The sequence below is a fragment of the Roseimicrobium gellanilyticum genome (assembly GCF_003315205.1).
In the GTDB taxonomy this organism is placed as follows: Bacteria; Verrucomicrobiota; Verrucomicrobiia; order Verrucomicrobiales; family Verrucomicrobiaceae; genus Roseimicrobium; species Roseimicrobium gellanilyticum.
On record NZ_QNRR01000014.1, the window covers coordinates 1 to 114,159 of the forward strand.

Genomic DNA, 114,159 nt, shown 5'->3' on the forward strand with positions numbered 1-114,159 from the left:
GCCCAACGCACCTTTGAAGGTTTGGAAGCAGCCGTCGCGCAAGCACTGGACACGTTCTCACCAGAGCACTGCGCCAACTTTCTTCGTCATGCCAATTATGCGACAAATTAAATAGAAAATGCTCTAGCCAGTGTGCAGTGAGGCACCCACTGCCCAGGGGTATAGTGCGCCCACATGCCATCTGTGGCAGTGGAGATAACCTCATGAAAGCGTGCATGCTTTTCCAGCATCAGTGAGGTGACCTTGGGCGCGAGAAACAGCACACATTCCGCACCTGGGAACAACCCATATGACGAAAAGCTGAGCTCAAAGGGTGGGACGCCCCCAGAAAAGTCATCCACGATGGCTGGGGCGGTGCTGAGTTCGAGCTGCTCACACACAGCCAGCGACACATGCGGTCGAGCCCCGCAATCGTTCATGCTGGAAAAGCCGATGCTGGAAAGTCGGTCCCACATCTCGCGGATGCGGGCAGTGCCCGGCTCATCGAAGTACATCTCTACGGCATAAGGCATGATCGGTCGCCTGGAGTGACTTGCCAAGGGGTCGTGTACGCGAGGGCGAAGCACAACCGGAAATGGCGAAATTGCCACCTGCCCTTGCCAAGCCCCCTTCCCCGCCCTACGCATCTGCCGCCTTGCGCGTCCCAGTCTCCGGAGACAAGCAGCGCACGTATCCCTTTTCTCAATGCTCACCAAACGCATCATCCCCTGCCTTGACGTTCATGACGGCCGTGTCGTGAAAGGCACCAAGTTCCTGGACCTGCGCGACGCCGGAGATCCGGTGGAATGTGCCGTGGCCTACAACAACCAGGGCGCGGATGAACTGGTCTTCCTGGACATCACGGCCACCAGCGATGAGCGCCGCACCATGGTGGATGTGGTGGAGCGCACGGCAGAGCGCTGCTTCATGCCGGTGACGGTCGGCGGTGGCATTCGTACCGTCGCGGACATGCGGAAGATGCTCCTGGCCGGTGCAGACAAGGTCAGCGTCAATACCGCAGCCATCTTCAATCCCGAAGTGGTGGATGAAGCCGCGAGCGCCTTCGGTTGCCAATGCATCGTGGTCGCCATCGATGCCAAGCGCAACGAGCGTGGCTCCTGGACGGTGTACACCCACGGTGGTCGCAAGCCTGCGATTCGTGATGGCAAGGAACTCGACGCCATCGAATGGGCTGCGGAAGTCTGTAAGCGCGGCGCGGGTGAGATTCTACTCACCAGCATGGATGCGGATGGCACCAAGGCGGGCTACGACCTCGGCCTCAATCGCACGGTAAGCGAAGCCGTGACCATTCCGGTCATCGCCAGCGGTGGTGCGGGAAACCTGGACCACATGGTAGACGTGTTGCGCGATGGCAAGGCGGACGCAGTGCTGGCCGCCAGCATCTTCCACTTCGGTGAATACACCGTGGGCGATGTGAAGCGCCACTTGCAGAAGCATGACATTCCTGTGCGGTTGTAGCTCAACACGCAGGTCAAATCTCCGGATACCCCCCTTGGGAAAGAGACGAACATGAAGCGTGCGGGACTCTTGGTGCTCGGACTCGTGTCCTTCCTCATCGGAAGCGCGATTCTCGCATGGTGCGCCTATGGGCTCTTCATGCCCAACGACCATTTTCGTTTTCGCCTCGTTGAGGTGCCAAAATTACTATTACCGGTGGCCATGATCTGGGTCGGCTGGTGGTGGATGCGTGGAGAGCGCATGCAGTCGGCAGTGACCTACGGCTCGCAAATTGAACTCACTCTGGACCTGAACGGCCCAGACTTCGGTACAGCCCTTGAACGTGAGAAGGCACTCGATTTGAAGCATCGTCTTGAGCAAGTACTGGCCGAAGGTCGGTTGGGTGAAATTGACGGTGAAGAATTTGGTGATGGTGCGTGCACCATCTTCATTTTCACGAACTCTCCTACCGAGGCTTCAAGCGCGATTCAGACCTTCTTCCACTCGGAAGGTATCGAGCGCTATTCTCTGAAGACCTCCCCTCTGTAAGGAGGTACCCTCTGCCTCTCAGAAGTCACCTCCGGGATTTCACCAGATGAAGGATACTTGCGTCTCACTGGTGATGATGGCGAATCCGCATGCCATGGCCGGTTTCGTCTGGGACCGAAATGCAAAAACAACGTGAACACCCAGCGCCCGCGCTGTGTCGTATGCGGCAGCGAGATCACCACGAAGCATCCCTTCGAGGCATCACGCGAAACACCTCACTCTCCCACGATGATTGTCGATCTCTATCAACAGGGCCGCATCAATGACGCGCAGTCCACCGCCAACCACGCTGCAGCCAAGGCGGAAGCAGTGCACGAACGACTGGCCAGCCAGGAACGCCGCATTGAGCGCCTCGCCTTGCACTGCCAGGCGATGTGGGAAATGCTTCGCGAACGAGCGCAGTTCACTGACGAAGAATTCGTGAACAAGGTGCTGGAAATCGACCTCCGCGATGGTCGTACGGATGGCAGGATGGGTGTGCAGATTTCCGACTGCCCGAACTGCAAGCAAAAGACCAATTCCCGCCGCGCCACATGCGTCATCTGTGGAGTGGAACTTCCACGGGACCATGTGTTTCAAGTTTGATGTGCCGCGCCACGCACCGGAACCGCGCCCCGACCCATGCCAGAAGATGCCCGTTCAGACCAGGCTGACGGCCACAGTCATGCAGCTGCATGGTTGTTGGGCATTTCGGGCGCCATTCTCTTCTACATCCTGAGTCCGCCGCCGCTGGCCTGGATGTTTGAGCATTTCGGATGGAACACGCCTACCTGGCCCCAGTACGTGTACGCCCCGCTCATCATCCTGTATGACCAGTTCGAGCCGGTGAAGAACTTCTACGATAGCTATTCCAAACTGCTGGGGGTCACCCTTTGAGGAACCGCATTCCCTTGTGCGACGGGGCGAGCCGTGCCAATCTCAGGTCTTCAACCTTCCTTTTCACATCGACCATGAGCATCACCGCGCAACTCACTGAGGACATCAAGACCGCCATGAAGGCCAAGGACACCGTGGCCCTCAACACCGTGCGCTCGCTCAAGTCCGCCCTGAAATATGCCGCCATTGAAAAGCACGGCGCAGACGGGGAACTCGACGATGCAGACTCCATTGTGGTCATCCGCCGGGAAATCAAAAAGCGCCAGGACTCTGTGGCCCAGTATGAGACCGCACAGCGTCCCGAGCTGGCCGAAGTGGAGAAGGCTGAAATCGCCGTGCTGGAGAAGTATCTGCCCGCCGCAATGAGCCAGGCCGAACTGGAAAAGCTGGTCACGGATGCCATTGCGGAATCCGGCGCCACCACCAAGAAGGACATGGGCAAGGTGATGAAGCTCCTGCAAGAACGGGCCGCCGGCCGCGTGGACGGCAAGACCCTGAGCACGGAGGTGAACAAGCGCTTGAGCTGAGGCTCAAGCCGCGCTTCAGGAACAGGCGTGTCACTGCGAGATTCCTGGAAAATCGCCGCCCAGTCGCGTGAACTGCGCGACAAGCCAGTGGCGCGTACCATCTTTGAAACGCCACTGGTACTCTTTCGTGATGCCTCAGGCGCGGCACAAGCGCTGGTAGATCGCTGTGCGCATCGCAATATGGCCCTTTCCGAGGGCAAGGTAAACGCCGGCTGCGTGGAGTGCCCCTACCACGGCTGGCGTTATGATGGCGACGGCCGCTGCCAGCATGTGCCCTCGCTGGGCGACAATGCCAAACCTCCGCGCGTCAATGTCCGCTCCTTCCCCGTGGTGGAGCAGCAGGGCTTCATCTGGGTATGGATGGGCGATGATCCCTCTATGGCTCCCACGCACCCTCCGTATGAGTTTGCGCATCTGGGCGATGCAGGCTGGACCACATTCGTGATGAACACCCGCTTCGAAGCCAGTGTAGAAGCCTGTTTGGAAAACTTCCTGGACTGCCCGCACACGGTGTATGTGCACAAGGGCTGGTTCCGCAGTCCCGACACCCGGGTGCTGCGTGCCCATGTCACCAGGGATGCCACCAGCGCCTCCGCGCAATTCGAAGGCGAACCCATCTCGACGAGTGTGGTGTCCAAGCTTCTGTTTCCGAAAGGAAAGGAAGTGGTGCACACCGACCGCTTCATCCTGCCAAATATCAGCCGGGTGGACTATGCCTTCACTCCGGAGCGGCATTTCATCATCACCTCCCAATGCACACCCATCAGTGAGCACGAGTCGCAGGTGTACACCGTGATGACCTATGCCTTCGGCAAGATTGGCTGGCTGGTGCGCCTGTTCTTTGAGCCGCTCTCACGCATCATCATAGGGCAGGACGTGGACGTATTGAAGCGCATGACACGGCAGCTCCGGCGCTTTGGTGGAGCGCAATTCTCCCATGTGGAGACGGATCTCCTCGGCCTGCACATCCAGGGCATGAGGAGAAAAATGGAACGCGGTGAACCCCAAGACGCAGATGCCTCCGGACGAACCATCGAGATCCGCTTTTGAAATCCTGCTGGCACACCGCGGTGTCATCGCACTGTTGGTGCTCTCTGCCACCGTGGGGCTGTTTTCCATCATACAGAACAGTGGTGCCATCGTGGGTGGACGCATCAGCCCGCCCAAGATCGCGTGGCTGAACTTCGCGCTCTTCGTATTCGTGGTGCTGCCCGTCATCATGGGCTGGTATGCCCAGGTGGATGCGGCCACGAGTCGGCTCTATCGCATGGTCTTCTGGAGTTTCCTCATCCGTGGTGTGATCGAGTTCTATATGCTCTACGTGTCGCGATCCTGGCGCTGTGGATATGGCATCTCCCATGATCTGCTCACCGCAGTGCTGGTGGTCATTTTCTGGCAGAGTGCAGGAGGGCTCACCATGCTGCTGCTGGCCACACTCCTCGTCGAGGCGCGCATGGCCAAGATCTTCCGTGCCCGCGTGGATCCTGCCACGGGTATCTACTTTGCCGACAACAGCGCTCATTTCGCCGCCGTGAATCGTTTCACCTGGTGGGTGAATGCCACGCTGTACCCCATCCTGGGGTGGCTTCTGTGGCGGAATCATGCATTGTTCATCCCAGCATGAAGCAGCTCTCCAGCGAAGTCCGTCGCGTGACCAGCCTCTCCGAGGCGGATGTCCGCGGACTCTTCGTCCTCTTCTCTGCAAGCTACGAGGCGGTGAGCCTGGAGCAATTCACCGCGGATCTTTCCGCAAAGGATGACGTGCTCCTCCTGTGCGATGCCACCGGCGCGGTGCAGGGCTTTTCCACGCAAGTCACCCATCGTTTCGAAATTGATGGCCGTGTCATCCGTGTGCTCTTCTCGGGAGACACCATCATCGCCCCGGAGTGGTGGGGCACTCAGGAGCTCGTGCGCGCCTGGTGCCGCTATGCCGGCCGGGTAAAGGCGCGCCACGCGGAGGAAGCGCTCTACTGGCTGCTGCTTTCCAAGGGACACCGTACCTATCTCTATCTTCCGCTTTTCTTCCACCACTACCATCCGCGTTCCGGCGCTGAGGACATGACCCTGCAGCGCTTCAAAGACACGGTCGCCTCGCAAATGTTTGGCGGGGACTATCACACGGACTCCGGACGCCTGGAGTTTACCTCATCAAAAGGACATCTGCGTAGTGCGCTGGCAGACGTGCCCACCGCGCGCGATCGCCGTGAGCATGTGGCATTCTTCCTTGAGCGCAATCCACGCTATGCGGAGGGTCATGAGCTGGTATGCTTCGCGGAAATCTCACCGGAGAACATGCGTGGAGCAGCACGTCGGCATCTCCAGGAGGGCATGCGCGGCGAATCCAGCGAAGCATCCACCGCCGCCCCATGGGGAAAGCCCGCGGTGTGCTGACATCCCGCTCCACGCTGATTGATTCGCATGCTCGCACATCTCGCCTGGAAGAGCCTCTGCCGGCCTGCGCATCGGCGGTTGGTTGAAGCGATGGCTCATCCTCGGAAGGCCCAGCAAAAGGTGCTCACGGGTTTACTTCACAAGAATGCCGCATCCCATTTTGGCAAAGGTCATGCCCTGCATCCGCAGATGAGCGCACGGGAGTTCCAGCAGGCCGTGCCCACCTTCACCTATGAGGATCTCCGCCCTCTCATCGAGCGCGCGGCAGACGGTGAGCCCAATGTTCTCACGACCGAATCGGTGCTGATGTTTGAAACCAGCAGTGGATCCACGAGCGCTGCGAAGCTCATCCCGTACACACGCTCGCTGCGCGCAGAGTTCCAGGCGGCCATTCGTGCATGGATGTATGACCTGTATGCCACCCACCCCGCCATGGGTCGCGGGCGGCACTACTGGAGCATCACACCGCTGCACCGCGAGAAGCGGAAGACGAACGGTGGCATCCCCATTGGATTCGATGATGATGCGGAATACCTTGGCCGCCTCGAGCAGTGGCTCTCGGCCAGGCTCTTTGCCGTACCGGCTTCCGTTGGGAAGATGCCTGACATGGACTCCTGCCTCGCGGCGACGCGTGATTATCTCCGGAAGGCACGCGATCTCCGATTCATCTCGGTGTGGAGTCCGAGCTTTCTCGATTTGTTGCTGGATGGCTTTGATGAATCTCCCACACAACTCTGGCCGGATCTCGCCGTGGTGAGTTGCTGGGGTGACGCGGCGTCACGTGCGGGATTTGCAGCTCTGCAGAAGAGACTGCCCGGAGTGAAACTTCAGGCGAAGGGCCTGCTGGCCACCGAGGGTGTGATGACGATCCCCATCGAGTCTGCCGGCGGTTGTGTGCCGTGCCTGAACTCGCACTTCTATGAATTCCTCCCGGCAAACTCCGCGGACGACGCGACTGAAGCCCTGTTGTGCGACGAACTTGAGGAAGGCAGCGAATACTCCATGGTGATGACCACTGGGGGCGGCTTCTGGCGGTATCGCATCGGCGACCGCGTTCGCTGTGTCCGCCTGGTGGGGGAAACCCCCGTACTGGAATTCATGGGCAAAGAAGATGGAGTGAGCGATCTCAAGGGCGAAAAGCTCAACCCTTACTTCGTCGGACGCTCTTTGGATGCACTGCGCCTGCACCATGACCTACGCTCCGCCTTCCTCATGGTGGCACCATCCGATGATGGATCATCCTATATCCTGATAGCCGGAGCCTCGCCCCCCTCCTGTGAGCATCTCGCATCTGAACTCGACGCTCTCCTCCAGGAGAATCCCCACTATCGCTATTGTCGCACGCTGGGACAGTTGGAACCCATACGTGTCGTACCCGTGCCCTCTGATGCAGCGGCACGCTACCTGCAACGCTGCGTGGCACTCGGCCAGCGTGCAGGAGATGTGAAGCCCGCCTCACTCCGACGTGAAGGCGGATGGGAGGCATGGATGACCAGCTGAGATCTCATGCGCTCGTAACGCACCCCTTCGATGTCGCTGCGTTTCCGCCTCGCCACTGCTGAAGACGACGCTGCTCTACGTCGCGCCTTCGCCGCTACACCCATGGCGGGTGGCGTGCGTCTGGCTTTTGAGCGTGAGCCATCGTTCTTCGACGCCTTGCGTGTGCAGGGGGATGCAGTGCAGGTCATCGTCTGCGAGGATACCGCCACCCGCGAGATTGCCGGCATCGGCACGAGGTGTCTTGCCAGAACCTTCGTGAATGGCACGGCGCAGCACGCAGGCTATCTCAGTGACCTGCGTATCCTGCCCCGATGGCGCAAAGGCACCGTGCTGGCTCGCGGATGGAAATTCCTTCGCGAGCTCGATGCTGATGACGCCACAGCCCTCTATCACACCGCCATTTTTGCCGGGAACGCAGACGCGAAGGCGGCCCTCTCCCAGGCGCGCGCCGGAGTGCCGCAGTATCATCCCCTGGGTGCGTTCGTCACTGCTGGGGTTCATCCATCACGCGCAAAAATATGTGTTCCTTCACCGCTTCGTATCACGCGCGGCACACCGGCCGCTCTTCCACGCATCGTTGAATTCTTGAATGCACACAATGCCTCACGCCAGTTCGCCCCCGTGCATCGGCCCGAGGATTTCGCGGTTGGAGGGCGATGGCGTGATTTTCAGACCGAAGACTTTTTTCTCGTGCAGGAGGGATCACACATTCTTGGAACAGCCGGTGTGTGGAACCAGAGCGGATTCAAGCAGACACGTGTTCTTGGCTATGCGGGCAGATGGCGATTGCTCTACCACCTCTCGCGTTTGTCTCACCGGGTCCTGCCCATTCCTCGTCTTCCCACGCCGGGAACATTGTTTCAATTCGGCTATGCCAGCTTTCTGGCGGTGCCCTCAGCCCATCCCGAGGTCTTCCGTCTCCTGATGCAAGCCCTTCGGGAGGAAGCATCCAAGCGAGGCTGGATGCACCTGCTGCTGTCGCTGCACGAGCTGGATCCCTTGTATCCCCTGCTGAAGGAAACGCCTCACACGCCTTTCCACGGTGAGCTCTTCTGGTTGAATCCTCGCGGCATGGGGACCGCGCCATCCTCCGCCCAGGTTCCACACATTGAGGCAAGCCTGTTGTAGCTGCGACACAGCAGCAGCAGCGCCTGCCTACATTCTGCACGATCACTACGTTCATCGAGGCATACTGCACGGCGATCTGCTGGGTGGCGGCCGGTCAGCCTATGAAGGATGGGCCTCACATCGAGCATGCTACGGGCAAAGAATCGCCATGGCACATCCAATGCACCTCCAGCGATCCTACGGGAATCTCAGAACCTTCCCCATCCACCATGCTCTCCTACACCATCACATTCCTCATCGTCGCATTGATTGCCGCGGCTCTTGGCTTCACCGGCATCGCAGGGACTGCCGCGGGCATTGCGAAGATTTGCTTCTTCCTCTTCCTGATCCTGTTCCTCGTTTCGCTGTTCACAGGCCGGAGGGCAGCCTGACTCCCTTGCGCCAACGCCCGGTCCCGTGGGACTCGCAAGTCTCACGGGACCGCTTTGAAGAGGCCCTTCAAGCTGCGCCTCACCCAACCTACTGGGCAATGCGATAGCGCTTGCGCTTGCGGTACAAGGTCGCGGCGTCGATGCCGAGCACCTCCGCGGCCTCCGCCAGGGATTGAGTGCTCTCCACGATGCGGCGGATGTGCTCCTGCTCCAGGGACTTGATGCTGATGCGGGCACCCGGCACCACCTGTTCGCCATTCATCCCGGGGGAATCATGGCCGTTGTGTTCGGGTTGCCCCAGATCTTCACTCATGGAGATGAGGTTGCCCATGAATTCATCGACCGGCGTATCGTCTTCGCAGGTTGCAAATGGCACAACCCTCAGGTCGGGGCGCGTGTGCGCCACCTCCTTCAGGACATTGCGGGTGGATTCAGGGACGTCATTGTTGGCGGGTACATGCCAGAGGGCCAGGTCATACGGCTCGTGCAACGCGGTGGACAGGGCTTCATGACTGCCTGCCACAATGGTGGCGCGGTGTCCGGCCGCCTGCGCCGCTTGCGAAGCCGCATGGTGACTTCTGGCATCATCATCGATGATGAGAATGTTCATGAGGTTTTCCTCCGCCGCATATCAGGGATGCGGCAATTGATGTTGTGTTCCCCTTTTGGTTCAGTGTTTTCACAACGCCACCGGCACGAGCCTCAGGGGGTTGATGAGGAGCGTGCCGTGGGCAGCATGCCAGGCATTGCGGGATACCTGCACGGCAGGTTTCAATAGTGCGTGTTTTGATCCGCCTTCTGCTCGATCTTCGAGCCCAGCTTTTCCACGTCACTGCCGAAGCCCTTGACCGTCTTGCAACTGCTCAGCGCGCCGCTCATGGCCACAGCAACAGATGCAAGGAGTGCAAATTGAAGAAGAGTTTTCGCTTTCATGTCAGGTGATATTGGTTTGGACACCCCTGTAAAGCGCATGACTCCTGCCAATTGGGTTGCATTTCGCACAATTCACTGGTTGTGAGCCAGTTGTGCACCCAGCGAATCAAGGCAAAGGCGCACAATCCAATGCAAAATGCATCGGGATCACCCCTGTCATTCAGGCGTTCTGCACGAGATGATGCACGGCACCGTGCTACACGCGGATCATGTCCTTCACCACTTGGAACCAAAGGTAGAAACACCCGCGCCAGGAGTAGCGGAAGTGATCGGCCCCTTCACGAATGATGACACCCGCAGTGAGGTTGTGATTGATCTGCTCGCTCAGGTCGGTTTCCAGCGTGGTGTGCAGTGTGTCAGGATCCTGCGTGGCGATTGCCTCGGGCTTCACGCCATGCTTCTCCAGGAAGCTGTCATGAGCCACCAGCATTTCGTCAAAGGTCTCAGCGCTGTCGCAACGCTGCAGCCTCTGCTGCGGTGCGAGTTTCATGGTAAAGCTAAAAGGATAGTTCGTAGTCACGAAGGTCATGCCCTCCTTCGTGCGCGAGGTGAGGCTCGCATGGGAAAAGACAAAGCCCTCCTGTTGAGCCACGCTCACCGTCGCCTGCAGCTTCTTGGCGCTGTGGTAGAAGATACGAACAAAATGATCCGTGGCCTCCCACTTCCATCCGGCATCATCCGCCTTATCGAAGCCGGACTCCTCCACCTCCGTGGTGATGAGATCCAAATCCGGGAAGATTTCCCGTGAGGGAGGGAAGCGATGACGAACCTCGCTGTGAAGGGGAAAACGCAGTTTCCGCACACGACCCACAATCTCCACCCAAGGAAAGAGCACCCAGAGAGAGAGCGCAAATCCACCCCAAAGGTGGCTGTTCCCTGCCAGGAAATACCCACCCAAATAGGTGGAAACAAGCACAGCCAGCCAGCCCAGTTTGGCGAGCCAGCGATTGTTGAACGTGCGGCACGCGTACGCGAACACCAGCAGTCCGATGATAATCAGCACTTTTGACATGGACGTATGGGGACTTTTTGAATCGGACAGACAACCAATGCACGAAATATGCAAATTGCAAACCCTCATCGGGCGGGCACTGGCGTATGACCTCAATGATCATGCGTTTGTCCCCGCCCCCTTGGACGCGTTCACTACGCATGGAAAGTTGAATCTGTTCCTCATCTATGAACTTCTCCGCACCCGATCTTTCACAGCATCCACCTCGCAGCGTTCGCATCCGCTTGGGTGGGTATGTCATCCTCCCACGCATGCTCGACAAATGTCGTGCTGAGATCAAAGGCACCCAAGGTCCCTATCACTATGCCTGTCCCATCGACCAGCGCTTCCTCCAGTTCACCGGCGTTGATGCCGAGGCGTTGAAAGCTGAAGTCTCCAAGGGCCTGGGCGATGGTGAACTCCTGGCGTGGATTCAGAAGAATGGAAAAACTCCACGCTCCGATTGGGAGATCCATCACTGGAGCGCGCATCAAGAAGCCACCGCTCCTGGAGCCTTCGAATCGCGCGAGTTTGTGAACGAGCAAATCAAGTCCGCGGGGCTCGACAAGCGCAGCGATCTGGCAACCTGGTTTGACTGGCTGGATGCAGATGACTTCGTGAGCTACGGCGGCAAGGCATAACGAAGCCCTTCTCATCTGCTTCGAACAACAAATCCGTGCAGCACTTCAGCGCTGCACGGATTTTGCATATTCACCAGCGGTGATTCGGATGGCAAAGGGATCAATGATGGCCCGGGCAGTACCAGTGGGCGTGGCCATCGCACCAGACGTGACCGTGATGATGGCAGTGCTGGCCGCAGAATCGCGTGCCGCAGATGTGGTCACCGCCGCCACCATGGCCACGACCACGACCACGGCGACCCATGGGGTCCGGCGTTGTGTTGGATGGCGTGCTGGAGGCAATGCCTGTGGTCTTGTCCTGCTGCTGTGCTGTGATGGGCTCTGACGGCAGCGACACTGCCGCCCACATGGTGCCGCCTGCGGTGAGCAGCAGTGCGGCGGAGATGACGAATAGTTTTTTCATGGGATGGTGCTTCGTTAAAGGCGTGGAACCGACAACTGTGTCGCCGCCAAATGGCGCTTACCTGCGGATGAACACATATCCGATGCCGGGGATGTAGACCTGCACGCCACCATGACTGTGATGATGATGGCCATGACCGTGACCGTTGTGTCCGCCATAATGATGACCGTGTCCGCTACCTCCATGTCCGCCATGGCCACCATGACCATGACCTCCGTGATTGTGGCCTCCATGGTTGTGACCATGTCCTCCGTGGTTGTGACCTCCATGATTGTGGCCATGACCATGACCGTGATCGAGAGCGGACGCTGTGGTCGGTACAAATGTCAGAGCTGCGGCTGCGACAAGGGATGTGAACAGAAATTTCATTGGGGTTTGGGATGTTTTCCTTGGCTGCACTCTTGTGATAACTGCAGCCACATCCTTCGACGGAGCCCCCTTTTCCTTATTCATGCAGGCGCCATTATTTTTTTGGAAGCACGCATAGCGCCCCATCCCACGCGCGCGCGAATGGAGAGGGTGGAGCAACGCACGCAGCAGGGTTCCGAATCAGCAACAAAGCCCCCGTTCACCGCACACTTGTGCAGTCATCAGGCCAGCATCCCGCGCACCACATTGCCCGGTTGACCGGCCAGGATGGTCTCATTCCGTGAGCCGCGCTTGTAGGCCAGTTTCTCCGCATTGAGTCCCATCAAATGCAACACGGTGGTGAGATAGTCATGATGATACACCACATCCGTCTGCGCAAAGAGGCCAAAGTCATCCGTGCTACCATGCACGTGGCCACGCTTCACACCGCCACCAGCCATCCAGATGCTGAAGCCATCCGTGTTATGATCGCGACCAGGCTTGCCCTTGCCGCGCCCTTGAATCACTGGCAGGCGTCCCATTTCCCCACCCCAATACACCAGGGTGCTGTCCAGCATGCCGCGTGACTTCAGATCGGTAACGAGGGCCGCGCTGGGCTGGTCCGCCGCGGCACACTTCCTCTGCAATGCTTCGAAGATGTTCTCATGCATGTCCCAGGAGTAGTCCCAGATCTGCACAAATCTCACACCTCGCTCCACCAGCCGTCGCGCAATGACGCATGCTTCGCCGAGGCGGCGCGTGCGATCATTGTCCAGACCGTACAGCGCACGCGTGGCCGCGGTTTCCTTCTTCAAGTCAAACACCTCGCGCGCGGCGATCTGCATGCGGGCGGCCAGTTCGTAGCTCGCCATGCGAGCCTGCAGGTCATGCTCACCGGGGAATTGTTCAAGATGCCGGCGGTTCAGCGATTCCAAAAGGTTGAGCTGCAGATCCTGCGGTGCGCCCTTCAGGTACGCGGGCGGATCCAGGTTCATGATGCGCGGCTCCTGCTCGCGTACGTGTGTTCCCTGGAACATTGATGGCAGCAGCCCGCTCGCCCAGAAAGGTGAGCCCGGAGGATTCTTCCCCACCACCAGAGCCACGAAGGCCGGCAGGTTCTGATTCTCACTGCCGAGACCATAGGTGAGCCAGCTGCCCAGTGCAGGGCGACCGTTGAGGCCGCTGCCGGTATCCATGGCACGCATGCCAGCCACATGGTTGCGGATGCCCTTGAGATTCATCGAGCGCACCATGCAAATGTCATCCGCAATGGCCGCCGTGTGCGGCACAAGCTCGCTCAGCTCCATTCCGCACTCACCGTGCTTCTTGAATTCAAAGGGACTCGCCATCACCTCACGTGAAGCGCCGCCGGCGTTGTCAAATTTGATCTCCCCTCCGGGGAAGAGTTTGCCGTCATACTTCTTCAGCAGCGGCTTCGGGTCGAACATGTCGATGTGGCTCGGACCGCCTCCCATGAAAAGCGAGATCATCGCCTTCGCCCTGGGGGCGTGATGAGGAGCCTTGGGCAGATTGTCATACACCGCGCGCTCCAGCAGGGGCTTCTCAGGATTCACCGCCGCGAGCACACCGTCATCCTTCAGCAAGCTCATGAACCCCAGCGCGCCGAGGTTCATGGCGCTGCTGCTCAAAAAGTGACGTCGGGAAAAACAATCTGACATGACCCGCACATTACGCCGGTTGTCAGGGTGTTCTGTCTCCTGCTGAACAAGAGTGGTCCTGTAAAGTACGCGGCATGAAATGGAACATGACCGAATCGCGTATTTTTGTGCCGTCTGAAGCGTGACAATCCATCTGTGGCACCGGCGGCTCCCCCCTCTTCCTCACGGCTGATTGTTCATGCACAAACCTTCCTCACTCCTTCCCATTGCCCTGCTTGCCATTGTCTTGGCAGCAGGCAGCCTCGCCGCTTCGGATACTGGACCCGCGAAGACTCCGATTCCCGCCAACCCACGGGTTAATGTGAAGGACTTCGGCGCGAAGGGAGATTGCCGCCGCGTGACGGACGGCACCGTGACTCGAGGGTCGAAGGTCTTCCTCTCCGCGACTGCCAACTTCACCAAGGAGGACATCGGCCAGCCCATCTACGTACTGGAAGCATCCTCGCAGACCGTCAAAGATCTGGGTGAAGTCTTCGGATCGCCGCTGACCAGCAAGATTGTCTCTATAGTTGATTCCAGTACAGTCATCCTCGCGGACGAAGCGAAGCAGAATGTTTCCAACGCCAAGACATGCTTCGGCACGGACGATTCCCAGGCGATTCAGAAGGCCATCGATTCACTCACGGAAACCGGAGGCACAGTGTATTTCCCGCCCGGCCTCTATCGGGTCACTTATCAAGGCGGGCCGGGCCTCAATGTGGCGGCGTCAAACATCCGCCTATGCGGCTCTGGAACCGCCAGCGCCATCTTCAACTCCTCCGTGCTGTTCAAGGCGAAGATGAAAGACGGTAAAATCATCACGGAACAGGGTGGTGTGCCCGCACTTTACGTGGGAAACCCCAAAAAGGAGGTGAAGAACGTGGAGGTGGATCACCTGTGGCTGGGCGACAACGGTCAAAACTATGACTACCGCGAGTGGGGCGCTCATGGCTGGGGAGTGCTGGGATGCACCGGGAAGATTGATGATGTCCACTTCCATGACCTCACCATCGAGACTGCCTTCCTCTGTGGTGTGAACATGGACTCCGTGACCGATGGATTCTCCATCCACCACGTGACTGTGCTCAGTTCGGGCGAGCATGGCATGTACATTGCCGGCACTGGCTCCAACGGCGACGTGCGTGACAATCGCATCCTCGGCACGACACGTGCCATGCGGCAGGGCATCGCGGTGAAAAAGAAGCGCCACCTGCGCATAACCCACAACGAGATCGCCAATGTCGATTTCCAAGGCATCTGCATCGTCGGTGACATCGAGGATCACAAGTCACACGATGTGGTGATCTCGGAGAACTGGCTCCATGATCTCTCCACGTGGCACACCGAGGGCATTGTTGTTTCGAACGCTGAGGACGTAGTGATTCAATCCAACGTGATCGAAGACACAAGTTGGATAGGCATCAGCCTGCGCACCACGAACACCTCAGTCTCCAAAGTCACCATCAAAGACAACCGCATCACACGTGCCGGACAGATGAATCCCTGCTTTGCCATCGCCGTGCAATACCTGCCCCCGGCTGCTGCCAAACCCGAAGATCCGTGGCCGGGTGGAATCCGCGACCTCGTGGTGGAGGACAACCACATCTCCGATTGCCCCAGTGGCATTTCCTTCTCCAATGTCGGTGGAAGGAACATTATACGAGGCAACCGCGTCGAACGCGAGCACGACATCGCCTCCGGCGTCTCTTACAAAGTTGGGGCCCTTCCTGGCGCTACCGTCGAGATGAACGGGAACACAAGCACGAACTACAAGCAATCCGCCATCTCTCCGGCGGTGACGAGTCGTGACAATTCGCTGAAATAAGAAAGGACTTCAGCTCTCCCTCGCGTCGCGTCTCTCGCAAGGCTCTCACTCCTCGCCCACCGCAAACGTCACGTTCGCGAGCTTCGCTTTGGACATCGCATTCATCACATCGATGATGCGCTCATAGGAAGCCTGTTCCTCAGCGCGAATGGTCACGAGCACCTTGTCCCCGCGCGCTACCGCGTCCGCAGAGATGCGCTGGAGGGCGGCAGTGAACAGAGGCATCGCCTTCTGTCCGACGGCGTCGTATTGCTCCTCGTTCATCATCACCATACCGTCCTCCGCAATCACGACGTCCAGCTCGGTGGGCGGCAGCGCGGGACGCTCACCCACGATAGGGCCAGGGGCCGGAAGACCGAAGGAGAGATGCCGCTCCATCTTCACGGAGTTCGCCATCACCATGAAGAACAGCATGATGACAAACACCACATCGATCATCGGAGCGATTTGAAAACCCACATTGACCGGCTCGGAGGAGATGGCAGAGGACTTCATGCTGTGATTACGCCATGGAACTGCAGTCCGTGTCGAGCACAATCTGCGTGCGCCACCCGTGTGCTATTTTAGAGGAGAAAGCGGAGTCGTCGTTACCCAGGTTTTCAACGGGTCTGAATAGATCAGCCAACCTATTCCACGTAGAGAAACCGGTTCGAGCCCAGCAGCACCTGGCACAGGCTTGCGAGGGCACGCCGCTCCAGTTCCTCGGGTTTTGCGGTAGCATTGGTTCCCTTCAGGACCTTCGCCTGTTCCGTGAGATAGGAGGCCAGCGAATCGACTTCGGTGGCCGCATCCGGCACCCCGAATACCAGTCGCCACGCCAATTCCGCCTGCTTGCGCACATCACCACCAGCTTCCGCACGCACCCGTTTCGCGAGGAAATCCGCCTGCTCCACCACGAAGGCGCTGTTCATGAGCAGGAGGGACTGCGGTGCCACCGTGGAGCTGTTGCGCAGTTCACAGTTGGGTTCCATTTGCGGCGCGTCGAAGACGGCCAGCACCTGCGCAGGCAGAGAGCGCTTCTGCGTGACATAGATGCTGCGGCGGAACAATTGATCCGGCAGCAGCGGCTTGTCTGAGCCCACGACAGTCTGGTTGTTTTCATCCACGCGCACCGGCACCGGCGGACCGGCGGGCTGGATATTGAGCGTGCCGCACACGGCCAGCGTCGCGTCGCGGATGACTTCGGCCTCCAAGCGACGTACCGGATAACGCCAGAGAAGAGCATTCGCCGGATCACGCGCCTCGCCTGTGGGTGTCTTCTTCGAACTCTGCCGGTACGCGGCGGAAGTCATGACCAGACGATGCAGCCTCTTCAGGCTCCATCCCTGGGACATGAACTCATTGGCAAGCCAGTCCAGCAGCTCGGGATGGCTTGGCTTCTCCCCCTGATGACCGAAGTCACCCGGCGTATTGACCAGACCGCGGCCGAAGTGGTGCATCCAGAACCGATTCACCAGCACACGCGCCAGCAGCGGGTGTTTCCCACTGGTGAGGTGCTTCGCAAAAGCCAGTCGGCGTCCTGTGCCCGGCACCGCCGGATCATCAGCCAGGAAGTCGATGGGCTTATCCGGACTCAGCACGGTGAGATCTCCCGGTCCTACAGCATCTCCCGGAAGCTCACGATTCCCCCGCATGAAGACCTGGGTCACAGGGACGGTCGTCTTGCTGCCGTACGCCACAGGCTCAGCGAGCACACGGACAAAGTTCTCCTGCGGCTTCTTCGCCCGGATGGCAGCCGCGCGCGCGGCGTTGTCATCCTGCATCTTTTTCAGGTCATTCTCACGACCATACTTGTTGAGGAAGAGATTCAAGATGCCCACAGAAGGCGTGACCTTGATGCCGGGGTATTCCTCCACCAGCTTCTTCTGCTCCGCGGTCAGGCTTTTGACATCCTTCTGAAACGCCAGTCCAGCCTCGCGGCACTTCAGCTGCAGCTGCGGCGCAAGCGCCTTCACCTCCTGCTCGAAGACCCAATCGCGCAGCTCTACCAGTTTTGCCTGGAGTTCCTTCTCCACCTCGACCGCCTGTTTCTCCAGTTCCGCGCTCGTTGCACGCTCTTCCGTGGTGAGCAGGGAAATGCGCCGCTGTCTCGGCTCGCGCCATTGCTTCCAGTCCAGCGCAGGTTCGAAGATGGCGCGCAACCGGTAGAAGTCCTTCTGCAGGATGGGATCGAACCGGTGATCATGGCACTCCGCGCAGCCGACAGTCATCCCCATCAAGGAACTGCTCACAATCTTCACCGTCTCGGTGACGACCGCGTTCTTCGCCAGATCCTTGTCCATGCGTTCCGTCCCCGTGCCATCCGGCGCCATGCGGAGGAAGCCGGTCGCTGTCAGCTTGCGCGTCTGATCCGACGTGAGATTCACCGGGGGCGAAGGAATCATCTCATCACCGGCAAGCTGCTCCCGAATGAATTCATCAAAGGGCAGATCCTCATTGAGCGCCTGGATCACATAGTCACGGTAGCGCCACGCGTCATCGCGATCCGTATCTTCGTCATTGTATCCCTCAGAGTCCGCATAACCCGCCACGTCCAGCCAGTGGCGGCCCCAGCGCTCGCCATACTGCGGAGACTCCAGCAGCCGATCGATCAACCTTTCATAGGCATCGACTCGAGTGTCCTTTTCAAAAGCTTCCACTTCCTCCGCAGACGGCGGCAGACCAGTGAGATCAAACGAGGCACGTCGAATCAAGGTGACTCGATCCGTTTCTGGTGAAAACGCCAGTCCTGCTTTCGTGAGCCTCGCCTGCAGAAAGCCATCCACCGGATTCGCATATTCGCTCGTCGGTGCCTTCTGCCGCCTGATTGGCTGGAAGGCCCAGTACGCCCGCTCCTCCTCAGAGATCACCGTTCCCGGGACCAGCACCGCCGGCTCAGTCCGCAGCGTCTTCGTGCCCTCGGCAATCCACTGCTCGATCTTCGCAATCTCCGCTTCCGGCAGCTTCTTGCCACCCTTGGGCATGTCACCGCTCTTAAGCTGCTCAATCAGCAGACTATTGTGCGGATCCCCCGAAACGATGGCCGGTCCACTATCGCCACCCTTCTCCATGAAGTGCTTCAGGCGGACATCGAGACCGCCTTTGATCTCCTTCTCCTCACCGTGGCAGTGAAAGCAATGTGCCTTGAGAATAGGGCGGATATCCCTCTCAAACATAAGCGGTGCTGCCTGGACGAGGCCGCTGCCAGCCATGTACATCAATGTGGCAGGAAGGGCCTGTAGAAACGAAAATGACCGCAGTTGTCGCATGGTATCTGAAGCGACAAACTACGGTCCAATGGCGCCCACCCTTTCGAGGCGACAACGCGCAGCGGGTGGCTACACCGTGATCTCCGGCACCACGAAGGGCGCGCGATACTCACGTGTAAGCAGCTTCGCCGCGGCATCATTGCCCACAGCCTTCTCCGATTTCGGATCAAAATTCAGCACGGGACCCAAGGTCAGCGGCGTGGCGTTCAAGTCGACCCCATTCGCTTGCAGGTGTGCCAGCATCCGGTCAAAGGTTTCTCCGGCACCGGCATCCGCGCTGATGGCCTGCTTGATCTCATCCACACTCTTCTTGGCGCCAAGCTGCTGGGAGATGTTGGCCGTATGGCACAGGGCCGCGCTGATATGCCCCTCCAGCACTTCTGCGTTGAGGTCTTCACGCTTCCGGCCGCGCACCGCCTTGATGAAGTTTTCAAAGTGGTTGTCCGCACCATCCCACTTCTTCACCTCCTTGCCGTCCTTGTCGTAGGCAATGGCGCTATCGTAATTCGGCACGAGCACGTGACCGCCTTCGCAATGGATCACGACTCCGATCTGGCCGCCCATGAAGTTGTCCATGTCCGCGCCATCCTTGATCTTTTCAGTGCTCTTCTCCGCGCCTTTTTCCACTTCAGCCTCCCTGGTCTTGGGAAGTCCGCGCACTTCAAAGATGAGCGGTGCAGCGGCATAGGCCTGGTAGATGATTTGGGTGTTCGGCGTCTCACCATCATCCTCATAGCCCAGACGTCCGCCCAAGCTCCAGGCGCGGGGAGCGATGTCATTTTCCCCAAGGAACCACCGGGCAATGTCCACCTGGTGCACGCCCTGGTTGCCCAGATCACCATTGCCGTAGGCCCACTGCCAGTGCCAGTCGTAGTCCAGCTTCTTGCGATGGACGGGCACCACCTGCGCGGGGCCAAACCACAAATCAAGATCCACGCCCTCCGGTGCCGGCAGCGGCCCCTTGGCCTTGCCGATGCTCTTGCGCCGTTTGTAGCACAGACCACGGGCGATCTTAATCTTGCCGAGGTTCCCCGCCTTCACCCACTGCACGGCATCCCGGATGCTGTAGCTGCTGCGGATCTGTGACCCGGTTTGGACGATGCGATTGTACTTGCGCGCAGCATTCACGAGTTGCCGCCCTTCCCACACGTTGTGCGAGACGGGCTTCTCCACATACACATCCTTGCCCGCCTGCATGGCCCAGATACCCGCCAAGGCATGCCAGTGATTCGGTGTGGCGATGCTGATGGCATCGATGTCCTTGTTCTCAAGGAGCTTGCGGATGTCTTGATACGTCTGCACCTCCTGGCCCTTCGCCTTGAAGGCATCTGCCTGCTTCGCCAGCACGGCCGGGTTCAGATCGCACAATGCCGCGACACGCACGCCTTTGATTTCGGAGAACGATTTGATGTGTTCCGCCCCGCGTCCGCGGAAACCAACCACCGCGACATTGATCACATCATTCGCGCTTGAGCCACCGCCCTCACCCCCGCAGGAAGTCAGGCTCTTGGAGATGAAAAACGAACCGCCCGCGAGTGCGGACTGCCTGAGGAAGGTACGACGGGATGCTCGGGACATGGGCGACCCTTACAATCCCACAGCAGCTTTGTAATCAAAAAATTCCAGGCCATGCGCCTCGGCAATGGCGTGGTGAGTAACCTTGCCTTCGAAAAGATTCAGCCCGCCCAGCAGGTTCGGGTCACGCTTGAAGGCCTTTGGCACTCCATGATCCGCCAGCGTCTCAATGTAGCGGTACGTCACGTTGGTGAGCGCCTGGGTGGCGGTGCGCGCGTAAGCCGCCGGCATGTTTGCCACGCAGTAGTGGATCACATCCTCCTCCACATAGATGGGGTCCTGGTGGGTGGTAGCCCGCGAAGTTTCCGCGCAGCCGCCCTGGTCGATTGCGATGTCCACAAACACGCTTCCCGGCTTCATCACGCGCATCATTTCCCGATTGATGAGCTTCGGTGCCTTCGATCCGGGCACCAGCACGGCTCCAATGAGAAGGTCCACATCCGGCAGCATGTCGAGGATGTGGGCCTGATTGGAGTACAGCGTGTGTGCGGTGCTCAGCGTGATATCGAGGAAGCGCATGCGTTCCACGTCTACTTCCAGAATCGTCACATCCGCGCCCAGACCCGTGGCCATACGCGCGGCATTCACACCTGCGGTTCCACCCCCAATCACCACCACCTTTCCCGGCAGCACGCCAGGCACACCGCCCAGCAACACCCCGCACCCGCCTTCGTGCTTCGCAAGGAAGTAACCGCCCACCAGCACACTCATACGCCCCGCGATCTCACTCATGGGCTCCAGCAATGGCAGCCGGCGATTCACTTCCACGGTTTCATAGGCAATGCAGGTGGCTCCAGACTTGAGCAGGCCTTCCGTAAGGCTCTTGCTGGCAGCGAGGTGCAGGTAGGTGAAAAGGATCTGCCCCGGTCGCAACAAGGGGTACTCCTCAGGCAGCGGCTCCTTGACTTTCACGATCAATTCCGCCCGTGCAAACACCTCGGCGTGCGTACTCACCACCTCAGCACCGGCCCGCTCGTACTCCGAATCTGGAAAGCCTGAGCCAAATCCCGCATTCGACTCCACCACCACCTGATGTCCCCGCTTGATGAGCTGATAGGCAGCGCTGGGCAGCAACGCGACACGGTTTTCCTGTGGTTTGATCTCCTTGGGTACACCGATGATCATGACTCAAACTTCCGTGAGAACGTTGCCAGAGGCGAGGAAAAAACAAGACGTCCAAGGCATTGACCACGCCCCCCTCACCTCCGCTCAATCACCCCCTATCACGCCAGTTCTGGCACCAGCGTGGGAAGCGGTTTGCCATTGAAGTAGGCAGTGAGATTGGCCACTACCAGATCCGCCATGGCTTTGCGGGTCTCCATGGTCCCGCTGCCCACGTGAGGGAGCAGCACCACGTTCTCCATCTTCAGCAGCTTCTTCGGCACATACGGCTCCTCAGCGTACACATCGAGTCCCGCGCCCTTGATGAATCCGCCCTGCAGCGCACTGATCAGCGCATTCTCATCCACCACAGATCCCCGCGCGATGTTGATCAAGGTGCCATCCGAACCCAGGGCGAAGAGCACCTGCGCATTCACCAGATTCTTGGTTTGCTCGCCTCCCGGGCACGCCACAATGAGGTAGTGGCACCAGGCCGCCATCTCAGCGGGGGAGAAGAAATACTGGTAGGACACGTTGGGTTGCTTCTCACGGCAGCAATAACCCACCTGCATGCCGATCGCCTCAAGTCGACGCGCTATAGCCTTCCCGATGCGTCCCAACCCGAGGATGCCCGCTCGTTTCCCCCCCGGCTTGGTAGTCAGCTCGAAATTCCCCCGCGTCCAAAGCCCGGCCTGGAGGAATTTTGTCGCCGGAACAAGCTTGCGCGAGGTCATAAGCACCAGCGCGAGCGCAATGTCCGCCACATCCTCTGTGAGCACATCGGGGGTATTCGTCACCCGGATGCCGCGCTGCTTGCAGTAGTCGAGCGGCACGCCGTCATAACCAACACCGAATACACAGATGATCTGCAAAGAGGGAAGATCCCTGAGCAGCGACAGGTGATAGGTCGTTCCGCCTGCTCCGATGATGGCACGAATATTCGCCCCGTGCCTGTTGAGCAAGCCGTCCTTGTCCTTTGACTGGTGCCAGTCATGGCAGACGAACTCTTCCTTCAATGGCGCGAGCAGAAGGTCCGGCAATGGTGCCAGCAACAGCACTTCAGGCTTCACAAGGGAACATGCCTCCTATCTTTGGCAATGCGAGGGAACTTTGGCTTTGAGGCAATTATGAACCATTCTTTGAATATCGTCATTATGGAATGCAGTGGATCTGGGCCTGCCGGAGGCCCTCCGTTATTTCATTTGCCAGCGGGGACCCCGGCGTGGACGCTTTATTCTGGAAATTCAGGTCAATAATCACTCCGGGGCGCCGAATAGCCCACGCATCCGCGCCGTCGAACCCGAACGATCTCTTTTTACCCCTGATTACACCCCCAACCCAACGCCTGCCATGAATCACCAAAGCCGCACCCTGCGGGGCCTTCTCACCATCATGGTTGCGACCGCAGCCCTGCCTGCGGTCACCGCCTCGGCCGAAGACCGCTTTCGCATCCCCCTACCGCCCCCTCCCAGTGAAGTGATTCGTGATGTCCGTGGGTTTATCCACGGCATTGGTCGTGGCATCAAGCGCGGTGCCCAGCGTGTGTTCAATGACGAACAGCCGATGGAGGAACAGGATCTCCGCCGCCCCCGACGTGACTACGGTCCCAATGGCGAGTGGGACGGACAGTTCTATCCGGACGAATATGATCGGCGCGGCCCACGCCCACCGCAAAACCAGCGACCACTACCCCCGTCACAGGAGCGCGACATGCGTGAAATCGCTCCGCGTGACATTCCGGAAGGCCCAGGTGGCTGGACCAGCGAAGAGCAGCTTCGCCGCGAAGAAGCTTCCCGTGAAGCCGCCCGGAACTACCAGCCTTCGGACATGCCCCCGACCCCTCCGACTTCCAAGAAAAGCACACAGCCACGGCAGGAAGCCGCTCGCACGCCAGCATCTCCTCCGCAGCCTTTGCCGAACAACAAGGAAGGTGCTTTGAAGGAAAACACCCTGCCTCCCACCACAACCACGCCGAAAACCACCACCACCCCGGCGCCTTCCACCGAGGTACAATACGCCTCGCCCGTGCCCGGCAAGAAGGGCCTCGTCTACCCTCCCGGTGTCGCGAAGACTCCGGAGAACATGGTGGATGTCGGCGACTTCAAGGCGGGCCAGCTCGTGCGCAATCCGCGCAATGGAGAGCTCTTCCGGGTGCCTTGAGTGATATCGATTTGACTGCCTTCAAAGATAAAGGCCGCGCTCGAAAGGCGCGGCCTTATTTTTTGCTCACATGTTCAGCAATCGCTCATCACGCACTGATTCGTGAAGGCGTCTCTTCATGGAAGAAGAGTTCCATGCGCCGGCGCATGTCACGGTAAAAGGCCTGGGCCATCTCTTCCACCATCGCGGCTTTGCTACCCTCCTGCGTGGCAACCAGCTCGCGTTCGCGGCGGATGCGTTCGTCGAAGGCGCGCTCCAGTTCGAGCAGGTGTTCCAGAAATTCCTTCGCCGCGCGTGAGCGATCCACGCCCTCGATGAGCGCGTGTTCGAGCGGTTTGTTCCGCGTGAGGTGCAGCAGGCGCCCCTCCGAGAGGCCTTCCATGTAGCGGTTGTAGCTCTTGAGGAAGGCCAGACGTTCCTTGTCGAAACGAGTCTCATCCTGATCCAGCAGCGTGTCATAGGGACCCGGCTTGGAGAAGAATTTCACCACCAGCGGGATGGTATCCACCAGCATGAAGAGCGCCGTCAGCACCGCATAAGCGATCAAGGCGAACTGGCCACCCTCGGCATCGTTCTCAAAGAGGGCGTGCAGAGCCTTGGTCTGCGTGAGGATACCGCGGCGTGGTTCCGCACGGATGGCATCGACGCGCGCCTGCTCGTCCTGCTGCAATTTGGTGAGCTCCCCGGCGAAACTCTTGGATTGCTCCAGCTTGGCATCAATCTGGGCACGCAGGGTGGCACGGATGCCATTCTGCTGCTCCACGAACGAATCCGCCTGCTGCTGCTGCACCTGTTGCTTCAGACCTTCCAGGCGCTGCTGCTCGAGCTGGGACTTGCGGAGCGCCTCCGCAGCCGCGACTTCCGCTTGCGAGGTGAGCGACTGCTCGGTGCTGGCCACGTCCGCGCGAAGCTGGCTGAGCTGGCTGGTGAAGGACTCCAGCAAACCAGAAAGGCGCTTGGATTCATCACGACGCCACGCGAGCTGATCCGCCTGGATGCTCTTGGCACGCGGTCCGAGACCGATGATGCCACTGCGCTGCCCATTGAGTTCACGCTCGAATTCCTTCTGCCAGAAATCCAACTCCCCTTGCAGCTTCGTGGCCTGTTCATTCAGCGAGGTGATCTCCTTTTCAATGGTGGTGATCTTTTCACGACTCGGCGCAGTGGCATCCGCAATCTTCTTGTCGAGTTCCTGCTTGGCCTTCGCTTCCTCCGCAGTCATCGGTTTCGCCGCGCCTTGCAGGGCTTCCTGAACGAGGAACTTCGCGTTGAAGGTCTCATCCCATTGCTTGCGCTGGGTTGCCACTTCGGCATCGAGCGCCGCAATCTTCGCTTCGACCGCCTTCTTGTTCGTCTCAAATTCCTTCCTCGCCGCCGAGATGTCGGCATCCCGTTGTTTTTCGATGCTCGTATTGATGGTGTCGCGGAAGAGAAGGAGCGCCAGCGGGTGCGAAATGGAGAGGCCCATCAACGCGGCTACCACGATGCGCAGGCTGAATTGCGACAGCTTGCGGAAGAAGCTCTGGTAGGCGCGGTAAGTGGCCAGCAGGGCCCGGTCCACCGTGAGAATGATGAAGGACCACACCAGCGACACGGCGGCAATCACGCGCCAGTCATCCGTGAGCGTCGAGAGGGCATACGCCGCAGCCACGGCGGCAAAGGCACTTGGCACCAACACCGTGGCGCCAAAGGCCACGTACTTCCGCCGCTCCCACGCAGGGCACTCGGCGAGGCTTTCATCACTGGCTCCCGATAGCCAGAAGAACAGGCGGGTCAAAGGCCCTGGCGGCTTCATGCGCGAAGATCTACCTCAAGTCCCCGCAAATGCGAGATCAATCACAGGCTGTGCCCCCTCCACCCCTAATCCACAGGCCCCTCCACCTCGGCAGGCCCCGCCTTCTCCTCAGGCAGTAGCATCGCCACCACGGCAGCCGGGGCAAAGAGCCAGCCGGCATAGAGCAGCGCCTCACGCACGTCCCCAATTTTACCAGCGGCCGTGAGCCCGAAATAGACCGTCCCGCCCGCCGCCACGATGCGGCCGAAGTTGTAGCAGAACCCTGCCCCCGTGGTGCGCAGCAGTGTGGGGAAGAGAGGTGGCAGGCACATGGTGAAGAGGCCGAACACGCCCTGGCACGCGCCGATGATGCCGAACCACACCAGCGTATCCTGATAACCACGCGGCGTGTGGAAGCACATCCACATCGCTCCAAAGTAGAGGGCCAGCATGAGCACAATGGCATTGCGGAAGCCCATCAATTTCGCAAACGCGCCCGCGATGAAGTTACCGATGATGCTGCCGATCATGATCCAGAAGAGCGCCACGGCGGCGACGTGGTTGCGCTCGGCATCCGTCATGGCCAGCACTTCCGGCAGCTTCCGGATGTGCGCCTGCTGCCAGAACATGAAGGCCCAGTGTGCGGTGAGCGAAATGGCGCAGATGGTCAATACACGCCACGTCGTGCTGCGTACTGCGGGCCCGAAAAGAGCACCCAATCCCGGAGGCTTCTCCGTGGCATTGGTACGGGCATGCTCCCACTCCTCCGTCTCCGGCACCGCCTTGCGAATCCACAGGGTGATCAAGGCAGGGAAGATGCCCACGAGGAAGATCCAGCGGGGCTCGCTGTTACTCAAGAGGAGGCCCGCTCCACAGGCGAGCAGCACGCCGCAATTCACCGCACTCTGTAGCGTCGCGGCAATCCAGGGACGCCAGGACTTTGGCCATGTCTCGGACAGCAGCGAAGCGCCCACGGCCCACTCCCCGCCAATGCCCAGCGCGGCGAGGAAGCGGAAGATGAGCAGGTGCCACCACTCCTGCGCGAAGAAGGATAACCCGGTGAACAATGCATACGCCAGGATGGTGAGCACCAGCGTCCGACTGCGCCCCAGCAAATCACCCACGCGCCCGAAAAAAGCCCCGCCCAGCGCCCAGCCCACGAGGAAACCCGCATTGATGATGGCGCCATGCTGTCCCACGCTGGGATCCGTCTGCGGCAGATGCATGAGCAGCGCCACGAAGGGAGTCGCCACCAGCGTGTACAGATGCATGTCCAGGCCGTCGAAAAGCCAGCCGAGCCACGCCGCCAGTCCGGAGCGCTTTTGATGAGGAGTAAGATCGCGAAGTCGGGTGACGGGAGCGGGTTGAGACATTCCGGCGAGTCTAGCGTCGGGATCTCACGGGGGGAAAGCGCAAACTGCACTTCCTACATCCTCCTGAAGCCTTCCTCACCAGGACCATTCACTCCGCCTTCGTCCAGGCACCGGCATGCTCGGCTTTTGCCTGGCCCATCGCCTTGCCCAGTTGGAGCACGTACTGGTCAGATTTTGGAAGCGGCGCGGGCAATCCGGAGATCTGGTGGCCTCGTGGCGACGCATAGCCCTTACGCACCAGCAACTCCCCGAGATCGAAGTGCTTTCCCTGCTCCAGCTCTACTGTGACGAAGCCGTAGTAGCGCTCGGCACCCGGCACGCGTTCCCACTTGGTGTAGACCTTGAACTTGTTTTGCGTGAGTAGACTGGAGACGAACTTCATCGCACTCACCCCAGCGGAAAGCACGGCGTCCGTTGACGGATTCTCGAACAACGCAGCCTGGTCTCGCAGGCGCTTGGGCCGTGAGGCAAAGACCTCCGCCGCGTCCACGAAATACAACACAAACACATCCTCCTTGGGCCCACTACGGATGCGCAAGGTGTCCGCTTCATTCGCTGTTCCCGGCACCAGATTGGGATCCGGCAGCACCCACCACTCTCCCTGCCGGTAGGCGCGCGCCTCCTGCACTTGCTCCTCAAGAGGAACGGCCACAGGAATCGCCTTGGGTGCTTTCACCGCCTCCGCTACGGGAATGGCCTTCACCGGCTCTTTGTGCAGGCGGTATCGCGCCTTCAGCAGCATGGCCAGGAGCAGCATGAAAAACAGAATCACCACCGTGATGATTCCGTTGTGAATGGCGGCGCGCGGCGGCATGAGTCCTTGTAGCCCGAAACCAGTTACTTCGAAATCCCTAATTTCTCATGAATTGGAACGAAATGTATGAACGCGGCGAGACACCGTGGGAGAAAGGTCTGCCCACACCGGTGCTCACTGAGATGCATGCCAAGCACCCCGAAGTATTCAGCGGTCACACCCTTGTCCCCGGTTGCGGATTGGGACACGACGCCCGCTGGCTGGCGGAGCAGGGTTGCGGACCGGTGCTGGGCGCGGATATCGCCCCACTGGCCATCGAGAAGGCCTCTGCGGTGGATGCCAGGGGCCTCGCCAGCTACCGCCTGCTGGACGTCTTCAATCTGCCCCCGGAGCTTCTCGGCGCCTTTGACTTGGTCTGGGAGCACACCTGCCTGTGCGCCATCGATCCGACCATGCGCGAGGCCTATGTGCAGGCCGTCCGCTCTGCCCTGAAGAAGAATGGCATGGTCGCCGGCGTGTTCTTCATCAATCCGGAGATGGATCCCGGAGAGACCGGTCCACCCTTCGGCATTTCCGTGGCAGAGCTGGAGGCCTTGTGGCGTGAGGCAGGCTTTGAGCTCCTTGACACCTGGGTACCGAACGCCGCCTATCCCGGCCGCGAAGGACGCGAGCGTGCGATGGTGTTGCGGCTATCTGAGCAAATTTGAAGTCAGTCTTGCTGCGTGAACGCGCATCCCACAGGAGCGCGGACACTCTTGTCCGCTGCCCCTGATGTGCCACGCTCTTTCATCCGGCAGGCAAGGCCACAGACCACCAGCTGCTTCTGGAAGATGACTCTCCAGCTTCTGCGCAAGAAAGCTCGCCACGCTACAGAACGGCGGACAAGAGTGTCCACGCTCCTTTGGATGACCTTGCCTCCTGCGCTGCGAAACACCCTGTCGTTCTCGCTCGCCGAGTTGGACTAGAGAAACTCACCCATCCCGGCGCCTACGTCGAAGAGGCGCTGGTGCACGCGGTAGGCGTTGCGGTCGGTCAGGCTCGCGATCCAATCACACACGAGACGAGCACGGACCTTTTCATCGTCCTCGCGGTCCAGCGCGACTTCCACCGTCTGCGGCAGGAAGTGCCAGGCGCGTGAACCGTCACGCTTGATGTACCGCTCCTCCAACACTTCAAACAAGCGCTTGAGCACGCTCTCCGCCTTGTAGTCGAGTTGGTGAAGCTGGGGTGTTTCAAACACCAGATCCATCGCAATCCGCTTGTTGAGCCGCGCACGTTTTTCCATCGCAGGATCCACCACCAGTTCATAGCGATAGCGACGCGAAAGCTCGCTCATGAAATTGCCGCGGATCTCCAGCGAGCAGGCACGGATGTGCTCTCCAATGCCGCGCCCCAGCCTGCCTTCCACCTTGCCCTCGCGGATGGCTTTCAGAAGGAATTCCACCTGGCCGGCCTCCACGTCATCAAGCTTGCTTGCTCCGGCCCAGGCTTCCAACTTGGAAGCCGTGATAAACCCCCGCTGGATGGCATCCGACAAGTCATTGATCGAATACGCGGTGTCATCCGCCCAGTCCATGATCTGGCACTCCAGACTCCGGAAGCTGTTGCGTTCCTTTCCGGGCGAGAGCTCGACGGGAAAAGGCTGGTCCCCATGCACGAAGTCCAGTGCCTCCGACTGCTCGTCATAGAGGTAGTGATTTTTTGCATCAGGCACTTCCTGATACAGTGTCTTATATTTCATCACACCATCGAGCAGCGCCCGGGTCGGATCCATGCCTTCGCGGCCCTCGCCGAAGATGGTGCGTGTAAGAAGGCGAAGAGTCTGTGCATTCCCCTCGAATCCGCCATACGGCATCATGAGGTGATGCAGGGCCCGCTCGCCAGTGTGGCCAAACGGCGGGTGGCCCAAGTCATGCGCCAGGCACGTGGCCTCGACCAGATCCGTGTCGATGCCGTCACTGCCCTGGAGCAGGTCGCTGCTTTTTTGAAGCCAGGCACAGATGGAACGACCCACCTGCGCCACTTCCAGCGAGTGCGTCAGGCGGGTCCGGTAAAAATCATACTCCCCGACGAGAAAGGAGTAGAAGACCTGGGTCTTGCCCTGCAGACGCCGCAGAGCGGCGCTGTGCAGGATGCGGTCGCGGTCAATCTGGAACGGCGTGCGGTGATCGTCCGGGTGCGCTGACCGGGACGATACCGTCGCTGTGTCAAAACTGGAGTAGAAGCTCATTGCCCCGACCGGCGTCGCTGTCGGGCATCCAATCAATCAAAGGAGACCACGTCACTCAACTCCCACTTGAGGGAGACGCGCGGCTGATCCTTCTCCTGGAAGATGTGTCCCTGCAATGCGTGGAAGGGCTGTACCCACTTGAGGTTCTGGCGCACTTCCTTGATCTGCTCGGGAGTCTGCGTGGGAGACAGGGCCGAGGCATCGGCGATCCAGTCTGCCAGGGCGCTGATGTCCAGGCGCCACACACAGCCTTCCACCACCTTCGCGGCAGGTTTGGCGAGATCCGCTGTCAGGGACTCCGCGGCAGGCTTCGAGGTGCTCACGACCAGAAGCTTGTCGTTGATGGAAGACACCGGGTACAGGTCACCGTTGAAGATCTCGTTCTTGTAGAACCAGGTCGTCATGCCGTTGGCTTCGGTACTTTCCGGCGTGGGAATCGGGGGAGGAGCCCCACCTTCGGCACCCTTGCCCATCATCGAGGTAGCGATGGTCGCGAAGTTGGTGATGGTCTTGCTGATGGTGGCCCATCCGGAAGCAATTTCACCGCGGTTCGCCACTTCCGACACCATGGTCAGGCGGGGGAACTTCATCTTCTTTGAATCTTCGAGCGTCACGCCGGGCAGGGACGGCATCTGGCCATTCACGTCGAGGAGCGCGGCAAACTGGCTGCCCAGACCCTTCTCATCGATCTGGCGATCGGCCTGATACACTTCCTTGATGGTGGGAAGCAGCATCATCTCAAACAGGGCAAACTGCTGGCCGCCTTCCGGACCTGCGATGCCGGCCTGCACGAGCTGCTGCGCACCAGTATAGGCGATGCTCACGAGTTTTTCGATCCAGAGACGGACCGCCTTCTCATACTCAGGATTGCGGTGGTAGGCGATGCCAAAGACCACACCGGGGCGTTCCACGAGCCCGGCGAAGCTGAGCGGCTTGCCCAGCGTCATGAAGCGGTTGCGCGCACCCCCGAAGAATTCGGCATTGAGGGCGCCACCTTCCCACCAGGACACACCAGCGACACTGGTGAATTCACGGGCGTACACATTCTTCTCGAGGCCGGCCATTTCATCGATCTGCTTCTCCAGCGCCTCGCCCATGGGCTTGAACATTTCGCTGTCCTTCAGGGCAGCCACCCCACCGCGCAGCATGGGCACCAGCGGCTGGTCATCATGCAGTGCGCTCATCGTGGCGGCCGTGGAGTACACCAGACCGGTCAGATCCTTCTGTGCGTACGGCAGCAGCCAGGCCATCTCAGGCTTGGACAGAAGCGACTTGGAGGGATCCGCGGCGAACTTCACGTGGTCCAGGCTTTTGCCGGTCGCCAGGAGCAGGTACCCCTCCACGGCACCCACAACGAAGACGAATTTCTTGGAGCGCACATCCGCAAGGGCCTTGGTCAAGGCCTTCTGGGCAGGCTCGGGAAGCATCTTGGCGAAGCCTTCCAGCATCTCCTTCTGCTTCTCCTCGGTGATCACCTTGCTCATGTCGATGGTGATAACCTTGAAGGCATGTCCATCTGGAGTCTTGAGATCAGAGATCTCGATCTCCGCAGGTTTGTTCTTCAGGGATTTTTCACTGAACAATTCGGCAATGACTTCCGGTCCCTTGTCGGTCTTCACACCGGCAATCATCGAGGGCAGCTGGAACTTCGAGATGAACTGGCCAAGTTTCTCCAGGCTGGCCTGATCAGTCAGCAGGGGCTGCACCATCGCCAGAGGATTCGAGGGCGCGGCTCCGTCCGTCTGGAGGCTGGCTGTGCTGCCAGACAGGATGAGCTTGAAGTACACCTCATTGTAGAGGCGGTTGAGATCGCGGAGGAGCTCCGCGTCCTGGGCAAAGCCCTGCCCACCGGCAATGAACATATCATCGCCCCACACTTCGAGGGCGAGCTGCTGTGCCTTCTCACCCGCGGCTGGAGCCGGGGTCTTGTCCTCCACCAGTGCGCTCAGATCCTTCCACCAGGAGGATTTTTTGATGTTCTCCAGATGCTTCTTGAGCTGCGCGGAACCGATGTACAGCTCCGTGTCCGCCGGCAATTTCGCGGCAAAACCGAGCTTGGCGGCATGGTCCACGAGCGAGGCTGCCTTTGCAGGCTCCGTCCTGGCTGGCGCGGAAGGCGATCCCGGCGTTCCACCGTCGGCTGCCTTTGGGGTGGCGGGGTCTTCTTTCTTCCCGCACTGGCTCAGGGAGATTGCCAGAGGTAGAAGCAGAACGGGAACAAACCGGCGGAATCGACTCAGTGGTTTCATTGCGGACGAAAAACTAGCAGGGCTGTCCCGCTTGGCAAACGAGTTGCTTGAACACTTGCTCCATAAAGCAGTAAACCAGCAACCCCGGACAGCCTCTTATTCACAACTTTCCGTGAAGTTGAACATTCCCTGTCCACACCTGTCATCATCACGCGTCATCCACCTGAATACAATTTTGCAAAGAGGCCGAACTGCGTGCTTCCCTTATGGCCCCTTCTTTGCCACAATCACATACGACATGAAAGAATACGCCTTCATCCATGAACACGGACAGGTGCCGGACAGCCTGCGCACGGTCCCGTTTCTGGAGTCCTTCAGCGACGAGCAGCTCGACGACGTCCTCAATTCCAGCAGTTATATCCACTGCGAACCTGAGGATGTGATCATCCAGGAAGGGGCGGTCGATTCGCGCATTTACATCCTCCTCAACGGCGTCGTGGACGTGCGCAAGGACGGCAAGACGCTCGCGACCATCAAGCGTCCGGGCGAGGTGTTTGGTGAGCTGGCCGTGGTCAACGACGACCGCCGTTCCGCCTCGGTGGTGGCCGCCAAGTCGACCGTTTGCCTTGCGGTCGACCAGAAGTTTCTTCAGGACGTGAAGCCACGGGATGAGTACCCCGCCTTCTACGCCGCCCTGTACGAATTCATCGCCCGTGTGACCGCCGGACGCCTCCAGGCCACCTCCCGCCGCCTCGCCGAGGTGGAGAAGGAACTGCGCGAACTCAAAGCCAGCTTGGGCATCGAAGCCAGCCCTGCTCCTGACGCCACGCCCGCACCTGCCAAGACCACGCACAATGGCCACGGCGGACTGAAGAAAGCGAAGTCCGCCTCCGCAAGCAAGCGGCCCCCGTCACGCAAGCCGGTCGCCAAGCGCCCGGCAGCCAAATCACGCCGCGTGCTGGCCAAACGCAAGGCAGGCCGGCGGTAGGAGTGTTTCACGAAACAGCCAGGACACCGGGGAGGATTTCGCCTCCCTGTCTCGTGTCGTAGCGCCCGGTCGGGACATGAAAGCGCCCCTTCCGGTCAAAACTTTACGCTCACGGAGATCATTCCAAAGTCGACGTCCTCCCCTCCGTTTTCTCGAATGAAGCTACCCGCAAAAAAGTGGGTGTAGGCGGCCGCCACCTGGACATGGCGGGTGGCCTGCCAGGTCACCGCGAGCGAGAGGTCTGTACCTACAAATCGTGAAAACGAGGGATTCCCCTCATAGATGACTCCCCCACCTGGGGTGTAGATCCCATCCTCCCTGCTCTCCCTCCAATAGAAATCACTTCCGAGATCCACCGTCCAGTTCCGCGCGGGTTGAAGCCGGAGACAGGGGTGCAGGTCAATGAAGTTCTGCGGTCCGAGCAGGGACGCCTCCGTGAAGTAGTTGCCACGGGGAAACAGAGGATTGAGCGTCTGTAAATCACGACTGGCCCGATCGCGGTCACCTGACGCAATCGCGGCCTTCAATCCAAGGCGCGGTCGGCCCCAGAGATGAGACAACGTGTATCCATGGTCCGTGGCCACGGACCATGCAGTAATGTCACCCTCTGCGAACCTGCCAAACTGGTAGAGGGCCTCATGGTTGAAATCCCATCGTCCCCGGGTCCCGAAAAAACGCGCGCCCAGCGTGTGTCTTTCCTCCCGGCCGGAGCCTTGGCTGAATCTGGCTCGCGGGTTGTCCACCCCCAGATAATACAGGTCGAGCTTGATGCCGGACAATGAAGGGAAGGGCATCGTAGCGTATGCGCCCCAGAACCAGAGATCGCGAATGTGCTGGTCATCGAAGGCCCCGGGATCCACTTCAACGGGACTGGAGAAGAAGAGATCCACACTGCTTTCACCCTGCCGGTAGAGAAGCCGTATGGCGTCAAAAGCCCGCCGGCTGTTGGTTCCCTCGCGGACACTGATCAGACGCTCAGAGCCGTAGGACATCTCCTGCCTGCCCACACGCATGGTCAGACTTCGCTCGTCCCTGGTGAAGATCACAACATCAGCAAAGAGTTGATGCAGATCCGCTGTGTCCCGGTCCGTGGCACGCGGGCCACCGGGACGTCCATCCTCCAACGAACTCTGCAGCTGTCCAAAGATGCGGAACCTGTCGGAGACGTGATAGTCCGCGTGCAACAGGTAACGCTGCATCAGGTACGCATTGTCCGCATCTGGAGCGGTGCGAAAAAACTCGTTTTCGTAACTCTCGAAGCGCTCGCGTAACTCTCCTCCAAATGAAAGGAAGCCTGCGTGCTCATCCGCCACCGGCAGGTACTTGACCCCATCCCAAAAGCCAGAGCGCTCGGCCGGATCCTTCAAAAAAGAATAGTCTTCATCGTAGCGCAACGACTTGAACACGGGGCGCTCCGCCTCCGCCCACACACCGGCAGCCATCGCTGCCCACGCAAAGGCCTCCGCAATGAAAAGTTCCAGGCGGCGCATGACGCTATCCTTCCTTTCTTCAGATGAAAGCGGAGCCGCCGTGGGAGCGGCTCCGCCATTCCGGGGTCAACGCGCAGGGAAGCTCCTCCCGGCTCAGCGCTGTGAGTCGAGAACCTCACCCTTCTTCGTCACATCTTGTGCCTTCAGGTAGCTCTCGATCAGCAGCTGGTACGGCGGGAAGACTGCACTGTACGCCTCGGCCCACTGTTGAGCGTCAGGACGGTTCCAGCTCTTCTGGATTTCCGAGCACACCGCTGCGGTATCCATCGGCACCACCCCCGCCTGCACCACCCTGGCGAGGGTGATTTCCTGGGCCATCTTTGAGTAGGTGCCGGAGGCATCCACAACAGTAAAAACCTGATACCCTTCATGCACTGCCGCGATGGCAGGGAAGGCCATGCACACACTGGTGATCGTACCCGCGATGATGAGTTGCTTGCGACCCGTAGCCTTGACCGCAGCGACAAAGTCCGGGTTGTCCCATGCGTTGATTTCTCCACGTCTGGCCACGTATTTCGCATGAGGCGCATACTTGTGGATCTCGGGAATCAAGGGTCCATTGGGCCCCTGTGGCACTGAGGCCGTCGTGATGACGGGCATGTTCGCCAGGGTGGCGATTTTTGCCAGCGTGGTGGCATTGGCACGCAATTCTGTCATGGGCATGTCCTTGACAGTCTGGAAGAGACCGCTCTGGTGATCGATGAGCAACATGGCTGCGTTGGCTGCATCGATGACCGGCTTGGTACCATTGAAGTTTGCCGGAGCACTCATGGTAGTAGCTGATGGGGTAAGTGCGGGATCTGGAAAGCCTGCATGGACTCAGCGTTTGCCCGCTTTCCTGCCTGCGTCATAGCTCTGCATGAGGCAGCGATAGCTCGGCAGATGGTTCGAGAAGAGCGTCGCAAGCCCCTCGATGTCGTTGCGCCAGTCTCGGTGCAATTCACACGCAACGCCAAACCATGTCATCATTTGTGCCCCTGCTCTCTGCATGCGCAGCCACGCTGCCTCTCGGGTGGTCTGGTTGAAAGTGCCTGACGCATCCGCGACCACGAAGACCTCATACCCCTCCTCCAACGCGGACAACGCGGGGAAAGCCACACAAACTTCAGTCACAATACCGGCGATCAGCAATTGCTTTTTCCCCGTGGCCTTCACCGCTTTGACGAAGTCCTCGTTGTCCCAGGCATTGATGTTGCCCGGCCGGGCGATGTAGGGCGCCTTGGGGAACTTCTCCTTGAGCTCAGGCACCAGCGGACCATTGGGGCCATCCTCAAAGCTGGTCGTGAGGATGGTCGGAAGCTTGAAGTACTCGGCGATATCGGCCATCGCGAGCACCCCGTTTTTGAAATCATCCGGAGAAAAATCCTGGACGAGATTGGTGAGGCCCGTCTGGTGATCCACCAGCAGGACGGCAACGTTGGCTTTATCAAGGCGGTTGTATTTGAATTGGCTCATGGTGTCTCCTTTGAAGGTTCGAGGTAAGGCCGCAAATACCGGGCAAAATTGCATCCGGCAAAATACTTCTTTGTTTCCCTCACCATGCCCGGCAGGTATGCTGACCCCGATGGAACTGCGGCATCTTAAATACTTTGTGGCCGTCGCTCAGGAGGAAAACATCACTCGCGCGGCAGCAAAGTTGCACGTGGCACAGCCCGCCCTCAGCAGGCAGATTCGCGATCTCGAACTTGAGCTGGGGGTGCCGCTTTTCGAACACAACGCGCGCTCAGTCCGGCTGACCGAAGCGGGCCGCGTCTTTCTGAAAAACGCCAGATCGACCCTCAAACAAGCAGAGCTGGCCACGCAATCTGTCCGGGAGTTTGCGATGGGACACCAGGGAGAAATCCACATTGGCTACGCAGCTTCTCTGACCGTGGAACTCCTTCCGCGCGCCATCAAACTCTTCCAGGAGAAGCATCCCCGGGTCCATGTGCAGATCCATGACCTGTCCACAGAAGGCATGCTTGCAGGCTTGCGGGATGGCACCCTTCATGCCGCGCTTCTGGTGCGCCCCTCCACGCCCGCATTGGGTGGGCTGATTTATGAGGAGGCCATCTATTTCCGTCCTGGCGTGGCCCTGCCTACTTCCCATCCCCTCGGTGGTCTGGACTCCATTCTCCCCGTCCATTTGGCCGGGGAAAGCATCCTCGCCTACAGCCAATCCGACTATCCCGAATATCACGTATGGCTGAAGGGGATCCTCAAGAAGGTCCGCCCCTCGCCGAAAATCGTGGCCGAATACGACAGCTCCACAAGCCTGATCGCTGCAGTCGAATCCGGCTGCGGCATTGCCCTCGTGCAGGTAGGTTTTGAAAAACTCGCTGGAGCACGACTCAACACCCGGCCTCTCGATGCCCCGAACTCCGGTTTCTCTTTCGGAGTCGCCTGGCGCAAAGATGATGCTTCGGAAGCCACCCGGTTTTTTGTAGAGTCCATCCAAGCCCGTTGCTGACGCACCCCGCATGCCTCTCAGCGGATGGCGAATGTGCGGCCTGCGGTTGCCCATTCCCACATCCTGCGCCACGCTGCACGCCCGCATGGCTTCCCCGCGCAGTTTCCGTCTTGAAATGCTCCAGGTAGCGCGGCTCGCGCCCAAGTTGCTGGGGGAGTCCGCGTCGCTGGTGGAGAAGTTCCTTCTTTCGCAAGTGACAGCAGAAGGCGGGTTCGCAGATCGGCAGGGGAAACCGGACCTGTATTACACGGTGTTTGGTCTCGAGTCTTTGCTCGCCCTCCGGATTGAGGCACCCAAGGCAACGGTGTCTGCCTATCTGCGCAGTTTTGGCGCAGGTGAGGGACTGGATTTTGTCCACGCATGCTCCCTGGCGCGGTGTCATGCAAACCTCGGTGGAGATTTCATTTCCGACGAGCAGAAGCACCGGCTGGCAGATCTCATCGAGACGTACCGCACATCGGAAGGCGGTTACCATGGCACACCGGGCAAAGCCGCTGGCTCAGCCTATGGTGGCCTGCTCGCATGGGGCGCCTACAATGATCTGGGACTTCCCATGCCGCAGGAAGATCGCTTGGGGGAAGCGCTCGCAGCGCTGGCGCTTCCCGATGGCTCCTTTGCCAACGAGCCCGGCATGCGTGAAGGTACCACCACCACTACCGCCGCCGCAGTCACGCTCGCACGGCACCTTTCCTTCCCCCTGCCTTCAGGAACCGGCGACTGGATTTTGAAGCAACTGCATCCCAGCGGCGGCTTTCTCGCGACTCCACGAGCCCCTCTCCCGGACCTGCTCAGCACCGCTACCGCCCTCCATGCGCTGGACGGCCTGCAGATCCCATTCGGACACGTTCGCGAACTCTGCCTCGACTTTGTCGACAGCCTCTGGACTGCCGAAGGAGGATTCTACGGCCATTGGGCAGACGATCACCTCGATGCCGAATACACCAGCTATGGACTGCTGGCGTTGGGTCACTTGGGTTCGTAGCTTTCCCCCGCGGTTCGGATAGTCCTGCGAGCCAATTCACAAGCCCCTCATCTGCGAGACATTTCTCTTGCCAGAGACGCGCCAGATATTTAAGGTAAATAAAGGATCTGGATAAATTTTGACGCTATAACTATGAACAATATAGTTTTAGTAATCGTTTAGGCTTCCGTCCAAATCTTTCTTTGTCCGCTCATGGCATTCTCCATTCGCAGTTTCTTCGGCAAAGAAAAAGGGGCGGACCCCTTGGCCCCGGGGTCGTCAGCAAATCAAGGCAGCGTTCTTCCTCCCCTGGGTGCCAACCCGTTCCAGTCCGCATCCAATAATCCCTTCGCTGCCAACGCCGCACATCAGGCAGGGGATTCCACATCCGCTCCCATGAACTCTCCCTTCACTCCCTTCACCCCTGCTGATTCGGGACGGACTGAACTGACCGTGGGAGACATCCTCCCCGGGCTGCCGCTTGAGGCTCTCAACAACCGGCAGGTCGCTCTGAACCAGCCGCTGCACCTCGCGGATGAAATCGTGGAGAGAGCCCTCTCCAGTGGACAACCCGCGATCCCTCTTTTCGAGATCTACCGCGTTTGTCCTGCCCTGTTTCCGGCGCCGATTTCACCGGAGGACAATCGCACCGTTCCCATCCCTCCGCATAAGATTGCCGGACTGATCCCGAAGAGTGGTCCCGCAGGTGCACCGGGGGCGGGAACTTCTCCGTTTGCCATCGCGCCTCCTGGATCAGCCCCCGGGTTCGCGGGCGGACCTGCAAGCAACAGCATTTTCTCCCCTTTCGTCCAAGCGGAGCACCCAACGGAGGACACTGAGTCTTCGACCACTCTTTTTCATCCCTCTCCGTTCAATTTTGGCGCCCCAACCCAGGGACCAAAACCGGAACAAGGTCCCGCAGCCTCACCCTTCGGTGTTGCCGGTGGAGGCCCCGAGGCCGGTCCGGGAGCGCTTGCTCCCGGCATGCCCAATCCTTTCGCTCCGACCTCAGCTGCCTCATTCGCCTCCATGGCCTTCGGCAGCCCTGCGCCAGCACCCGCTCCTGTAGGAATCCCTCCACAGGCTCCCTTGGGACCAGGAGCATCCAGCCCGTTTTCTTTCGGCTCGCCCAACCCTCCTCCTACGACGCCCACGCCGCAACTTCCGGCACCAGCTCCAGAGCCAGGTCCGGGCGCTCAGTCCTCGCCATTCGCCTCCGCCCTTCCAGACCCGGCGAAACAAGCGCCAGCGCCGTTTGATTTCGCCAGCCCGACCCGGCCCACTGTCAGCGCTCCCGAGAACGTTTCTCCCTTCACACCTGCAAGCCCGCCCCCATCCCCTGCTCCTGCATCCCATCAGCAATCGAACCCCCTTTGGTCGGGTGGCGCTCCCTTCGCGCCCACACCGGCAGCAGCCCCTTCCCCAATTCCGCTTCCGCCAGCGGTGAATTCGCCGTTTGGCCCAGCGGCTCCAGCGGAGCCCGCTCCATTTGTCCCCCCAACACCATCCCAAATGGGGCCTGCGACTGGAAACGCCGGCGCACCCTCATGGATGTCAACACCCACCAAACCTGGCATAGGTGCCAGCCCGTTTGCAGGTTTCGCCGTGCCACCACCGGCCCAACCGACTCCTCTGGCCTCTCTCCCGCCAGAGCACGGTACAACGCTCGACATTCCAGCGTCTGCCGAATCCCAACTTCCCACGGCCTCTGCTCCCCCTGCGATGGTGCCGATGGCACCAGCCCCTTCCAGCCCAGCTGCCGGGATGCCTGCCTTCCCTGGATTCGCCCTGTCGCCATCTGAGGGCAATCCAGCCAACACTCCATTCCAGCCAGGTCCGGGATCCGCGAATTTCGCTCCTCCCGGCGAGCCGTCCCTTCCGCCATTGCAGCCCGGTCCTTTCTCCCCCGCACCGGAGTTGTTCCGCCCGGCCCAGCCGCCGCCTGCGGCAATGAACCCTTTCGAGCGCATCCAGGCTCTCAGCCGCACCGAGGGGTCCCCTTCGGCCCCGGTAGAAGAACGCGCCATGGAGCCAGCCCCCACCCCCGCTGCAGAAACTCCTGCGCCCATCGCGTCGCCTGCTGTGGCACCTCCCACACCCGCGCCCCAAGCACCCCAAGCACCCCCGAGCGTGTCTGCACCTGCTCTTGGTCCGATTTCCAGTTCCGTCTTTGCACCAGCGCCGGAACTGCGACCGATGCCGCATCTTCACGCCGCGGTCCACGGACCTGCGGAGAAGGTGAGCCTGAGCCTCGCCTCTGTACTGAAAGGCTGCAAGACCCACGAAATCGGCATGAGCCCGGACCACATTCCCTCCTGGGTGCGTGTGAACCTGCCGCTCGATCTCATCCGTCCCCAGCTTCTCAGCGGGAAAGTCACCCTGCGCGTGACGCAGGTCATGGCCGCCCTCGATCCGGAGCTGCGCAACCTGATCACGCCTTGCCGGCAAGATCTTTCGGTGGATCTGCCGATGGGTGAGCTGCGCAAAGCACTCCCCAACGAGCCCTTCCCCGAGCCGAGCGCCAGCGCTCCCGCTCCGGCAGCCGCAGCGCCAATTTTCCAGCCTTTCTCACCTTCTCCCTCAAACGCAGGGAATGCGAATACCCCGGACTTTGTCTTCGGTACGCCCACCAATCCGCCGCCGGTTCCTCCCTTTTTCCAAGTCCCGCCCCCCGCAGAAGCTCCCCAGCCTGCCGCCACACACAGCTCCTGGCCTTTGCCTCCCGGCTCGCCGGATCCGGAACCCGCGTCCGTCGTGGAATCGGCAGAGCTTGCCTCAGCCTTCTCCTTCCTGAAGGAAGAGCCAGAAATGGAAGCCGCCGTTCCTGAGAGGGATGTGGTCGTCGACTTCAAGCCAGTGGCTGCAGAGAGTCCGCCTGCCGTCAAGACACCGGAACCCGTCTCCACCCCAGCGCGCACCATTGCGCCGACAGCCGCCGAGCCGCCGCACGGCATAACCAAATCTGCCATCCGCGTGATCCCGCCCACACCTGCCAATCAAAGCGCCAGCCAGATGCTGCTGCGCGCGCTGCTCAACACCGACGAACCGCTGGACACAGCTTCAGTGGCACAACTTCTGGCCTGCCAGCCCGGCATTGTCGCGGTGGCCTGCCTGCGAGATGGAACCTGCCTCGCTTCTGCAGGCAATGGCAGCGCGGAAGCCGAACACTTCCTCAATCAGGCGCCGAAGCTGCATCACCACGTGCAGCCGCTCATCCAGCTCACGGGCTCGCTCGACACCGAGACCTTCAGCATGAACAGCGGCGCGCTGGTCATCACCTTCTCGCTGCAGAGCGAGATCACCTTGGGCGTGCTGCACGATCCGCGCACACAAGGCCCTGCCCTCCGCGAACGCATCACCTTGATCGCTCGCTCCCTCACTCCGCTCCTGAATCTCCCGGCTGCCTAACCCCCCCGCTGGATCGCGATCCGCGCACGCTCATGGCCGTCATTCACGAAGACCGGCGCACGGTCAGTTTCAAAATTGTCTATTGTGGCACGCCCATCGGCGGAAAGACCACAAACCTCCAGCACATTCACAAGTGCCTGGACCCCGCCTCACGTGGGGAACTGGTGAGCCTGTCCACCGCGGCGGATCGTACACTCTTCTTCGACTTCCTTGCGGTGGAGGCGCCCATCATGAATGGATACACCGCGAAGTTCCAGCTCTACACGGTGCCCGGTCAGGTGGTGTACAATGCCACCTACCAGCTCGTCATGCGCCAGGCCGATGGCCTTGTGTTCGTCGCCGATTCCCAGCTCGATCGCATGGCGGACAACCTGAAGTCCTGGGAGATCTTCCACGCGAACCTGCGTGGCAACGAGCAATCACTCGACCGGATCCCGCTCGTACTGCAGTACAACAAGCGGGATCTTCCGAACGCCGCTCCCGTAGAGTACCTGGACTACCTGCTGAACAACGGCCAGCGCCGACACTACAGCTTCGAAGCGAATGCCGCCCGCGGCCACAACGTGCTCTCCACGCTCAATGCCATCTCCCATGAGGTGCTCACCCGGTTCTCCCAGTGCATGACAGAGAACACGTATGAAGGCGAGCAACAACAACAGCAACAGCCCGTGGCCGCGGAGCAGGTCTCCAATGGGCCGGACAGCTACATGGCCCGCAGGCAGGCGACGCTGGCGAGAAGGTATTGATCAATACTGTGACCCTTCATCGGTGCGGAGGGGAAGCGTAGCGCTCAAGGACCGGGAACGCCTCGTTCCCGCACGACTGATGTAGCCACGCGAGCGGTTGCTGCATGCACCGGCACACCGCTGGCTGATGCCACCCAACACACACGCAAGCAACATGGCGTTGCATGCAACGGACGGAGTGATAAGCACGTCAGGGGTTCGGGAACGAGGCGTTCCCGCTCCTTGAGGAGGCGCATCCGAATCCAGAGTGAATGCATCGACAGCTACGAGAATCGCCCTCCATGGTGCGTTTTTTCATGCCCATGATATCTCTTCATCGCGCACGCCTCGTTGCCTCCGCCATCACTGTTTGCGTTACCGCCAGCTTCGCAGCTCCACCGCCATCCGCCTTTCGCGAAGCTGCCTGTGAAGACTCGTACACCCGGCACGTGCAGGGCATCTGCACGAATGAAAAGGACGCCATCTACTGGTCATGGACCGAGTCACTGGTGAAGACGGATCTGGATGGCCACATCCTCAAGAGCGTGCCGGCACCTGATCACCAGGGCGACCTCTGCCATCACGATGGGAAGGTCTATGTCGCGGTGAACCTTGGCAAATTCAACCAGCCTGCAGGCAAGGCGGACTCGTGGGTGTTCGTGTACGATGGGGACACGCTCGCCGAACTCGCCCGCCATCCCGTGCAGGAAGCGGTACACGGCGCGGGTGGCATGACATGGAAAGACGGGCATTTCTTCATCGTCGGCGGCCTGCCCCCGGACGGGAAGGAGAACTACGTGTACGAGTACGATGAGAAATTCACCTTCGTGAAACGCCATGTGCTGGATAGTGGATACACCCTGATGGGAATCCAGACGGTGGAATATACCAAAGGCGCCTGGTGGTTCGGCTGCTACGGCAAGCCGCCGGTGCTGCTGCGCGCAGATGAGGACTTCAAGGTCACCGGTCGGTGGGAAATCAACGCCGCCGTGGGGCTCACCGCGCTGCCGGATGGAAGATTTTTGATGGCAGAGAACAAGGTGGACAAGGACAAGAAGAACACAGCACGCGTGCGCCTCGTGAGAGCGGATGCGGAGAAGGGACTGGTAGCGGTGCCAGCGCCGTGAGGGCGATGGGGAGATGCGGTCAGGCCAGAGGCCCAACGCCCACTGTCAGGCGGGACGCCTAACCTCCTAATCTGTCCGCTTCGGCTTCCGCTTCAGGCACAGACCCACGAACTGGATCACCAAGCCGGAGACCACCGCCACAGCGCCCGGTTTGATCTGGGTCTCCTTCAACATCTTGTCGAGGTCCGGCATGGGCATGCCCTCGGCCTTGGCCTCGGCGAATTTCCTCCCCAACTCCTGAAGCGTGGACCACTGGTCCCACGCCATCCAGCCCAAGGTACCGACGGCAACCAGCCAGCAAAGCCAGCCAAACACAGGCTTGGGAACCCATGCCATGCCCACCACTGCCACGGAGGCAGTGATCATCACGATCGTGAATGTCCTGCTGATTTCGAACAGGTTGATGGTCTGCAGACCTGGGATGTTCAATGCCACTTCCCGGGCTCCCCAGACCAGCATCGCCGCCCCCATCAGGGCCAGTACAAAGCGGAAAAAGGGGGGGCGGAGGGACATGTCCTTGGGAGGGTGAAACTCTTTCCTGGCTGGCTGGGTTTCACCCCGGAGTGGGGTTTTTGCAAGTGTTGTCAACAAAGTGCTCATGGGAGTGGCTCCCCGTCCGGCGCACTCCTGGCGGTCGAAATGCGCCGGTGGGGGTTTTTTGGGAGCCGCCACTTCCATCGCCGAAGGCAGCGGCTCTTGATGGGTGCATTTGGATCGCCCCGGGTTTGTGACAGGACTTTCGACATTTTCGGGAGGACAAGAGTCACAAGGTCCTGAAATTGCCCGGCATCCTGAGAAAGCCGGGGTCAAGGGCAGGCAAAAAATATCGTGGCTCCGCGCCACGATTCGCGTATCCTTGAACTCTGGGCAGGCTCGGTTCCTGCTTCGTCCTAGGGTCTTGCCCGTTTCCCTTTACCCGCTATGAGCGACAACTATCCGACCTCATCGTTCCCCAGCACGACCACAGGGCGAGGACAGCATGACCCCAATTTCGTCACACGCTGGGACGTCGTGAACCGCGCCAAGGATGGGGCTGACAGCAAGGAGGGCCTGAGCGCGCTGGAAGAGATCTGCCGCATCTATCGCCACCCCATCTACGTCGCTCTGCGCTTCAAGCATGGCTACGAGCACCACGATGCGGAGGACATCGCGCAATCCTTCATCACCTGGCTGATCCACGGGGGATACCTGCGCCGTGCAGATCCAGAGAAGGGGCGCTTCCGCTCCTTCCTGCTGAGCTATCTGGACAACTACGTCTCCAACCACCGCCGCAAGCAGCAGGCACAGAAGCGCGGTGGCCGCATCATCCACGTGGCCGCAGAATTCCCCAGCGAGACAAATCGCACCGCAGTGGAACCGAAGGACGAGAACACGCCGGACAAGGAATTCGACCGCGCATGGACGGTAGCAACCTTCCGTGAAGCGCTCGATCGTCTGCGCGCGAAGTTCGTGGCGGAGAATCGCGGTGAAGAATTCGAGACGCTGCAGGAGTTCCTTCTGCGCAAGCGTGGCGAAGGTGAAAGCTACAGCACCGCCGCTGCCAAGCTCGGCATCACGGAGGTGAACATGCGCCAGCGCGTGTCCCGTTTCGGCAGGAAGTTCCGCCAGACCCTCGAAGAGGTGATCAAGCCGATGGTGGCCGAGAAGGAACTCGATGACGAGCTCAGCTACCTGTGGCGCTGCTTTGAGAAGTAGCACGCGGCAGGCGCGTGGCCTTCCAATTCCCCGGCCGGCGAATCACCAGCCGGGGCCGCCCGGGCAGCTCCGGCCCGGGTTTGCGTCCATGGGTGCGGCGGCACCGTCAGATGGTGTGTTTGCCCAGAATGTGACCAGGCTCGCGGAGCACTTCCATGGTGCCCCACAGGGCGCCCAGCGTCAGCAGCAGCACACCCACGGCATAGGGCAGACCAAGTATGAATGTCCCCAGCACTTTCAGCCAGGCCACATGATCCACCACCATGGAGAGGGACGTGCCAAGCAGGAAGAATATGCCTGCTATGCCCACCAGGTCGAAGGGTTTGCGGGGCGTTTCGTAGCCCGACATCTTCGCAAACCAGGGCGCGACGAGGCACACCAACCCGAGTACGATGAGGTCCAACATAGAATTCACCTCCCTTCTATGAAATTGCGACAGCAGGTGGGCTGGCACGGTTCAACAATTCAGCGGAAATAAACGCCCGCCTATCCTCCTTTGCCGGCATCCAAACGCCAGAGCCAACGTAGAGCCCAAACTCTTTGAATGCCGTCCGCAGAGCCGGTATACTTATATTTCTATCCTTAAATGCCCCTGAAATTGCATCTCTGCCTTCTGCTCACCTGCCTGACGGTGAATTCTTCCGCGGTACTGGCAAAGGAAATCAAGCTGGAGGACCTGCTGAACGTACAGCGCCAGGTACAGGCTCAGTTTGACCGGGCCCGTCAGGCCGTCGTCACCGTTCAGTGCGGTGGCGGCACCGGCAGTGGGGTGATTGTGAGCCCCAGCGGTCTCATCCTTACCGCAGCACACGTGACGGATGGGGGAAAGAAGAAGGCAAACATCGTGCTGCATGATGGCCGCACGGTGGAGGCCACCAGCCTGGGTGTGGACACTGCCACGGACGCCGGCATGCTCCAGCTCCCCCCACCCGCAAAGGCCTGGCCCTACGCCGCGCTGGCCCGCGATGTCCGTGAGCTGAAGATTGGGCAGTGGTGCTTCGCCATCGGCAACCCCGGCGGTTGGGATGCCGCTCGCGGCCCGGTCCTTCGCATTGGCAAGCTGGTGAAGATCTCCGCCAATACCCTGCAGAGTGACTGTGTGCTCATGGGGGGCGACAGTGGAGGCGGCCTCTTCAATTTGAATGGCGAGGTCATCGGCATCCACAGCCGCATCTGGACAGGCAGGGATCAAAATCTGCACGTGAGCATGGCCCCCTTTCTGCGCTCATGGGATATGATGAAGAAGGGCGAGTCCGTCACGCTTTGGGAGCAGGGCAACGGCGGATGGATGGGCATCTACACGGAAGGCACGGACGCAGGCCTCACCGTGCGCAAGGTGGCGCCAGACTCCCCCGGGGCGAAAGCGGGACTCAAGGAAGGCGATATCATTCTCAGTGTAAACAACAAGAAGATGGCAGCGCGCCCGGAATTCCGGGAAGCCATCCGGGCCCGACGCACCGGCGAACTGGTGACACTCAAGGTGAAGTCAGGAACCGTGGAACGTCTCATCGAAGTGAAGCTGGGAAAGCAACCCCAGGAATGACTGGAGATAGTAGAAGCTGATACACCGTGGTGAACCCCATCCTCCCAGCCCTTCCCGCAACGCGCAGCGCCCTCTTCTGTCTGGCGCTCGGTGCCCTGCTGACTGCATCTCCCGCGCTCCCGGCAGCAGATCCATGGGTGCTGACGGATGAAGATCGCACCAACGGCAGTGCCACTCTGGAGGCCCTCGGCAGCGTTCGCGAAGGCGCCACCTCCGGCACGGTCCGCATCGGCGCCACAGACAAGGAATCCGTGCCTGGAGTGGTTGTTTCACAGGACGGCTATGTCATCACTGCCGCCAGTGAGGCGGCGCAACGCAAACCCTTGCGCGCTCACCTGGCCGATGGATCCTCCGTCGACGTACGAGTGGTAAAAGAGGATGACACCCTCAATGTGGTCCTCCTGAAAATGGAAGACTCCGCTCTGCCGCCCGTGAAATGGGGGGAATCCATGTCGCTCAAGATCGGGCAGTGGCTTTTCTCCATGACAGGCCGCTCGAAAGAGATCCGCATGGGCGTGATGAGTGCCCGCCGGCGCGCCATTCCGGATTCCGGTGCGGTGCTCGGGGTGCGCTTCGGGGTGGACGACGCCGAGGTCGGCGTCATCATCGAGGAGGTCGCGGACGACAGCCCTGCAGACAGGGCAGGGCTCAAAGATGATGATGTGGTGATGGCGGTGAACGGGGAGAAAGTCTTCCGCAATGAAAACGTCGCCCGCATCATCTCCGCCCACCGCCCGGGTGATGTGGTGAAGGTCCTCTACTCCCGGAAAGGAGCCGAGTCTGAATGCGAGGTGAAGCTCGCCAGCAAGAAGCACGTGATCATGAACTGGCTGGGCGAGGACTTCGCCAACCACGGTGTGTCCCTGCGCACCGACAACTTCCCCGAAGTGATCCAGCACGACCAACCGCTGCAGCCAGAGGACATCGGTGGGGCGCTCTTTGATCTCGAAGGCCGTGCCGTGGCCCTCAACATTGCACGGGTGGATCGGGTGACGAACTATGCCCTGCCCGTCGAGACTTTCCTCCCCCAGGTCACCAAGTGGATGGAGGAAGATCGCAAGAAGAACGGCACCAAAAACACAGCCGACGCCGGGGAGTGACGCCACACTATTGACGGCTGCGCTCCCACCATTCACTCTCCACGCATGCGCTATCGTCCGCTTCCCTCTTCCTTGTTTGCCGATGCCCGCAAACGGCTGCGCAAAAAACTGAAGCCCGGTGCGGTGGTCATCGTCCACGCGAATGACATCTACCCCACCAGCGCGGATGGCACGATGCCCTTCGTGCAAAGCAGCGACCTCTTCTACCTCACCGGCGTGGATCAGGAGGAGACGGTGCTCATCCTCTTTCCCGATGCCCCGGATGAAAAGCAGCGGGAGATGCTCTTTGTCCGCGAGACGAATGAGCACATCGCGATCTGGGAAGGTGAGAAGCTGACGAAGCAGCAGGCAGCGGAACGCACCGGTATTCCCGTGAAGTCCATCCATTGGCTGGACCGTTTCAACGATGTCTTCCGCCACGTGATGTGCCAGGCGGAGAACGTGTACCTCAACAGCAACGAGCATCTCCGTGCTGCGGTGGATGTGGAAACGCGGGAGATGCGCTTCACGCGGCGGTGCCAGCACGAGTTCCCCCTGCATCACTACCACCGTCTCGCGCCTATCCTGCACGAATTGCGCGTCATCAAGAGTCCCGATGAAGTGAAGGTCATCAGGCAGGCCATCGACATCACCGGTTCCGCTTTTCAACGGCTGCTTCACTTCGTGAAGCCCGGAGTGATGGAGTATGAGGTCGAGGCGGAGCTCATTCACGAGTTCATCCGCAAGGGTGGACAGGGCCATGCCTTCTCCCCCATCATCGCCAGTGGGAAGAATGCCTGTGCCTTGCACTACAACACGAACGATTCCCAATGCCAGGACGGCGACCTGCTGCTCACCGACTTCGGCGCACGCTATGGCAACTACAATGCGGACCTGACACGCACCATCCCGGTGAGTGGCACCTTCACCAAGTGGCAGCGCTCCGTGTACAATGCGGTGCTCAAGGTCCAGCGTGAGGCCATGAAAATGCTGAAGCCCGGGGTACTGCTCAAGGAATATCAGGAGAAGGTGGGTGCTGTCACGGAAGAGGAGCTTCTCAAGCTCAAGCTTCTCACCAAGAAGGAAGTGAAAGAGGCGCTGGAGAAGGATCCGGAGAAGCCCGCCTACAAGAAGTACTTCATGCACGGCACGAGCCACCACCTGGGCCTGGATGTGCACGATGTGGGAAGCTCCTGGCGACGCATCGAGCCCGGCATGGTCTTCACCGTCGAGCCGGGACTCTATATCCGTGAGCAGGGCATTGGCATCCGATTGGAGAATGATGTGCTCATCACCAAGAAGGGTGCGGTGGATCTCATGGACCACATCCCCATTGAGGCAGATGACATCGAGGCAGGAATGGCTTCTGCGAGCAAGAAGAAGTAGGAACGCCAACCGCTTCTCCTCCGCCCATGCGTGATCTGACCAGCTTCGCCAGCATGAAGCTCAAGGCCGCGCTGTTCGTGGTCATCGGCGTGTTTTCAGGAATACTCGTCGTTCTCGGGAATGACTTTGCGGCCTGGAAGAAGGCATTGCTGCTCGCGATGTGCGTTTGGGCCTTTTGCCGGGCGTATTATTTCGCCTTCTACGTGATCGAGAAGTATGTGGATCCGAGTTTCAAATTCTCCGGATTGGGATCGGCGGTGAAGTATTTGATGGGGCGAAAAGCGAGTACTCCGGAAGAAGCAGTATCTACGAGGCAATTTGAGGAGACGTCCCTGCCACGTCCGCCGACTCTTCCAGTATCATGGTGGCTGCTTTGGCTATTCATGGTCACCCTCGCCAGCGCCATCCCCACCTTCCACCTCCGCGAAAATGTCAGCGAGCTCATCGAGCCGCTGCGCTATCCATGGGGACTGCTCCCCTCCGTGTTCCTGGCGTTCCGGTGGTTCGGAGAGATCTCCTGGTACATTTTGGCAGCCTATGTCGTGGCAGGACTCATCGCGTGGAAGAAGCCGGCGTGGGGACGTTTGGCGATTCTGCTCGTGCTGGTGCTGCACATGGTGTTCGCGACGTTGCACACGGTGTACAGCTCAAAGCTCGTAATCCTCGCGATCAAGGAAGAGGTATTGCGGAGGGAACTCAATGATAAGTCTGATAAGACCAATCGGCCGACCAAGAAGTAGCGCACTCCGCTTTGCTATCGGAGCCAGCGCCTGCCAACGCCAGCTCACCTCAGCCCCACACCCAGCGCGCGGTACTTCGCCTCGAAATCCGCATCGATGGCGTCCAGTTCGTCCGGTGCGAAGAGCGATTTGAGAAACATGGCACGCACCTCCTCCAGGGAGGCGCGTTCATTGCCCTCCACCTCTGGAGGAAGCGAACCCTCCCGTCCGCGGGTGCGGAGCCAGCGCGAGCCGTCGCCCACCACATGGAAGTAGTTTCGGATGCGCCGGGCATCACCATTGTCCGCAAGGTGCATGAGGTAGTGAACGAAGTACATGGAGGAGATGTAGAGCCGATGCAGGGCAATCAGGGCGTCGTGTCCCTGCTTTGTGGTATCCCACTCCTCTGAGCGCGTCTTCACCAGCTCACTGGGCTTCATCACCCACTGTCCGCTGAAGTCCACTCCGGCCCGCGTAAGCTGCTGGTAGAACTCGATGCGCTGCCGCATGGCCAGCACCCGCTCCCGCTCGCCCAGATAAAACACCCCGCTCCGATATGGAATCATCGCCGCGTACTCTGCGATGCCTTCTGTCATCCAGCGGGGCATGAGCGGAATGAGATCCGAGGTGATCTGATGGGCCATCTCATGGATGAGCACGGTGGCCTTGTAGCCATCTCCCTTGGTGTTCTTGCCCATGAAGTTCACGATGCCCAGGCTTTCAAACGGCACGAGCAGCACTCCCTCACCGCGCCCGTTGCTGATGAAGACCCCTGCACTGCCCTCAGGACCACCCGCACGCGCATAGTTCTCCCGGCTGCGCACAATGCGCGCCTGCAAGGTCCGGCCCTCCAATGAAGGGAAGGTCACCGGCAGGGAATGGAGCAGCTTGATGGTGCCCTCCGCCACCGTGGCGAAGTCATTCATGACCGCCGTGGACATCTCCGCATCACACACGAAGTCGTAGTGCTTGCTGCTGAAGGTGTACTCGCCCTCACTCGATCCACCATCCTTCACGAAAATGGGTGGCTGCTGGATATTTGCGGGCCACGGCGGAGGAGGCGGCAGCGCCTGCAGCGTGGATTTACCGGTGGCCCATTCCTTGACCCAGGATTGGTCAGCCTCTGAGAGATCCGCAATGCGCAAGTTCGCACGCTGACGGTTGGGCAGCATGACGACGGCACGATCCTTCTCCACCCCCAGCATCTCCGCCTCCAGCGTGCGGCCATCGCCGTTCTTCCACTCGCGCCCAATCAGGGCGGTGCCTCCGAGCAGCAGAAGCGAAAGCCAGATCACACGCAGGGAAAACTTCATCCCGCATGGGACAGCGCGCTTGGGGAATCTGTTCGCTGCGGGAACGCTCATTTGCTGAAGTACACCACATAGTAGCTGGTGCCTTCCAGCTCTTCATAGCGCATTCTGCGATTTCGCGCCTGCGGCCCCCAGCTTTCTGTGAAGATCACCTCGCGACGGTCATCGCGATACCCATTGATGATGCTAGCATGAGCCGGCGCATCCTTCCCTGGCCAGCTCTTGCGATCCTCGCTGCCCGCCACAGGCAGCTCTGCCTTCTCGCCCCGTGCAATTCGGGCGGAATAGGCGCTGTGCAAATAATCCCGCTCTTGGGACCAACGGCGAAAGACCACCACCGGCATGCCCGAGTCGATGGTGCGTTTCATCAGATGGATATCGAATCTCGGTGAACGCTGCGCCTTGATGCCTGCCTCCCGTGCGATCTGCCCAAACATCTCCCGGATGTCCGGATTCGACTCCGCTCCGTAGGTGAAGCCATTCACCACCGCCAGCTCCTCCACACTACACGTGAGTCCGAAGTGATGGCCAATCATCGCGAGGATGGCCACGCCGCAATAGCCTCGATTCCCCTGAGGCAGCATGGGAACGCCCGGGATGCGCGACTCAGGCTGGGCATCCGAGGCGGGTCGCGGTGTCATGTTTCCCAGAGCAGAAGGCCGCGCTCCGGGAGTCGCTGAAGCCCCCGCGGATCGTGCCAGCAGGCTGCGTGCTTCCGCCTCATTGCGGAAGAAGTCCACCTGCAGCAGTTGCTTCTCCTTGCTCAACACCCGCGCAATACCGCCCGCACCCATCCAGAGCTGTGTGCGCAATCGCAAGCCGCCACGCTCTCCGAGCATCACCTCACCTTGCGGCTGCATGCCCATCTTGCGAAGGCCATCCTGCAGACGCTGCTTTCTCAAGGCAAACTCGTTATCAAACCGCACCCGTGCCGCCTCGAAGGATTCGCCCTGCACATTGGAGTTGCCGAATCCGAAAAAATTCCCCGCATCCAGCACCACCACCGTGACGGAATGCACCTCCGCAGTGGGCAGGAACCGCGCGGCAATGGCATCCGGCCTGATGCCAAAGATCTCCACCTCATCGCCCAGTGCGGCGCGGGATACAGGTGCATTCGCATCTGCGGGATCACGCACCCAAAGCCGGATGAAATCCGGCATCTTCCAGACGTCAGGTGTTCCCAGGGCGCGCTCGAACGCCGGCGAGTCGAGGCCCAGCGCCGGATGTGATGTGATACACCACATTGCCAACCAGGACAGCAGCAGACTCCGGCGCGACGCGTGAGGCATGGCAAGGCGGCGCCCGTCAGCGCTTCAAGGTTGCGATCACCGCGCCAGACTTCCATTCCTTCAGCACCACGGTGTACTCCTTGCCTGCGAAGGAAAGGCCCCCATCGGTGAGCTTCTGTTCGGCGGCTCCGGTGAAGGTCGCCACGGTGCGGGAGAGGCGCTTCAGCAAATCGGATCGCGGCACCTTGGTTTTCTCCGCGCTGAACTGCACGGCCACCGAGGTGATTTCGGGGCCGGTCTCCGAGTTGTTCACCACCACATTGTCTGCGGCGAATCCAAACACCTGGCCTGGGTCATTCAGCATGCGTCCAGTGGAGTCCGTGCCCATGATCCAGGGCACTTGTGGCAGCTTCGAGAGCTGCCAATGGCCGGCTTCTTTAAACCAATCCTCAATGGGAAGATGACGCGGGTTGCCGCTGGCGTTGAGAAACAAACCTCCAACGGATTGCGGAATGGCGGCAACGCGTGGTGCAACCGCGGTGAAGAAGACGCCAGCAAGGAGCAGCGGTAGGAGTTTCATGGCGAGACGCAATGCAAAGTTTGAACCCGACAGGGAAACCAGCGTAAGACGAATCTTCGCGAAGAGGAAGACAAAACAACAGTGGAGGAGATCAGGAGGAGATCCTCAAGACCTAGGCAGATGCAGAGGCAAGGCTTCTGGAGGAGCCTGCTACAATGGGGTCAGCCACGCCATGCGTCCCACAGGAGCTTGAGTGTCATCACAAAAACCACCGTAAGGAACACCGGACGGATGAAGGCCGCTCCTCGCTTGATGACCATCCCGGAGCCGAGACGCGCACCCAGAAGCTGCCCGGCGATCATCACGCCACCCGCGACGAAATGCACCGAGCCATTCACGAGGAAAATGGCCAGCGCTCCGACGTTACTGGCGAGGTTTGCTGCCTTGGTGTAGCCCGTGGCGGAGCGCAGATCCAAACCCAGCAAAGCCACCAGGGCTACCGTCCAGAAAGAACCCACTCCCGGGCCAAAGAATCCATCATAGAATCCCAGCGCGATACCGAAGAGAATGGCAAAGGTCAGCCACGGCATCCGGCGCGGACCAGTGTGGATGCCGAAGTGGCGGTTCAGTGCGGTATACACCGCCACGGCAGCGAGCATCCACGGAATAAGCTGCTTCAGAACTTCCTTGCTAAGCACGCTGACGGCGATGGCCCCACCCATGCTGGCAAGTCCGGAGAGCACCACCGCAAGCCACAGGCAGGGAGTTTTCATGAGTCCGGCCCGCGCATAGCGCCACACGGCGATGCCAGTGCCGAAGCAGGCTTGGAACTTGTTTGTCCCCAGCGCCACCTGCGGTGGCACGCCGGAAGCCAGAAGCGCCGGCACCGCGATAAGCCCGCCGCCGCCCGCAATGGCATCGATGAATCCACCCGCGAATCCGGCGAGGAACAAGAGTGCGAGGGTGAGGAGCGACATGAGAGAGTGGAAACCGAATCAGCATCAGTATGCACGCAACGCCCACACCGCAGGCTGAATACCGGTGTTCTGTGGACTCAGCAACGAGGGCAGCATACGGTACTAGAGCTTTGGAGGTGCCGGCTTGATGGGCGCCATCTGGCCGCTGGCGATGCCGTGCACCTTCATGGCGCGCCTGTAGACCGTCTTTCCGCAGGCGATGAAGAGTTCGCTCAGATCCTTGCCGCCGAAGGAGACATCAAATGGCTTCTCAGGCGTGGGAATGATGAAGTTCACCCGCCCAGCCTGATCACATACCTGAATGCCAAGTGTGGTCGCCACATACACACGGCCATCCGTATCCACGCAGATGCCGCGGGGGTAGTTGACCGGACCCTCCTCGGTATCAAGTTTTACAAACCGCTGCCCATGTTTGAGGGAGCCATCCGGCTGCACCTGCCAGCTGATCACCTCCGGTTGCTGCCAGTCGCATGCGTAGAGGAGCGTCTGATCCGGTGAAAAAGCCAGCCTTCCTGCAGAAAAGGGAAGATCCGCATACTTGGTCCGTCGCGTCATGGCTCCATCAGGAGCAATGGAGACAATCGAAGGCAGGGTATTTCCCACGTCTCTGATATCACCCACGGGAGATTCCCCCGCAATGTTGGAATAGCATGCCGCATAAACACGACCATTGAAGCTGGCGCAAAGGGAGCCATTTCTCGCACCAGTCACCGTGCGTGTCACCTTCCCTTCACCATCCAGCGAGACCAACGTATGCTGCGGAGGTGAAGTGTCCCTGTTCTGGATGCTGGCAATGATGCCCTCCTGATTGCATGGGACAATGGATGTTATGCCTTCGAGCCCGGAAGCAAAAATTTTCGCCGGACCATTCGCTGGAATAGAAACGATGGTCCCTGTGTCGTTCTCGACGACATACACGACACCAGCCTTGTCTGAAGCGAGGTGCTCCCATGACCACAGCTGATGCTTGGGTCCGCGCTGCATGACCTTGAAGGAGACCACATCATCCATGCGGGCTGCGACATCCCAGCCCTTTTCTGCCTGGCACACTTCGTACCCCTTCCACTTCGACTCGCCCCTGGCATTCGCCTTGATCTCCCTGGTCGTCTGCCAGTCGCGCCAGAGCCAGCGCAATACATCCGGGAAGATTTGAGAGGCGTGCTTCTGATTGTGCCCACCTTCACTCCAAGCGTGGTTCACGTCATAACCAGCCCAGGTGAAGGAGCGCTCCATCATCTGGTTCGCCATCCACCAGTCGCCGCAGTAGAGGTTGTTATCTCCGGTGCCACTCTGGAGAAAAATGCGGATGGGCTTGGGCTCGAACTTGCGAACGAGCACGGGAAGACGATCCCCACCGTGGATTCCCACGTAGGTGCCAACTCCAGTGAAAACGCGGCGAAAGCGATCCGGCCGGTGCCATGCCACCATGAAAGCCGCAATGCCACCGCTGCTGTTCCCTGAGATCGCCGCGTCATTGGGGTCCGCGCTGAGCTTGATCCCGTGCTTCGTTTCGATGGCTGGCAGGAACTCCTCAATCAGAAAGCGGGAGTAGGTGTCCGTGATGCTGTCATACTCGAAACTGCGGTTGAAGCGCGGTAGCGCATTCCCATCGGCTGCAGGTATCACGCCCGGCTTGATGAAGACACCAATGAGCGGTGGGATGTCTTTCTTCGCGATCAGGTTGTCGAACACCACCGGCGCCTGGTAGATGACGCCATCCTGAAACACCATGAAGGCAGCAGGCTTGGACCGGTCGAGCCCTTGGGGGATGTAGAGCTGGTACTCGCGCTGGGTGCCTGGGAAGCAACTCTTTCCATCTGCAGTGTAGGTGTCCTTGATCAGCTCCCCCTTTGGCACATCCGGCTGCGGCTTCGAATCGGCGGTGAGGGGGAACTCCGGTTCCGCCGATTTCACTTGTGGTGAAAGCAGGAGAAAAAGCACGAGCAAAAGGGGGTGCGGGCGCATGGTGGAAAGGAGTGTGGAGGGAAATGCCGTGGGTGGCAAGAATCGGTGCGGGTTCCCTTCGGCGGACATTGCAGCACGGGTACGGCATGCGTATCCTCTAGGAAGGACCCATGATCATCCGGCATATCTACATTTCCCCTGCCCACATCTTCGTGGGACACCACGGCAAGCCCGCGGGTGAGACGCCCATGGAGGAGGTCGTGGAAGTGGAGTGCGTGGCGGGAAAGGGGCTCAGAGGAGACCGCTATTTCGACTTCAAGGAGAACTTCAAAGGACAGGCCACCTTCTTCTCCGAGGAAGTGTACGAGCGGCTCTGCGAACAGATGCAGGTCACGGACAAGGACCCCTCGGTCTTCCGGCGGAATATCATCGTGCGCGGGGCGGACCTGAACAGCCTCATCGGCGCGGAGTTTGATGTACAGGGTGTGCGTTTCATCGGCACTCAGGAAGCCGCGCCATGCTATTGGATGAACCAGGCCTTTGGAGAAGGCGCGGAGCAGTTGCTCAAAGGAAACGGCGGTCTCCGCGCGCGCATCTTGAGTGATGGCATGCTGAGGCGGAACGGCTGAAGGAAGAAGAAGAAAGACATTCCCATGGACCAGGCACAAGACCTTCCAGCATTCGCCGCCGCACTCATCTGCGGAGGGAGGTCCTTTCGCATGGGCCGTGACAAAGCATGGCTCGACTGGGGAGGCAGCCCGCTCTGGAGCGTGCAACTCGAAAAGCTCAGCTCGCTGAAACCCGCGCGACTCCTCATTGCCTGCCGAGAAGAGCAGAACATCCAGGCGCTGGGCGCGGAGGTGCTGCATGACCCGCCCGGCAACGCCGGACCACTGCCTCCTCTGCTGCGCTGCATGGAGCATGTGCAGATGCCGTTGCTCGCCCTGGCCGTGGACATGCCGGAGATCACCCCGGACCTGCTGTGCCGCATGGTCGCGGAGGGCCAGCCTGCAAAGCGTGGTGTGATATTTCGTTCCGAGGCCTATGGCTACGAACCCCTCGCTGCCCTCTACCCTGTGGAGGTGCTCCCATTGTTGCGCACCGCCGTGCAGGCTCATGATTTTCGCCTGCAGAACTTCGCGCAAGCTGCGGTGGACGCAGGCTTGATGCTCGTGCGGCACCCCTCACACCTTGAGGAAGGCCAGTTCAAAAACGTAAACACTCCCGATGACCTCCCCTGACGCCGACACCGATGCCTCAACGCCCGTGCGGCTCTCGCGACTGGTGCGGGGAATCCCCATCGCGCGCGAGCAGGATGTCGTGGCCACGGAAGAGCCGTTGGAGATTCGCGTCGAAGGTCGCAGCCTCGCGGTGGTGATGCGCACCCCCGGACATGATGAAGAACTCACCGCAGGCTTCCTCCTGACCGAGGGGATCATCCAGGACGGCTCGCAGATATTCGAGCTCTCCGTGTGCCCGAGCCGCTCTGAAGGGCAGGGCAATGTGGCGGACGTGCTCCTCTCCGGCACTCAGGTGGACTGGGATTCGCTCACGCGCCATGTGTTCTCCGGCAGCAGTTGCGGAGTGTGCGGGAAGGCGACAATCGATTCCGTATTTCAGAAATTTCCACACGTCAGCGCGGACTGGCAAGTGTCATCCGATTTGCTGCTGAGTCTGCCGGACAAATTGCGCGCGGCGCAGTCCACCTTCGATCAAACTGGCGGCCTGCACGCAAGCGCGCTCTTCAACCTCGAAGGCAAACTCATCGTCCTGCGCGAAGACGTGGGCCGCCACAACGCACTCGACAAGGTACTGGGATACGCCCTCATGTCGGGCATGCTGCCTCTTTCAAAGTGCATCCTCATGGTGAGCGGCAGGGTCTCCTTCGAGATCATGCAGAAGGCGCTCGCGGGGGGGATTCCACTGCTCGCCGCCGTCTCTGCTCCCAGCAGCCTTGCCGTGCAGTTCGCGAAAGGCTCAAAGCAAACCCTCGTGGGCTTCCTCCGCGGCGACCGCATGAATGTGTATGCGGGAAATGAGCGGGTCACCCACGAAGGGTGAAACGCAAAGCAACGAAGCAGCAAAGAGATGGAAATTCACGAGGCGAAGCCTCCTTGCATACCTCGCATCTCCGTTGCACGCTAACTCCCACCCATGCCCGGCTACTTTGACCACAACGCCACCACGCCGCTCCATCCCGTGGCGCGTGAAGCATGGCTGAAGGCAAGCGAGCGTCACTGGCACAACCCCTCCGGTCTCTACCGCGAAGCCGCGGAGACCAAACACCGGCTGGAAGAAGCGCGTGAACGACTTGGCAAGCTGCTGGAGTGCGAGCCCCAACGCATTGTCTTCACCTCAGGAGCCACGGAAGCGAACAACGCCGTGCTGCGCATGCTCGCTGCGAAGCTCCCGGGTGACAGCACCGTCCTCACCTGTTGCATGGAGCACCCCAGCGTGCAGGTGCCCTTGCGTGCAGCCTTCGGCAAGCGTGTGCGGGAAGTGCCCCCACGGCCCGATACCTCGCTGGACTGGGAGGCCTTCACCACTGCATTACAAACCCAGCGTCCCGCACTCGCCACTTTCATGGCGGCGAATAATGAATGCGGCACCTTGCTCCCCTGGCTTCAGATCGGAATTGCATGTCGCGATGCTGGCGTACGTTTCCACTGCGATGCCACCCAGTGGATCGGCAAGATGCCCGGCATACAACTGGGACAATGTTGCGACTACATCACCGGCAGTGCCCACAAGTTCGGTGGCCCCAAGGGCGTCGGATTTCTCGTGCTGAGTTCCGAAGATGAAGCTCTCGGTCTCCTCACGGGCGGACCACAGGAGGAAGGACGGCGCGCGGGCACGGAGAACTATCCCTCCATCGAGGCCATGGTGACCGTGCTGGAGCATCTCATGTCCAGGCTGGAATCGATGTCTGCCCAGGTCGAACTGCGCGAAGCCTTCGAAAAACAAATCAACCTTTCCATCCCCGGCACGAAGATTGTGGGCCAGGGCACGCAACGCCTTTGGAATACCAGCATGCTCATCCTGCCGCGGCACGATCACCGCAAGTGGCTCGCACGTCTCAGCCAGCAGGGCTTTGCGGTCTCCACCGGCTCGGCATGCAGCGCGGGACATGATGGCGCCTCCCAAGTGCTGCAAGCCATCGGCGCCACACAGGAGGAAATGAAGCGCGTCCTACGTATCAGCGGCGGATGGGAGACGACTGAAGAGGAATGGAGTGGCCTCACCGCTGCCATGGTCCGCGTGCGTGACAGCCTGGACGGCTAGAGCTCTTTTGGTTCTGACACAGCCACATGGCCATTTCATCATCACCCACGTTTCATGACGTGGCCGCAAATCACCTCTCGCTGACACCATACTTCTTCAGCGGGCTATCCTTCCCCTTGGTGAGATCACCCGCCGCCGGATCCTTCAGCATCGGGTCCTTGTCATAGACCCCGTCGACCTCAGCCACCGGCAGGCGCACGAAGGACTGCGTGCGCGCGGGATTGTCCACGCAGTACCACGCGTTCTTCTCAAACTTAAACGTCTGCGGCTCGGTTCCACCACCCACATTCACGGTAGTGGAGAGGTCCGTGGCGTGGAAGACGATGAGGTTCTCCCGGAAGACACCGTTGCGACAAGGGGCGTATGCCGCGTCCTGATTCTCCTGGAGGATGCGCAGCACCCAGCGGGTCGGGCGATAGATGGTGTTCCTCTGGAATACCGCCCCGTCCACACCCACAAAAGCAACGGGTGCAGCCGACCCGGTGAAGTAGCAGTCCTCCACCGTGATGTCCTTCGCTTCGCATCCAGGGTTCGCCGGTCGCATGTATTCCAGACCGGTGCTTCCTCCCACATTCACCGCGCGACCTCCCGCATGGATGAACTGACACCGACGAATCACGATGGCGCGGCTGCCTCCTTTGCTCTGCACCGCGTTTGCCCCTGCTGACGCACCACCAGCATGATGGCTGAACACACAGTTCTCGACCACGCCTTCATGACAACCCACGAAATCGATCGCTGACCCACCACCGCCCCACCGCTCAACGCGGCAACCCACAATCGTGAATCCATCCACCCCTGACATCTTGATGCCATCCTGGTTTCCCTTGGAGCCGATGTTCGTCACGGTGAGACGTCGCAGCACGATGCCACGGACCGGCGTGTCTCGATTGCCCGCATCATCGACATTCACGCCATTCCCAGTGGCGCCGTTGACGTGCAGATCGCGAAGCTCCACATGGCTGCAGCCACTGAGGTGAATGCCGCCTCCTCCACCCTCGAACACGGGAGGTTGCTTGTCATCCGCAGCCATGATGACGATTGACTTGCCTGCCTCACCTTTCAGACCTGAAGCTGAAATGCCTCCGCGATATGTGCCCGGCGCAACACGGATGATCGTGCCGGGGGTCGCTTGCTGTAGCGCTTGTAGCAGTGCTGTGCGATCTGAGACTTCCACCTCCGCAGCATGGATCGCATCAATCGCGGAGAAAAGAACCAGCGCCAGCGCGGCGGCAGAGGACGTGGCACCGAAGTGAGGGCTCGAAAACATCATGGCACGACCCTTTAAGGAGCCGTGCCACACGATCTTTCCTGAACTGGAAAGCGTCCTTACTTCTTCTGCACCTTCGCTGGGATGGCCTGATTCCACTTTCCAAAGGAGAACTCACGCGCGGTGAAGACCCACAGGGCCACCTTCTTCTTCGCCCAGAAGTCGGGATTCTTCACCGTGGCGCGGGCGATTTCACGGCGCGGGCCATCCGCGCCACCGGCCTGCATGGAGAACTCCTCCACTGCCGACCCCAGTTCCACCTGCAGATGATCCACAAAGCCGCCCTGCTGTGCGAGCATCGCGCCACCGCGACGGAACACCTGCAGATGACTGTCTCCCAAGACCAGCACGGGGCTCGCGGGATCGCTTTCCACCGTGGTGACATCGGCACCTGCGGACTTGCCCGCACGCTGCATGGGAAGCTTCTCCTTTGGCACGGAGGCTCTTTGCGCATCGGTCAGCAGGTCCCCATGAAACTCAAGATCCTGCACGGGCAGCGTGGCAAAGCCGCTCCCGGCTGCCTGCGCAATGGCGGGATTCGCCTTCAACTTCTCCGCCACAAGCTTCGCCACCACCTGGCAGGCGTAGGGTGACCAGTGGGAATCCGTCGCGCAGTAGAGCTGCTTGCCATCAGCCTTCGCACGTTCCGCCTTGAACACCGTTTCCAGATCCAGCACTTCAACCCCAGCAGCCTTCAGCTTCTCATAGTAGGGCACCAGGCTGGGAACGGATTTTGCATCAGCTCCGGCGTTCAGTTTCTCGGGATAGATGGCCGCCTTCGGCGGCACGGGGACGAGCAGCAGTTCGACTCCCAGCGCCTTGAGCTCTTGCGCGTATTTGGTGATCGCGGGCAGCGGATCCGTTCCCTCCTTGTTCACCTTCGCCATGTCTGCCGCAGCGAGGTCACCATTCGCAAGGTGTTCCAGTTCCTTACGCAGGAAGAACCAGCCTTTGTCCGCACCTTGCACGGAGAGATTCGTCGCTTGCGAGCCGGACAGCGCAGACTTCACGGCTTCCGTGAAGTCCTGCGCGTGGACGAGTGGAGTGCCGGCCATCATGGCAGCGGCGAGAACAAAGGCAGCAAGGGGTTTCATGATCGGGGACAGCGTGGATGGAATATTACAAGGTAGAGTACGGAGAATGGACAAAATATCTTGGGTGACGGCGAATCAAGGCGCCACGCGGGGCGAGGCCACATCGAACCACGCCTCCTGGTCAAAGGCCGTGGTATCATCGATGACACGCTCTCCCTTCAACTGGGTGTGATCGACTTCACGCTCGATCAGCAGTTCGTACGTCTTGCCCACTTCGCGCGGAAATCCCTGCACGACTTTCTCACCCAGCATGGCCCAGTGCTTCACCAGCACGGTCTTGGTTTCCAGGGTGCCCTGATGGATCTTCTCCACCTCATAGAGATGGGCGACAAGTGCGCCCGTGTAGGGGGAGATGCCTTCCGGGGTTGGCATCGGAGAGCTCTCCGTCAACTTGCCGGAGAGCTTCACGCGCTGCGGAGCGGAAGGGAACGTGGAAACACGTGCCTGCGCCGCATGGGCATTGCTGGCTATCTCCTCGTCCGTCAGAATGCGGTCATACAAGGCCACCTGCAGCAGGCCGCCATTCCAGCCACCCCCGAAGGTCAAGGTTTCCGGACCAGGCTTGGCACCTCCACCGGGCAAGGAATCCAGCTCAAGAGGCTCGCCATTCACCTGCGCGGCGAAGCCCTCCGCGCTTCGCGTCACCGCGAGGTGATACGGCACCGCGGGCAGCGCTGTCTTGCTCCTCCATGCCGTGGCTCCTCTCACCAGAACGAGATGACCGGTATCTTCGCCAACAGTGAAATCCGCTCCGTTGAAGATCGTGGTCAACGGCGCGTTGGCCGCCGTTCCCTCGTATTGACCCGGAAGCACCAGTGCTTCAAACGTGGCCGCAGGCTGCGTACGCAGGTGCGTTACCGCCGCTTTCACAAACTCCGGCTCTGCTTCATAGGAGCCGCCATCCAGCAGCAGTTCCCCCATGCGTCCGTAGCGTGCGGCATCACGCCCCGCCAGCACCGACTCGTGCTTCGCGCCATCGCGTGTCGCGAAGGCATTGAGCGTGGTGCGATCCTTCCAGAAAAAGAGCAGGCCTTCCTTGCTGGCAGGCCATGAACTCGCGATGACGGAGGCACCGGACTGCGTAGCGGTAGGGATGGTGTATCCCTTGAGATTCGCACTGTCGGCATTGGCGATCCAGGCATCCGGGTAGGCATCACCGCGGTTGTCGTGGCAGATTTGCAGCCATGCTTCCATCTTGTCCGCGGTCTCGCTCATGCGTCCCAGGTAGATTTCGGCAGAGCCGCCACCTTTGTTGATCACCGATCCGTCTTCGCCCTTCTTCTTCGCATAGGGGCCCGTGATGACGATGTAGCGTGCGTGATTGCTCCAGCGCGGATGGTAGAGTTCGCTGCCCTTCATGCCGGCAGCTTCGCTGAGATTGATATACCAATTCTTGCTGCCGTCCTCAGCCGCCATGGCCACCTTTCGATGTTCACCATCAAAGGTCCAGCCCACCCCGCTGTTATCCGGTGCCAGCCCGCTCCAGCACCCGGTCGTGATCTTCTTCGCCGTGTATTTGCCTCCCTGGAGGATGAGGACACCAGAATGTGGCCAGGGAAACTGGCCACTGGCTCGCGTGCCATCCCGCGAGAACTGCACATTGTCCGGAGTGATGGGCGTGTCGTCGTACATCACCTCGACCTTGGAGGGATCCTCGAGAGGAAAACGGATCAGCTTGTCTCCTTCCAGGGAGAGTCCTTTGGTGGCCTTCAGATTGGAGACCGCAAAAACGTACTCGGTGCCACTCGCAGGATCCTTCCAGCAGTCGACTGCGTAGCCCTCCGCCAGCTTCACCGGGGCAGAGCCCTTCCAATCCGTGCGGTAGATGACGGGGTGATAGTGCTTCTTCCCCCCTTTGCGCACAGTGTTCTTGTCCGTGTAAAGAATGACCTCGCCAGTGGTCGAGAGCAGCGGGCGGGAGTAGTTGGCAGGCTTGGAAAGTATCGCACGCTCACCCTTGCCGTCACGTGTGTCGATGCCCATGAGCAGGAGCTTGTCACTCTGTGCAAAGGTGTCTCCTTCGTGGGGTTGGGACGCCTTGGCCCACACCAGGCGGGTATGCGCCCCCGTGAAAGCTTCGATCGCCTGGCTGGTCTCCGTGGGATTGTCGTCCGGCGGGTGCGACTTGTCCGACTTGGATTTTGATTTGTCCTTGGAGGACGACTTTTCCTTGGAAGACTTGCTCTTGGTCTCCTTCCCATCGTCCCCATCCTTGTCGCAGGACGGAAGCAGGGAGAGCGACGCCATGGCGGCGGACGCGAGCAAGAGAGAAAAATGACGGGGCAACTTCATTCAGCGCAATAACCAGACGGATGGATCCAATACGGGCGCAACTCCACCATGCTGGAGGGCTGGTCTCGGCGAAAACAAAAACTCGCCGGGGAGTAGAGCTGCGACATGAGCAGCATCTCCTTTCTACCAAGGAGGCTGCAGGCGGGCGTCACATGGAGACGTCTTCACGGGGGCGTGCTGGGCGCCGCAGGGGCGTCCGCACCACGTGAGGTCTGTCCGAAGGCAAGGTTCACGGAAAGTCCCTAGGTTGACTTTACGCTGGTCGCAAGCACTTTCGCCACCCCATGCGTATCCTCTCTGGACTCCAGCCCACCGGCCGGCTTCACCTCGGCAACTACTTCGGCATGATGCAGCCTGCGCTGCAGCTTCAGCACGAGGGAGAGGCATTTTATTTCATCGCGGACTACCATTCCCTCACGGCCATTCAGAATGCGAAGGTCCTTCGCGAAAACGTGCAGAATCTGGCTGTCGATTTCCTCGCCTGCGGACTCGATCCGGAGAAGGCCGTCTTCTTCCGCCAGAGCGATGTGCCTGAGGTGACGGAACTCTCGTGGATTCTCAACACCGTCACTCCCATGCCGATGTTGGAGAATTGTCACAGCTACAAGGATAAGATCGCCAATGGCATCACGCCAAACAGCGGCCTCTTCACCTACCCCGTGCTCATGGCGGCGGACATCCTGATTTACGACAGTGATCTCGTCCCCGTGGGCAAAGACCAGAAGCAGCACCTGGAAGTGACCCGCGACATCGCAGTGAAGATGAACCTCGCCTACGGTGAAGGTCTGCTGAAGGTCCCGAAGGAGCGCATTCGCGAGGAAGCTGCCGTTGTTATCGGCACTGATGGCAAGAAGATGAGCAAGAGCTACGGAAATACCATCGAACTCTTCGAGGAGGAGAAGCCCTTCAAGAAGAAATTCAAGAAGATCGAGACGGATTCGACTCCGGTACCGGATCCCAAGCCCATCGAAGGGAGCAACATCCTGCCGCTATACCGCCTGGTGGCCACTCCGGAAGAGGTGGCGACCATGGAGCAGGAGCACCGTGCTGGCGGCGTGGGCTACGGCGCATTCAAAGAACGTCTGGGCGACAAGATGTGGGACTTTTTCGCCGAAGCACGCGCCAGACGCGCTGACATCCTCTCCAAGCCCGGCTACGTGGAAGACGTGCTCCAAGCCGGAGCGGCAAAGGCACGCGCCGTGGCAAAGAAGACCGTGGAACGCGTGCGCCACGCGGTGGGCCTGGGTTGATCTGATTCAGCCCGCCCCACGCAGCCAGGCCTTTGGGAAGTAACCGCCGGTACCCCGGCGGGTCCAGTAGCGCTTTCTCGCGCGCCGTGCAGCGGGACCCGAGTTGCACTTTTGGACAGATTCTGTGGTATGTCCCTGCATGAATCTTCCCGACTCAAAACAAGGCGAAGTCTGGCGTCAGGCACTCCGCAAGGTATTCGACACCGAAATTGCCACGATGGACCTCCCTGAGAGATCCAATCTGAGTCCTGCCGATGCCGAACAATGCCGCATCCTCGGACGGACACTCATTCAGTGGCTGGAAGGTCACGGCCCCCTCATGCTCCAGGAGAGGGCCTTCATTGAAGAAACACTTCATGAGCCCACCGAGCCCGACATCATTTTCGTTTCCAGCACTCCGGGGCTCGTGGCGGCACGACAGATTCTGAACCCCAAACCAGAGCGGGTCTTCTACTTTCCAGCGGACCGCTTCGACGCCTTCTGCGAGGCGCATCCCGATCCTGAATTCTACTGGCATGTGACCTACCAGTCCGACTTTCCGGAGCTGGACGCAGAAGAGATCGAACGCGCGAAAAAGGAACACCCCATCGAGCCTGCGGAGAAGTACTGGCTGCATCGGGAAGCGACGACCATGGGGCCATTGTTCGGCAGAGGGGGAAATCACCTCTGGAAATGGGACGGGACGAGGCAGAAGCTGCTGCAAGAGGGATTCAGCTCCTGGATTTCCTAGGCTGCACCCCCGCGGCGGGGACTCACTGCCGAATCTCCCAGTTGCGCGCATGCGTAGCGCAGACCAGATTTCCAACCCCACGCCTCGCGTCGCATGTGGAGCCACATATTTACATTTCTGGCAGGGGTGATCTGCGGCCTTGGCGGCATGAGCATCTGGTTTGGCCTGCGCTTCTTCGCGGACCTTCGTGCCACGAAGCACGCTGCGGCCTCGGACCTTTTCGCCGTGCTGCCGGGTGAACGCGACCAGGCCGCCCTCGCCGCGGTGGAGGCGTGCAAGAACCGGCTGCGCTGGAACAAGAACCCGAACCCTGAGTGGCTACCCCCACTCGTGGACGAAATCCCGAAGCTGGTGCGGGAAATCGCCGCGGTATATCACCCCAATTCCCCCCAACCCCTGCTCGCTCCTGGCTTGAGCCATTTCACCCGGGCATTGCAACTTGCCGCGACAGACGTGACGGAATTTTTGCAAACGCGTACCGTGGGACGCCTGGTGGATGTGAGCGCGCACACCGCGATCAAGACCTGGGAGAAAGGCCGGGAGGTCATCCAGCATGAGACGGTGCAGGCCCTCGGCAAGTGGTACCGGCGCATCCTTCCCGTGTGGCAGGTACTGCGATGGAACAGCCCTGTGGTCTGGGCCTCCATGGCCGTGTCGAACATCGCCGCTCGCACGTTGCAGCCGGCGATTATCGACATCGTGGCACGCCGCGCCGTGGAGCTCTACAGCGGCCGCGTGGCGGGTACCTTTGATCTGCCAAAACTGGAAGCTCCCAAAACAGACAAGTGATCAATGTGCACGTTTTTTCCACTGACCCAATTGATTCCTCTGATGTTCCGGCGTAAGGGCGGCTCATGAGCGCCGCCCCTTCCACCACCTCTCAAGTAAAACGCATCAGCCCCATGCTGGCCGCTGCGGACATGGAGGAGACTCTGGAATTCTACACCGCTGTGCTGGGCTTCACCGTCACCCTGAAGTCCCCTGAGTACTCGATCGTCGACCGTGATGGCGCCACCATCCATTTCATGAAAGCGGCTGATGAATCGGTGATGAATGCCGTGCGTGGTCACACGGAGATCTACATCGAGGTAGACGACATCCAGGCCATGTACGAGCACGCAAAGACCTGCAGGGTCCCAGGGCGGTTGACGGAACTCCAGGTGCGGGACTACGGCATGACCGAATTTCACATTGATGATCCGAACGAGTGTCTGGTCTTTGTAGGACAGGTGACACGATAGCTCGCTACACCACAGTTCACGGATTCGGAACACAACCGCAGTCCGTTTGCCGGGATCTTCACCGATCCAACACCAGCTTGGATTCCGCTGGCGTCAGCTCCCTCCACTTCCCTTCCTCAAGCTTGGAATCTCTCAGGGTAAACTGGCCAATGGCCACGCGAATCAGGCGCAATGTCGGGAATCCCACTGCGGCGGTCATGCGCCGCACCTGACGATTTTTCCCCTCGGTGAGCGTCAGTTCCAGCCAGCTCGTCGGCACGCTCTTGCGTTCACGAATGGGCGGTACGCGTGGAAGATGCGGAGGGTCCGGCTCGACCAGTGCCGCTTTGCACGGCAGCGTGGTGAAGTCCGGAAGCTTCACGCCCCGGCGAAGCTTGTCCAACGCCGACTCATCAGGGATACGCTCCACCTGTGCGTGATAGGTGCGCGCATGCGCGTGCTTGGGATGCAGCAGCCGCTCGTTCCAGCGCGCCTCATCGCTCAGCAGCAACAACCCCTCCGAGTCCGAATCCAGCCGCCCAATGGGATACACATCCTTGGGAAACCCAAACTCGGCGAGCACACGATGCGTGGGGTGCTCCTTGGTGAATTGGGAGAGCACGCCGTAGGGTTTGTAGAAAGCGAGGAGCAAGGTTGGAACTGGTAATCGGTAGATTAGTAAGCAGTAAATAGAAATGAGTACTGGCACAGAGTGAACAAGCAAGAATCGAAGTTACGGCTTACTACTTGCTGAACTACTGATTACCTGCTCCCCACTCGCCCTCCGCTCACCACTCTCACCACCCAGAACACCGGATTCACAAACAACGCCAGCAGCAGCAGCTTGTGATACAGAAAGCCAAGCTGCATGACCTCCGTCACCGTGCTGTGGAAGAAATACAGTGATACACCGAAGAAGAGCGCGATGCGGCGGTTGTGAAGGCCGAGGAAGACGAGGAGCTCCAGCGGCAATGCGCCCGCGAGCATCACCGCGGTGATCATGGGATGATCCACCATCGCCTGCCCCAGCCACGCGCTGCTATCAGCGAGACGCGGTTGCAGCCAGTCGTAGTAGCCCATGCCCTCGGACTTCACCACCTGCAATCCGAAATAGGGTGTATCAGAAATCCAGTCACCACGGGACTCGATCAGTTTGGTGATGGCGGAGACCACATACGTGGCCGCCAGCGACTGGCGCCCCCAGTCCGCCGCAAGCTGCTGCGATGTGAATCCATGCGGCATGGAAAGCCGGGTGCGCGGCTGGATCGCTGCCCAGACATAAGCCATCCACTGGGCCAGCAGCACCACCGTGAGCACCTGGGTGGTGTGGCCAATCGCACCCTGTGAGTTCCCCAGCACGCCCAGACCAATGCTGGCAACGAGGACAGGGAAGAGCGTGAGCACCGGAAAGACATTCGCCACATACAGCAGCAGGCAGACGGCCCACAGCGGCACGAGATACGGCGACAGCGCCTCTTTGCCCAGCCAAGTGAAGTCCACTCCCCACACCGCCAGCCCATGTGGCTGCGGCTGCTGATCAAACGGTGAAGGCTGCCGCAAGGTGAGCCATGCCGCCCAGGCAATGATGCAGCGTATGGACAGCGTCTCCCACCACGCATGACGCATGGGCTCAATGGCGAGCCAGAAACGCAGGAATCGCTTCCACCACGGAGCACCAGATGGCGAGCCAGCGCTGTCACCAGCAGCAGTCATGGCATCCGCCGCACTCATGAGCGCACCTCCCCTACCAGCTTCTCCCGCTTCACGATCTTCCCGTCCTCCAGGGTGATGTCCACCTGGTGCAGGCGGAAGCCAGGATACTTGCGCACTTCCTCCTGGGCCTTGCTGGTATCGCGCAGTTGCTTGAGCGTGGCATCCCCCGCAGGGCGGCACTCCTCACCGCTCATCTCCACGAGGCGCTTGCGATACTTCGTCCCCGATGCCGTGGCCTGTTCTTTGAGCCGACGTACTTCGGCCTTCAGGAACTGGTCATAAGCCTTCTTCACCCCCGAACCCCAGTTTCCAAAAGTGGGCACCAGCGCCACCGGTTTGTCATTCAAGTCTGTGACGTACACATAGTACGCCGTCGGCTCGAACGTCGAATACATCGGGAAGTTCGAGAAGGGATACCACTCGCCATGCTGCTTGGCATCCGGATGGTTCCGCGTGAGAAACGGCACGAGCGCACCGCTCACAAAAACAAAAAACCAGTGCAGCTTGAAGGGAATCCAAGCAATGCACTGGCGGAGTCGGTTCATCATTCAGAAGTAGTGGAGTGCGCGCCCCGGCTCCCGCTGCGCGCACTTTGCGAAGTGCGACGCGTTACTTGCCTTCGCCGCCGATGTTCAGAAGCTCCACTTCGAAGACGAGGGTGGAGTTCGGACCGATTTTCGGGGGGCGCACCTGCTCACCGTAGGCGAGCTTCGCAGGGATGAAGAACTTGAACTTGCTGCCCACGGACATGAGCTGCACGCCTTCCGTCCAGCCGGGGATCACGCCGTTCAGCGGGAAGGTGGCGGGCTGGCCATGCTTCTCGGAACTGTCGAACTCGTCCCCGTTGATGAGGGTACCCTTGTAGTGCACCGTCACTTCATCTGTGGCCTTCGGCTTCGGGCCGTCCGCCTTCTTGAGCACTTCATACTGCAGGCCGCTGGCGGTGGTGGTCACGCCATCACGCTTGCCATTGTCCGCGAGGAATTTTTCACCGTCTTCCTTGTTCTTGGGGCCGGCCTTTGCGAGCTCCGCGGTGGCCTTTTCCATCTCCGCCTGCTGCTTGGCGATCTCTTCCTGCTGCTTGGCCATCATTGCCATCTGGAAGGCCTGCATGGCGCTGCTCAGCTCGGCTTCGGTGTACTTGCCGTCCTTCTTCTCCGCCAGCGCATCCTTGATGCCCTGCAGCAGCGTTTCGGGAACGATCTCAAGGCCATTGCGCTTGAAGTCGCCACCAATCTGGGTGCCAATGAAGTAGCTCACCTTGTCCATCTGGGCCGGATCTGCCTTCGCAGGAGCTGCAGCTGGGGCCTCGGCGGGTTTGGCTTCAGCAGGCTTGTTCTCCTGCGCGCCAAGAGTGGCGACGGTAGCAAGAGCGACGATGGGGCACAGGAGGATGGATTTCATGGTAGAGCCCGAAACCTACGCCCCGGGGCGCGCCGTCGTCAAGGAGTCGCCCGGGATTATTCATAGGTGACAATTTCGGACCCTGACCTCTATGTAAGGGGGTACGGCAGAAGGGCCTGCATCACGTCCCCGACTGAAGCATTCTCTCTTCCTTCCTGCGGTTTGACCACCCCTCCATCCCGGCTATGAGCAACTCCATGAGCTTGGAAGACATCCTTACCCTGGCCAGCGACCAAGATGAGCTGCGCGAAAAATTGATCGCCGTCTGTCGGGCCATGGATGCCTCGCTGCAGAAGGAGGGCATCTCCAGCCGTGAGCAATACGCCAGACCACTGCTCGACGTCGTGATGCGGGGAAGGGTGTTCCGCAAACGGCTCGCCAGCGGCGTGATGATTGAGATGCCCTACGGCAACAAAATCAGCCGCGAATTTCTCCTGAGTCCCGAACCGGAGCCAGATCACGTGTGGGAACCCCAGACCACCAAACTGCTCATGCACCTCGCGTCTGGCGCCAGGCACGTGGTGATTGGCGGCGCCTACGTGGGTGACCAGGCGGCGCCACTCGCCAGCCTGATGCAGTCCTGGGGCGGGGCATGCCACGCCTTCGAACCCGAGGAGGCCTCCTTCCGGTTCCTGAAGCGAAGCGCAGAAATCAACCACCTCACAAATCTCCATTGCGTTCCAGCGGGTCTCTGGGACGCAGACGCGCACATTGCACTCACCGGAAGTGACTCGCTGGCCTCACCCACAGCGGCAGAGGCGGATAACGCCGACAGCATCGCAGCCCGAAGCCTCGACAGCTACGCGGCGGAGAAGGGCCTCGATGAAGTGGGCCTCATCATGTTGGATACCGAGGGTGGTGAATTTGCGGCCCTGCGTGGCGCGGAGTCTTTCCTCACCCAGCCGGAAGGCAAAGCTCCACACCTCGTGTTTGAGGTGCATCGCCATCATGTGGACTGGTCTGCGGGGCTGGAGTCCACCGACATCGTGCGGCATGTGCGGGAGCGCGGATACGAGGTATTCGCGATACGGGACTATCACTCCAATCATCCCATGCATGGAGAGCCCGTGGAGCTCATCCCGTGTGACAGCGTGTACTTGGAAGGGCCCCCGCATGGGTTCAACATGCTTGCAGTAAAGGACCCCGGTACGCTGCACTCTCCGTTCTTCAGGGTCGTGCGCGGAGTCAGCCCGAAGCTGTTGCTACATCGCGATCCCGCGCTGCACCAGCCGGTGCGACAATAGCACCAGGACCCAGCCTGAAGGTTCAGACCTTGCGTCTCAGGTAGCCACTGATGCCCTCCGTGATCATGGCCTTGTCACTCAGGTCATTCATGATCTCAAAATCATCGCGCTCCGCGAGGAAGGCGCGCAGGGCTGTCATGGGATTGTCACCCACGTCCCACGGACGATCCTTGTAGTACCCCTTCGGGAAAAACTCGATCAGAGTGTCCGGCAACACGCAGTACGAGCCTGGCGTGACAAGATCCGCGTACAGCTTCAGTTCATCATACACATGCTGGTGCGTGTGGTTGGAATCGAGGAACACCATCACACGCTCTTTCCCTTCCGCCTTCTCCCGGATCTGGGCGGCAATTGCAGGATCCGTGGAGCTGCCTTCAATCATGGTGATGCGGGGGCTCATGGGATGGGCCTCGATTTCCCGGCGGTTGTGCGCACGGATATCGATGTCCACAGCAACGACCTCGCCATGGCCGATCAGTTGGAGCATCGAGGCTGAGAGGATGAGGGACCCACCATGGGCAATGCCGGTCTCGATGATCAAATCCGGTTTCACAGCCCAGATGATCTCCTGCTGAAGCACGATGTCCGCGGGATATTTGATGATGGGCCTGCCCAGCCAGGTGAAGTTGTAGCAGGCTTTGTAACGATCCGCGTGCAGCATCCAGTCCAGCGATTTGCGCTGCAGTTCCACATCGCGCCCCATCGCTTCAATATCACGCCGACGCTCTTCAAAAAACTGCCGGACGGGATCCATGGGTGACTGGGCTGATGTCATCGGGTGGCACTATGAATGGACTGCCAGAGGCGTTGCAATCCGTTTTCGAGATTCACCCGGGGTGTCCATCCTGTGGACCGGAGCTTGGAGGAGTCTGCGATGGCGCAGGGCATGAGATCCTCGTTGGGAGGATCCTGCGCCGTGACCAGTCCTGGATCCGCTCCCACGGTGATGGCAATCTGCCGCGCCAGTTCCAATACCCGCACGCCCTCGCCTGTGCCGATGTTCACGATGCCGGTGAGACCGGACTCGATGGAAGCCAGCATCCCCTCCGCGACGTCGGCCGCATGAATGTAGTCCCGGAGGCTCTCCGGCGTCTTCACGGAAACGGGCGTGCCCGCTGCGAGTTGCCGCATGAGGAACGAGGTCATGCGAGCGGCGTCTTCGCCCTCGCCATAAGCATTGAACACACGGAACCAGGACCAATCCACTCCGGCATGCCCGGCTATGTCCCGGAGGACTTCCAGTGTCGCCAACTTGGCGCGGGAATAACAAACCAGAGGCTTCAGCGGCGAGACGTCTTCCACCAGGGGCTCGGGGCAGGTGGCATACTCAATGAAGGTTCCAGTCCCAGTGAGATTCCGGACTCCACGCTCCACGAGCCCGCGAAACAATGCCGCGCTCTGCTCCACGAGGAGGTCGTTCTCTGGCGAGGTGAAATTCACACCAGGCCGGGCAATCCACGCGAGGTGGATGAGGGCTGTGGGCGCAAACGAATCCACCTCACGCCACGGAATTTCGCCCATGGAACCCGTCGCCCTCCTGCAGTCTTGAGGAAGGGGCGCTTGTGGGTCGCGGCACATCCCCAAGACCTCATGCCCCCTGACCCTCGCTTCTCGACAGACAGCACCACCAATCAGCCCATTAGCGCCTGTAACAAACAGCCGCTCATGCCCCTGTACATTTTTGAGCATATGACAAATATTGTTTGAAATTGCACAATCGCAAGCAAGCCTGTCAAACTATACACGTAAGCACTCCTCGCAGAACAAGGCAGTGTTTGCATCACCGTCATGAACAGTCTGGACCAAGGCCGGATTTCTGATGCTGCGGACAAGCCATCGTCTCTGGTCACCATTGGTATCCCCGTGTTCAATGGCGAAAAGCACCTGGCCCAGGCGCTGGATTCCGCTCTTGCCCAAGACTGCCCCAACTTGGAAATCCTCATTTCTGACAACGCCTCCACGGATGGGACCCAGGACATCTGCAAGGAATACAGGCGGCGCGATTCCCGGATCCGATACCACCGCAACAAGGAGAACCTCGGTGCCAGCGGGAACTTCCAGGAGGTCCTCAAGAGGGCGAACGGCGAATACTTCACGTGGCTTGCCTGCGACGATATCCTCACCCGTGGCGACTATGTGAGCAAACTTGCTGGATATCTCGACACGAATCCCGATGTGGTCTTGTGCGGCTGCACCACCAAGGCCTTTGTGGGAGAGGACTTGCGAGCCACTTGTACCCACGTCCTGGAGGCAGTAGCCCCGGAGCGGGATTGGAAGGAAGCGCGGAAAGAATTCTTCCGCTGGCCCCAGACCGCCTGCCATTTTGTCATCTACGGGCTCTACCGAAGGCGGCCTTTGCTGAAGGTTCCCGTGGATGGACGTACCCATTGGGGCCGGCCGGTCGTGTTGGACATGGAGTTTCCCATTCTCTCCCGGCTGAGCAATTTCGGCCGTATCGTGTCCCTGCCGGACATGGAGCGAGCCTACCGGTCGCACGCTTATTCGTCTTGCAATCGTGATGTGGAGGAACTCTCGACCGCCAGCCAATTCTGGCTGGCCCTGCGCATGAAAAGCACGCTCTTGAGGACAGCGGCAACCTTGAATGTGCCTGCCGATGAGAAGTGGGAGCTGATCAAGCTGACGCTGCACAATTTCCTCCACCACCCCTTGGGCAGGCTGCCTGAGTTTCGGGCGGATTTGGAAAACCAGCGTGTGGAAAACGGAATCCTGCGTGATGCTTGCGAAGAGCGCCTGAACCTGATTCACCAGCAGGACGCAGCCATGCGCTTGATGACAAAACGGATTGAGGAGCTGGAAAACCAGCTCGCGCAAACCCGGGCAGCGGACGAGAACGCGCGATAAACGGATGCTTGAAGCACGGCTTCAGCCTTGATTTGAGCAAGTTCCGCGCGGTACGTTCCAAAAGGGAAGCCATCACCCGCCTGTTGCTCTGGTTTGACCACGGTCCTAAGCTGGTGAATGGAAATTGGGTGTCCGCAAGGGAGGGTGGTTCCGTCGGCCGGCTGGTCCGCTGCGGGGCGCCAGAGCTTGCGCGGTGCGCCATTTCTCATTTGAATAAACCCTCCCGCCTCTCCGTCAGAACCGATGAACGACCCCGCCGTGGCTTCTCCTGCCGCTCCGCCCTCCAGCGAGGTCGCCGACTTGGAACTCGTCAAACGGTGCCAGCGCGGCGACGCGCGGTCGTTTGATCTGCTTGTCACTCGTTATCGCGGAAAGGTTTACGGCATGTGCTACCACCTTGTACAGAACGACCAGGATGCATGGGACCTCGCCCAAGAGGCCTTCATCAAGGCGTGGAAGGCGCTGCCCTCGTTCAAGGGCGACTCCTCCTTCTACACGTGGCTGTACCGCATCGCCCACAACACCTCGTACGATTGGCTGCGCAAAAAGCGCATCCAGAGCGACGGAGAGTTCAACGATGAAATCGGCCGCCCCGTGGCCGCCGGCGCGGAAGCCGTGCCCAAGGGAGATTTCGCCCCCGACGAAGCGTTGAAGAACCGCGAGTTGGGTGCACGTATCCATGAAGCCATCGCGCAGCTCAGCCCAGACCACCGCACCGTCATTCTCCTGCGGGAGGTGGAAGGTCACAGCTACGAGGAAATCGCACAAGCAACCAACAGCAGCCTCGGCACCGTGATGAGCCGCCTATTTTACGCCCGCAAAAAGCTTCAAGAATTGCTCAAGGACACCTATGAAAACGCCTGATGATCAACTGCTGGGCCGCTGGCTCGACGGGGAGCTGACCCCCGAAGAGACCGCCCGCTTCGAGGCCATGATGGCTGTCGACCCCGCCCTGCGCGAGGAGGCCCTGTCCATGAAAAAGATGGGCGAGGCTATTCGTGCGCATGTGACCATGGAACGTGAGGTGCCTCATGCGGACTTCTTCAATTCCCAGATCATGGAGCGCATCGCCGCCGAGCAGCAGGCTGAAGAGCGTGCCAAGAGTGGCAGCAAGGCCACCGCCGCCGCAGGTTCTTGGCTGGACTGGCTCCGCGCCCCGTGGGTGTATGCCGGTGCCGCCGCCGTGCTGATGGCTGGCTTCTTCCTCCTGCAGCAGCAGACTGCCGGAACAGATGGCCGCACGCAAATCCTGAGCCTCTACGCGCCCAGCGCCACTGTGAAGGCTACCGCCAGCTACAACGCCGATGCCGATGCTACTGTGTTGATGCTGGATGGCCTCGAAGCCATTCCCGCCGATCGGAATGTAGCGGGATTCAACGTCCACCACAGCGAGAACGACGCCCAGATGGCAACCACCACCCTTTTCAATGAAGATGGCGGTGTGCTTCTGGTGATGTCCAAAGACGCCGCCAGCCGCCCGCTCATGCTCGGTGGCAGTGGACTTTAAGGGAACATGAAAACGCATAGATGAGAGTTTCGGCCATCACTTCCCTCTTCAGTCTCGCCGGTATGCTGGTCGGCTCAACGCTGCCGCTGTGCGCACAAAACACGTCGACCGCCCCTGCTGCTGCGACGACAGCGGCGCCATCCCCTGCCCCGGTCAATCCGTCGGTCACAGCGGACAAGGCTGCCAAGGATGGATTGGTCTGGGGAGCGCTCATTTACGGGACCGCCAAGTCGCCCGAGGGCAGGAGCGAAGCTGCATCACCCACAGATTTTCCCGACCTGCAAAAGAGGCTCGGCAAGGCATTTCCCTTCAAGCATTTCGAAATCCTCGGCCAGCACAGCCAGGTGGTGTTTCGTGAGTACGAATCCTGGGTGGTGCCTTCCAAGGATGTCTTCCTGAAGCTGGACTCCAAGGGCACGTCGATGGACGGTGGTCTGAATCTCCACCTGCAGTTCTGGCAAGGGCAGCAGGTGCTGGTAAAAACGGACACTGTACTTCGCAAGGGAAGCCCCCTCTTCATCGGCGGCCCCAAGTGGAGGGATGGCCAGGTCATCTTTGTGCTCCTGCTGAAGGATGCCGAGGTGACCTCCACGGCTGCTCTGCAGAAACGGTAGCCTGTTTCAAACTCCGGTCAGGCGGTTCTGGCTCACCTCAGGGAAGGCGCGAAGCCTTCCCCAAGGATCGGGGCACTCCTGCCCCCGTTTTCGTGCTGCGGAACAAAGGTGGCCAACTCCGGCTCGACACTCCGCGCATCCTGCGCACCGTGTTTTCATGACCTCCACCAAAGGCGCGCGCACGCTCAAGATTTGTATGGGCCTCGCCCTCATCATCATGGGTGCGATTGCCACCGGCGTGCTCTGGGTCTCCTACAAGCGCGCCGAAGAGACACGCCACTGGAAGCCGGTACCTGCGGTCATCACTGTTTCCCTGCTACTCACCGAGCGCCCTACCCATAACTCCCCCCTCGCTTACCGACCGGAGATTCACTACCGCTACACCCTTGATGGGAAGACCCACACCGCCTCGCACGTGCGACGCGTAGAGGGCCGCACTTCCCACAAGGAAGGCGCCGAGGCCAGGCTGGAAGCGTATCCGGTGGGCAAGGAAGTCACCGCCTGGGTGAACCCCGCCGACCACGACTTCGCCGTCCTCGAGCACTCCACCCGCGCCGCTCTCTATAGCATCTGGTTCCCCTGCCTCTTCATGGTGGGAGGACTGGGGATGATCATTTCAGCGCTGCGGAAGAAGTAGCGGCAACGCCAGCCCTGAGCGCAGCGGCGAGAGTAGCCGACTTTCTCCGAAAGTCGCAGCGCGGGAAGACGCTGCATCTGCGCAAATTTTCGGCGTATTGCCGAAGCCCCAGACTCTCGAAGCTCGACGTGACAGAAGGCGTTTCGCAACACGAGACGAGCTGCGACTTTCGGAGAAAGTCGGCTACTCTCGCCGCCAAGCGCCTCGCCTTAAGTCCTACTCCTCCCAACCGCTGAACGGCGGGCGCTTCTTCTTGAAGCCACCGGGACCTCCGCTGCTGTAGCCGCCGAATTTCTTCTTCGGACCATAGCCGCCTGAGCCAAAACCACCGCCACCGTAGCCACTGCTGCGCGGGCCATAGGATCGGCGCTCACGCTGGTCATACTGACCACCACCCTGGCCACCTTGGTAGCCCTGGCCCTGACCTTGGCCGCCTTGATCGCGATCACGGAATCCGCCGCCTCCACCGCCACCGAACGGGCGACGCTGGAATCCACCGCCACCACCTTCCGGCGGGCCGGCGATGTCCATACGCAGACCACGGCCGCGGAACACGGCTCCACCGATGGCGTCCTGCACCTGCTGCACGAACTCGTGCGGCACACCGATGTAGCTGCACTTCTCGAAAATCTCCACACGGCCCAGGCTCCCCGGGGGAAGGTTTGCCGTCTTGTAGATGGCACCCACGATGTCGCGAGGCGTGGCCTCGTCCATGGCGCCGATGTTGATGAACATGCGGGTGAAGTTCCCCTGCTGCTGCGGAGGCGGACCCTGGCGGGGACCACGGTCTTCGCGGAATCCACCGTCACCACCCTGGCCTCGGCCTTGTCCCTGGAACTGCTCACGATCGCGGAAGCGGCCATCGCCTTGTTCACGCGGGCGGCGTTCCGGCTTCGGACGGTCTTCAAGGATCTCCTCGGACTCACGAGCCGACTCAGCAATCCAAAGATGCATCAGTGCGCTGGCGATGTCTGTGCTGTTCTGTCCAGCATCCAGCAGGCGCTGCAGTGTGTCCTCATGGGACTTGAAGTCGCCCTTGTCGAGGGTGGCCTGAAGCTTCTCGATGTAGCCATCCGTGCGCTTGCCTTCCACTTCTTCACGGGTCGGCACCTTGGAGCGCTCGATGTTGACCTTCGCATAGCGCTGGATGCGCTGGAGCAGGAAGATTTCACGACCGCTCACGAGGCTCACGGCCTTGCCCTTACGGCCCGCACGACCGGTACGGCCAATGCGGTGCACATAGTCTTCTTCGTCGTAGGGCAGGTCGAAATTCACGACCAGATCCACTTCATTCACGTCGAGACCGCGCGCGGCCACGTCCGTACACGCGAGCACTTCCACCGTGCCAGCGCGGAAGTTCTTCATCACGCGGTCACGCATGGTCTGGTTCAGGTCACCGTGCAGGCGATCCACGGAATAGCCACGGGCCATGAGAGCATCCGTCACGTCATCCACAGCGCGCTTCGTGTTGCCGAAGACCATCGCGAGACGGGGGTTCTCCATGTCGAGCACACGGCAGAGCACTTCGATCTTCGAACGGCTCATGCACTCGAAGAAACGCTGCTCCACAGAGGGAACGGTGAGCGCCTTGTGCGCGATGCTCACACGCACGGGATTGCGCGTGAAGCTCTCCACCAGCGGGCGGATGGGGCCATCCAGCGTGGCCGAGAAGAACAGGGTCTGGCGATCTTCGGGAAGCAGGGAAACGAGGTTCTCAATGTCCTCGCGGAAGCCCATGTCGAGCATCTCATCGGCTTCATCGAACACGAGCAGCTTGAGGTCATCGAGGATCAGCACGCCCTTCTCGATCAGGTCGTGGATACGACCGGGGGTACCCACCACCACCTGCGCACCGTCCTGGAGGCCGCGAATCTGGCGATGGTACGTGGCGCCGCCATACACCGGCAGGGCGCGGATGCCGCGTTTGAAGGCCGTGAGCTTGTGCACTTCTTCGCACACCTGCATGGCCAGCTCACGCGTGGGACACATGATGAGCGCACGCACACCGCGGTCCCGGGGATCAATCGACTGCACCACGGGAATGGCGAAGGCCATGGTCTTGCCAGAACCCGTCTGGGACTGGCCCACCACGTCGCGGCCCTGAAGTGCCGGCGGAATACCACCCGCCTGAATCGGCGAAGGTTGTTCAAAACCAAGGGCTGTCACCGCCTGGAGAATCTCCGGGGCGAGGCCGAGGTCGGCGAAAAGCGGCTTGTCGGATACGGGGGCCGGGACGGGAACAGGACCGGAACTCTCCTGAGCTATGGGGGCAGGCTGAGGGGCGGGAGCAGGAGCCGACGACTGGGGCACGACCTCCGGGGAGGGGGCGGCTGACGTGGCCTCGGGCTCAGTGCCGGGCTCAAAAGAAGAGTTACTATCCATATTAAAAAGCCCCCACGGTATTTGGGGGTTGCCAAACTCTCACCGATGACGGTATTAGCAAGGTTTTGTTTTTTGGGGAGGAGGGAGCAAGGGAGAAGACGCCATTGAGCGTCTCGCCTCAGGAGCGGAGGCCAGCACGGAGTGGTCCGCACAGTCCCTGTGCGGGTTAATGGCGCGGCCGCGGTTTACTTCGTGTCTCTGCAAATTGGCGCAGGATCAGGGAGCAGCCTCCCCACTGACCGCACAGGGGACTGTGCGGACCACATCGCTCAATACGCCAGCCACGGCCCGAGCCACTTCTCCATGTGCTCCACCGTCTCGCCCTTGCGTTTGGCGTAGTCTTCGATCTGATCCTTGTTGATCTTGCCGACGGCGAAGTAGCGCGCCTCGGGGTGGCCGAAGTACAGGCCACTCACGGCAGCGCCGGGATGCATGGCGTTGCTTTCGGTGAGCGTCACGCCCGTATGGGCAGTGGCGTCCATGAGAGCAAACAAGATGGGCTTCTCGGTATGGTCCGGCTGCGCGGGATAACCCGGTGCGGGACGGATGCCGCGATAGCGCTCGCGGATGAGTTCCTCGTTGCTGAGCTCTTCTGTCTTCTCATAGCCCCACGCGACACGAGCCTGCTTATGCAAGTATTCTGCGGTGGCTTCGGCAAGACGGTCCGCAATGGCCTTGGCCATGATGCTGTTGTAGTCGTCGTGCGCGTTCTTGAAGGTGTCGGCAAACTCGTCTCCTCCGTGGATGCCCACGCAGAAGCCGCCGATGTAGTCCGCGCGACCGCTCTCCTTCGGCGCGACGAAGTCCGCCAGGGCGTAGTTCGGTTTGTCCTTCTTGGGATTTTGCTGGCGCAACGTGTGAAACACGGTGCGCACCTCGGAGCGTGATTCGTCTGTGTACACTTCCACGTCGTCGCCCACACGATTGGCAGGCCAGAACGCGTAGCATGCGCGGATGGTGTAGCGCTTCTCCGCGATGACACGTTGCAGCAACGCGTACGCATCGTTGTAGAGCTTTGCCGCCTCGGGCTCGACCTGTTCCTGGAACTCTGGCAGCGCGCTTTTGAAGCGCTGCTCATCCGGATGCCAGCGACCCCGCAGCTCCCACGTGTGGAAGAACGGCGACCAATCAATGAAGGGCACCACCTCCTCGATGGGCAGCGGGTCATACACCTTCACGCCCGTGAAGGACGGCACGGCGATCTCCTGCGTGGCCCAGTCAAATTGTGATCCCTTCGCGCGGGCCTCGGCAATCGGCAGCAGCTTGCTGGCCTCATCCTTGGCAGCGTACTTCTGGCGCAGGTCGTTATGGCGCTCTTCGTTCTTCTGCACGAAGCCCGCCCGTTGATCTTCGCTGAGCAGTGATGTCATCACGGGCACGGAGCGGGAAGCATCCAGCACATGCACGATGGGATGATCGTACTTCGGGGCGATCTTGATCGCGGTGTGCGCAGCGCTGGTGGTCGCACCGCCGATAAGCAGCGGGAGCTTGAAGCCGTTACGCTTCATCTCGCTGGCGACGTGCACCATCTCATCGAGCGAAGGCGTGATGAGGCCGCTCAGGCCGATGATGTCCGCCTTCTCTTCGACAGCACGCTCAAGAATCTTCTCACAAGCCACCATCACACCGAGGTCGATCACGCGGAAGCCATTGCAGGCCATGACCACGCCCACGATGTTTTTTCCGATGTCGTGCACGTCGCCTTTCACCGTGGCGAGCACGATGGTAGGTGAGGATTCTTCAGCGGCCATTTCCGCCACGGCATCGGCATTGGTCTCCAGGGCCTTGCGGTGGGCGGCAGCGCGAGCTTCGGCCTGCGCCACCTTTTCTGCCTCCATGAACGGTTGCAGATAAGCCACGGCCTTCTTCATCACGCGGGCGCTCTTCACCACCTGTGGCAGGAACATCTTTCCTGCACCGAAAAGGTCACCCACCACGCTCATGCCATCCATGAGAGGACCTTCGATGACCTTCAGCGGCACGCCGAGCTCAGCGCGCGCTTCTTCCGTGTCCTGATCGATGAAGTCCGTGATGCCACGAAGCAGGGCATGCTCCAGCCGCTTCGCCACCGGAGCGTCGCGCCAGGCGAGATCGACTTCCTGCTTCTTGTCACCCTTCTGTCCCTTGAACTGCTCGGCGTAGTCGACCAGGATCTCCGTCGCATCCGGGCGGCGGTTGAGAAGCACGTCCTCCACCTTGACCAACATTTCCTCGGGGACGTCTTCGTACACCTCGAGCATGCCGGCATTCACAATGCCCATGTCCATGCCCGCCTTGATCGCGTGATAGAGGAAGGCGCTGTGCATTGCCTCGCGCACCTTGTTGTTGCCGCGGAAGCTGAAGCTGATGTTGCTCACGCCGCCGCTCACTTTCGCGCCGGGCAGGTTCTGCTTGATCCACCGCGTGGCGTTGATGAAGTCGAGCGCGTAGTTGTTGTGCTCCTCCATCCCCGTGGCCACGGTGAGGATGTTCGGGTCAAAGATGATGTCCTGCGGGTTGAAGCCCACTTCGTCCACGAGAATGCGGTAGGCACGCTCGCAGATGCGGATCTTGTCCTCGTAGGTCGCGGCCTGGCCCTGCTCATCGAAGGCCATCACCACCGTCGCGGCGCCGTACTGGTTGATGACGCGGGCATGATCCTTGAAGATCTCCTCGCCTTCCTTCAGCGAGATGGAGTTCACGATGCCCTTGCCCTGGAGGCACTTCAGACCGGCCTCGATGACCTCCCACTTCGAGGAGTCCACCATGATCGGTACCTTCGCGATTTCAGGTTCGGCGGCCAGCAGTTGCAGGAACCGCGTCATCATGGTCACGCCCTCGATGAGGCCTTCGTCCATGCAGACGTCGATGACATTGGCACCATTCTCCACCTGCTGGCGGGCGATGGCGACCGCGTCCTCCAACTTGTTCTCTTTGATGAGCTTGGCGAACTTGGGCGAGCCCGCCACGTTCGTGCGCTCGCCGATCATGAGGTAGTTCGCCTCTTTCGCCAGCGTGAAGGCATCACTGCCACTCAGGCGCATGAGGGGCTCGATTTCCGGAATGGGGCGGGGCTCAAAACGCTCCACCGCCTTGGCGATGGCCGCAATGTGGTCCGGCGTGTTGCCGCAGCAACCACCCGCGATGTTCACCAGCTTCCCACCGGCAAAATCCGTGAGGTACTCACCCATGTGCTGCGGCTCAAGGTCGAAGCCGGTGGGCGTGAGCGGGTTGGGCATGCCCGCGTTCGGGTAGCAGGAGACGAAGGTGTCCGCACGGGTGGATAGCTCCTCCAAGAAGGGGCGCATCTTGTCCGGACCGAGGGAACAGTTCAGCCCGATCGACAGGAGCTTGTGCTGCCGCACTGAATTCCACAGAGCCTCGACCTTCTGCGCCGAGATCATGGTCTCGCCACCGAGACCCACCGCTGCGGAAACCTGGATGGGAAGGCGAAGCTTGTCCTCGTCAAAGACCTGCTCGATGGCGACCAGTGCCGCCTTGGCATTCAGGGCATCGAAGATGGTCTCCACCAGCAGAGTGTCGCAGCCGCCAGCAATGAGGGCGCGGACCTGGCGTCGGTAGTCCTCCACCACCTGATCGAAGGTCACGACGCGAAATCCGGCGTCATCCGCATCGGGAGACACTGAGAGCGAGACCGTGAGCGGCCCGATGGCGCCGGCCACGTAGCGCTTGCGGCCCGTGTCCGAGCCAATCTTGTCCGCCCATTCGCGACAGAGGCGCGCGGACTGGAAATTGATGTCCCAAGCAAGCTCCTCAAGGAACTTATCATCAAGGACTTCCTGATAGAAGGCGGCGTCCTTGCGACCCTTGCCAGTCTCACGGGGATCCTCCTTGAAGAACTCGCTCTGGGCGATGCTGGAGCCGGAGAACGTGTTCGTCTCGATCATGTCCGCCCCCGCCACGAGGAAGCGCTTGTGGATGTCTCCGATGACATCCGGCCGGGTCAGGGAAAGGATGTCCCCGTTGTTCTTCAGGTCTTTGGGGGCATCCTTGAAACGTTCACCGCGGGTGTCCGCCTCGGTCAGACCATAGCCGCGGATGGTGGTGCCCATGGCTCCATCGATGACCATAATGCGGCGGCTGAGCTCTTTACGGAGTTCTTCAGTGGCATCGGGTTGGGCGGGCATGGGAGGGGGATGTTAGAACCGGCGGCGGAGGCTTTCAAGTACGTATCAACGCATCATGATAGGAAGATACGAATAGGAGCTGACGAAAGCCCGAAGGATTCCGTAAAAAGACAAAAGTTGGCCAAACGAACTATCGTTTTGGAAGTCGTTGGTTTTCAGCGAACGAACGGGTGAATTCCTGACAAGGCGGCAACTTGTCGTGGTGAATCGGGCGATGAGGGAAGTGCGCATACGAGCAGCGGGCAAGTCCTGCACAGAGTATTCCATGAGATGGCGAAGAAGCTAGTCTCATTTGCTCGATAATCCCGTTGAACACACCGTTAAACTAAATGCGGCGATTGAGGTGCTAGTGCATTGTCGAAGAGGTGACAAAGGGTTCCGACCATGGGCTCGAAACGGTGGGGCAGGTGGGTCCGATTGGACGCGGCGGACGGGAGTCACACGGATAGGAGTTATGCGCAATTTGGGATCATTATATAAAGCATTTCACATAACGTCGCGGCTCCCTCCGTGAGTGACGCAATTGTGACCGGATTGCAGGTTGATTTTCGAGGCCTTGATCAGCGTGGAACGCCCATTCCATGCGGGAAGGAGGGACTTTGTGAAAAATTTCACAAATTAGCCTTGCACCCATTTCCCAGTCCGGTTAAGTCATAACCCCCGCCATTGTTTCGGGCCCCTGATCTCACGCTTATGCTTCCCGCCGAGAATCTAACTTTTTCGATGCCCGTCATGCTGGCTGAAGTAGGCGCGGCTGCGAGCCCGGTTTTTCCGGGCCTCAGCTTCCTGAGTTTCATCACCAGTTCCACCTTGGTGGCGCTCATCGTACTCGGAGTGCTGCTCTGGCTGTCCAAGAAAGCAACCACCGGCATGCAGTTGGTGCCGCACAAGGCGCAAAACTTTTTTGAGTTTCTGGTGGAAGGTCTCTATGGCCGCGTAGAAGCCATCGTGGGTGCCAAGCTTGCGCCGAAAGCGTTCCCTCTGCTGGCAACGCTGTTCCTCTTCATCCTTGTTTCAAACTGGTTCGGCCTTGTTCCTGGAGTCGGCACCATTGGCTGGGGCAAAGGCACGGGCCCACTTACCATCGGCACTGGCGCCCATGACATGGTGAACCCCGTTCTGCGTCCTCCGACAGGCGACCTGAACATGACCATCGGCCTCGCGCTGACCGCGTTTATCGTCTGGCTCTTCATCACGCTCAAAGAAATCGGCGTGTGGGGCTTCGTGGTTCACACTTTCGGACCCAAAGGTGGTCTGAAAGGCTTCATGGGGTTCGTGGTTGGTCTCGTGTTCCTCTTCGTCGGCGCCATCGAGTTGGTGTCCATCGCGATGCGCCCGCTGACCCTCTCCGTGCGTCTCTACGGGAACATCTATGCCGGTGAAAGCGTGCTTCACGCCATGAGCAGCATGATGGACAACTCCGGCCCGGTCTTGAGCTTCCTGGGCAGCGTGCTTCTCCCGATTCCCTTCTACTTCATGGAACTGCTGGTGGGCCTGCTGCAGGCCATGGTGTTCACCCTCCTCTGCGCGGTGTACATCCAGCTCTCCACTACTCACGACGACCACGGTCATGAGGAAGGACACGGCAGCCATCATTAAACTTTGAGACTTTGGCTGCAGGACCATGCGCAACGTGTGGATGCAGTCGACACAACAAACACAAACATCCAGAACTAAGCATATGATCAACGAAATCATCACCATGGCTGCCGAAGCTCCCGCTCACGCTCCCGCAGTGCAGGGCGTCTACGGCAACATCGCCTCCGGCCTCGGCGTCATCGGCGCTGCTCTTGGCGTGGGCATGGCCGGCTCCAAGGCTGTGGAAGCCGTGGGCCGCAATCCCGGCGCTTTCGGTAACATCCTCGTTATCGGCATTATCGCGATGGCCCTTGCAGAAGGTCTGGGCGTGATGGCCCTCTTCCTTGCCAAGTAAGTCGTTCTTGTTACTTCCCGGCGGGCTGCCCGTGCAGCCCGCCAACTTTCGCCTCCTCAACCAGCAGCAGCACCTACACCAACCAGCGTTATGTTAGAACAGTTCGGCATCCAGTGGCCCAAGATCATCGCGCAGGTCTTCACTTTCGGAATCGTGTATTTCGTGCTGAATCGCTACGCATTCGGCCCGATCGTCGCCATGCTGGAGGCCCGCCGCAAGCGCATCGCCGATGGCGAAGCCAAGCTTGAAAAGATCGCCCGTGACCTCGCCGCCGCAGAAGAAAATGCGCGCGCCATCATCGACAAGGCCAACACCGACGGCAACCGCCTCATCAAGGAAGCCAATGACAGCGCCGCCGCAGTGAAGGAGCGCAAGGCTCAGGAAGCAGTCGCTGAAGCCAACAGCATCCTCGCCAAGGCCCGCGAAGCCTCCAAGCTCGAACAGGAGCAGCTTCTCACCCAGCTCAAGCGCGAATTCGGCCGCATGGTCGTGGACGCCACGGGCCGCGTGACCGGCAAGGTCCTCACCAACGAAGACCAGGACCGCATCAATCGCGAGACGGCTGCCCAGGTGGCCCTCTAATCCTGCCCTTCCCTTTCCGAATCCCATTTCCCCTAGCAGAGACCGGACATGAAAATCGACAAGAACTCCGCCCGCGCCGCACGCCAGCTCATGCGCGCCTGTGTGGACAAGAATGGCCGTCTCCAGCAGCCCCGCGTCCGCGCTGTGGTGAAGCGCCTCGCCGAGGAGAAGCCCCGCGGCTACCTGCGCATCCTCGCCGGGTTCGAGCGTCTGCTCCGCCTCGAGGTGGAAAAGCGTCACGCGCTCATCGAAAGCGCCTCGCCCCTCTCCAGCACCTTGCGCGACAAGATTCGCGCCGACCTGCAGGCCAAGTTCGGCACCGATCTTGAATTTGATTTCGCTGAGAAGCCCGAGCTTCTCGGCGGTCTTCGTGTGCAGGTGGGCAGCCATGTGTGGGACGGCAGCGTCCTCGCCAAGCTCGAATCCCTCCGCAACAGTCTCTCCTAAGTCCCCTTCCCGGCCAGTTTCAGAATCCTACTTCAACCGCAGTCAAATCCATGAGCAGCATCCTCCAGGAAATCGAAAGAGAAATCGCCGGACTCAAGACGGCTGTCACCAGGTCCAACGTGGGCGTGGTTCGTGAAATCGGGGACGGCGTGGCGAAGGTCGAAGGCCTGAGCGATGTGATGCTCAACGAAATGATCGAGTTCCCCGGCGGCCTGTACGGTCTGGCGCTGAACCTCGAAGAAACCGAAGTGGGTTGCGTGCTTCTCGGCTCCGGCGAAAAGATCAAGGCTGGCGACGAAGTCAAGACCACCGGTCGTCTCCTCTCCGTTCCCGTGGGCAAGAGCCTCCTCGGCCGCGTGGTGAACGCGCTCGGCCAGGCCATCGACGGCAAGGGCGACATCAAGGGTGACGCTGAGTACCCGGTCGAAAAGATCGCTCCTGGCATCATTACCCGTAAGTCCGTGTCCGTTCCCGTGCAGACCGGCATTCTCCCGATTGATGCGATGATTCCGATTGGCCGCGGTCAGCGCGAGCTCATCATCGGTGACCGCTCCACGGGCAAGACCACCATTGCGGTGGACACCATCATCTCCCAGGCGAAGCAGAACAAGGCTGCCGAACAGGGCAAGCTGCAGGGCCACAAGCCCCTCTACTGCATCTACGTCGCCATCGGCCAGAAGCAGTCGAACATCGCCCGTGTGGTGAAGACGCTCGAAGAAGCCGGCGCCATGGAATACACCGTGATCGTCAGCGCTTCCGCTTCGGACTCCGCGGTGAACCAGTACCTCTCCCCGTACACGGGCTGCGCCATCGGCGAATGGTTCATGGACCAGGGCCAGGACGCTCTCATCGTGTTCGATGACCTTTCCAAGCAGGCCGTTGCTTACCGCCAGGTGTCCCTGGTGCTGAAGCGCCCCTCCGGTCGTGAAGCCTATCCCGGTGACGTGTTCTACCTCCACAGCCGTCTGCTTGAGCGCTCGGCCCGTGTGAATGAAAACTACGGTGGCGGTTCCATCACCGCTCTCCCGATCATCGAGACGCAGGCCGGTGACGTGTCCGCGTACATCCCGACGAACGTGATTTCCATCACGGACGGCCAGATCTTCCTCGAAACTGACTTGTTCTACCAGGGCATCCGCCCCGCCATCTCGGTGGGTCTCTCGGTGTCCCGCGTGGGTTCCGCCGCCCAGACGAAGGCCATCAAGAAAGTGGCCGGTACCACCAAGCTGGACCTCGCGCAGTTCCGTGAACTCGCTGCGTTCGCCCAGTTCGGTTCCGACCTCGACGCTGGCACGAAGGCCAAGCTCGACCGCGGCGCCCGCATCGTGGAACTCTTCAAGCAGCAACAGTATCAGCCGAAGAGCCTCCCCATCATGGTGGTGACCCTTTACGCGATGCAGAACGGCTTCTTCGATGACGTGCCGGTGGACCGCGTGCGTGAGTGCCAGACCAAGCTGGAAGAATACTTCACCACCCGCAAGGAAGCCCTCCTCGACCGCATCGGCAACGAGAAGGCCCTCGACAACGTGGCGGACGAACTGAAGACCGCGGTCACCGATTTCAAGGCGACCTGGAAGTAAGTCCCTCCTGCTGCAGTCTCCGGTCTCAAATTTCGAATCTTAGCGCCCAATGCCCTCCACCCGCGACATCCGCCGCCGCATCAAGTCGGTCAAAAACACGGCCCAGATTACCAAGGCCATGCAGCTCGTCGCGGCTGCGAAGATGAAGAAGGCACAGGATCAGGCCACCAACGGCCGTCCCTATGCCGAGCTTCTGAACAAGGTGCTGGTGAGTCTGCGTGAAGGCATTGAGGAAGGCAGCCATCCTTACTTTGTGGAAGGAAAGGGCGGCAAGACCCTCGTCATCCTCATCACGAGTGACAAGGGCCTGTGCGGCGCGCTGAATACGAACCTTCTCAAGAAGCTCATCGCAGCCGACCTGCCGGGCGAAGTGGAGTTCGTGACAATCGGCCGCAAGGGCGCCCAGTCCCTCTCCCGCCTGCGCAAGAAGCTCATTGCCGACTTCCCCATCAAGGATCCCGCGAAGTTCCTGGAACTCCGCACGGTCGGCAACTTCGTGCAGGAGAAATTCCTCACGGGTGAGTACGCGAAGGTCCTCGTCGCCTTCAACAACTTCATCAACACGGTGACCATCGTCCCCACGGTGGAGCAGCTCCTTCCGGTCAATCCCGTGACCCTCGGCGGCAAGCGGGACTTCGAAGGCATGAGCGGCGTCTACCAGCCAACAGAGCAGCAGGCTGGAGACAATCCGGAGTACATCTTCGAGCCGGATGCCCGCACGGTGTTTGAGACCATCCTGCCGCAGTATGTAAACAACACGCTCTGGCAGATGCTTCTGGAAGCCCGCGCGTCCGAGCACTCCAGCCGTATGGTCGCCATGAAGAATGCGACCGACAACGCGAAGCAGCTCATCAAGGACCTGACCCTCGAGTACAACAAGCTCCGCCAGGCTGCCATCACCAACGAACTTCTCGAAATCACGACCGCCAAGATGGCGCTCGAATAGCCGCAAAACCCAGAGCGCCCAACCTTTCAAACGACAACTCACATGAGCAACATCGGCACTATCGTCCAAGTCATCGGTCCCGTGGTGGACGTGGATTTCTCCGCGGCAGGCAAGCTTCCCGAAATCTACAACGCGCTGGAGATCAGTTACGATCTCTCCGGCAAGGCAGTTCGCCTTGTGTGCGAAGTGCAGCAGCACCTTGGTGATGGTTGGGTCCGCAGCGTGGCCATGACCTCCACCGACGGCCTTCGTCGTGGCATGAGCGTGACCGACACCGGCGGCCCCATCACGGTGCCCGTGGGTGAAGAAGTGCTGGGCCGTATCTTCAACGTGACCGGCGACCCGGTGGACGACCAGGCTCCCCCTCCCGCCAAGAAGCGTTACCCGATTCACCGCAAAGCTCCCTCTCTCGTCGACCAGGACCCCTCCGCCCAGATTCTTGAAACGGGCATCAAGGTCATCGACCTCATCTGCCCCTTCACCAAGGGTGGCAAGGTCGGCGCCTTCGGTGGTGCCGGCGTGGGCAAGACGGTCGTTATCATGGAGCTCATCAACAACATCGCCAAGGGCCACGGTGGTTACTCCGTGTTCGCCGGCGTGGGTGAGCGTACCCGTGAAGGTAACGACCTTTACTGGGAAATGATTGAGTCTGGCGTTATCGCCACTGAGAAGGACGAAAAGGGCCATCCCAAGAAGGATTCCCAAGGTCGCCCGGTGCTCAAGGACGGCTCCAAGGTGGCCCTCGTGTACGGCCAGATGAATGAGCCTCCCGGCGCCCGTCTCCGCGTCGCTCTCTCCGCCCTCTCCATGGCCGAGTACTTCCGCGATGAGAAGAACCAGGACGTGCTCTTCTTCGTGGACAACGTGTTCCGTTTCTCCCAGGCCGGTTCCGAAGTGTCGGCGCTCCTTGGCCGTACGCCTTCCGCGGTGGGTTACCAGCCGACGCTGGCCGCTGAAATGGGCGCCATGCAGGAACGAATCACTTCCACCAAGCAGGGTTCCATCACCTCCTTCCAGGCGGTGTACGTGCCGGCGGACGACCTTACGGACCCCGCTCCTGCCAACACCTTCGCGCACCTTGACTCCACGGTCGTGCTTGAGCGTTCCCTCGCTGAGCTGGGCATCTACCCTGCGGTGGACCCCCTCGCCTCCGTGTCCAAGGCGCTGGCCCCGGAAATCGTGGGTGAAGAACACTACCGTGTGGCCCGTGGTGTGCAGCGCGTGCTGCAGCGCTACAAGGACCTTCAGGACATCATCGCCATTCTCGGCATGGATGAACTGAGCGACGAAGACAAACTCACCGTGTTCCGCGCCCGTAAGATTCAGCGCTTCCTCTCCCAGCCGTTCGCGGTGGCGGAAGTGTTCACCGGCGTGCAGGGCGTGTACGTTTCCGTGAAGGACACCGTGAAGGGCTTCGCCGAAATCCTCGACGGCAAGCATGATGACGTGCCCGAAGGCAACTTCTACATGAAGGCCGGCATCGACTCCGTGAAGAAGGCGTAAGCCTGACGACCCATTCTGGTTCCTGACAACGATTCCTCCAATAGCAACCCATGCCTCTCCAGCTCGAAATCGTCACTCCTGAAGCCCGGATCTTCTCTGGAGAGGTGGATTCGGTGGTGCTGCCTGGCTCCGATGGTGAGCTGGGCATCCTGCCCCACCACGTGCCTCTGGTCACCACGCTGAAGCCCGGTGAGCTGGTCTATTCCCAGACCGGCAAGTCGGAATACTTCGCTGTGGGCACCGGCTTTGTGGAAGTGACCGGTGGACGCGTGTCCGTGCTTACGGACATGGCCAAGGGCGAAAGCGAAATCGATGAGAAGTCCGTTGAGGACGCCCTCAAGCGCGCGCAGGAACGCCTGGAATCCATCAAGCACGATTCGGCTACCGAAGAGGTCGCGATGGTGCAGGCCATGATCCAGAAATCCATGGCTCAGCTCCACGTGAAGCGCCGCCGCAAGAACGTCTAAACCAGCGCGACACATCCGGTCGTCACTCTCATTCGATTCCACGCAGGAGGCAGCAATGCCTCCTGTTTTTTTGGCCGGGAGGCTTCCCGAGTTCTGAGCGCTTTTTATCTGGTTTTGCCTTTCAATTCCCGTTACTCATAAAGCGCACTCCTTTCCTCGTTCGCAATGCCCCGCCGTCTTCCGCTACTGCTCTGCCCCGCCATCGCACTGATGATGCTGGCGCCTGTTTCCTGCAGCAAGGAGCCAGCGAAAGGCCACGCCGGCCCTTCCAGCGTCTGGCGCGTCGAGAAAGGCGGAAAGCACATCTATGTCGGCGGCACCATCCACCTGCTGCGCGACAAGGATCATCCGTTGCCGCAGGTCTTTGATCAGGCGTATGCCGACAGCTCCAAGCTCATCTTCGAGCTCCCGCCTGACGCGGATGAAGATGGCGCCATCATGGCGCGCATGCGCGAAATGGGCGCCTATGGCGAAGGAGACGACCTCGCCACGCATGTAGAAAAAGACACCCTGAAAAAGGTGCATGCGTGGAGCGACCGGAATGGCTTCTCCCGGGAAGCGGTGGACAAGCTCCGCCCCTGGTATCTGGCATTGACCGTGTCTGCCACCGAGTACAGCAAGATGGGTGCAAACCCCGCCAATGGTGTCGACGCCCACTTCGAGGAACTGGCGAAGAAGGATGGCAAAACCGCCGCCGGACTCGAATCCATCGAGTTCCAGCTCAGCATCTTCGCCAACCTCAGTGACAAACTTCAGGAGGAACTGCTCCTTCAGACATTCACCGAAGCGCAAACTGCCGCCAAGGATTTCGAGGATCTCATCGCCGCCTGGAAATCCGGCAACATGCCGAAGCTACAGGAGTTTCTGTTCCGCGATGCGGACAAGTACCCCGAGCTCATGGAAGACTTTCTCTTCAAACGGAACAAGGCCTGGATCCCGCCCCTGATGAAATATCTGGAGAAGGGGGAGACCGTGTTTGTCCTCGTGGGTGCCGGGCATCTCGGTGGCGAGCAGGGGGTGCTCAACCTGCTCAAGAAGGAGGGCTGCACGATCACGCAGCTCGGGGTGGCGGAAGCACCCACGGCGAAGCCGCGCAGTGAGTAGCGCCTCAAATGGGGCAAGAGTGTCCCCATTGAGGGTGACACGCGCCTTTCATTCGAAACATTTTCCTGCCATCTTAGAAAGACCGAGGGGTGCGGAGTGGCACCACGACCCCTGACAATCTTCCTCTCGGGATACCGAATACGCTTACGCCGCCTTCTTCAGGCTGCGCAGGTACGCCACGACGGCCTCAGCTTCATCACGCTTGAGACGATACGGAGGCATCGGCGGCAGGACAGGCGCTCCAGACGGGCGCTTGCCGCTCATCATGAATTCGACCGCCTGCTCATCCGTGGTCATGGTGGGCAGACCAGCGATGGGAGGCGCGACAGGGTTCCACGGCATCTCCACCAAGGGCTTGAATCCAAGGGGCGCGCCCTGCAGCCATTTGCTCTTGTCGAACTCCCCGCTGGGCAGGCGTGCGGTGTGGCAGTCCGCACAGAGGCCAATGTTCTCCACGAGATGCTTGCCGCGTTCCACCTTGGACTGAAGCGACCCATCATGGAGGGTCACAGATGAGCCCGCCGTCAGGCGTTCACACTGGGTGGTGGCAAGGGTGGCCGCAGTCAAAGCCGCGAGACCAACGGTGAGGGGGAGGGTGAGCTTCTTCATTTCTGAGCATGGGATGTGCTGCCTCCGCAAATGCTCCGCCCACGCGCCCTGATGATGGGAACGGAGGCTGGGAAAATGCGGATTCACAGGGTTCATGTGGGCACGTTCGCGGGCGTGACAGAGAAAATTAAGGTCCGCGCCCACCTAAAACCTCCCTCCCAAGCGGTGCTTTTGTGACCGGGTTCACTGCCTCTGTGCCAGCCGCGACCTTTGCTGAAAGGCCACCCCACTGGGGCGCGATTTGTTTTCCCCGCTCTGAGGACCGGCTCTTCTGCTGATCTTCATTGACGCGGGGAAGGTCATTTCCCATCATCAGACCCCTCACAAATCCGTCAGTCGTTTCCCAACCGCCGTCCACATGAGCTCCGACTTCAAGTCCGTCCTGCACGAAACCCGCGTGTTCCCCCCGTCCGAGGAATTCAAGGCCAAGGCACGCATCAGCAGCATGGAGGAGTACAAGAGGCTGCATGAAGAGTCCCTGAACTCCCCCGAGACCTTCTGGGGCCGTGAAGCGGGCGAACTCAAGTGGCAGCAGCCCTGGACCCAGCTCCTCGACTGGAAGCCCCCCTTCGCGAAGTGGTTCGTGGGCGCCAAGGTGAACGTCGCAGAAAACTGCGTGGACCGTCACGTGGAAGCCGGACGTGGTGACAAGGTGGCCATCCTGTGGGAAGGCGAACCCGGAGACACCCGCAGCATCACCTACAGCCAGCTCAAGGATGAGGTGTGCAAGTTCGCCAATGTGCTTAAGGCGCAGGGCATCAAGGCCGGCGACCGCGTGCTCATCTACATGCCCATGGTGCCGGAAGCCGCAGTCGCCATGCTGGCCTGCGCGCGCATCGGCGCCGTGCACAGCGTGGTCTTCGGTGGCTTCAGCTCCGAGAGCATCAAGGACCGACTGCATGACAGCGGCGCCATCGCCGTGGTCACTGCGGATGGCGGCTATCGCCGTGGCAAGGTGGTGCCTCTCAAGGCGAATGTGGACACCGCGCTGAGCGGTGGCGAGTCCAAGGTGGAGAAGGTCATCGTGCTCAAGCGCACCGGCCAGGACATCGCCATGCAGGCGGGTCGCGATGTCTGGTGGCACGCCGCAGAAGCGGAAGTCGATGCGAACTGCCCAGCGGAAGGCTTCGACTCCGAGCATCCCCTCTTCATCCTCTACACCAGCGGATCCACCGGCAAGCCGAAGGGTATCCTGCACACCAGCGGTGGTTACCTCGCAGGCACGTATCTCACCAGCAAGTACATCTTCGACATGCGTGATGACGATGTGTACTGGTGCACCGCCGACGTGGGCTGGATCACCGGACACAGCTACATCGTGTACGGCCCGCTCGCGAATGGTGTGACCGCTCTCATGTACGAAGGCGCTCCTGATACGCCACACTTCGGTCGCTTCTGGGAAATCGTGGAGAAGTACAAGGTCACCATTCTCTACACCGCACCCACCGCCATCCGCGCCTTCATCAAGTGGGGCGATGAACATGTGACGAAATATGACCTCAGCAGCCTGCGCCTGCTCGGCAGCGTGGGTGAACCCATCAACCCCGAAGCCTGGATGTGGTACCATCAGGTCATCGGCGGTGGCCGCTGCCCGATCGTCGACACCTGGTGGCAGACCGAAACCGGCGCGATCATGATCACTCCGCTTCCAGGCGTGACTCCCACGAAGCCCGGCACGGCCACGTTGCCCTTCTTCGGCGTCGACGCCGCGGTGCTCGATGACGATGGCAAGGAAGTGGGCCCGAACGAAGGCGGCAAGCTCGTCATTCGCAAGCCCTGGCCCTCCATGCTGCGCACCATCTACGGTGATGCCGAGCGCTATGAGCAGACCTACTGGGGAACCTATCCCGGCATCTACCTTGCCGGTGACAGCTCACGCCGCGATGAAGATGGTTACTTCTGGATCATGGGCCGTATTGACGACGTGCTGAACGTCTCCGGTCACCGCCTCGGCACTGCTGAAGTGGAAAGCGCCCTCGTGAGCCATGCCTCCGTCGCGGAAGCCGCTGCCGTCGGTCGTCCCGACGAGATCAAGGGACAAGCCGTCGTCGTCTTCGTCACGCTGAAAGCCGGCGTGGAAGCCAATGACGGTCTCGCCAACGAACTCAAGAAGCACGTGGGCAATGTCATCGGTGCCATCGCACGCCCGGATGATGTACGCTTCGCGAACGTGCTGCCCAAGACGCGCAGCGGTAAGATCATCCGTCGTCTCCTCAAGGAAGTTGCCGCGGGCGGCCAAGTGAAGGGCGACACCACTACCCTTGAAGACTTCGGTGCTGTGGCGGCACTGATGCAGTCGCAGGGGAAGGATGAGGAATAGACGGTAGCAACTCCATCGCGAGCTTATGAAAACAGCCACTCTTGTCCTCTTCATGACAGGGTGGCTGTTTTCTTTGGTACACGGCCAGAATGCCAGTCCCCAACCACCAGTCTTGGGTGTTGGCGAGTTCCTCGCTCTGGAGGTCCCCAAGTACAAGGTTGAACGCCTCACCCTTGAGGCCACAGTGGCAAAGCTGGAAGAGATGGCAAAGCTGCAAACAGGACAGGGAGTCCCTTCCATCAAGGTCGTGCGCTACGGGCAGACTGTCTCGACCGAAGCCAATCCGTGGGAGGAGCGAGAGCTCCTGACATTGGAGGTAGAACGGGATTCGGTGGCGAATATCCTCAACTACATCGGCGAGCTGACCGGCTTCGTGCGATATGCCGACAAATGGCAACTGGGCCTATTCCAGGTACCGCAGCTCCCTGAGAGATCATCGACTGCATCTACCGCGCCCTCTGGCAGCATGAGCATCGCCCAATTCATGGCTTTCAAGGTGCCGGAATTTCAGTGTGTGAATGCCTCCAGCGCCGAAGCGGTTTCGAAATTGAGGGAGGTGGTGTCAAAAGCCTCAGGCAAACGGAGTCCAGTGATAGGCGTGGTGGACTATGACACCGACGCGAAACGCGAACGGCCTCCTGTACGTCCGGAAGATATCCCTCGCGTCACTCTGGATCTGAAGGACACCGCGGCGGGTGAGCTTCTCCGCTACATTGCGGAACTGAGTTGCCGGAGTACGAGATTTACCGATTCGTGCATCGGCCTTCGAGACATACTGGGGCTGTACCATCCCAAGGCCGTTCGGGAATTCCGCCTCAAGGAAATCACTGCCGTATGGGGAAAACCTCAAAAGCCCATTGCAGGATGGTTGCAAGACATCCTGCCCGTGCCTCTGGCAGATGTCGTGGGCGTGAATGAAAGCACCGGGCAAGTATTCATCACCTGCCCGCCGGAATACATGAGATCCGTCCTGCAGCCACCCAAGAGTGAAAAGCGAAAATGACGGCCTCCTTGGTCTGATGCGGAAGTCGACAGTGTAAAGGAAACTGCGAGAGAGAATCTCTCTCGCACACAAGATAGCACCCCACTGACCGCCGAGGCTCGGCGGACTACTTTCTTAGACGTTGAAGCGCCACTCGACGACGTCGCCGTCCTTCATGACGTATTCCTTGCCTTCGATGCGGAGCTTGCCCTTTTCGCGGCACTTGGCGTAGGAGCCCAGTTCGGCGAGGTCATGGAAGGCAACGATTTCCGCGGCGATGAAGCCACGCTCGAAGTCGCTGTGAATCACGCCGGCTGCCTGCGGAGCCTTCATGCCCTTGGTGATGGTCCAGGCGCGCGTTTCCTTCTCACCGGTGGTGAGGTAGGTCTGCAGGCCGAGGAGCTCAAAGGCGCCCTTGATGAGGCGGGAGACGCCGCTGTCCTTCACGCCGAGGTCGGCGAGATAGGCTGCAGCTTCTTCGCCGGTGAGGTCGATGAGCTCGCTCTCGATGGCAGCGCTCACCACCACGGCGGACGCAGCGTGGGCATGGCTCACGTATTCGCGCACCTTGCTCACCATGGGATGCTTGTCCGGGTCATTGCTGGCCGCGGCGAGCTCGTCTTCAGAAACGTTGCAGGCGTAGATGACCGGCTTGCCGCTCAGCAGGAAGAAACTCTTGAGCAGCTTCGCCTCATCGTCCGAGCACTCGAGCGTCACGGCGGGCTTCAGGGCGTCAAAGTGGGGTAGCAACCGTTCACACAGGGCCAGTTCGGCCTGCGCTTCCTTGTTACCGCGCTTGGCTTCCTTTTCCACGCGCCCTTTGCGCTTGGTGATGCTCTCCATGTCCGCGAGGATGAGCTCGGTGTTGATGACCTCGATGTCACGCACCGGGTCCACACTGCCGTCCACGTGGTGGATGTCGGAGCTCTCGAAGCAGCGCACCACGTGCACCACGGCATCCACTTCGCGGATGTGACTCAGGAACTGATTCCCCAGGCCCTCGCCCTTGCTGGCGCCCTTCACGAGGCCCGCAATGTCCAGAAACTCAATGGCTGCCGGGATCAGCTTCTGCGAGCCGCTGATCTTGCTCAGGACTTCGAGACGCTCGTCCGGCACGATGACGACGCCCTGGTTGGGCTCGATGGTGCAAAAGGGATAGTTCGCCGACTCCGCCTTCCTCGTGCGCGTGACCGCGTTGAAGAGCGTGGATTTTCCGACGTTGGGGAGACCGACAATACCTGCGCGTAACATGGGGCGCGGAGCTTACCGAGAAGCGGGCCGGGTGCGAGGGGAAAATGAGTCACCCTCGCCGGGTATTGACACCTGCGGCCTGCCTATACCTATTGAGCTGAACCTTGCCACCCATGGACGACCTTCCAAGCATCCCAGCACTGATCCAGCGGACGAAGGCCCTGGCGGCACTCGACCTCATCATGTCCCCGGAGTGGGCCTTCCGTTACTTTTCCTTCAATTGCACATGGGCCGCAGGCGAGCAGATGGCAAGCATGCGGGACGGCTCCGGCGACGATTGGTCCCTGGTCTTTCACAAAGATGGATGGAGTGGCCTCAAAGGACTGACTCATGAGTCCGACGCGTGGAGCGAAGGAGGCGCGGAACTCTCGGCCGCCTTGCAATCAGTCATTCCGCCCACACTCCGCACCTTTGCGAGTGAATACTATGAGGTCGAGATCCCCCTGAAAGTCGTTACGAAGATTTACACCCTCGCCCCCATCACCCGTGAGATGGTGAAGTCCCTGAATCCGGCCATCACGCTGAAGGACATTCAGGCCGAACTTCGCGATGGGATTGGCTACCCGGTCTGATAGAGACCGTTTCGTCACGCGCGGCGAACCCACCGTAGGGAACCGCCTTGCGTCCCATCGCCGGCACTCGTACCATGGCCCCATGGGCGATCTCTACGACGACAGTGTCTTCAAAAGACGTGAGGAGGCCAATCAGCAACAGGCCAAAAGCCAGAACCTCCTTTTCATCGGCGTCATCATCCTCGTTCTGCTCGTCGCAGGTGGAGCCTATCTCTGGAAGCTGAAGTACAGTCCCGCGAACCGCATCATCAACATCAACAAGGCCTCCGTGGAGGAGTTGCAATACCTCCCGGGAGTCGGACCTGCAGTGGCGAAGGACATTGTGAAGGGCCGCCCGTATAAGACGCCTGAAGATCTGAAGAACGTGAAGGGTATCGGCGACAAGACCTACGAAAAGATGGCCCAGCGTGTGAAGGTGGAATAGGCGAACTCCGCTGGGAGTGGCGGAGCTTGCTCTTCGTGCAGTCACCTTCAACGGTCTCGATCACGAGGAAGCTGCTGGTGACGCCTCTGGAGCAGCTGGTGGAACATGGCTTTGCCTGCCAGATGAAAGAGGATGGTGCGTCAGGGGTGGCGGACAAGAGTGTCCACGCTCCTTTGAAATGCCCGATGCCTCACTCTCACACCAAGACCTACTTCCAGCGCTTCTTGGTATTGGAAGCCATGGGAACGCTTCACGGCAGCAAGCTGCCTGCGGAAAGCTGGAGCAAGCTCCAGCACTCCAAATTCTGGCGCTTCGCCGCCTGCAGACTGCTAGCTCTCCCGGCCCTCGCGATACCCCTTCGTGTATCCCTTCCGGAAGTCGGACTCAGTCACGGGCGAATACTTGTGCTCGTGTCGCTGGTAGTAGGGACTGCGGCCGTTCTCAGCATCGGAATGACCAGCGTCATAGCCTTCGCTGTAGGCCCTGTCCTTGATCTCATCATTCGCATCGGCCTGGTCTTCGCCCGTCTCGTAGCCGAGATCATAGCCGCGCTCATAGGCATCCTCGGTGGCCTTGGAATATTCGAAATGATAGCGCTCGTAGTCGTCGTCACGACCGCGGCGTCCGTCTTGGAAGCCTCGATGGTAGCCCTGGCGATAGGCGGACTCCTTCGCACCTCGATACGCATCGCTGCCCGGCGCCGGGGCGGGCCGGGAGGTGCAGGAAGCCAGCAAGGCTATCAGCAGGAGGAGGAATGCGGAGTGCTTCATGATCGTTTCGTGCTCGTTCGGGCAATGGGGCGCGGGAAAAGTTCGGCTGTATCTTACACGCTACAAGCCGGGCAGTTTCGTCAGGCCTTCAACAAATCTTCGCACGTGGCCACCTTCTTCTCAAAGTCCTTCACGAAACTCCGCTTCCCCTTTTGCACCACGGTGTGCCCCTCTGCTTCCAGGAGTTCCTTCAATTCTCCGATACCGCCCGGGTATTTCGGATTGAGCTCGCCGCCCAGCTTCAGAATGCGCCAATAGGGTGTGATACGCCTTGCCCCACCGGCCGCTGATTCCGCGGCAGCGTGCGCGGCAATCCAGGCGAAGATACCCGTGGTGACCGGGCACGCCGTATTCGTCTCATGCTTCCGGGCGAGCGCCTCGCGCAGATCATTGATGGTCGTGACGCGGCCCTTGCGCACCCGTTGCATCAAGACATCCACCTCCCTTGGCGCGCCGATGACAAAGGTCCCGGTGCCCCAGCTCTTGATGAACTTCTCCGGAATGGGGGCCACCTTCGGCAGTCCCTTGTCATCCTGCAGCTTCTCGTTCCAGGTCTTCTTTGGCTTCGGCATGGACGTGGTCGTGTAATGTCTGAACTTAGATTGCCGTGTGCAGCCAGAAGGTCACGGTATCATTCACATTTGCGATCATGCGCACCTGGCCGTCCTGGGAGATGACATAACCCACCGCCTGGGGTTCCACAGCGCAGAGCCTGTAGAGAGAGCGGTGCCGGGTGCCATCGCTCTGCACATTCCAACGGCTCACCTGCGTGCGCTCCAGGTCATGCGACTGCTCCACATGCACGACATTCATGTCCACGCGGATCTCGCCACCGAAGCCCACGACATTCAGTCCATGCTCCAGCACGAGTGCGCCATCCACCTGCATCATGTCTGAGTACATGCGCGCGAGTTCAAAGAAGGACTCCTCCAGATTGTCCAGCTCCGGATCCGTGCTCTTTTTGAAGCAGCTCCAGGCATCTTCCACGCTGGATCCTTCCGGGCACAATTCCCCAAGCCGTCGCAGCATCGCCTCGATGAGGAACTTCACGCGATTGCCCGCGGATTCCGTGGAGGCGAGGTACTTGCAGTCGATCCATCGCTCCGCCGCGGACTGCGACTCCTCCGCATTCCTCTTCATCGGGAAGATGACCAACGTGCCCCCATGTCCACTCGAGCGCACCAGGCTCACGATGCGTCTCAGGAACTGCAGCGCGATGCGATGAATGAGCTCCGCATACGCTTCGATGGTGAGCGTTTCCGGCAGCCGGTGGGACCAGCTTTCCCGCGCCAGGCGATGCCGCAGATCCGCAAAGCGCTCGCTCATGAGACGCGACTGGAAGACATCCATGCGCGGTCCGTGGAATTCGCGGCCACGCCACTCCGCGAGCAACTCGTAGTTCTGGTAAAAGAGCAGCCATCCCGGATCACGCACATGGATGGTGGGGTAAGGCATGGTGATGCCCCCTGGCTTGCGACCACCAGCCATCAGGTTCAACCACCGGGGTCCGGTATTCAGCAGGCCCCAGATGCGGAAGCCGCGGTCCTTCTCCGGCCATACCGCGATGAGCGAGTGGAAGAAGCTTGCCGCAGGACTCAACCGCTTGATTTCACCCGCGGTGAAGGCGTGTGTGCTGGCGAAGCGAATGGCATGAATCCCGTCCGGCGGTCCCTCCTGCGCGGTGAAGCCCTCCGGTGGTGCGATGATGATGCGCGCCCGCACCACCCGGCCCTCTTCCTTCAGCAGGCTCGCGGTGTAGAGGAGGTCACACAGGGCCCGGATCTCTCCAAGATCGGGCGAGTCCTCCCGGCCACCCACCATGTGCGAGATCTGCGCCACCAGACTGGCCAGGGATGGCTCCGGTCCAGCCAACGAAGTCACAGGTCGGATAGCAGGGGTAAGAGTGGCCATGTTGCAAAGTGAATACGTTCAACTGGCTGATTGGAACGCCGCCAACGCATGACTGCTCAATCTGACACTCCGGTGGGTGATCCGTCAATTGACGTGACGCAGGCCATGTCAGGAGCGAATTCGGCCTCTTTGTGTGAAAAAGTGCGTTAAATCCGAAGCGTTCCCGGAGATAACAGCGTGAGCCCCTCGCATGTCTCCCTCTGAAAACGAACGCCATCATCGATTCCTCCGAGCCTTCACGGCGCAAGAGCCGGTCATCCGTGCGTATGTGCGTCGCTTGCTCCCGACACGGGCAGACGCTGACGACGTGATGCAGGAGGTCTCGGTCGTTCTTTGGGACAAGTTCGACTCCTTCCAGGCCGATGGCGATTTTCGTTCATGGGCCTTTGGCGTGGCCCGCTATGAAGTGCTCGCCTGGCTGCGAGACAAGGGTCGCGACAAGCTGGTGCTGGACGAAACGGTGGTCACGAAGCTCGCGGATGAGTCCGCCGAGCGTGAGCCGCATCTGGAGCGCCAGCGCGAGGCCCTGGAAGCCTGCATGCAAAAGGTGCCGGCCGACCAGCGCATCCTGCTCATGCAGGCCTACCAGCCCCAAGCGCGCATGCAGGAAGTGGCGGAAGCCAGCGGACGCACCAGCGCCGGATTCTATCAGTGGCTTCACCGCATGCGTCGCATGCTGATGGACTGCATTCGCCGCGCTCTGGCGCAGGAGGTATCCTCATGAAGCTGGATATGGAACCCCTGATCCATGCCTACATGGATGGCACCATCTCTCACGATGAGATGGCCCGGCTCAATGCCCTGCTGCTGGAGAATGCCGAGGCACGGAGGGAGTTCGCAGAGTTGCTGAACATGGACTCCGCGCTCGCTGCTTTGGCGGCGGGTTGGGAGGAGGAAGCATTGGAGCAAGCGCAAACCGGCCGCTCGACTGCGCCCTCCGCGCATCGCGCGCCGTGGCTCATGGCGACGGTATGCGTCGTCATCTTGATGGTCGCCGCGGGGTGGTGGTGGCAGGTCGCGCATCGCCCTTTTGCGACCGTGGAGAGCGTTGCGGGAGCAGCGGCCTTCCAGCCAGGCGCCTCATTGCATGGGGAATTGCACGAGCTGCATGCAGGCACACTCTCGCTAATCACGCGACGGGGAGCCCATGTGGTGATTGAAGCGCCTGCGTCGTTCCGATTTGAGTCGGCTCAACGGCTGCGGATTTCACGGGGGCGTCTCGCGGCAGATGTGCCGCCTTCGGCCAAGGGCTTTACGGTGGTGACGCCGTCCGGCGATGCCATCGACCTGGGCACGCGTTTTGGTGTCGATGTGCCCGCACAAGGCGCGGCGGAAATTCATGTGTTCCAGGGCGAGGTCATCGCCAAGGCCACCGGTGCCAGGCAGCAGCAGAGCCTGCGTGGTGGAGACGCCGTGACCATGGACCAGGGCTCCAGCACCACGCGTGAACTGCGCAATGCCGCCTTCATCCAGCCGGATGAGGTCTCTTCGCTCAAGGCCGGGCTCGCAGCAGGGCAACGAACACGCGCGGAAGCTGCGCTGCAGCAACTGCGGGAAGACCCTGCACTCATAGCCCTAATGGATTTCGAAGCGGAGGCGATGCCAGGCGAAGGTGTGTACCGCATGGTGCAGGGCCGCTGGCCCGGATCACGTGCGCCCGAGTTTGTGCAGGTAGGTGACCATCTGAAACTGGACGTCGGCGGCGATCGCTCCTGGCCTCAACTCACCCTGGCCGCATGGGTGCGCATTGATCGACTCGGTGAGCCGTATCAATCGCTCCTGCATACAGATGGATGGAGCAAAAACAATCCCGGCCAGGTGCACTGGATGATCACACAGGAGGCCGTCATGCGCCTCGCCCTGATCGGAAACACCCTGGCTCCCGGAGCGGATGAGCGTCAGGGCTATCCCGATTCCCGCACGCCGGTGCTCCCCGAGCAGGGACGCTGGATGCATGTGGCCGTGGTTTATGATTCCGCGAAGAAGAGCGTGCGCTTCTACCTCAACGGCAGGCTCGACAAGGAGACCCGCCAGGAGATTGCCCATCCCGCTCGTCTCGGTCCCGCACAGATCGGGAACTGGAACCAGAGGGATCGCAAGCTCAGTGGCCGCGTGGATGAGTTGCTCATCCTCGGCCGCGCCATGACCGATGACGAGGTGCATACCCTCCACACCGCTGGAAACCCCTACCGTTGAGATCCGACCATGTTGCCCAGAGTTTTGTTTGCCATCTCCAGCGCGGTTGTTTCCCTCAGCATGCTCCCGCATGAGGCTCGGGCCGCGCCAGTGGACTTTGTGCGGGAGGTGCGGCCCATCTTTGAAAGGCACTGCTACGACTGCCACGGAGAAGCCAAACGGAAATCTGGTCTGCGACTTGATGTGAAAGCTGCGGCCCTCAAGGGCGGCGACAACCACGGTCCTGACATCATTCCCGGCAAGGCCAAAGACAGTCCGCTGATTCACTTCCTCATCACCAAAGATGAGGATGAACTCATGCCACCGAAGGGCGGGCCTCTCTCTGCTGCTGACATCGATACCATCACGCGTTGGATCGATGAAGGCGCGCTCTGGCCGGACGGTGTGGATCTGGTGAAGGTGCAGGACAAGACAAATCACTGGAGTTTCAAGCCAATCGCTGTGCCCGCTGGCGAACACTCCGTCGATACCTTCATCACTGCAAAGCTGAAGGAACATGGTCTTACCATGGCGCCTGAGGCCGATCGCGTGGCCTGGATTCGGCGTGCCACCTTTGACCTCATCGGTCTGCCACCCACACCGGCACAGGTGGACGCCTTTGTGAAGGATACCAGCCCGGACGCGCATGCGAAGGTCATCAATGTTCTCCTGGAGTCACCACGCTACGGCGAACGCTGGGCGCAACACTGGCTGGATGTGGTGCGCTACGCGGATACGCATGGCTTCGAGGTAAACACGGAAAGGCCCAATGCCTGGCCCTATCGGGACTACGTCATTGATGCGTTCAATGCGGATACGCCGTATGACCAGTTCATCCGCGAGCAGATCGTGGGAGATGCCACGGGCAAGGATGCGGCCACGGGATTCCTCGTCACGGCGTCCGTTCTTCTTCCAGGGCAAATCGGAAAGGACGAGCCTTCGAAGCGACTGGCGCGGCAAGATTCACTGGATGAGATTGTGATGAACATCGGCCAGACCTTTCTCGGTCTGAGCGTGGGTTGCGCGCGTTGTCACGATCACAAGTTCGATCCCATCTCACACCATGACTACTACGCCATGCAGGCCTTCATCGCCGGCGTCGAGTACGGAGACCGCGACCTGCACACCCCTGAGGCAAAGGGAGCCCGGCAGGAAGCCACCCGGAAGAAGACTCAGCTGGCAGCCATCGACAAACGCCTGGCAGACTTCATCCCGCTGGCCAAAACCGGCGCCTCTCGTGCCCCCATTTCGCCCAAGGAAAACGTGGACCGCTTTGCGCGCGTGAAAACGAAGCGCCTGCGCTTCACCATTGAAGCGACCAACAATCTCGAACCTTGCATCGATGAACTGGAAGTCTTCAACGTCACCGGCAACAACATCGCTCTGGCGACGGCAGGTGCCACCATCACATCCTCAGGAGACACCGTGGTCGCAGATCGTCATGAGCTCCGCTTCCTGAACGACGGTGTCTATGGCAACTCGCGCAGCTGGATGTCCAACGAAACAGGCAAGGGCTGGCTGCTGGTGGAGTTCGCGGAGCCGCATGAAATTGACCGGGTGAAGTGGGGGCGTGATCGAACGGGCAGATTCAAGGATCGCCTCGCTACCGCATACCGGATCGAGATCGAGCAGCATGAGGGGCAGTGGGGCATCATCGCGGATGATGGTGATCGCCAGAAGCCCAGCATCGATGACAAAAAGCCCGTTGCCTTCTCCACGAAGGGGCTCAGCAAAGAAGAGGCTGCCGAGGCTCGCAAACTCATGGGCGAGCGTCGTCCCTTGGAAGCCGCGATCAAGAGTGCTGAGGAAGGTGGCAAGGCCTTCGCCGGAAAGTTCCGCACGCCGGATGAGATTCACCTCTTGAGCCGTGGTGATCCCGAGCAGCCGAAGGAACTGGTCACACCCGCCGTGCCAGTCGCTCTCGGCACGTTGAAGATTCCCAACGAGACCCCAGAGCAGGAGCGCCGCCAGGCGCTCGCTGAATGGATCGTGCGGCCGGAGAATCCCTTCACAGCGCGAGTCATGGTCAATCGCATCTGGCAGGGACACTTCGGTATCGGACTGGTGGAGACGGCAAGTGACTTCGGCCGCAGTGGCATGGCGCCCTCGCATCCGGAGCTGCTCGACTGGCTCGCGCAGGAATTCATTCGCTCCGGCTGGTCCGTGAAGCAGATGCACAAACGCATCATGCTCTCCGCGGCCTACCGTCAGGCAGCACGTGAGAATGCCACTGCGTCTGCGATCGATGCGGATGTGCGCCTGCTCTGGCGCTTCCCCACGCGACGGCTCGAAGCGGAGGTCATTCGAGATTCCATGCTGGATGTGGCAGGCAAGTTGAACTTGAAAATGCGCGGTCGCGGTTTTGACCTTTTCGACAAGCGCGGCGGATTGAGCGGTTTCATACCCGTTGAGTCCTTCACCGGCGATGGCCTGCGACGTATGATCTATGCGCACAAGGTTCGCCGCGAACGTGAGGCAACCTTTGGCGCCTTTGATTGCCCGGATGCTGGACAGAGCACGGCACGTCGACGTGAGTCCATCACGCCCATCCAGGCGCTCAATCTCTTCAACAGCCGCTTCACGCTGGAGCAATCCGAGGCCTTCGCCCTGCGCGTGAAGCAAGAAGCGGGCGAGGATGCAACCGCGCAAATGCGCCACGCCTGGCGTCTTGCCCTGGGACGAGAGCCTTCTCCAGAAGAGCTCAGCGACTTCACGCCCCTCATCCGTGAGCATGGTCTCCCAGCCTTGTGCCGGGCCATTTTCAACAGCAACGAGTTTCTCTTCGCACCATGATACACCACACGGACAAGGCTGAGCACCTCTCTCCTGCGGGCCGCACGCTGCTCGATCGACGGCGTTTCCTCACCAGCAGCGCCAGTGCACTTGGCTCCATCGCACTTACCAATTTGCTGGGCCTCGATGGCCTGCTTGCCGCTTCAACGCCGGGAATCACCATCGATCCTGCCAGGCCCTATGCGCCACGTCGCACGCACTTTCCTGCCAAGGCGAAGAACGTCGTGGTCATCTTCTGCGCAGGCGCCGTGAGCCAGCTCGAAACGTGGGACTACAAGCCCGAGCTCATCCAGTGGGATGACAAGCCCCTGCCTGGGGGACCCGCCGTGACCTTCCAGGGCCCCGCCGGCAATCTCGCGCGCCCGCAGTACGCCTTCCGCCAGCGTGGTCTGACCGGGAAATGGGTGAGCGACATGATCCCGTACCTCGCGGAGCTCACGGACGATCTCGCGTTTGTCCATTCACTGACGAGCAAGTCCAACACCCACGGTCCTGCCGAGAACTTCCTCTCCACCGGTTTCGTGCTGGACGGCTTCCCCAGTCTCGGCGCTTGGACCACGTATGCCTTGGGTAGCGAAAGCCAGGAGCTGCCCGCCTATGTGGCCATCCCGGATCCACGCGGCGTGCCGCAGAATGGCTCCAATAACTGGGGTCCCGGCTTCCTGCCCGCCGCTTTCCAAGGCACGACCATGAGTTCGAAGGAACCTGTGCGCCATCTCGTCGCTCCCGGGATATCGAGCGCGCAGGATCGGGCCGCTCGCACCGCCCTGCAGCGCATGAATGCCCGCCATCTCGCCCAGCACCCGGGCGATGGCAAACTCGCCGCCCGCATCGCCAGCTACGAACTCGCCGCCCGCATGCAGCTCAGCGTTCCTGAAATCAATGACCTCAGCTCCGAGCCTGCACACATTCTGAAGCTCTACGGTGCGGATGATGTGGCGAATCCGGACAAGGCCGCCTTCGCGCGGAACTGCATCCTCGCCCGTCGCCTCATCGAGCGAGGCGTGCGGTTTGTGCAGCTCTTCAACGGTGCCTACGCCAGCGGCGGGAAATTGAACTGGGACGGGCACAACGCGCTCAAGGAGCAGTACGACATCCACGCGCCCATCATGGACCAACCTGCCGCTGCTCTCATCCGTGACCTGCGCCAGCGCGGTCTGCTGCAGGATACGCTGGTGGTGTGGTGCACGGAGTTTGGCCGGATGCCTTTTTTCCAAAAAGGAGCCAAAGGCCGGGACCACAATCCGGATGGCTTCACCTGCTGGCTCACCGGCGCCGGCGTGAGGCCAGGCGTGAGCCACGGCGAAACCGATCCGCTGGGGCAGAGAGCCGTGAAGGATGTGCATCCCCTCTACGACTTCAATGCCACCATCCTGCACCTTCTGGGCCTTGATCACGAAAAGCTCACCTTCGAGCACAACGGCATCCAGCGCCGCCTCACCAATGTGGAGGGGCATGTGATTCACGAGGTGCTGGCGTGAGGGAGGTCCACGCGAGAATCGTCCGCAAACTCGCGAGAAGAATCACACCCTCTGGGTGCGTTCTCCCTATTCCCTCGGCATGCGGTTTTTCCTGTCTTTCCCGCTCCTCACTCTGGCCGCTTCTGCGGCTGGCGGTGGTACGGCGTGGGCTGAGGGCAAGTCTGTCGGCTTCAACAAGGACATCCGGCCCATCCTCGCCACGAAGTGCTATGCCTGCCATGGGCCGGACGAGGACAAGCGTGAGGGCGGGCTGCGGCTGGACGTGCGTGAGGAGGCCGTGCCTGCCGCCATCAAGCCGGGCGATCCGGATCACAGCGAAGTGTGGGCCCGCATCATCACGCATGACCCGGATGACGTGATGCCGCCGCCGTCTTCGCCGAAGCAGCTCACCGAAAAGGAGCGCTCGTTGCTCAAGACCTGGATCCAGCAAGGTGCGAAATATGAGGAGCACTGGTCCTTCCTGCCCATCACGCGGATTGCGCCGCCGCCAGTGAAACAGGTCGCTGGCGTACGCAATGCCATCGACCTCTTCATCCGTGCGGAGCTGGAGAAGCATCATCTGCCCATCTCCCCTGAAGCGGATCCCATCACCCTGCTCCGCCGCGTCTCACTGGATCTCACCGGCCTGCCCCCCTCACCCACCGAGGTGAAAGCCTTTCTCAGCGACAAGCGACCCGATGCCTACGAGCGCACCGTGGAGCGGCTGTTGGACTCACCCCATTTCGGCGAACGCTGGGGACGTCATTGGCTGGACATGGCCCGCTATGCGGACAGCAATGGTTTCCTGGGTGACGCCGTGCGCCCGAACGCCTGGCGCTACCGCGACTGGGTCATTGACGCCATCAATCGCGACTTGCCCTTCGATGAGTTCACCATCGAGCAGCTCGCCGGCGATCTCCTCCCAGACGCAACCGCCACGCAGCGGGCCGGCACCGGCTTCCACCGCAACGCTGCGCTGAACACCGAGGCTGGCGTGGACAAGGAAGAGGCGCGCTTCCAGAACCTCGCGGACCGCGTGAATACCACCGGCCGTGTCTGGATGGGCCTCACTCTCGGCTGCGCCCAGTGCCACACGCACAAGTATGATCCCATCACCATCCGGGACTACTACAGTACCTACGCCTTCTTCAACAACACGGTCGACAAGGACGAGGAGGGAACGAAGACGCCTACCCTCAACGAGGTGGATAAGAAACGCCGCGAGACCTACGTGCATATGGCAGGTGACTATGCGCGCCGTGGTCCGACCGTCGTGCCAGCCAGCCTTTCCGCACTGCCGAAACTGAAACAACCCGCGGTGGGAGAAGCCACACGGCTCGACTTTGCCCAGTGGCTTGTGTCCCCAGAGCATCCTCTCACGAGCCGCGTGGCAGTGAATCACGTCTGGAGCAAGCTCTTCGGCGTGGGCATCGTAGCCACTCCGGATGACTTCGGCGTGAGCGGCGAGTCCCCCTCTCATCCCGCGCTGCTGGACTGGCTTGCCACGGAGTTCATACGCAACGGTTGGAGCCGGAAGGAACTCATCCGCCTCATTGTGAACTCTGCCACCTATCGCCAGTCATCCGCCCATCGTGAAGACCTGGTCGATGTCGATCCGCTCAACCGCCTGCTCGCGCGACAGAATCGTCTGCGACTGGAAGCCGAGGTCCTGCGCGATGCCGCTCTCACCACCAGCGGACTCCTCACACGCAGCATCGGAGGGCAGAGCATCCGCCCGCCGTTGCCTGGTGACATCTTTGATGTGGGGCGCTCGGTGAAATGGGAGGTGAGCAAGGGGCATGAGCGCTATCGACGTGGCCTCTACATCCTCACCATGCGCAGCATTCTCTATCCGATGCTCACCACCTTCGACGCACCGGATGCCGCCGATGCCTGTGTACGCCGTGAACGCAGCAATACTCCTCTGCAGGCACTGACGATGATGAATGATCCCGTCTTCGTGGAAGCAACGCAGGCGCTCGCGCTTCGTGTCACGCGTGAGAGCAAGCGAGACACCACTGCGCGGCTTAAACATCTCTTCCGCCTCTGCATGATGCGTGAACCGCGTGCGGATGAAATGGAACGGCTCCGCGAGTTCCATGCGGAGCAGGCAAAACGCGTTCGCGCCAGCGGCAAGGAGGCGCTCTCTGTGCTGGGCATCGTCAAGGACGCTACACCTCCAGCAGATGCCCAGGACACCGCCACCCTCATCGCGCTCGCCCGTGTGCTCATGAATCTGGATGAGTTCATCAATCGCGAGTAGCTGAGCCGACACCGCACCATGTCTCCCGCCGAATACTTCACCCAGACGCGCCGCGATTTCCTCGCGACCTCCGCGTGCGGACTCGGCGGACTGGCCCTGGCGTCGCTGTTCCAGCAGGATGGCTTGCTCGCCTCGGAGTCCGTCCCATCCAATCCGCTCGCCACGCGCAAGCCGCACTTCGCGCCGAAGGCGGAGCGCTGCATCTTCATCTTCCTTGAAGGTGGCCCGAGCCAGATGGATCTCTTCGATCCGAAACCGCTGCTGAACAAGTATGACGGTCAGCCCCTGCCGGACTCGCTGGTGGGTGATCAGAAGTTTGCCTTCCTGCAGAAGGAGACGGCCACCGTCATGGGCACGAAGCGGGTGTTCAAGAAGCATGGCCAGTGCGGCATGGAGATCTCCGATCTGCTCCCGCATATCGCCACCTGCGCGGATGACATCGCGCTGGTGCGCTCCATGCACACCACGCAGTTCAATCATCTGCCCGGCCAGCTCATGCTGAACTGCGGCGCGCCGTTGCTCGGCCGTCCCAGTCTTGGCTCATGGGTGACGTATGGCCTGGGCAACGCCTCGCAGGAACTGCCCTCGTATGTGGTGATGGTGAGCAAGGGTCGCGGCCTGCCCGGTGGGAGTTCCACGTGGTCCAGCGGCTTCCTTCCCTCTCCTTATGGCGGTGTCATGTTCCGCAATGGCGCCTCGCCTGTGCTGAATCTTTCCAATCCCGATGGCATCACCACGGAGATGCAGTCCGCCAGTCTCGGTGCGCTCAATGACTTGAATCGCCTGCGCCATCGCTACGTGGGGGATCCGGAGATTGCCAGCCGCATCAACAGCTACGAACTCGCGTTCCGCATGCAGAGCGCGGCTCCGGAGTTGGTGGACATCAAGGGCGAATCCCAGTCCACGCTGGAGGCCTATGGCATCAATCGCTCCGAGCCCCCCATCAAGAGCAACCTGGGCGGCATCGGTTTGTATCAGACTTTCTCACGCCACTGCTTGCAGGCGCGGCGCATGGTCGAGCGTGGGGTCCGTTTTGTGAACATCATCCACGCCTCGTGGGATCATCACAGCAGTCTGGATCCGCAACTCGCGCACAATTGCCAGATGGTGGACCAGCCCATCGCGGCACTGCTCAGAGACCTGAAACAACGTGGCCTGCTGGATACCACGCTCGTGGTGTGGGGCAGTGAGTTCGGCCGCACAGCGCTGGGTGAGAATCGCCCCGGCTTCAAGAAGGTCACGGGACGCGATCATCATCCCGGGGCCTTCAGCCTGTGGATGGCCGGAGGTGGCATCAAGGGTGGCCAGGTCTATGGGGAGTCCGACGACTTCGCGTGGAAGGTCGCGCGCGACCCTGTTTCCATCCACGACTTCCACGCCACGATCCTGCATCTCTTTGGCATGGATCACAAGAGACTCACCTACCGTTTCCAGGGGCGCGACTTTCGCCTTACCGATGTACACGGCGAGGTGGTGAAGGGGTTGCTGGTGTAGCCGCAGTGCTACTTCGCCAGCGCCCGCAAGTCGTAACAAAGGATGCGCGGGCCGCTGCTCCCCATCGCCTGCTCATCTTCATTCTGCATGACATAAAGCAGACCCCTGCTCACCGCAGGCAGGCACCAGGTATGGGGCGCAAAGAAGAGTGGCGCTCGCGCTTCCACCTTGGCGCCCGAGGGTGAGAGATCCATCCAGAGCAGCGAGCCCAGTTCACTGAGCACGAGAAACTTCCCATCCACCTTCAGCAAGCTGGCGCGCTGGATACCCAGCACGGGAGCACTGCCAGGCCTGCCGCCACGGCCCGGTCGTGCGAGCGCTGTCTCCTCCCAGATCACATCCTCGCGCCACTTCTCTTCGCCCGTATCTGCATTGACACACACCAGCTTGGAGGACTGCTGCAGCTCCCCATCAATGGCATAGAGGTAGCCATCCACATACACAGGGTTCATCCAGTGCGTGGCGAGGCGTTCAGACTTCCACACTTCCCTCGCTTTGAAGTTCTCGTCGAACTCCAGCATCACCCCGCCCAGCGGTCGCCCTTTGGGGTACGCGGTGGAAATGAAGACGCGGTTCTTCTCCGGGATGATCACAGGGGAACTTGCCGTAGCCGAAGTGTAATCATCCGCCCGCCAGGGGATGCGATCATGCACCGTGCCATCCTTGGCATCCAGGCACAGCAGACCACCGGTGGCCGGATTGCTCTCGCCTCCTGTGAAGACAAAGACCTTCTTCTTCCCGTGCATGGTGGCAGCAACCGGTGTGGCATAGCTCGCTCCCCACGAGTCCTTCACGCCCCAAAGCAGGCGGCCCGTCTTCAGGTCAAAAGACCCCACGCAGAGGCCCGGTGTGGCCAGCTTGCGAGCACGGTCTTCCATGTCATCATCGTCGAGGGCCATCTCACTCTTGCCACCCACATTCACAATGGCCATGCCGTCCACGAGCAATGCCGAGCCTCCATGCCCAAAGAAGTCCTGAGGCACGAGAAACTCCTTCCGCAGATCCCGCTGCCACGCCACGCGCCCTGTCTTCAAGTCCAGGCAGGTCATCATGCAGGTGACCCCCACTGTCACCACGCGGCCATCCGCGATGGAGGGTGACCCGCGCGGGCCATTCGCATAGCCGAAGCGATCCCGGTAGTTGATGGGATACTCATGCACCCAATACCGCTGGCCCGTCTCCGGATGCAGACATTCGATGACCTCCTTGCCTTCCACGGCATGGAAGATCACAAGATGCTCGCCACTGATGGCGGGCGAGGTATAGCCCTCTCCCTTGCGCACTTCCCACACCTTCGGTGGACCACCTTCGGGCCAGGCATGCAGCAGCGGCGTCTCTGGAGAGATGGCGTCATCCTTGGGACCTAGGAATGAGGGCCAGTCACTGGTCACGGCATCCTTGGAAAGCGGCTTTGGCGCAGCATGAAAGGTGAGCCGGTCAAAGGCCTGCGGCCTGGGTGCTGGGGCCTCGCTGAGTTCCGCAACTTTAGGCGGGCTGGGATCCACACCGAAAGGCTCCGCGGAAATCGCCAGGCCTGCTCCTACACAGGTGAACAAGAGGATGGACAAAGCCTTCATGCGCATGCCATGGTAGCCAGCATGAAGTCCCATGCGAGTCTCTTTGCCGGAATGTGCGCCCTGATTTGCGCGTCCCTCTTCACCTCCTGCGCCAGCCTCTGCCCGGCAGGGAAGGCTTCTCCCGGCCAGGTGGAGCACGTGGTGCTGGTGTGGCTGAAGGACGCTGGCAATGAAGCCAAGCGCACCGAACTCACCGCCACGGCGAAGGGCTTCCAGAAGCAGATCCCCGGCATCATCTCCATCAGCGCCGGAGCGCCCCTTCCCAGCGATCGCCCGGTCGTGGATGACAGCTTCGACCTCGGGCTCGTCATGCGTTTTGAAAGCAAGGAAGCCCTGGCCGCCTACGAGAAGCATCCAGTCCATGTGAAGGCCGTGAAGGAGGCGCTGGCTCCCGCCTCCAAAAAGCTCCAGGTGTATGACGTGGTGGTGCGCTGATGGCGAAATCGTCATGATCAAAAACTTCATGACGCGCGAATCACGTAGAAGAATCACGCAAGGATCGCGCTTCTGTCATTGACTCTGGCATGGTCCTTGCCACCATGCGCGCCCGATGTCTGCTTCACGAGCCAAGGAAGAGCCACTCTATCTCGTGCGCAACTCACCCATCCATGGGAGAGGTCTCTACGCGCGCAAGTTCATCGAGAAGGACACCTGGATCGTGCAATACGTAGGTGAGAAGGTCGACAAGGACGAAAGCGACCGCCGCGCCAATGCCTTGCTTGAGTCCTCCAAGGATACCGGCGGAGCCAAGGTATACATGTTCATCCTCAATGATGAGTGGGACATCGATGGCGATGTGGACTGGAATGATGCCCGACTCGCAAACCACTCCTGCGATCCCAACGTGGAAGCGCAGACGTGGGAGGAGAAGGAGATCTGGTTCGTAGCCCTGCGCGACATCCAGCCCGGCGAGGAGCTCACCTTCAACTACGGCTTCGATCTTGAGCACTGGGAGGAGCATCCCTGCCAATGCGGTACCAAGCGCTGCATCGGCTACATCGCTGCCGAGGAATACTGGCCCACGCTGAAGCGAAAGATCGCCGGCAAGAAGGCGGCCAAGACGCGGAAGCGCAAGATGGCATCCTCTGCCACGGCGCTCGCCCAGGCTGGAGAGTAACGGCCTGCGGTACAAGGCCGAGGCCACGAGTCCATGCTTGCGCTTGACGGGCAGGTGACGCGCATGCAGGGCACTGGCGCGACCTATCATGACCCTGCCCAGCCTCGCCGCAGCCGCGACATCGGCCACTGACCACGCGTCCGTCCTGCCCTCTGCATGGATGGTGCTTCCGTTCGCAGGGTTGCTGTTGTGCATTGCACTCCTGCCGCTGCTCGCCGCCCATTTCTGGGAACGCCACTATGCGAAGGTGGCTGTGGGATTGGGCTCGGTAACCGCTTGCTACTACCTCCTGGTGCTGCGTGACAGTCATGCGGTAATGCACTCCATGACGGAGTACCTCAGCTTCATGGCGCTCGTGGGCTCTCTCTTCGTCATTTCAGGGGGCATCAATATCGGCGTGAAGGGCGAAGCCACGCCGCTGGTGAATGTGGTCTTCCTTCTCTTCGGTGCCACCATCGCGAATATCATCGGCACCACAGGAGCTTCGATGTTGCTCATCCGCCCTTGGATCCGGATGAACAAGTTCCGCATCACTGCCTACCACATCGTCTTCTTCATCTTTGTGGTCAGCAATTGCGGCGGCTGCCTCACGCCCATCGGCGACCCTCCGCTCTTCCTCGGTTTCCTTCGTGGCATACCTTTCTGGTGGGTCATCCAGCAGGTGTGGCCGGCTTGGCTGCTGTGCATCGGCCTGCTGCTCGTGGTTTTCTTTGTGATCGATGTCCGCAACTTCAGAAAAGTGCCCCGTCAAGTAGCCG

At 60.4% G+C, this 114,159-nt stretch carries 106 protein-coding genes (1 of these 106 only partly in view); 62 read left to right on the forward strand and 44 right to left on the reverse strand.

Annotated features, from left to right (window positions below; translation table 11 throughout):
- Positions 1-107: 107 nt before the first annotated feature.
- Positions 108-512, reverse strand: a complete 405-nt coding sequence (locus tag DES53_RS27210; RefSeq protein WP_170157454.1) for a 2'-5' RNA ligase family protein — start codon at positions 510-512, stop codon at positions 108-110.
- Between the two features lie 172 nt (positions 513-684).
- Between DES53_RS27210 and hisF the strand changes: the two genes are divergently transcribed.
- The 11 genes from hisF (at position 685) to DES53_RS27265 (ending at position 8,779) form a co-directional block, all read left to right on the forward strand.
- On the forward strand, positions 685-1,458 hold the full coding sequence (gene hisF, locus DES53_RS27215; protein ID WP_113961498.1) for an imidazole glycerol phosphate synthase subunit HisF: 774 nt from the start codon (positions 685-687) through the stop codon (positions 1,456-1,458).
- An 84-nt stretch (positions 1,459-1,542) separates the two neighbouring features.
- Entirely contained in the window at positions 1,543-1,986 is a 444-nt protein-coding gene (locus DES53_RS27220; protein WP_147263649.1) for a hypothetical protein, read from the forward strand.
- 132 nt (positions 1,987-2,118) lie between these two features.
- Positions 2,119-2,571, forward strand: coding sequence for a hypothetical protein (locus DES53_RS27225; protein WP_147263650.1), 453 nt, complete (start codon positions 2,119-2,121; stop codon positions 2,569-2,571).
- Between the two features lie 36 nt (positions 2,572-2,607).
- Entirely contained in the window at positions 2,608-2,862 is a 255-nt protein-coding gene (locus DES53_RS27230; RefSeq protein ID WP_147263651.1) for a hypothetical protein, read from the forward strand.
- 74 nt (positions 2,863-2,936) lie between these two features.
- Complete coding sequence (locus DES53_RS27235; RefSeq protein ID WP_113961502.1) at positions 2,937-3,389, forward strand: GatB/YqeY domain-containing protein; 453 nt, start codon at positions 2,937-2,939, stop codon at positions 3,387-3,389.
- 27 nt (positions 3,390-3,416) lie between these two features.
- Positions 3,417-4,439, forward strand: a complete 1,023-nt coding sequence (locus DES53_RS27240; RefSeq protein WP_113961503.1) for an aromatic ring-hydroxylating dioxygenase subunit alpha — start codon at positions 3,417-3,419, stop codon at positions 4,437-4,439.
- Positions 4,405-5,013, forward strand: coding sequence for a hypothetical protein (locus DES53_RS27245; RefSeq protein WP_147263652.1), 609 nt, complete (start codon positions 4,405-4,407; stop codon positions 5,011-5,013). Before DES53_RS27240 ends, DES53_RS27245 begins: the two co-directional genes overlap by 35 nt.
- The gene (locus tag DES53_RS27250; RefSeq protein WP_113961505.1) at positions 5,010-5,780 is read left to right on the forward strand and encodes a hypothetical protein; all 771 of its coding nucleotides are present in this window, start codon (positions 5,010-5,012) and stop codon (positions 5,778-5,780) included. The genes DES53_RS27245 and DES53_RS27250 overlap by 4 nt, the downstream gene beginning before the upstream one ends.
- A gap of 27 nt (positions 5,781-5,807) precedes the next feature.
- Positions 5,808-7,280, forward strand: a complete 1,473-nt coding sequence (locus DES53_RS27255) for a GH3 auxin-responsive promoter family protein (protein ID WP_113961506.1) — start codon at positions 5,808-5,810, stop codon at positions 7,278-7,280.
- 30 nt (positions 7,281-7,310) lie between these two features.
- Positions 7,311-8,408, forward strand: a complete 1,098-nt coding sequence (locus DES53_RS27260; RefSeq protein ID WP_113961507.1) for a hypothetical protein — start codon at positions 7,311-7,313, stop codon at positions 8,406-8,408.
- 209 nt (positions 8,409-8,617) lie between these two features.
- Positions 8,618-8,779 carry a DUF1328 domain-containing protein gene (locus tag DES53_RS27265; protein WP_113961638.1) on the forward strand — a complete coding sequence of 54 codons (162 nt, stop codon included), beginning with the start codon at positions 8,618-8,620 and terminating at the stop codon, positions 8,777-8,779.
- A gap of 88 nt (positions 8,780-8,867) precedes the next feature.
- Here the strand turns inward: DES53_RS27265 and DES53_RS27270 are convergent, their stop codons facing one another.
- The 3 genes from DES53_RS27270 to DES53_RS27275 all read right to left on the reverse strand — a co-directional run bounded on the left by DES53_RS27270 (position 8,868) and on the right by DES53_RS27275 (position 10,724).
- Entirely contained in the window at positions 8,868-9,389 is a 522-nt protein-coding gene (locus DES53_RS27270; protein ID WP_113961508.1) for a helix-turn-helix domain-containing protein, read from the reverse strand.
- 161 nt (positions 9,390-9,550) lie between these two features.
- Entirely contained in the window at positions 9,551-9,712 is a 162-nt protein-coding gene (locus tag DES53_RS33255; RefSeq protein ID WP_170157455.1) for an entericidin A/B family lipoprotein, read from the reverse strand.
- A gap of 196 nt (positions 9,713-9,908) precedes the next feature.
- Positions 9,909-10,724: a hypothetical protein gene (locus tag DES53_RS27275; protein ID WP_113961509.1), complete on the reverse strand. Its 816-nt coding sequence runs from the start codon at positions 10,722-10,724 to the stop codon at positions 9,909-9,911.
- 251 nt (positions 10,725-10,975) lie between these two features.
- Between DES53_RS27275 and DES53_RS27280 the strand changes: the two genes are divergently transcribed.
- Complete coding sequence (locus DES53_RS27280; RefSeq protein ID WP_245958281.1) at positions 10,976-11,344, forward strand: DUF5069 domain-containing protein; 369 nt, start codon at positions 10,976-10,978, stop codon at positions 11,342-11,344.
- A 100-nt stretch (positions 11,345-11,444) separates the two neighbouring features.
- Here the strand turns inward: DES53_RS27280 and DES53_RS32620 are convergent, their stop codons facing one another.
- From DES53_RS32620 to DES53_RS27295, 3 genes are all read right to left on the reverse strand, one after another.
- Complete coding sequence (locus DES53_RS32620) at positions 11,445-11,747, reverse strand: hypothetical protein (RefSeq protein WP_147263653.1); 303 nt, start codon at positions 11,745-11,747, stop codon at positions 11,445-11,447.
- A 14-nt stretch (positions 11,748-11,761) separates the two neighbouring features.
- Positions 11,762-12,028, reverse strand: a complete 267-nt coding sequence (locus DES53_RS27290; protein WP_170157456.1) for a hypothetical protein — start codon at positions 12,026-12,028, stop codon at positions 11,762-11,764.
- A gap of 309 nt (positions 12,029-12,337) precedes the next feature.
- Positions 12,338-13,729, reverse strand: coding sequence for a DUF1501 domain-containing protein (locus DES53_RS27295; RefSeq protein WP_245958282.1), 1,392 nt, complete (start codon positions 13,727-13,729; stop codon positions 12,338-12,340).
- A gap of 223 nt (positions 13,730-13,952) precedes the next feature.
- Between DES53_RS27295 and DES53_RS27300 the strand changes: the two genes are divergently transcribed.
- Positions 13,953-15,578 (forward strand): right-handed parallel beta-helix repeat-containing protein, encoded by a 1,626-nt coding sequence (locus DES53_RS27300; RefSeq protein ID WP_113961514.1) that lies wholly within the window; start codon positions 13,953-13,955, stop codon positions 15,576-15,578.
- A gap of 45 nt (positions 15,579-15,623) precedes the next feature.
- Here the strand turns inward: DES53_RS27300 and DES53_RS27305 are convergent, their stop codons facing one another.
- The 5 genes from DES53_RS27305 to DES53_RS27325 all read right to left on the reverse strand — a co-directional run bounded on the left by DES53_RS27305 (position 15,624) and on the right by DES53_RS27325 (position 22,572).
- A complete protein-coding gene (locus tag DES53_RS27305) occupies positions 15,624-16,073 on the reverse strand; it encodes an ExbD/TolR family protein (protein WP_113961515.1) in 450 nt (149 codons plus the stop codon).
- A 131-nt stretch (positions 16,074-16,204) separates the two neighbouring features.
- Positions 16,205-18,826 (reverse strand): PSD1 and planctomycete cytochrome C domain-containing protein, encoded by a 2,622-nt coding sequence (locus tag DES53_RS27310; protein WP_170157457.1) that lies wholly within the window; start codon positions 18,824-18,826, stop codon positions 16,205-16,207.
- A 69-nt stretch (positions 18,827-18,895) separates the two neighbouring features.
- Positions 18,896-20,404 (reverse strand): Gfo/Idh/MocA family oxidoreductase, encoded by a 1,509-nt coding sequence (locus tag DES53_RS27315; protein ID WP_113961516.1) that lies wholly within the window; start codon positions 20,402-20,404, stop codon positions 18,896-18,898.
- A 9-nt stretch (positions 20,405-20,413) separates the two neighbouring features.
- Positions 20,414-21,526 (reverse strand): alanine dehydrogenase, encoded by a 1,113-nt coding sequence (gene ald, locus DES53_RS27320; RefSeq protein ID WP_113961517.1) that lies wholly within the window; start codon positions 21,524-21,526, stop codon positions 20,414-20,416.
- 98 nt (positions 21,527-21,624) lie between these two features.
- Complete coding sequence (locus DES53_RS27325) at positions 21,625-22,572, reverse strand: 2-hydroxyacid dehydrogenase (RefSeq protein WP_113961518.1); 948 nt, start codon at positions 22,570-22,572, stop codon at positions 21,625-21,627.
- A gap of 280 nt (positions 22,573-22,852) precedes the next feature.
- On the opposite strand from DES53_RS27325, the gene DES53_RS27330 reads away from it, so the two are divergent.
- Entirely contained in the window at positions 22,853-23,662 is an 810-nt protein-coding gene (locus tag DES53_RS27330) for a hypothetical protein (protein WP_113961519.1), read from the forward strand.
- Between the two features lie 88 nt (positions 23,663-23,750).
- On the opposite strand, the gene DES53_RS27335 is transcribed toward DES53_RS27330, so the two are convergent.
- From DES53_RS27335 to DES53_RS27345, 3 genes are all read right to left on the reverse strand, one after another.
- A complete protein-coding gene (locus DES53_RS27335; protein ID WP_113961520.1) occupies positions 23,751-25,457 on the reverse strand; it encodes a DUF4407 domain-containing protein in 1,707 nt (568 codons plus the stop codon).
- A gap of 65 nt (positions 25,458-25,522) precedes the next feature.
- Positions 25,523-26,809, reverse strand: a complete 1,287-nt coding sequence (locus tag DES53_RS27340; protein WP_113961521.1) for an MFS transporter — start codon at positions 26,807-26,809, stop codon at positions 25,523-25,525.
- Between the two features lie 88 nt (positions 26,810-26,897).
- Entirely contained in the window at positions 26,898-27,623 is a 726-nt protein-coding gene (locus DES53_RS27345; protein ID WP_113961522.1) for a hypothetical protein, read from the reverse strand.
- 47 nt (positions 27,624-27,670) lie between these two features.
- Between DES53_RS27345 and DES53_RS27350 the strand changes: the two genes are divergently transcribed.
- The gene (locus tag DES53_RS27350) at positions 27,671-28,270 is read left to right on the forward strand and encodes a methyltransferase domain-containing protein (RefSeq protein ID WP_113961523.1); all 600 of its coding nucleotides are present in this window, start codon (positions 27,671-27,673) and stop codon (positions 28,268-28,270) included.
- 254 nt (positions 28,271-28,524) lie between these two features.
- Here the strand turns inward: DES53_RS27350 and dgt are convergent, their stop codons facing one another.
- Both dgt and DES53_RS27360 read right to left on the reverse strand, forming a co-directional pair.
- A complete protein-coding gene (gene dgt / locus DES53_RS27355; protein WP_113961524.1) occupies positions 28,525-29,793 on the reverse strand; it encodes a dGTP triphosphohydrolase in 1,269 nt (422 codons plus the stop codon).
- 32 nt (positions 29,794-29,825) lie between these two features.
- Positions 29,826-32,042, reverse strand: a complete 2,217-nt coding sequence (locus DES53_RS27360) for a hypothetical protein (RefSeq protein ID WP_170157458.1) — start codon at positions 32,040-32,042, stop codon at positions 29,826-29,828.
- A gap of 238 nt (positions 32,043-32,280) precedes the next feature.
- On the opposite strand from DES53_RS27360, the gene DES53_RS33260 reads away from it, so the two are divergent.
- On the forward strand, positions 32,281-32,970 hold the full coding sequence (locus tag DES53_RS33260) for a cyclic nucleotide-binding domain-containing protein (protein ID WP_170157459.1): 690 nt from the start codon (positions 32,281-32,283) through the stop codon (positions 32,968-32,970).
- Between the two features lie 95 nt (positions 32,971-33,065).
- On the opposite strand, the gene DES53_RS27370 is transcribed toward DES53_RS33260, so the two are convergent.
- The 3 genes from DES53_RS27370 to ycaC all read right to left on the reverse strand — a co-directional run bounded on the left by DES53_RS27370 (position 33,066) and on the right by ycaC (position 35,915).
- Positions 33,066-34,460 (reverse strand): alginate export family protein, encoded by a 1,395-nt coding sequence (locus DES53_RS27370; protein WP_113961527.1) that lies wholly within the window; start codon positions 34,458-34,460, stop codon positions 33,066-33,068.
- A 93-nt stretch (positions 34,461-34,553) separates the two neighbouring features.
- The gene (locus DES53_RS27375) at positions 34,554-35,231 is read right to left on the reverse strand and encodes a hydrolase (protein WP_113961528.1); all 678 of its coding nucleotides are present in this window, start codon (positions 35,229-35,231) and stop codon (positions 34,554-34,556) included.
- Positions 35,232-35,279: 48 nt separating this feature from the next.
- Positions 35,280-35,915: an isochorismate family cysteine hydrolase YcaC gene (gene ycaC, locus DES53_RS27380; protein ID WP_113961529.1), complete on the reverse strand. Its 636-nt coding sequence runs from the start codon at positions 35,913-35,915 to the stop codon at positions 35,280-35,282.
- Positions 35,916-36,012: 97 nt separating this feature from the next.
- Between ycaC and DES53_RS27385 the strand changes: the two genes are divergently transcribed.
- The 5 genes from DES53_RS27385 (at position 36,013) to DES53_RS27410 (ending at position 43,130) form a co-directional block, all read left to right on the forward strand.
- Complete coding sequence (locus DES53_RS27385; RefSeq protein ID WP_170157460.1) at positions 36,013-36,909, forward strand: LysR family transcriptional regulator; 897 nt, start codon at positions 36,013-36,015, stop codon at positions 36,907-36,909.
- A gap of 85 nt (positions 36,910-36,994) precedes the next feature.
- Positions 36,995-37,891 (forward strand): prenyltransferase/squalene oxidase repeat-containing protein, encoded by an 897-nt coding sequence (locus tag DES53_RS27390; RefSeq protein WP_170157461.1) that lies wholly within the window; start codon positions 36,995-36,997, stop codon positions 37,889-37,891.
- Positions 37,892-39,634: 1,743 nt separating this feature from the next.
- On the forward strand, positions 39,635-41,278 hold the full coding sequence (locus tag DES53_RS27400) for a hypothetical protein (RefSeq protein ID WP_170157462.1): 1,644 nt from the start codon (positions 39,635-39,637) through the stop codon (positions 41,276-41,278).
- 32 nt (positions 41,279-41,310) lie between these two features.
- Complete coding sequence (locus DES53_RS27405; protein ID WP_211325714.1) at positions 41,311-42,024, forward strand: GTP-binding protein; 714 nt, start codon at positions 41,311-41,313, stop codon at positions 42,022-42,024.
- Positions 42,025-42,326: 302 nt separating this feature from the next.
- Entirely contained in the window at positions 42,327-43,130 is an 804-nt protein-coding gene (locus DES53_RS27410) for a hypothetical protein (RefSeq protein WP_113961640.1), read from the forward strand.
- Positions 43,131-43,196: 66 nt separating this feature from the next.
- Here DES53_RS27410 and DES53_RS27415 read toward each other — a convergent pair whose 3' ends face one another.
- Positions 43,197-43,643 (reverse strand): hypothetical protein, encoded by a 447-nt coding sequence (locus tag DES53_RS27415; protein ID WP_113961534.1) that lies wholly within the window; start codon positions 43,641-43,643, stop codon positions 43,197-43,199.
- A gap of 408 nt (positions 43,644-44,051) precedes the next feature.
- Here DES53_RS27415 and DES53_RS27420 point away from each other — a divergent pair, with 408 nt between their 5' ends.
- A complete protein-coding gene (locus tag DES53_RS27420) occupies positions 44,052-44,825 on the forward strand; it encodes an RNA polymerase sigma factor (RefSeq protein WP_113961535.1) in 774 nt (257 codons plus the stop codon).
- A gap of 106 nt (positions 44,826-44,931) precedes the next feature.
- On the opposite strand, the gene DES53_RS27425 is transcribed toward DES53_RS27420, so the two are convergent.
- On the reverse strand, positions 44,932-45,231 hold the full coding sequence (locus tag DES53_RS27425; protein ID WP_113961536.1) for a hypothetical protein: 300 nt from the start codon (positions 45,229-45,231) through the stop codon (positions 44,932-44,934).
- A gap of 180 nt (positions 45,232-45,411) precedes the next feature.
- Between DES53_RS27425 and DES53_RS27430 the strand changes: the two genes are divergently transcribed.
- The 4 genes from DES53_RS27430 to DES53_RS27445 are packed head-to-tail and all read left to right on the forward strand — an operon-like array spanning position 45,412 to position 49,573.
- Complete coding sequence (locus DES53_RS27430; protein ID WP_113961537.1) at positions 45,412-46,368, forward strand: S1C family serine protease; 957 nt, start codon at positions 45,412-45,414, stop codon at positions 46,366-46,368.
- A gap of 29 nt (positions 46,369-46,397) precedes the next feature.
- A complete protein-coding gene (locus DES53_RS27435) occupies positions 46,398-47,468 on the forward strand; it encodes a S1C family serine protease (protein WP_170157463.1) in 1,071 nt (356 codons plus the stop codon).
- 45 nt (positions 47,469-47,513) lie between these two features.
- Complete coding sequence (locus DES53_RS27440; protein ID WP_113961539.1) at positions 47,514-48,833, forward strand: aminopeptidase P N-terminal domain-containing protein; 1,320 nt, start codon at positions 47,514-47,516, stop codon at positions 48,831-48,833.
- A gap of 26 nt (positions 48,834-48,859) precedes the next feature.
- Positions 48,860-49,573: a hypothetical protein gene (locus tag DES53_RS27445; RefSeq protein WP_113961540.1), complete on the forward strand. Its 714-nt coding sequence runs from the start codon at positions 48,860-48,862 to the stop codon at positions 49,571-49,573.
- Positions 49,574-49,617: 44 nt separating this feature from the next.
- On the opposite strand, the gene DES53_RS27450 is transcribed toward DES53_RS27445, so the two are convergent.
- The 5 genes from DES53_RS27450 to DES53_RS27470 all read right to left on the reverse strand — a co-directional run bounded on the left by DES53_RS27450 (position 49,618) and on the right by DES53_RS27470 (position 55,553).
- Positions 49,618-50,865 (reverse strand): hypothetical protein, encoded by a 1,248-nt coding sequence (locus DES53_RS27450; protein ID WP_113961541.1) that lies wholly within the window; start codon positions 50,863-50,865, stop codon positions 49,618-49,620.
- A 47-nt stretch (positions 50,866-50,912) separates the two neighbouring features.
- Positions 50,913-52,151, reverse strand: coding sequence for a C39 family peptidase (locus DES53_RS27455; RefSeq protein ID WP_147263656.1), 1,239 nt, complete (start codon positions 52,149-52,151; stop codon positions 50,913-50,915).
- Positions 52,152-52,167: 16 nt separating this feature from the next.
- Positions 52,168-52,671: a hypothetical protein gene (locus tag DES53_RS27460; RefSeq protein WP_113961543.1), complete on the reverse strand. Its 504-nt coding sequence runs from the start codon at positions 52,669-52,671 to the stop codon at positions 52,168-52,170.
- A gap of 161 nt (positions 52,672-52,832) precedes the next feature.
- A complete protein-coding gene (locus DES53_RS27465) occupies positions 52,833-53,588 on the reverse strand; it encodes a TSUP family transporter (protein ID WP_113961544.1) in 756 nt (251 codons plus the stop codon).
- 102 nt (positions 53,589-53,690) lie between these two features.
- Positions 53,691-55,553, reverse strand: coding sequence for an SMP-30/gluconolactonase/LRE family protein (locus DES53_RS27470; protein WP_170157464.1), 1,863 nt, complete (start codon positions 55,551-55,553; stop codon positions 53,691-53,693).
- A 110-nt stretch (positions 55,554-55,663) separates the two neighbouring features.
- Here DES53_RS27470 and DES53_RS27475 point away from each other — a divergent pair, with 110 nt between their 5' ends.
- The 4 genes from DES53_RS27475 to DES53_RS27490 all read left to right on the forward strand — a co-directional run bounded on the left by DES53_RS27475 (position 55,664) and on the right by DES53_RS27490 (position 58,775).
- Entirely contained in the window at positions 55,664-56,122 is a 459-nt protein-coding gene (locus tag DES53_RS27475) for an MOSC domain-containing protein (RefSeq protein WP_113961546.1), read from the forward strand.
- 24 nt (positions 56,123-56,146) lie between these two features.
- Positions 56,147-56,734, forward strand: a complete 588-nt coding sequence (gene mobA / locus DES53_RS27480; RefSeq protein WP_113961547.1) for a molybdenum cofactor guanylyltransferase — start codon at positions 56,147-56,149, stop codon at positions 56,732-56,734.
- The gene (gene fdhD / locus DES53_RS27485; protein ID WP_113961548.1) at positions 56,721-57,554 is read left to right on the forward strand and encodes a formate dehydrogenase accessory sulfurtransferase FdhD; all 834 of its coding nucleotides are present in this window, start codon (positions 56,721-56,723) and stop codon (positions 57,552-57,554) included. Before mobA ends, fdhD begins: the two co-directional genes overlap by 14 nt.
- Positions 57,555-57,647: 93 nt before the next feature.
- Positions 57,648-58,775 (forward strand): cysteine desulfurase family protein, encoded by a 1,128-nt coding sequence (locus DES53_RS27490; RefSeq protein ID WP_113961549.1) that lies wholly within the window; start codon positions 57,648-57,650, stop codon positions 58,773-58,775.
- Between the two features lie 70 nt (positions 58,776-58,845).
- On the opposite strand, the gene DES53_RS27495 is transcribed toward DES53_RS27490, so the two are convergent.
- The 3 genes from DES53_RS27495 to DES53_RS27505 form a co-directional block, all read right to left on the reverse strand.
- A complete protein-coding gene (locus DES53_RS27495; RefSeq protein ID WP_113961550.1) occupies positions 58,846-60,048 on the reverse strand; it encodes a right-handed parallel beta-helix repeat-containing protein in 1,203 nt (400 codons plus the stop codon).
- Between the two features lie 56 nt (positions 60,049-60,104).
- Positions 60,105-61,139 (reverse strand): alginate O-acetyltransferase AlgX-related protein, encoded by a 1,035-nt coding sequence (locus DES53_RS27500; protein WP_113961551.1) that lies wholly within the window; start codon positions 61,137-61,139, stop codon positions 60,105-60,107.
- Between the two features lie 75 nt (positions 61,140-61,214).
- A complete protein-coding gene (locus DES53_RS27505; protein WP_170157465.1) occupies positions 61,215-63,404 on the reverse strand; it encodes a LamG domain-containing protein in 2,190 nt (729 codons plus the stop codon).
- A gap of 311 nt (positions 63,405-63,715) precedes the next feature.
- Between DES53_RS27505 and trpS the strand changes: the two genes are divergently transcribed.
- The 4 genes from trpS to DES53_RS27525 all read left to right on the forward strand — a co-directional run bounded on the left by trpS (position 63,716) and on the right by DES53_RS27525 (position 66,652).
- Complete coding sequence (gene trpS, locus DES53_RS27510) at positions 63,716-64,681, forward strand: tryptophan--tRNA ligase (protein WP_113961553.1); 966 nt, start codon at positions 63,716-63,718, stop codon at positions 64,679-64,681.
- Between the two features lie 139 nt (positions 64,682-64,820).
- Positions 64,821-65,411, forward strand: coding sequence for a hypothetical protein (locus DES53_RS27515; protein WP_113961554.1), 591 nt, complete (start codon positions 64,821-64,823; stop codon positions 65,409-65,411).
- A 147-nt stretch (positions 65,412-65,558) separates the two neighbouring features.
- The gene (locus DES53_RS27520; RefSeq protein WP_147263657.1) at positions 65,559-66,200 is read left to right on the forward strand and encodes a hypothetical protein; all 642 of its coding nucleotides are present in this window, start codon (positions 65,559-65,561) and stop codon (positions 66,198-66,200) included.
- A 65-nt stretch (positions 66,201-66,265) separates the two neighbouring features.
- Positions 66,266-66,652, forward strand: coding sequence for a VOC family protein (locus DES53_RS27525; protein ID WP_113961556.1), 387 nt, complete (start codon positions 66,266-66,268; stop codon positions 66,650-66,652).
- Between the two features lie 58 nt (positions 66,653-66,710).
- Here the strand turns inward: DES53_RS27525 and DES53_RS27530 are convergent, their stop codons facing one another.
- The 4 genes from DES53_RS27530 to bamJ all read right to left on the reverse strand — a co-directional run bounded on the left by DES53_RS27530 (position 66,711) and on the right by bamJ (position 69,748).
- Positions 66,711-67,283: a pseudouridine synthase gene (locus DES53_RS27530; RefSeq protein ID WP_113961557.1), complete on the reverse strand. Its 573-nt coding sequence runs from the start codon at positions 67,281-67,283 to the stop codon at positions 66,711-66,713.
- A gap of 110 nt (positions 67,284-67,393) precedes the next feature.
- Entirely contained in the window at positions 67,394-68,362 is a 969-nt protein-coding gene (locus DES53_RS27535; RefSeq protein ID WP_113961558.1) for a hypothetical protein, read from the reverse strand.
- Positions 68,359-68,892, reverse strand: coding sequence for a hypothetical protein (locus DES53_RS27540; RefSeq protein ID WP_113961559.1), 534 nt, complete (start codon positions 68,890-68,892; stop codon positions 68,359-68,361). Before DES53_RS27540 ends, DES53_RS27535 begins: the two co-directional genes overlap by 4 nt.
- Positions 68,893-68,953: 61 nt before the next feature.
- Complete coding sequence (gene bamJ, locus DES53_RS27545; protein ID WP_113961560.1) at positions 68,954-69,748, reverse strand: BamJ family beta-barrel-assembly machinery protein; 795 nt, start codon at positions 69,746-69,748, stop codon at positions 68,954-68,956.
- Positions 69,749-69,945: 197 nt separating this feature from the next.
- On the opposite strand from bamJ, the gene DES53_RS27550 reads away from it, so the two are divergent.
- On the forward strand, positions 69,946-70,992 hold the full coding sequence (locus DES53_RS27550) for an FkbM family methyltransferase (protein WP_211325715.1): 1,047 nt from the start codon (positions 69,946-69,948) through the stop codon (positions 70,990-70,992).
- A 22-nt stretch (positions 70,993-71,014) separates the two neighbouring features.
- Here the strand turns inward: DES53_RS27550 and DES53_RS27555 are convergent, their stop codons facing one another.
- Positions 71,015-71,746, reverse strand: a complete 732-nt coding sequence (locus DES53_RS27555) for a cephalosporin hydroxylase family protein (RefSeq protein WP_113961641.1) — start codon at positions 71,744-71,746, stop codon at positions 71,015-71,017.
- A 17-nt stretch (positions 71,747-71,763) separates the two neighbouring features.
- Positions 71,764-72,681: an NAD-dependent epimerase/dehydratase family protein gene (locus DES53_RS27560; RefSeq protein WP_113961562.1), complete on the reverse strand. Its 918-nt coding sequence runs from the start codon at positions 72,679-72,681 to the stop codon at positions 71,764-71,766.
- A 99-nt stretch (positions 72,682-72,780) separates the two neighbouring features.
- Here DES53_RS27560 and DES53_RS27565 point away from each other — a divergent pair, with 99 nt between their 5' ends.
- From DES53_RS27565 to DES53_RS27585, 5 genes are all read left to right on the forward strand, one after another.
- Positions 72,781-73,854, forward strand: coding sequence for a glycosyltransferase family 2 protein (locus DES53_RS27565; RefSeq protein ID WP_113961563.1), 1,074 nt, complete (start codon positions 72,781-72,783; stop codon positions 73,852-73,854).
- Positions 73,855-74,097: 243 nt separating this feature from the next.
- Positions 74,098-74,718 (forward strand): sigma-70 family RNA polymerase sigma factor, encoded by a 621-nt coding sequence (locus DES53_RS27570; RefSeq protein ID WP_113961564.1) that lies wholly within the window; start codon positions 74,098-74,100, stop codon positions 74,716-74,718.
- Positions 74,705-75,361, forward strand: a complete 657-nt coding sequence (locus DES53_RS27575; RefSeq protein WP_113961565.1) for an anti-sigma factor family protein — start codon at positions 74,705-74,707, stop codon at positions 75,359-75,361. The genes DES53_RS27570 and DES53_RS27575 overlap by 14 nt, the downstream gene beginning before the upstream one ends.
- Positions 75,362-75,381: 20 nt before the next feature.
- Complete coding sequence (locus DES53_RS27580; protein WP_147263659.1) at positions 75,382-75,975, forward strand: hypothetical protein; 594 nt, start codon at positions 75,382-75,384, stop codon at positions 75,973-75,975.
- Between the two features lie 157 nt (positions 75,976-76,132).
- Entirely contained in the window at positions 76,133-76,612 is a 480-nt protein-coding gene (locus DES53_RS27585) for a DUF3592 domain-containing protein (protein WP_113961567.1), read from the forward strand.
- A 216-nt stretch (positions 76,613-76,828) separates the two neighbouring features.
- Here DES53_RS27585 and DES53_RS27590 read toward each other — a convergent pair whose 3' ends face one another.
- Together DES53_RS27590 and metH are read right to left on the reverse strand one after the other, a co-directional pair.
- Positions 76,829-78,994, reverse strand: a complete 2,166-nt coding sequence (locus DES53_RS27590; RefSeq protein ID WP_113961568.1) for a DEAD/DEAH box helicase — start codon at positions 78,992-78,994, stop codon at positions 76,829-76,831.
- A 269-nt stretch (positions 78,995-79,263) separates the two neighbouring features.
- Entirely contained in the window at positions 79,264-83,121 is a 3,858-nt protein-coding gene (gene metH, locus DES53_RS27595; protein WP_113961569.1) for a methionine synthase, read from the reverse strand.
- Between the two features lie 732 nt (positions 83,122-83,853).
- On the opposite strand from metH, the gene atpB reads away from it, so the two are divergent.
- The 9 genes from atpB (at position 83,854) to DES53_RS27640 (ending at position 91,683) form a co-directional block, all read left to right on the forward strand.
- On the forward strand, positions 83,854-84,720 hold the full coding sequence (gene atpB, locus DES53_RS27600; protein ID WP_170157466.1) for a F0F1 ATP synthase subunit A: 867 nt from the start codon (positions 83,854-83,856) through the stop codon (positions 84,718-84,720).
- An 82-nt stretch (positions 84,721-84,802) separates the two neighbouring features.
- Entirely contained in the window at positions 84,803-85,054 is a 252-nt protein-coding gene (locus tag DES53_RS27605; protein WP_245958283.1) for an ATP synthase F0 subunit C, read from the forward strand.
- A gap of 90 nt (positions 85,055-85,144) precedes the next feature.
- Complete coding sequence (gene atpF / locus DES53_RS27610; RefSeq protein ID WP_113961571.1) at positions 85,145-85,636, forward strand: F0F1 ATP synthase subunit B; 492 nt, start codon at positions 85,145-85,147, stop codon at positions 85,634-85,636.
- A gap of 48 nt (positions 85,637-85,684) precedes the next feature.
- Positions 85,685-86,083, forward strand: coding sequence for a F0F1 ATP synthase subunit delta (locus tag DES53_RS27615; protein ID WP_113961572.1), 399 nt, complete (start codon positions 85,685-85,687; stop codon positions 86,081-86,083).
- A 50-nt stretch (positions 86,084-86,133) separates the two neighbouring features.
- Complete coding sequence (gene atpA / locus DES53_RS27620; protein ID WP_113961573.1) at positions 86,134-87,663, forward strand: F0F1 ATP synthase subunit alpha; 1,530 nt, start codon at positions 86,134-86,136, stop codon at positions 87,661-87,663.
- Positions 87,664-87,712: 49 nt separating this feature from the next.
- Complete coding sequence (gene atpG, locus DES53_RS27625; RefSeq protein ID WP_113961574.1) at positions 87,713-88,609, forward strand: ATP synthase F1 subunit gamma; 897 nt, start codon at positions 87,713-87,715, stop codon at positions 88,607-88,609.
- Between the two features lie 42 nt (positions 88,610-88,651).
- Entirely contained in the window at positions 88,652-90,112 is a 1,461-nt protein-coding gene (gene atpD, locus DES53_RS27630; RefSeq protein WP_113961575.1) for a F0F1 ATP synthase subunit beta, read from the forward strand.
- 50 nt (positions 90,113-90,162) lie between these two features.
- A complete protein-coding gene (locus DES53_RS27635; protein WP_113961576.1) occupies positions 90,163-90,579 on the forward strand; it encodes a F0F1 ATP synthase subunit epsilon in 417 nt (138 codons plus the stop codon).
- Positions 90,580-90,744: 165 nt separating this feature from the next.
- Positions 90,745-91,683, forward strand: coding sequence for a TraB/GumN family protein (locus DES53_RS27640; RefSeq protein WP_113961577.1), 939 nt, complete (start codon positions 90,745-90,747; stop codon positions 91,681-91,683).
- A gap of 144 nt (positions 91,684-91,827) precedes the next feature.
- Here the strand turns inward: DES53_RS27640 and DES53_RS27645 are convergent, their stop codons facing one another.
- The gene (locus DES53_RS27645; protein ID WP_170157467.1) at positions 91,828-92,292 is read right to left on the reverse strand and encodes a c-type cytochrome; all 465 of its coding nucleotides are present in this window, start codon (positions 92,290-92,292) and stop codon (positions 91,828-91,830) included.
- A gap of 358 nt (positions 92,293-92,650) precedes the next feature.
- On the opposite strand from DES53_RS27645, the gene acs reads away from it, so the two are divergent.
- Together acs and DES53_RS27655 are read left to right on the forward strand one after the other, a co-directional pair.
- Positions 92,651-94,612, forward strand: coding sequence for an acetate--CoA ligase (gene acs / locus DES53_RS27650; RefSeq protein ID WP_113961579.1), 1,962 nt, complete (start codon positions 92,651-92,653; stop codon positions 94,610-94,612).
- Positions 94,613-94,637: 25 nt separating this feature from the next.
- Positions 94,638-95,615 carry a hypothetical protein gene (locus DES53_RS27655; protein ID WP_113961580.1) on the forward strand — a complete coding sequence of 326 codons (978 nt, stop codon included), beginning with the start codon at positions 94,638-94,640 and terminating at the stop codon, positions 95,613-95,615.
- 114 nt (positions 95,616-95,729) lie between these two features.
- Here DES53_RS27655 and ychF read toward each other — a convergent pair whose 3' ends face one another.
- Positions 95,730-96,845, reverse strand: a complete 1,116-nt coding sequence (gene ychF / locus DES53_RS27660) for a redox-regulated ATPase YchF (RefSeq protein ID WP_113961581.1) — start codon at positions 96,843-96,845, stop codon at positions 95,730-95,732.
- 113 nt (positions 96,846-96,958) lie between these two features.
- Here ychF and DES53_RS27665 point away from each other — a divergent pair, with 113 nt between their 5' ends.
- Together DES53_RS27665 and DES53_RS27670 are read left to right on the forward strand one after the other, a co-directional pair.
- On the forward strand, positions 96,959-97,417 hold the full coding sequence (locus DES53_RS27665; RefSeq protein ID WP_113961582.1) for a hypothetical protein: 459 nt from the start codon (positions 96,959-96,961) through the stop codon (positions 97,415-97,417).
- Between the two features lie 82 nt (positions 97,418-97,499).
- Positions 97,500-97,841 carry a ComEA family DNA-binding protein gene (locus DES53_RS27670; protein WP_113961583.1) on the forward strand — a complete coding sequence of 114 codons (342 nt, stop codon included), beginning with the start codon at positions 97,500-97,502 and terminating at the stop codon, positions 97,839-97,841.
- A gap of 329 nt (positions 97,842-98,170) precedes the next feature.
- On the opposite strand, the gene DES53_RS27675 is transcribed toward DES53_RS27670, so the two are convergent.
- The 3 genes from DES53_RS27675 to DES53_RS27685 form a co-directional block, all read right to left on the reverse strand.
- Entirely contained in the window at positions 98,171-98,611 is a 441-nt protein-coding gene (locus DES53_RS27675; RefSeq protein WP_113961584.1) for a hypothetical protein, read from the reverse strand.
- 80 nt (positions 98,612-98,691) lie between these two features.
- Positions 98,692-99,183: an MGMT family protein gene (locus DES53_RS27680; RefSeq protein ID WP_113961585.1), complete on the reverse strand. Its 492-nt coding sequence runs from the start codon at positions 99,181-99,183 to the stop codon at positions 98,692-98,694.
- A gap of 25 nt (positions 99,184-99,208) precedes the next feature.
- On the reverse strand, positions 99,209-100,522 hold the full coding sequence (locus tag DES53_RS27685; protein ID WP_211325716.1) for a putative sensor domain DACNV-containing protein: 1,314 nt from the start codon (positions 100,520-100,522) through the stop codon (positions 99,209-99,211).
- A gap of 190 nt (positions 100,523-100,712) precedes the next feature.
- On the opposite strand from DES53_RS27685, the gene DES53_RS27690 reads away from it, so the two are divergent.
- The 6 genes from DES53_RS27690 (at position 100,713) to DES53_RS27715 (ending at position 110,707) form a co-directional block, all read left to right on the forward strand.
- Entirely contained in the window at positions 100,713-101,246 is a 534-nt protein-coding gene (locus tag DES53_RS27690) for a sigma-70 family RNA polymerase sigma factor (protein WP_113961587.1), read from the forward strand.
- Entirely contained in the window at positions 101,243-102,718 is a 1,476-nt protein-coding gene (locus DES53_RS27695; protein ID WP_113961588.1) for a LamG-like jellyroll fold domain-containing protein, read from the forward strand. Before DES53_RS27690 ends, DES53_RS27695 begins: the two co-directional genes overlap by 4 nt.
- Before the next feature lie 9 nt (positions 102,719-102,727).
- On the forward strand, positions 102,728-105,490 hold the full coding sequence (locus tag DES53_RS27700; RefSeq protein WP_113961589.1) for a PSD1 and planctomycete cytochrome C domain-containing protein: 2,763 nt from the start codon (positions 102,728-102,730) through the stop codon (positions 105,488-105,490).
- Positions 105,487-106,971: a DUF1501 domain-containing protein gene (locus DES53_RS27705; protein ID WP_113961590.1), complete on the forward strand. Its 1,485-nt coding sequence runs from the start codon at positions 105,487-105,489 to the stop codon at positions 106,969-106,971. The genes DES53_RS27700 and DES53_RS27705 overlap by 4 nt, the downstream gene beginning before the upstream one ends.
- Before the next feature lie 79 nt (positions 106,972-107,050).
- Entirely contained in the window at positions 107,051-109,213 is a 2,163-nt protein-coding gene (locus DES53_RS27710; protein WP_113961591.1) for a PSD1 and planctomycete cytochrome C domain-containing protein, read from the forward strand.
- Between the two features lie 18 nt (positions 109,214-109,231).
- On the forward strand, positions 109,232-110,707 hold the full coding sequence (locus DES53_RS27715; RefSeq protein ID WP_113961592.1) for a DUF1501 domain-containing protein: 1,476 nt from the start codon (positions 109,232-109,234) through the stop codon (positions 110,705-110,707).
- A gap of 8 nt (positions 110,708-110,715) precedes the next feature.
- Here the strand turns inward: DES53_RS27715 and DES53_RS27720 are convergent, their stop codons facing one another.
- Positions 110,716-112,317, reverse strand: coding sequence for an outer membrane protein assembly factor BamB family protein (locus tag DES53_RS27720; protein ID WP_147263660.1), 1,602 nt, complete (start codon positions 112,315-112,317; stop codon positions 110,716-110,718).
- Between DES53_RS27720 and DES53_RS32625 the strand changes: the two genes are divergently transcribed.
- The 3 genes from DES53_RS32625 to DES53_RS27730 form a co-directional block, all read left to right on the forward strand.
- Complete coding sequence (locus DES53_RS32625) at positions 112,306-112,719, forward strand: Dabb family protein (RefSeq protein ID WP_170157468.1); 414 nt, start codon at positions 112,306-112,308, stop codon at positions 112,717-112,719. The two genes, DES53_RS27720 and DES53_RS32625, sit on opposite strands and share 12 nt — an antisense overlap.
- A gap of 115 nt (positions 112,720-112,834) precedes the next feature.
- Entirely contained in the window at positions 112,835-113,401 is a 567-nt protein-coding gene (locus tag DES53_RS27725) for an SET domain-containing protein (RefSeq protein WP_113961594.1), read from the forward strand.
- 88 nt (positions 113,402-113,489) lie between these two features.
- Positions 113,490-114,159: the 5' portion of a sodium:proton antiporter gene (locus DES53_RS27730; protein WP_113961595.1), read on the forward strand. The gene runs 677 nt beyond the window's last position; the window shows 670 of its 1,347 coding nt (coding positions 1-670); the start codon lies at positions 113,490-113,492; its stop codon lies off the right edge, out of view.

What these genes read in the sequence shown, in the direction of transcription:
- atpF (WP_113961571.1), top strand. Translation starts at nt 85,145, where the DNA reads ATGTTAGAACAGTTCGGCATCCAGTGGCCCAAGATCATCGCGCAGGTC.
- trpS (WP_113961553.1), top strand. Translation starts at nt 63,716, where the DNA reads ATGCGTATCCTCTCTGGACTCCAGCCCACCGGCCGGCTTCACCTCGGC.
- DES53_RS27570 (WP_113961564.1), top strand. Translation starts at nt 74,098, where the DNA reads ATGAACGACCCCGCCGTGGCTTCTCCTGCCGCTCCGCCCTCCAGCGAG.
- DES53_RS27715 (WP_113961592.1), top strand. Translation starts at nt 109,232, where the DNA reads ATGTCTCCCGCCGAATACTTCACCCAGACGCGCCGCGATTTCCTCGCG.
- DES53_RS27460 (WP_113961543.1), bottom strand. Translation starts at nt 52,671, where the DNA reads ATGAAACTCCTACCGCTGCTCCTTGCTGGCGTCTTCTTCACCGCGGTT.
- DES53_RS27330 (WP_113961519.1), top strand. Translation starts at nt 22,853, where the DNA reads ATGAATCACCAAAGCCGCACCCTGCGGGGCCTTCTCACCATCATGGTT.
- DES53_RS27375 (WP_113961528.1), bottom strand. Translation starts at nt 35,231, where the DNA reads ATGAGTGCTCCGGCAAACTTCAATGGTACCAAGCCGGTCATCGATGCA.
- DES53_RS27615 (WP_113961572.1), top strand. Translation starts at nt 85,685, where the DNA reads ATGAAAATCGACAAGAACTCCGCCCGCGCCGCACGCCAGCTCATGCGC.
- DES53_RS27500 (WP_113961551.1), bottom strand. Translation starts at nt 61,139, where the DNA reads ATGAAACCCCTTGCTGCCTTTGTTCTCGCCGCTGCCATGATGGCCGGC.
- DES53_RS27440 (WP_113961539.1), top strand. Translation starts at nt 47,514, where the DNA reads ATGCGCTATCGTCCGCTTCCCTCTTCCTTGTTTGCCGATGCCCGCAAA.
- DES53_RS27520 (WP_147263657.1), top strand. Translation starts at nt 65,559, where the DNA reads ATGAGCATCTGGTTTGGCCTGCGCTTCTTCGCGGACCTTCGTGCCACG.
- DES53_RS27295 (WP_245958282.1), bottom strand. Translation starts at nt 13,729, where the DNA reads ATGAACCTCGGCGCGCTGGGGTTCATGAGCTTGCTGAAGGATGACGGT.
- DES53_RS27495 (WP_113961550.1), bottom strand. Translation starts at nt 60,048, where the DNA reads ATGATGTTTTCGAGCCCTCACTTCGGTGCCACGTCCTCTGCCGCCGCG.
- DES53_RS27235 (WP_113961502.1), top strand. Translation starts at nt 2,937, where the DNA reads ATGAGCATCACCGCGCAACTCACTGAGGACATCAAGACCGCCATGAAG.
- DES53_RS27245 (WP_147263652.1), top strand. Translation starts at nt 4,405, where the DNA reads ATGCCTCCGGACGAACCATCGAGATCCGCTTTTGAAATCCTGCTGGCA.
- DES53_RS27425 (WP_113961536.1), bottom strand. Translation starts at nt 45,231, where the DNA reads ATGTTGGACCTCATCGTACTCGGGTTGGTGTGCCTCGTCGCGCCCTGG.
- DES53_RS27210 (WP_170157454.1), bottom strand. Translation starts at nt 512, where the DNA reads ATGCCTTATGCCGTAGAGATGTACTTCGATGAGCCGGGCACTGCCCGC.
- DES53_RS27535 (WP_113961558.1), bottom strand. Translation starts at nt 68,362, where the DNA reads ATGAGTGCGGCGGATGCCATGACTGCTGCTGGTGACAGCGCTGGCTCG.
- DES53_RS27685 (WP_211325716.1), bottom strand. Translation starts at nt 100,522, where the DNA reads ATGGCCACTCTTACCCCTGCTATCCGACCTGTGACTTCGTTGGCTGGA.
- DES53_RS27575 (WP_113961565.1), top strand. Translation starts at nt 74,705, where the DNA reads ATGAAAACGCCTGATGATCAACTGCTGGGCCGCTGGCTCGACGGGGAG.
- DES53_RS27550 (WP_211325715.1), top strand. Translation starts at nt 69,946, where the DNA reads ATGAGCTTGGAAGACATCCTTACCCTGGCCAGCGACCAAGATGAGCTG.
- DES53_RS27450 (WP_113961541.1), bottom strand. Translation starts at nt 50,865, where the DNA reads ATGAAGTTTTCCCTGCGTGTGATCTGGCTTTCGCTTCTGCTGCTCGGA.
- DES53_RS27255 (WP_113961506.1), top strand. Translation starts at nt 5,808, where the DNA reads ATGCTCGCACATCTCGCCTGGAAGAGCCTCTGCCGGCCTGCGCATCGG.
- fdhD (WP_113961548.1), top strand. Translation starts at nt 56,721, where the DNA reads ATGACCTCCCCTGACGCCGACACCGATGCCTCAACGCCCGTGCGGCTC.
- ychF (WP_113961581.1), bottom strand. Translation starts at nt 96,845, where the DNA reads ATGTTACGCGCAGGTATTGTCGGTCTCCCCAACGTCGGAAAATCCACG.
- DES53_RS27585 (WP_113961567.1), top strand. Translation starts at nt 76,133, where the DNA reads ATGACCTCCACCAAAGGCGCGCGCACGCTCAAGATTTGTATGGGCCTC.
- DES53_RS27385 (WP_170157460.1), top strand. Translation starts at nt 36,013, where the DNA reads ATGCTGACCCCGATGGAACTGCGGCATCTTAAATACTTTGTGGCCGTC.
- DES53_RS27540 (WP_113961559.1), bottom strand. Translation starts at nt 68,892, where the DNA reads ATGATGAACCGACTCCGCCAGTGCATTGCTTGGATTCCCTTCAAGCTG.
- DES53_RS33260 (WP_170157459.1), top strand. Translation starts at nt 32,281, where the DNA reads ATGAAAGAATACGCCTTCATCCATGAACACGGACAGGTGCCGGACAGC.
- DES53_RS27555 (WP_113961641.1), bottom strand. Translation starts at nt 71,746, where the DNA reads ATGGATCCCGTCCGGCAGTTTTTTGAAGAGCGTCGGCGTGATATTGAA.
- DES53_RS27280 (WP_245958281.1), top strand. Translation starts at nt 10,976, where the DNA reads ATGCTCGACAAATGTCGTGCTGAGATCAAAGGCACCCAAGGTCCCTAT.
- DES53_RS27565 (WP_113961563.1), top strand. Translation starts at nt 72,781, where the DNA reads ATGAACAGTCTGGACCAAGGCCGGATTTCTGATGCTGCGGACAAGCCA.
- DES53_RS27635 (WP_113961576.1), top strand. Translation starts at nt 90,163, where the DNA reads ATGCCTCTCCAGCTCGAAATCGTCACTCCTGAAGCCCGGATCTTCTCT.
- DES53_RS27470 (WP_170157464.1), bottom strand. Translation starts at nt 55,553, where the DNA reads ATGCGCCCGCACCCCCTTTTGCTCGTGCTTTTTCTCCTGCTTTCACCA.
- DES53_RS27655 (WP_113961580.1), top strand. Translation starts at nt 94,638, where the DNA reads ATGAAAACAGCCACTCTTGTCCTCTTCATGACAGGGTGGCTGTTTTCT.
- DES53_RS27525 (WP_113961556.1), top strand. Translation starts at nt 66,266, where the DNA reads ATGAGCGCCGCCCCTTCCACCACCTCTCAAGTAAAACGCATCAGCCCC.
- DES53_RS27340 (WP_113961521.1), bottom strand. Translation starts at nt 26,809, where the DNA reads ATGTCTCAACCCGCTCCCGTCACCCGACTTCGCGATCTTACTCCTCAT.
- DES53_RS27710 (WP_113961591.1), top strand. Translation starts at nt 107,051, where the DNA reads ATGCGGTTTTTCCTGTCTTTCCCGCTCCTCACTCTGGCCGCTTCTGCG.
- DES53_RS27265 (WP_113961638.1), top strand. Translation starts at nt 8,618, where the DNA reads ATGCTCTCCTACACCATCACATTCCTCATCGTCGCATTGATTGCCGCG.
- DES53_RS27350 (WP_113961523.1), top strand. Translation starts at nt 27,671, where the DNA reads ATGAATTGGAACGAAATGTATGAACGCGGCGAGACACCGTGGGAGAAA.
- DES53_RS27420 (WP_113961535.1), top strand. Translation starts at nt 44,052, where the DNA reads ATGAGCGACAACTATCCGACCTCATCGTTCCCCAGCACGACCACAGGG.
- atpA (WP_113961573.1), top strand. Translation starts at nt 86,134, where the DNA reads ATGAGCAGCATCCTCCAGGAAATCGAAAGAGAAATCGCCGGACTCAAG.
- DES53_RS27275 (WP_113961509.1), bottom strand. Translation starts at nt 10,724, where the DNA reads ATGTCAAAAGTGCTGATTATCATCGGACTGCTGGTGTTCGCGTACGCG.
- DES53_RS32620 (WP_147263653.1), bottom strand. Translation starts at nt 11,747, where the DNA reads ATGAAAAAACTATTCGTCATCTCCGCCGCACTGCTGCTCACCGCAGGC.
- DES53_RS27720 (WP_147263660.1), bottom strand. Translation starts at nt 112,317, where the DNA reads ATGGGACTTCATGCTGGCTACCATGGCATGCGCATGAAGGCTTTGTCC.
- DES53_RS27690 (WP_113961587.1), top strand. Translation starts at nt 100,713, where the DNA reads ATGTCTCCCTCTGAAAACGAACGCCATCATCGATTCCTCCGAGCCTTC.
- metH (WP_113961569.1), bottom strand. Translation starts at nt 83,121, where the DNA reads ATGCCCGCCCAACCCGATGCCACTGAAGAACTCCGTAAAGAGCTCAGC.
- acs (WP_113961579.1), top strand. Translation starts at nt 92,651, where the DNA reads ATGAGCTCCGACTTCAAGTCCGTCCTGCACGAAACCCGCGTGTTCCCC.
- DES53_RS32625 (WP_170157468.1), top strand. Translation starts at nt 112,306, where the DNA reads ATGAAGTCCCATGCGAGTCTCTTTGCCGGAATGTGCGCCCTGATTTGC.
- DES53_RS27390 (WP_170157461.1), top strand. Translation starts at nt 36,995, where the DNA reads ATGGCTTCCCCGCGCAGTTTCCGTCTTGAAATGCTCCAGGTAGCGCGG.
- DES53_RS27270 (WP_113961508.1), bottom strand. Translation starts at nt 9,389, where the DNA reads ATGAACATTCTCATCATCGATGATGATGCCAGAAGTCACCATGCGGCT.
- DES53_RS27490 (WP_113961549.1), top strand. Translation starts at nt 57,648, where the DNA reads ATGCCCGGCTACTTTGACCACAACGCCACCACGCCGCTCCATCCCGTG.
- DES53_RS27670 (WP_113961583.1), top strand. Translation starts at nt 97,500, where the DNA reads ATGGGCGATCTCTACGACGACAGTGTCTTCAAAAGACGTGAGGAGGCC.
- DES53_RS27475 (WP_113961546.1), top strand. Translation starts at nt 55,664, where the DNA reads ATGATCATCCGGCATATCTACATTTCCCCTGCCCACATCTTCGTGGGA.
- DES53_RS27305 (WP_113961515.1), bottom strand. Translation starts at nt 16,073, where the DNA reads ATGAAGTCCTCTGCCATCTCCTCCGAGCCGGTCAATGTGGGTTTTCAA.
- hisF (WP_113961498.1), top strand. Translation starts at nt 685, where the DNA reads ATGCTCACCAAACGCATCATCCCCTGCCTTGACGTTCATGACGGCCGT.
- DES53_RS27680 (WP_113961585.1), bottom strand. Translation starts at nt 99,183, where the DNA reads ATGCCGAAGCCAAAGAAGACCTGGAACGAGAAGCTGCAGGATGACAAG.
- atpB (WP_170157466.1), top strand. Translation starts at nt 83,854, where the DNA reads ATGCTGGCTGAAGTAGGCGCGGCTGCGAGCCCGGTTTTTCCGGGCCTC.
- dgt (WP_113961524.1), bottom strand. Translation starts at nt 29,793, where the DNA reads ATGAGCTTCTACTCCAGTTTTGACACAGCGACGGTATCGTCCCGGTCA.
- DES53_RS27415 (WP_113961534.1), bottom strand. Translation starts at nt 43,643, where the DNA reads ATGTCCCTCCGCCCCCCCTTTTTCCGCTTTGTACTGGCCCTGATGGGG.
- mobA (WP_113961547.1), top strand. Translation starts at nt 56,147, where the DNA reads ATGGACCAGGCACAAGACCTTCCAGCATTCGCCGCCGCACTCATCTGC.
- DES53_RS27430 (WP_113961537.1), top strand. Translation starts at nt 45,412, where the DNA reads ATGCCCCTGAAATTGCATCTCTGCCTTCTGCTCACCTGCCTGACGGTG.
- DES53_RS27250 (WP_113961505.1), top strand. Translation starts at nt 5,010, where the DNA reads ATGAAGCAGCTCTCCAGCGAAGTCCGTCGCGTGACCAGCCTCTCCGAG.
- DES53_RS27695 (WP_113961588.1), top strand. Translation starts at nt 101,243, where the DNA reads ATGAAGCTGGATATGGAACCCCTGATCCATGCCTACATGGATGGCACC.
- DES53_RS27310 (WP_170157457.1), bottom strand. Translation starts at nt 18,826, where the DNA reads ATGCGACAACTGCGGTCATTTTCGTTTCTACAGGCCCTTCCTGCCACA.
- DES53_RS27230 (WP_147263651.1), top strand. Translation starts at nt 2,608, where the DNA reads ATGCCAGAAGATGCCCGTTCAGACCAGGCTGACGGCCACAGTCATGCA.
- DES53_RS27590 (WP_113961568.1), bottom strand. Translation starts at nt 78,994, where the DNA reads ATGGATAGTAACTCTTCTTTTGAGCCCGGCACTGAGCCCGAGGCCACG.
- DES53_RS27400 (WP_170157462.1), top strand. Translation starts at nt 39,635, where the DNA reads ATGCCTGCCTTCCCTGGATTCGCCCTGTCGCCATCTGAGGGCAATCCA.
- atpG (WP_113961574.1), top strand. Translation starts at nt 87,713, where the DNA reads ATGCCCTCCACCCGCGACATCCGCCGCCGCATCAAGTCGGTCAAAAAC.
- DES53_RS27665 (WP_113961582.1), top strand. Translation starts at nt 96,959, where the DNA reads ATGGACGACCTTCCAAGCATCCCAGCACTGATCCAGCGGACGAAGGCC.
- DES53_RS27360 (WP_170157458.1), bottom strand. Translation starts at nt 32,042, where the DNA reads ATGAAACCACTGAGTCGATTCCGCCGGTTTGTTCCCGTTCTGCTTCTA.
- DES53_RS27370 (WP_113961527.1), bottom strand. Translation starts at nt 34,460, where the DNA reads ATGCGCCGCCTGGAACTTTTCATTGCGGAGGCCTTTGCGTGGGCAGCG.
- DES53_RS27580 (WP_147263659.1), top strand. Translation starts at nt 75,382, where the DNA reads ATGAGAGTTTCGGCCATCACTTCCCTCTTCAGTCTCGCCGGTATGCTG.
- DES53_RS27465 (WP_113961544.1), bottom strand. Translation starts at nt 53,588, where the DNA reads ATGTCGCTCCTCACCCTCGCACTCTTGTTCCTCGCCGGATTCGCGGGT.
- DES53_RS27405 (WP_211325714.1), top strand. Translation starts at nt 41,311, where the DNA reads ATGGCCGTCATTCACGAAGACCGGCGCACGGTCAGTTTCAAAATTGTC.
- DES53_RS27345 (WP_113961522.1), bottom strand. Translation starts at nt 27,623, where the DNA reads ATGCCGCCGCGCGCCGCCATTCACAACGGAATCATCACGGTGGTGATT.
- DES53_RS27675 (WP_113961584.1), bottom strand. Translation starts at nt 98,611, where the DNA reads ATGAAGCACTCCGCATTCCTCCTCCTGCTGATAGCCTTGCTGGCTTCC.
- DES53_RS27645 (WP_170157467.1), bottom strand. Translation starts at nt 92,292, where the DNA reads ATGAAGAAGCTCACCCTCCCCCTCACCGTTGGTCTCGCGGCTTTGACT.
- DES53_RS27290 (WP_170157456.1), bottom strand. Translation starts at nt 12,028, where the DNA reads ATGGCCACAATCATGGAGGTCACAACCACGGAGGACATGGTCACAACC.
- DES53_RS27560 (WP_113961562.1), bottom strand. Translation starts at nt 72,681, where the DNA reads ATGCTCAAAAATGTACAGGGGCATGAGCGGCTGTTTGTTACAGGCGCT.
- DES53_RS27315 (WP_113961516.1), bottom strand. Translation starts at nt 20,404, where the DNA reads ATGTCCCGAGCATCCCGTCGTACCTTCCTCAGGCAGTCCGCACTCGCG.
- DES53_RS27725 (WP_113961594.1), top strand. Translation starts at nt 112,835, where the DNA reads ATGTCTGCTTCACGAGCCAAGGAAGAGCCACTCTATCTCGTGCGCAAC.
- DES53_RS27700 (WP_113961589.1), top strand. Translation starts at nt 102,728, where the DNA reads ATGTTGCCCAGAGTTTTGTTTGCCATCTCCAGCGCGGTTGTTTCCCTC.
- DES53_RS27260 (WP_113961507.1), top strand. Translation starts at nt 7,311, where the DNA reads ATGTCGCTGCGTTTCCGCCTCGCCACTGCTGAAGACGACGCTGCTCTA.
- DES53_RS33255 (WP_170157455.1), bottom strand. Translation starts at nt 9,712, where the DNA reads ATGAAAGCGAAAACTCTTCTTCAATTTGCACTCCTTGCATCTGTTGCT.
- DES53_RS27445 (WP_113961540.1), top strand. Translation starts at nt 48,860, where the DNA reads ATGCGTGATCTGACCAGCTTCGCCAGCATGAAGCTCAAGGCCGCGCTG.
- DES53_RS27515 (WP_113961554.1), top strand. Translation starts at nt 64,821, where the DNA reads ATGAATCTTCCCGACTCAAAACAAGGCGAAGTCTGGCGTCAGGCACTC.
- ald (WP_113961517.1), bottom strand. Translation starts at nt 21,526, where the DNA reads ATGATCATCGGTGTACCCAAGGAGATCAAACCACAGGAAAACCGTGTC.
- DES53_RS27605 (WP_245958283.1), top strand. Translation starts at nt 84,803, where the DNA reads ATGATCAACGAAATCATCACCATGGCTGCCGAAGCTCCCGCTCACGCT.
- ycaC (WP_113961529.1), bottom strand. Translation starts at nt 35,915, where the DNA reads ATGAGCCAATTCAAATACAACCGCCTTGATAAAGCCAACGTTGCCGTC.
- DES53_RS27705 (WP_113961590.1), top strand. Translation starts at nt 105,487, where the DNA reads ATGATACACCACACGGACAAGGCTGAGCACCTCTCTCCTGCGGGCCGC.
- DES53_RS27410 (WP_113961640.1), top strand. Translation starts at nt 42,327, where the DNA reads ATGATATCTCTTCATCGCGCACGCCTCGTTGCCTCCGCCATCACTGTT.
- DES53_RS27300 (WP_113961514.1), top strand. Translation starts at nt 13,953, where the DNA reads ATGCACAAACCTTCCTCACTCCTTCCCATTGCCCTGCTTGCCATTGTC.
- atpD (WP_113961575.1), top strand. Translation starts at nt 88,652, where the DNA reads ATGAGCAACATCGGCACTATCGTCCAAGTCATCGGTCCCGTGGTGGAC.
- DES53_RS27455 (WP_147263656.1), bottom strand. Translation starts at nt 52,151, where the DNA reads ATGCCTCACGCGTCGCGCCGGAGTCTGCTGCTGTCCTGGTTGGCAATG.
- DES53_RS27335 (WP_113961520.1), bottom strand. Translation starts at nt 25,457, where the DNA reads ATGAAGCCGCCAGGGCCTTTGACCCGCCTGTTCTTCTGGCTATCGGGA.
- DES53_RS27640 (WP_113961577.1), top strand. Translation starts at nt 90,745, where the DNA reads ATGCCCCGCCGTCTTCCGCTACTGCTCTGCCCCGCCATCGCACTGATG.
- bamJ (WP_113961560.1), bottom strand. Translation starts at nt 69,748, where the DNA reads ATGAAATCCATCCTCCTGTGCCCCATCGTCGCTCTTGCTACCGTCGCC.